Below are 115343 nucleotides of genomic sequence, written 5' to 3' on the forward strand. Positions count from 1 at the left end.
TTATTTTTGTAAAGTAAAAAACAAAAAATCTAAATGGATTCTAACCCCAGCAACCTGGTAAATTTCGATAATACAGAAATTGCATTCAAACAAAAATCGAATGTAGAATTAAATAAAGCATATTGGTTATTTAAGATTATTGGTAGTAACTTTTTAACTAAGGTTGGTCCGCCGATAACTAACTTCTTTTTAAATATTGGTTTACCGATTAAAGGAGCAATAAAAGCCACTATTTTCCAACAATTTTGTGGTGGAGAAACCATCGAAGAATGTAACCATACAATAGACCAGTTGGCTAAGGGAAAAGTAGGGACAATTTTAGACTACTCTGTAGAAGGCGAAGAAGAGGAACATGTTTTTGATGCTACTAGGGAAGAAATTATTAGAACTATTTTGAGAGCTGATGGTGATCCAAATATCCCGATTACGGTTTTTAAAATTACAGGTATTGGTAGATTTGCTCTTTTGGAAAAATTAGATGCAAAACAACCATTAACAGAATCTGAGCAAGCAGAATTTGAAAGAGTAAAAGCGAGATGTTTAAAAATTTGTCAGACTGCCTTTGACAAAAATGTTCCGATAATGATTGATGCTGAGGAAACCTGGATTCAGGATACCATAGATGAATTGGCCATTGATATGATGCGCAGATTTAATAAGGAACGATTAATTGTTTATAATACTTATCAAATGTATCGCCATGATAAGTTAGCAGATATGAAGGCTGATCATTTAATTGCCAAAGAATCTGGTTTTATACTTGGGGTAAAAATGGTGAGAGGCGCTTATATGGAAAAGGAAAGAGCTAGAGCAGCAGAAAAAGGATATCCATCGCCAATTCAACCTAATAAAGAGGCTTCGGATAGAGATTACAATGCTTCTTTAGATTACTGTTTAGAACATATAAATGAAATTGGAATCGTTTGTGGCACGCATAACGAAGAAAGCTGTAAAAAATTAATACAGTTAATAGCTGATAAAGGAATAGAAGTAAATCATCCGCATATTTATTTTGCACAATTATTGGGTATGAGCGATAATTTGAGTTTTAACTTAGCGAATGCTGGATATAATGTAACCAAGTATGTACCTTACGGTCCAATAGAAGCAGTTATGCCATATTTGTTTAGAAGAGCTCAGGAGAATACATCGGTTGCCGGTCAAACAGGTAGAGAGTTATTATTAATTCAGAAAGAGAAAAATAGAAGAGCTATTTAATATAGATTTGAATCATAAAAAAACCAAAAATCTTATTAAATTTTTGGTTTTTTTTATGGGTAATAATTTTACTAGTTTATTATTTACATACTTTGTTAATGGTAGTTATTTTAATGCATGACTTAAAAAATTAATTTTTTTTAAATTTTTCTTTCCCAGTTAATAATTGAAAAAATAAAATAAAATCGCTGGCAAGGCTATATAATGGATATTGAAATGTAGCTGGTTTATTTTTTTCGAAGAAAAAATGACCAACCCATGCAAATCCATAGCCCACAAAAGGAAGTGCAATAAAAATCTTCCCGTTTTCTAGGTAAATACCTGCGAACAAAAGAATAAAAACTAATCCAGTTCCTATAAAATGTAAAACTCTGGAAGTTGTGTTAGCATGTTCGGTTAAATAGAAAGGATAGAATTCTTTTAAACTTTGGTATCTTTTTTCCATGATTAACATTTAATTTATAGTCTAAATTAATCATTTTCAGGAAGTTTGAAAATATCTATACTTTGTTATTATAAGGGCTAGTTATTAAAGTCAGTTTAAAAATATTTCGAAATGGAGGAAATTAAATCTTTTATTGTGTTTTAAAACTACTGGAATCTTAAATAATATGGAATGGCAATCGGTAGGTTTGGGGTCTATTTCTTTTGGCTTAATATTAATTTCAGATAAATAGGTAGCCTCTGGGTCAGCAATTAAATTTAATTTTTTAATCGGATCTTTTAATATCGCATAAATAGATTTTTTCCCTTTTCTTTTAATTCTTTTTTTAGACATAACCATTGATTTTTTATTAATTTACTTAATAATCAATGGATTATCCAAATATCAATTACGATTTGGTGCTTTTATAAATAGGAAATTGTTGTGAAATTAAGGATTGGTTTATATTTAAATATGGTCATAATCTGAAGATTCGCCTAGTTTAATTTTTAGCACATCTCCATAATTGACAGATATTTTAAAAATATTATTTAACGGTATATCCAAAACATGGGAATAGAAAGACCTGATAACTCCAGCATGTGTTAAAATAGCAATATTTTTATGATTACTTCCTCGTAATTCAGCTATAAATTCGCCTACACGATTATGCAGATCTTTTAAATTTTCGCCATTTGGCGTACGTACATTTATAAAATCTGCCATCCATGGATTTAATTCATCCGGATTAATTTCATCCCACAATTTTCCTTCCCATCCTCCAAAGTTCATCTCTTTTAATCTATGATCTAGTTGGTAGGATTTAAAATTTAAGGCATCGGCAAGCTTCGTGCATCTTAAAAGTGGACTACTAAAGACTTGTTCAATATTATTAGGTAATTGATTTTTAATCTGCTCTACTTCCAAATCAAAGGTTGGTGCCACATCAATATCGGCATGCCCATAACATAGACCTTTTTCTACATTTACTGAAGTATGTCTAATTAAGAAAACGTCCATATTACTATAAAACTAAATAATGCAACACATTCTGCTATTTGTTCTGCAGCCCCCAAGCAATCTCCTGTATAACCATCAATCCATTTATTAAAGTAATAATTTGCGTAAATTACTACGATTAAAAGCGGAATTAAAACCACTAAAAACAGCCAATTGAAATAGCATAGCGCCATTAATGGCAATAATCCGCCAATATATGCTCCCAGAACTTCCTTATAGGTATTTGATTTTGCAATAGGTTTAGATTTACTAGATTCATCGGCCCTAGAATAGTTAGAAATAAAGGAAATATTAATAGCCGTTAATCTTGCTAATGCATGATAACTAATGAATATTAAAAATAAGATAATTAGATTTTCGGGTAGGAGTAAAGTAGAAATCTTATTTAGTGCTGTGTATTTTACAGCAAACTGTAAAATTAATGCAATAACGCCATAAGCACCAATTCTACTATCCTTCATTATTTCTAGAATTCTTTCTTTGGTCCATCCGCCACCAAATCCGTCGAATACATCAGCTAATCCATCTTCATGAAAAGCCCCAGTAGTTAGAACACCTACCATTAATGAGGCAATAACGGCCAATTCTAGACCAAGAAATAAATTTACAAGGTAAAATGCGCCAAAGGAGAGTGCGCCAACAATCCAGCCAATAAATGGAAAATACCTCGTCGCTTTATTTAAATAATCATCAGAGTGATCTGCATAAGTTGGACATGGAATTCTGGTATAGAACATTAATGCGGTGAAAAATATTCTTATTTCCTTTTTCATATTTCCTTATTTGAAACTTCGGCACTTTCGAAACTTGCCATTTCATTTAAAAAATTCACTGCACTTTGGATTATAGGGTATGCTATGGCACAACCTGTACCTTCGCCTACGCGCAAATTTAACTGAATTAATGGTGTTGCATTAAAATGTTGAAGTAATAAATGATGCCCTGCTTCATCGCTCTGGTGACAAAAAATAGCATTATTTATAATGTCAGCTTTTAATTTACTTGCTACCAATAAGGCTGTACTAGCAATAAAACCATCAACCATAATCAGCATATTTTTTTCGAAAGCAGCTAGCATTGCTCCGCACATTTGGGCCACTTCGAAACCTCCAAATGTTTGTAGAATCTCCATTGGGTCAGATAAATGACCATGAAAACGCTTAGCCTGATTTAAAATTTGAATTTTATGGTTAAGTTGATTATCATTTAAGCCTGTACCTCTTCCAATACAAGATTCTATTGGGAAATCGCAAAGATAACTCATCAGCATGGTTGCTGTTGATGTATTTCCAATCCCCATTTCTCCAAAACCTATAATATTACAGCCATCATTATTTACTTTTTCAACTATTTGATGTGCATACTTGAAGCACTGTTCCAATTCGTTGGAGGTCATAGCCTTATTGTTTAGGAAACTTTTTGTTCCAAATCCAACTTTACAATTAATTAGATTGGGCGTAGTGTTAAAATTAAAATTTACACCAGCATCTGCAATGATTAAATTGATGTTGTTTTGGTTAGAAAACACATTAATAGCAGCCCCACCATTTAAGAAATTAAGCACCATTTGATGGGTAACTTCTGGTGGATAAGCGCTAACACCTTCATTGGCTATACCATGGTCGGCTGCAAAAACAACAATTGTGGGTTGTTTAAGTACAGGATTTAGTGTATGCTGAATAGTGCCTATTTGATAAGCTAGCTTTTCTAGCGTACCCAAGGCACCTAAAGGTTTTGTCTTAAAGTCGATCTTCTGCTTTAAGGCACTCTTTAGAATCATATGGAAATATTATTTAGCTGTTTTTAAAGCAGGAATTCTACTTTGTGCAATAAAATAAGCACCAAATAATACCGTAGTATAGAATGCATCACTTAGTAAAGTACCTTTTAAGAATGGTATACCTGCTACATAACAAGCAATTAAACCTTGGAAATTTTGAGGGTAAACTGTGCTACCTAACCAAACTCCAAAATTAGAAATAAGGAAAAAGATCAAGCTAGATCCTAATATACCGCCAGCAACTCGGGTAGCGTTTAATTTTTTGAATAAGGTTAATCCTAATAAAGTAATAACTAGGAAACTTCCATATTGCCAATAAAACCCACTGTAAAATAAAGTAAACTCAGGGAAATATTGTTTGTATAAAATATTGTTGATTAATAAATCTGAAGCCCAAACAGCCACTAATGGAAGAATTAAAGCTTGCCATCTTTTTGAGAAAAATGCGGCACCAAATAATGCCATTGCTCCAATTGGTGAGAAATTTGGCATAATTGGGAATAATCTGCTTAGAGCAACCAATAAAATGATTACCGAAACAACAATTAAGCGAATATCTATTTTTGGGTTATTCATGATGATTTATTTTCTAGCTGGGTTATATAAAACAAACCCTTGGTTCAAATTCTGAAATTGATAATTGCAAATATAGGGTTGTTTGAATGTAAATAGAAGTATGTCCTAAAAATTTTATCTATTAAATCTTAATTTCACACAATTTTCAATAGATTTTGATCTATTTCTTGGATTAATTTTTCGTTTACATTTACTTCTTTTGCAAATACTCGCCAATTATTTATGGTGTTTTGAACTTCATCTATAATTTGTTTTGCTTTTTTAATGTTCATTTGGTTGGCAATTTTCAATAAATCTTCTTCTGTAAAATGGTCTCTTTTTCCATTTGCTGTGATAGATTGTTTGCTTACCCAAAAACTATCAGGTCTATAAGCATAACAAACATCAAATGCAGGAGAAAGTCTCCAATCGCCTTTTTTGTCCATTAAGAACGCGAAATTTTTAGTATGGTCATCACAATTCCTACCTATAATATTAAAAACCATTCTTCTAAACATTTGTTCGGCATCTGGATAGGGAAGTAATAGTGTTCGCATGGTTTGGAATAAGCTTTCATAGCTATGTGCGCCAATTTCTTGAAAATCTACATGAGATAAAGCACACCAACTTTGCATATGTATTTTTTCATCATTATTTATTCTGTCGAACCGCTTTGTCATAAAATGTGCTCTTCCATTTTCTTCCAATAGCTTACATTCTGTCATTTCTATTCCGCAATCTTTAGCCATTAATGCGTAAGCCATTTCTACTCTGCCAAAACCATAACTTTCTCCAAATTGGGTATCGTGAACTCCATCAAATTTCAGAATCCAATGACTAAATCCAGCTGGGGCAATAGTTTGTCCGGATCTAACTTCATTGGTGATTGGGTTATAGGCAATTAGTGCTTTTGCTCTAGCACCTCCTGCAGAAGTTCCTATTTTAATAATATCTAAAAGTGCTTTTTCTTTATCACCGGCTATTTTTGTGGAAAAATCTTGTCGTTCATTAAGAATATCACTGGCAATTTCTATTAAACCTTCAATTTCAATTGCGGTAGATTCGTTTTCATTGTTGGTGCTTGTTGGTTCAAATTCAAGTGCGCCCATTCCTCTGTTTCCTACAAAACACAACATTTCTACTGGATTCATACTATTAGCGGGTCTTCCATTTCGGGCTAACCATGCATTTATTAATGTATTTCCGTATTTATCTGGCAATAAATCGGCAAGCATACCTGGAAGCCCTTTATAAGTAGAGGATTTGGCTAATTCAGGGAAATAAAAGACCTTATTGGGTTGATTATTGGGTAAAAAAATAGGAGAGAGGCTTACCCCTTGTTTCAGGAATTTTTTGTCGTATTCAAAATAGGCCAATTTTTTTTCTTCGTCCCACATTACAGCTCCGACACGTTTATTCCAAATATTTATAAAGGCTGAATTCATTACCAGGTTGATTTTTTAGATGGAATATCTTTATTGGTTTTGCTGGCTCTATAACGTTGTTTATGCTCCATTGCAGCGAATTTAATGGGGCTAATAATGGGTTTTGTTTCTAATTCATTTAATAAATGAAGTTTTTTTAATACCCGTAAAATTTGAATTAAGGATAATAAATTAACCGATTTTCCTTGTTCAAGTTGAATTATAGTGCTTCTATTTATACCGGCAGCCGTTGCGACATCTGCTTGAGATAAATTTTGATTTAATCTTTCTGATTTTACAAATGAAGCGATTAGCTTTAAATAATAGCCATCCGTTTTGGCATATTGTTCTAATTCATTTGTTTCCATAATTTTTGAATTTAACTCTATAAAACAAATATAATTAATAATTTCTTCAATTATTCGTTTTTATGTTTGTAAATATCAACATTAATATACTAAAATTGTTTTAATGTTGTAAAATATCATCAAATATTATTTTTTTAAATGATGATAATTTATATCATTAATGTTTAATAAGCCTTATAATGTTGATTAAATGTAACATTGAGGATTATTTAATATCGATTACTTATATATCCTATTGAGATAGCTAAAAACAGTTGCTTCTAAATTAAGTTGTATAGCGTAAAATCGAGTAATTAAAATAATCTATGGATTGACTTCTGTATATATAAATTGAATTTCCATTCTAGCTCAATTAAAATGAAATCAACTTCATCGTTTATATTCTATTAGAAATTATTTATCTAATTTTATTATTCCATTAGAGTTTAAATTTCTCAATAAATATGTATGAAGAACTAGAGAAGTAAATAAAAAATATAACTGAAATAGATCAGTCAAAATTGGAGATTATCTTCAGCAAATTTAAACTGATTAAAGTTCCAAGAAGGAGGATATTAGTGGATTTTGATGAGGTACGTAAAAATCATTATTTCGTGAATAAAGTGGCTGTTAGAGTTTATACGTTAAACAGAGAAGGTTTAGAAAAGACCCGATATTTTGCATTTAAAGGTGAATTCGGTACTGCTTTACCCAGTTTAATTGATCAAAATCCTGCTTTTGAGTATTTACAAACTATAGAAAAATCAGAACTTCTGACAATTTCTAAGGCTGATTTTTATCAATTGGTTGATCAGATTCCAGAATTTACAATTGTTTATAGGAATATTCTTGAAAAGGGTTTCATCATTGCGCAAAAAAGAATCTATGGTTTTCAAGGTTTTGATGCCATGGAAAAGGTTAAATGGGTGAAAAAATATTATCCAATGTTTCTTTTTCGAGTTTCAAATAAAATGGCGGCTTCATTTCTGGGGATAGCTCCAGCTACTTTAAGCAGAATTAAAGCTAAAATGTAGAAACGTTGATCTGAGTCAAATTTTTGAATATTAAACTTGACGTCTTTTGTGAAAAGTAATTTTTATGAAATATATTTTAAACTTATTTTTCTTAATTGGTGTCGTTTTTAGTACTTATGGACAGGTTAATTATTCTATAAATACTATGCAAACCGGAATTCATACTTCAAACTCAAATCTTGTTCAGACAAATCAACTTACATTAATTGCATCGCATAAACATAGCGAATTGTCAAGAAATAAAGCGTACGAACTAGGGAAAAAAGTATCTATTGCTGTTCTAGATGCAGGTGGACAAGTTCTGTTAATCAGTAAAGGCGACCATGTTGGGATTCATAATACTGAAGCAGCTAGTCGTAAAGCTTATACAGCGGTTTCGACTAAAACCGAAATTTTAATTCTTGCTAGAAACGCAAGATCTAATCCAGATACTCAAAATTTAGCTAACCTTCCTGAATTACTTTTATTAGGTATTGGCGTACCCATTTACCATAATGGTAAAGTAATTGGAGCCATTGGTATTGCAGGTGGGGGATCGCCTGAAAATGATGATCTTATTGGAAAAGCAGCAAGGATTCTGGATGCAGATATAATTGCCAAATAATACACTTATTTTTAAATAATTTAACTAAAAGTATATTAAAATGAAAAAGATAATTTTATGTTTATTGCTAAGTTTTTCAGTTAGTTTAGTTTTTGCTCAAACCAAAGTTTACCAACTTTCTAGTCATATTCTTGACGTTTCTACTGGGCTCCCAGTTCCGAATGTTACGGTAAAGCTTTTAAAATTAAATGAAACGGATAACAAATGGACCTCAATTGACCAAAAGATAACTGACAAAAATGGTAGAATTATGGATTTTTTAGACAAAGCTAGTGCTAAAAAGGGAATTTATAAATTAACTTTTTTGATTGAAGATTATTATAAAGTCAATAAAATTGAGACATTCTATCCCTTTATTGAAGTAGTATTCCAAATTAAAGATGATAATCATTATCATGTTCCAATTACCTTATCTCCATTTGGATATAGCACATATAGAGGCAATTAATCAAAATAATTAGTATTTGATTTGTAAAAAAAAACCGGCAATATCTGTCGGTTTTTTTTATTTATAAGTATCCTGCCCATAAAACCTTTCAATTATAAAGTATAAAACTGTACCTTTATATTTATTCATTAATATAAAATAATACTAAAATTATTAAATATGATCCAGGATCCACTAGTTTCAGAATTGCAGCTACGTTTAGAAGATATTGCTACTCCATTAAAATCCAATGCGTTCGAAATGGACGACGACACCAAAATTGCTTTAATAACAGATCATTTTAAAGGTATTTTAAATGTTTTAGGATTGGATCTTACCAATGATAGTTTAAAAGATACCCCAAAAAGAATAGCTAAAATGTATGTTAAGGAAATTTTCAGCGGTTTAAATCCTGAAAATAAACCTATCCCTACTTTGTTTAAGAATCCTTATCGCTATCAAGAAATGTTGGTAGAGAAAAATATTGCCGTTTTTAGTAATTGTGAACATCATTTCGTGCCTATTACAGGTAAGGCTCATGTTGCTTATATTAGTAATGGTACTGTAATCGGCTTATCAAAGCTAAATAGAATTGTACAATATTTTTCGCAACGTCCGCAGGTTCAGGAACGTCTAACAATTCAAATTTGTGAAGAAATAAAGTCGGTAATGGGTACTGATGATGTAGCGGTTATGATAGATGCAAATCATCATTGTGTTTCGTCTCGAGGCATTAGAGATGCAGGAAGTTCAACCATTACCACTGCATTTAGTGGCAAGTTTTTAAATCAGGAAACGAAAAATGAATTTTTAAAATATGTTAGTGCATGAGTTTTAAAAATAAAAATTTCTTAATTGTGGGTGCTAGTTCTGGGATTGGATTAGCGCTTTCAAATTTTTTGACAGAAAATGATGCAAATGTTTACGCTACATCTCGAGGTCGAGCTGAAAGTTGGTCTCCATCTATTCATTTTCAAGAACTGGATGTCTTAAATAATGTAGATAATCTAAATTCTTTTTTACCAGAACAACTCCATGGATTGGTGTATTCGGTTGGTAATATTAACTTAAAGCCATTTCATAGGGTTAGTAGTGAAGATTTGATTGAAGATTTTAGATTGAATGTGGTGGGTGCATCCATGGTTATCCAGCAAGCTTTAAAATCTTTAAAAGCCGCTAATGGCGCCTCAATAATACTAATTAGTTCGGTAGCAGCTAAAACAGGTATGGCATTTCATGCGAGCACGGCTGCTGCAAAAGGTGCATTGGAAGGTTTCGCAGTTTCATTAGCAGCGGAGTTAGCCACGCAAAAGATACGTGTAAATGTGGTTGCACCATCTTTAACAGAAACACCTATGTCAGAAAAATTATTAAATACGCCAGAAAAAAGGGAAGCAGCTGCTAAGCGACACCCTCTGGGTAGATTTGGAACTCCAGTTGATGTTAGTGCAACTATTGCTTTTCTTTTATCAGAAAATGGTAGCTGGATTACGGGTCAAATTTTAGGGGTTGATGGAGGGATGAGTACTTTAAGAACAAATTTTTAATTATGCATATTTCAGCAATTACGCTTAAAGAAATGGAAAAGGGTTATCGTACAACTCTGATAAACTCGCTTCCAGGTTTTAAATGTTTACAATTGGTTGGTACAATTAGCGAAAATGGACACAGTAATGTAGGTGTTTTTAATTCAATTTTCCATGTAGGTGCATCGCCTGCTTTATTGGGTATGGTTTTTAGGCCAAATTCTAAAGATCATGATACATTGAAAAATATAGAAAGAACAGGAAATTATACTTTCAATAATGTTAATGAGGATTTTTATCAAAAAGCACATCAAACAAGTGCTAGGTACCCAAGTGGCTGTTCTGAGTTTGTAGAATGTGGACTCACTGAGTTTTTTATACCTGAATTCGAAAGTCCTTTTGTAGCAGAATCTACAATTAAAATTGGCTTAGATTTAAAAGAAATTTTACCGCTTAAGATTAACGATACAACCATTCTAATTGGAGAAGTGGTGCATATTGTTTTAAATGAAAACTTATTAAGAAAGGATGGATATGTTGATCATGAATTAGCAAAAACAGTTACTGTAAGTGGATTAGATAGTTATTTTAATGCTCAACACATAAGCAGGCTAAACTACGCTAAGCCAAATTTGCCTACATCAATACTTTAAGTTTAGTTATATGCAAAAGAATAAGCTTGATGTAATTATTATTGGTGCGGGATTAGCTGGTCTGGCTGCTGCAAAAATTTTAAAAGAAGTAGGGAAAAGGATCTTAATTATTGAGTCTTCAGATGGAATAGGTGGTAGGGTGCGTACAGATTCTAAAGATGGTTATTTGCTAGATAGGGGATTTCAAGTGCTTTTTACAGCTTATCCGGAAGCTAAGTCAATGTTAAATTATGAGAAATTAAATCTTAAAAATTTTAAATCTGGCGCTTTTATTTTAGACAGTTCTGATACGTATGAGATAGCAGATCCTTTTAGTTCGCCTGGTTTACTTTTTAAAACATTGTTTTCTCCAGTCGGCAGTTTTAAAGATAAACTTTTGTTATTGGCAATGCGATTTAGGTTGTATTTTACATCTGTTGACGAAATTTTCGCTCGAAAGGAGAAAAAAACTTTAGATTATTTAAGAGAACTAGGTTTTAGTGAAAAGTTTATCCAAAAGTTTTTTATCCCTTTTTTTTCTGGAATTTTCTTAGAAAGTAATTTAAATACTTCAAGTAGAATGTTCGAATTCGTCTTTAAAATGTTGAGTGAGGGTAGTGCTGCTGTACCTGCCAAAGGGATGGGAATGATAAGTGAGCAACTCGCAGAAGTGTTGGATGAAGATGAACTTGCTTTAAATGAAAAAATCATTGAAATAGAAGGCAATAAAGTTTACGGAGCTTCAGGTGCTAGTTTCGAGTCAAAGGTTATATTAATAGCTACCGATGCGATTAATGTGGTGAAACCTTTTAATAAACGAGTAAATTCTAATTCTAAAAATGCAACAACGCTCTATTTTATTGCTAACATAGAAACAGTTTTTAAGGATAAGATTTTAGTTAACAGCAACTCAGAACAGTTGATAAATAATATTGTTTTTATCAATCAAATTGCACCATTATATGCTCCAAAAAATCAATCGCTTATTGCTGTTTCTTTGAGAGAGCGTAACTATGTTTACGACGCCCATTTGGAGGATGTTGTAAGAAATGAGCTTTTACAATGGTTTCCAACATCTTTGAATTGGCAATTATTAGCGAAATATGAAATTCCTTATGCTTTACCAGAAAATTCTTCTGTATCTAATTCTGCGGAATTGTCTAAAATACGAATAGCTGATAATGTATTCATTTGCGGAGATCATTTGTTAAATGGATCAATTAATGCCGCGCTTAAGAGTGGTAGAATGGCAGCAGAAAAAATGCTTAGTTCTAAATTATTAAGTTAAAGAAAGAATTGTAATTTATTAAGTATGCCTTTTGCGAAAAAAAAGCCTCTCAGATTTACTGAGAGGCTTGTGGGCCCAGCTGGGCTCGAACCAGCGACCAAAAGATTATGAGTCTTCTACTCTAACCAACTGAGCTATAGGCCCTCGAAAACTTATTAGGTTTTGCGGTTGCAAACTTACATATTTGCACTCAATTTTAAAAGCAAGATCGATGAAAAATTTTAAAAATATTATTTTAGACTATGGTAATGTGCTGTTTGAAATAGATTTTAATCGGGCTCAAGAAGCATTTACCAATTTGGGTATCAGTGATATTGACTCGTTTTTTTCGCATAAATGTCACCATGCTATTTTTAATGATTTAGAGGTCGGAAAATCTACTCCAGAAGAGTTTAGAAACGAAATTAGGGCCGCTGCCAACAATTTTTCGCTTTCTGATAAGGAAATTGATGACGCATGGAACAGTTTATTGATTGGAATTCCTAATGATGATATTCATCAACTTTTATTGGAACTGAAAGCTAAATACAAATTATTTTTGCTTTCTAATAATAACGAAATCCACTATAATTGGATTATAGATTATCTAAAGCGTGATTTTAATATCGAAAATTATGATAATCATTTTGATAAGGCTTATTTCTCTCACCATATGAAATTGAGAAAGCCAAATCTTAATATTTTCGAACAACTTATAAAAGAGCAAAGTATAAATCCTGCAGAAACATTATTCATCGACGATAGTCCGCAGCACTTAGCAGGCGCAAAGGTATTAGGGTTTAATACTTTATTGATGGATGTAAAGCCCCAATATTTGAGGTCATTTCTAGAAGAAAATAAAATAATTTAAAAGACGATCTATGTTTTACGTTTGGCTTTTTTTACCATTTAATATTTTTGTCAGCCTGGTTTCAACTTTTCAAAATTTAACTTTGGAGGAGAAGCCTAAGGATTTAAAGGTTTTGGTAATAAGCGATTTAAATGCGAGTTATGGCTCTACACATTATAGTGAGGAGGTTTTAAAGGTTGTTAGAAAAATAGATTCTATAAAACCAGATTTAATTCTGTGTGGGGGAGATATGGTCGCTGGACAAAAGTCAAGTATTACAAAAGAACAAACCATTGAAATGTGGGATGCTTTTAATCAGCATGTTTTATTGCCTATCAATCAATTAAAAATTCCTTTTGGTTTTACTATTGGTAACCATGATGGTTCGCCAAATTTTTTACAAGATAGGGAGGTAGCTTCCGCATTTTGGAGTAAAAATAAGGAGGCGACGCATTTAAATTTTATTGATGATACTCACTTCCCATATTATTATAGTTATGAGCAAAATGGGGTGTTTATAATGAGTTGGGATGCTTCTGGGTCTATAATTAAAGATGAAGTTTATAAATGGATGAAGGAGCAATTAGTGCTTAAAGTAGCTAAAAAAGCAAGGATGAGGATTTTGCTTGGACATTTGCCTTTATATGCTATTGTGGATGCAAAAAATAAGAAAGGTGAGGTAAATGCTGATCCATCAAAAGCAATGAGTTTTTTCAAGGAAAATAATATTAATCTTTATATAAGTGGTCACCAACATGCTTATTTCCCCGCCGAAAAGGAAGGTGTTTTCTTACTTAATGCGGGAGCAATAGGAGATGGACCGCGTAAATTAATGGGTAATGATAAGTTGCCCGTAAAAGCGTATAGTGTTTTAAATATTCCCCAAAAATTGGACGAATTTATTTCTATAAAAACAATAAATCCAACTACAGATGAAGCGGTATTATTAAAAACTTTACCTCAATCTATAATTGGATTTAATGGGATTAGTACTTTAGGAAGCAATTGGAAAGATTAAAGTTCTTTCCTTAATCTTGCTACCGGAATATTCATCTGTTCTCTATATTTAGCTACCGTTCTTCTGGCAATGTTGTAACCTTGTTCTTTTAAGATTTCGGTTAAACGTTCGTCGGCTAATGGTCTCTTTTTATCTTCGTTATTAATGTTTTCTTCTAATATTTTTTTCACTTCTTTGTTAGAAACTTCTTCCCCATTTTCGGTTTGAATAGCTTCTGAAAAGAATGATTTTAATAAAAACGTTCCAAATTCTGTTTGCACATATTTAGAGTTCGCAACCCTAGATACAGTAGAAATATCCATTTCAATTTTATCAGCAATATCTTTTAAAATCATAGGCTTCAATTTCTTTTCGTCGCCGGTTAAGAAATATTCGTACTGATAATGCATAATTGCATTCATGGTTTTCAATAAAGTCTGTTGTCTTTGTTTAATGGCATCAATAAACCATTTTGCAGCATCTAATTTTTGCTTTACAAATTGTACAGCTTCTTTTAATTTTTTGTCTTTTTGGGATGCTTTTTCATAATGATCAAACATATCCTTGTAAGACTGACTTACTCTAAGCTCTGGTGCATTTTTAGAGTTTAAAGTCAATATTAAAACATTATCACTATTGGTGATGTGGAAATCAGGAATAATTTGTAATTGTTTAGTGGTAACCTGATTAGAATCTCCTGGTTTTGGGTTAAGCCTTAAAATTTCGTTAACTATTTCTTTCAGTTCCCCATCTTGTAAATTTAACTGACGTTCTAATTTATCGTAATGTTTTTTAGTGAATTCGTCTAAGTATTTTTCTACAATGATAATAGCTTTTTGAATAATAGGATTGTTTTGATCCTTGCGCTTTAATTGAATGGTTAAGCATTCTTGTAAATCGCGCGCCGCAATTCCAGGTGGATGAAAATCTTGAACAATTTTTAGTACTTCTAAGACATCTTCTTCCTGTACAATTACATTTTGAGAAAATGCCAAATCATCTATCATACTCACAATAGGTCTACGTAAATACCCATCGTCATCTAAACTGCCTATAATTTGTCGGCCAATAATAAAATCTGTATCAGAAAGTGGAACTAAATCTAATTGTTCTTGTAAGCTTTCAAAGAAAGTGCTTTCTATAGCAATAGGCATTTCTTTTTGCTCTTCGTCTTCACTATCATTATTATATCCGTTAGAATAATCATCTGGAGTATCTGATTGAAGATAATCTTCTATGTTAAATTCATCCGTACTTTCTTCCGAAGACGATTCATCAAATGAGTCTTTATCATCATTTAAATCATCATATTCGCTTTTTTGCTCAGATTGAACCATTAAACTAGGATCTTCAAGAGCCGGATTTTCTTCAAGTTCTTCCTTAATCCTGGTGTCGAGTGCAACTGTGGGTACTTGCAAAAGCTTAATAAATTGTATCTGTTGAGGAGATAATTTTTGTAAAAGTTTCTGTTGTAAGTGTTGTTTTAGCATTAAGGGATTCGGTATATTTTGATGTAAAAATACATAAAATTGTTGTCGTAAGTTAAGTTACGATGTATTTTTAATAGTTTGTGATTTTTAAAACAAAAAATCTTTAATATAAGTTTTTAAATTCTAACTTAGTATAAACTAAAACTTATTTATAATGGGATTTGTAACAGAATTTAAAGAATTTGCTTTAAAAGGCAATATGATCGATTTGGCAGTTGGTGTTATTATTGGTACTGCTTTTAATGGTTTAGTACAATCGTTGGTCGATAATATAATTACCCCTGCTATATTAGCTCCAGTATTAAGAGCAGCAAGCTTGGAAAATCTTGTTGAGTTAAAAATTGAGGGGACAGCTATAACCTATGGTGTTTTCTTATCACAATTTATTTCTTTTTTATTGGTAGCATTTGTATTGTTCTTATTTGTTAGAACAATAAACAAAATGAAACGTAGAAATGTAGTAGAAGAAGCTGCTGCTCCCGTTGTTCCAAGTAAGGAACAACAACTTCTTGCTGAAATTCGTGATTTATTAAAAGCAAAAAATAATTAAAAAGTTCGTTTAATTTCTGGATTGGTAACAATAACAAAATCACCTAGTTGGTTATATTTTTGCCAATCCGGATTTTTAAAATCTGCTGCACTAAATGTGCTAATATTTAAAGCTTTTATTTTAGGGTTTAATTTTTTCAATTGGGAAAAGGTACCTAATTTTTCATCCGAGTGAAATCTTCCTACATAATGTATGATTTTCGATTTTGGATTTAGTTTAAAATATTTTTGGATAGACCAAGCCATGGTTGCATCCCAAAAATTTTGGGTTTGATAAATTTTCATGCCACCCATAGAATGTCCGCCTAGAGTTTCTATAAATTTATCGTAATATCTACCCGTAGCTGTATCAATAGGCAGTTTTGGGATATATTTAAATGAACTTTCTGGTAATTTTTTCAAAATATCTAATCCTGATACGGTTACTGCATTACTGTATCTAGCGGCTGCATTAGCGGCAACAACTTTCAAATTATTGGTTTTAGCAAATTCTACAATGGGCTTGTAGTCTTTGTAATTGTTCCATGGTCTGCTCTCTTTTAAGAAATTTTTCTCTGAAATTATACCTAATAAATATTCATCCATAACAGACTGAATATCGGTATGAAACATTTCAAAAGATGCAATAGCTTTATTTCCGTATTTGGCATATAAAAGCTTAAAAAGTTCTAATTCTAAAACATGACCAACAGAATCGTTGTGTTCTTCACCAAAAAATAGAACATCTGCATTATCCATTTGGGATATTATATCTGCAAGCTGTACCTCTTTCTTTAACTTTGTGTCATAGATTTTGTAATCATTAATCGGTAATTGTGCTTGCGAATTTAAGGTCAGCAACAATAAAATTATGGCGGTTAAATATCTCATAAACAAATATTAAAAATTTTACCGACAAAAATCTGTAGTTCACCGACATTTATACTAATTCTAAAGAATGTTAATTGACTAATGTGCTCACTCTTTCTATTTTTGGTTTATTAAATAGTCACACAGAAACTTAAAATATAAGATCATGGAAAATTTTAACATGCCTCAAAAACAAAAATCAAATACTCATTGGGGGGGTATTATTCTATTGGTAATCGGATCATTATTCTTATTTAAAAATTTAGATGTATATCTATTTGATTGGATTTTTAGTTGGTCAACTATTTTACTTGCCTTAGGACTTATAATTGGATTTAAATCTAATTTTACGGGTAAAACCTGGTTAATTTTAACCATCATTGGGGGTGTGTTTACCGTAAAGAATATAATTACTGAATTTTATTATGTAGAATCTGTATTTACTCCAATTGCTTTAATATTAATTGGTTTAGTACTCTTATTTAAGAAGGATCAAAATAAATTTATAAACAATTTTGGTGGGGATTTAAATGATCCTAATCAAACTCAAGATACAGCTGATATAAAATCTGAAGACATAGTTAATTCTACAAATATTTTTGGTGGTAGCAATCAGAAATTGTTTACTAAGAATTTAAAAGGAGGAGAGATTACAGCAATCTTTGGTGGGGGCGATGTAGATTTAACACAAACTGATTTCGAAAACGATATTGTAATAAATGTAACCGCTATTTGTGGTGGGTTTAAATTATTAGTGCCACCAACATGGGAAGTTAAAAATGAAGTTTCAGCAATCTTTGGTGGTATTGATGATAAGAGATCTTTAATTCAAAATATTTCAGATTTCCCTAGAAAGAGATTAATTTTAAAAGGAACAGTATTGTTTGGTGGATTAGACATACGTAATTATTAATTATTGTGACAACCAGACCTTTATCCGTACCAAAGATATTAATAACAGCCCTTGCGACCGTCTTGTTTTGGATGGCCGCAAGTATTGGATATCTTTATTTTGAAGTCGGTTACAGCTTACAAATAGCATTGGCTGATGGTGTAATCAGTGTTCTGTTTTTAGCCATTTCTTGTGCATCGCTTTCTAACTTAATTGGATTTTATCAGCCTAAAAAGGAGAAAATTCTATACATCTTAATTTTAATGAGTGTATTGATGCTGGTTTCTGTTTACCCTCCTATGTATATTTTAAAATGGCTTTTTACTGAAGAATTGGATTATCTATACTATCTAGAATCTAGTTTTTATTTCAGAGTTTTATTTGCCTTTATATTTTTAGGTTGGTGCACTTTAACTTGTCAGTTATATTATAAATTGGCCGAACAATCGGATATGCAAGAAAGGTTATTAATTACGCAAAATTTAGCAAAAGAAGCAGAACTTAATAAACTTAGACACCAGTTACAGCCTCATTTTTTATTCAATAGCTTAAATTCTGTGTATGCTTTAACCATCATGAATCCAACTGAAGCTGGAGTAATGATTACTAAATTGGCTTCCTTTTTAAGAGGAACTTTAAAACGCGACGATGAAGTTTGGGTTAAAGTAGAAGAGGAGATGGAATACATTCAACTTTATTTGGATATAGAAAAAGTAAGATTTAGTCACCGATTAAATGTTGCTATTCAAATAGAAGAGGAGGCTTTAAAAATGTGTTTACCTGGAACCTTTTTACAACCCATTGTAGAAAATGCTATTAAATTTGGATTGTACAATACTTCAGCAAAAATTACGATTAGCATTTCGGTTAAAGTCCAAAATAATGTACTTTTAATCCGTGTAGAAAATCCATACGATCCAAAATTCACTAGCGAAAAGGGAACCGGATTTGGGTTATCTGCAATAAGAAGAAGATTATATCTGTTATTTGGTGATAGTCAGCTTCTTGGAACAGAATCTATTGATGATTCATTGTACATTACTACTTTAAAAATACCGCAGACGAATGATAAAAACCATATTAATTGACGATGAGCCTTTGGCCAGACAAATTGTTCGTTATTATTTAAGTGAGTATCCTGATTATGAAGTAGTAGCTGAATGTAGCGATGGATTTGAGGGCTTAAAAGCAATAGCTCAACATAAACCCGATTTGATTTTTTTGGATGTTCAAATGCCCAAAATAAGTGGGTTTGAAATGTTAGAATTAATTGAGGAAAAGCCCGCCATTATTTTTACTACCGCATTTGATGAATATGCACTTAAAGCATTTGAAGTAAATGCAGTAGATTATCTTTTAAAGCCAATAGAAAAATCAAGATTCAATGAAGCTTTAAAAAAGATTGCCGTAAAAATTAATGAAGAACAAAAAAACTTAACCGGATTTACCGAACATACACCCTTTCTTCATTTACAAAATAATAGGATAGTAGTTAAAAATGATGGGGTTATAAAAATAATACCTGGACATGAAATTCATTATTTGGAGGCCGATGACGACCAAGTAAAAGTGAACACAGCGGAAGGAAATTATTATAAGAATAAAACCATGACTTATTTTGAACAGACTTTAGATCCAAATAAGTTTATTAGAATTCATCGTTCTTATATAATTAATTTGGAGCAGATCACTAAAATGGAATTAAAAGAAAAAGACAATTATGTGGTGCTATTAAAAAGCAATATTTGGTTGCCAGTTAGTAAAACGGGTTATCAAAAATTAAAAACTGCATTAGGGATTTAATTGTAAAGGTTTAAAAACGAAAATATTAGCTTATTTTTAAATATTATTGAAATAAAAAGAATGAGGATTCTTGCTTTTAAAAATAATACTTACTATATTTGCACCTCTAATTAGAAAAAACACAAGAAATTATATATTCGAGTTATGAAAAGAACATTCCAACCTTCGCAAAGAAAGAGAAGAAATAAGCATGGCTTCCGCGAAAGAATGGCAACTGCAAATGGCAGAAGAGTATTAGCTTCTAGAAGAGCTAAAGGTAGAAAAAGACTTACTGTATCTGACGAGCGCCGTCACAAAGCATAATTTATGATTGCAGCACCCATGGGTGTTAGCAGATCTTAATTCTGCATCAAGCAATCAATAAATGAAGACATTTAGAAAAGAAGAACGATTATGTAGTAAAATCCTGTTGGATAAACTATTTAAGAATGGTTCTTCTTTTCTTTTATATCCATTTCGAGTAACTTTTCTTAAAGTTTCCGAATCAAAAACCTATCCAGTACAAGTTGTAATTAACGTTTCTAAAAAGCGTTATAAAAAAGCTGCTGATAGAAATACCATTAAGCGAAGAATTAGAGAATGCTATCGTCTGAATAAGCAGTCTAATTTATATGATCAGCTTTCAGCTGATATCAATATTTTGCTTTCCATTCAATACGTAGGGAAATCTATTTATCCATCGTCTTTGTTAGAAGAAAAATTAAAAAAGGCAATGCATAAAATTGTACGTAATTTTGTTGCAAATGAAGCTTCTTAATTCTTTTTTAAGCGCAATATTATTAGGGTTAATTAAACTCTATCAATGGTTTATTTCTCCATTACTAGGTAGTAATTGTCGGTTTACGCCAACTTGTTCTCAATATGGATTAGAAGCAATAAAAAAACATGGCCCATTTAAGGGCTTCTGGTTAACAATTAAAAGAATTGGTCGTTGTAACCCATGGGGCAGTCATGGACACGATCCTGTACCTTAATTTATGGCATTAATACTTCAAATAGAAACATCAACTACAGTTTGTTCGGTGGCATTATCCGAAAATGGTAAATGTATTGCGCTTAAAGAACTAAATGAGCGTAATATTCATGCATCTAGTATTACCGTTTTCATAGAAGAAGTTATGAAAATAGCCAATCGAAAATATGCTGAATTAAATGCTGTTTCCATAGCCATGGGACCAGGTTCGTACACTGGACTAAGAATTGGTGTTTCTACAGCTAAAGGGTTGTGCTACGCTTTAAATATCCCATTAATTGCCATAAATACCTTGGAGATGATGGTTGAAGGTTATTTAACAGAAAATAAAAATTTTGATGGTTTAGTTGTACCTATGTTAGATGCCCGTAGGATGGAAGTATTTGCTGGAGTATGGAAAAATGCTACTACAGTAATTGCACCTACAGCAGCTGTTTTATTAGATGAAAATACCTTTGAAAATTACTTAAACAATCAAAAATTAGTTTTTATAGGCGACGGCGCACCTAAATTTTTTGAAGTGATGAAGCATGAAAATGCAAAATTTGATTTTAAAAACTATAATTCCGCTGCTTATCTGTCGAGCTTAGCTTATCAAAAATTTAACGATTCTAAATTTGAAGACGTTGCATATTTTGAGCCATTTTATTTAAAAGATTTTATGGTTACCACGCCTAAAAAGAAATTATAACTTAATTTCTGCTTTTAAACTATCTAATTCATCCTTTGTTAAGGGTTGATTTTCAATAGTAGGTGCTTTTTTATTCAACAAAAAGTTGGTGTTAAATATTCCATTATCACCACTCATTTGGTAAGTCCAGTATAAGTAATTACCCCAAGTAATTTTCTGATTAAATGCCCTATAAAATTCTGGTTTTAAATCGCGTTGAATAATAGGTTTTCCCACCTGCAAATTGTAAAAGAATACAATATTGGCTTCGTGTGGAAATTCATTTCTAAATTTAGAATAGTCTGTGTTTTGGGTTAAAACTTTCCCCGCATTAAAATCGTTTAAATAGTTTTTTAAGGTAGAAAGATTAGGTGTGAATATTAAATTATTATCCTTAATTACAAAATAAGGACGCGTAAATCTTTTAAATGCATCTCCAAACAGCGTATAAGGGATATTGTCTTCTTTAAATATATTTATTTCACCATCTACTTGTTCACTTAAATCTGTGAAAAACTGGTTTAGTTTATCGCCATCCTTAAATGAAATAGCACCTAATCTTTCTCCAGTACCTAATTGAAATGAGATCATTTCATGCTTAAATTGTTCAGCTACAATTTTCTTGAAATCTAAGTTATAATTAGACATTAGTTTTTTAAGTACTTCATCAACTTTATCAAATGCTTTTTGCTCTTTAAAATAGATGTCTAGATCTGCCTGAAATTTAGCTACATTATCTACCCCGAAAAATTTGTAGGAAGCGGTATTATATGGTAATACATTGTTTATAGTTATAGGAATAGGTTTGTATTTACTGAAAAATGAAATATAAGTATTTCGTGGATCTGGTTGAGTGCTTCCAAATAATTGGAATTTATCCTTACTATAAGTGTAATTTAAATCAGCAAAAGCTTTAGATTTATTTAAAAATGCCAGTTCCCCATCTAATTTGCCTTTTAAAAAATTAGCTAAATATTTATCAACTAAACCAAAGTTTACATAAATAGAAATTAGCTTAGGTTTGCTTATTTCTTGTCTTTTTTCAATATACTCTTTAAATAAGTTGGGAGCAGTGAGATCAATATCCAACTTTTCGGCAATAATAGCTTTGTTTACAGATAATAAAAAGACATCTTCAATTAACGTTCCGTAATATTTAATGCTATCACTGGTTTCGTATAAATAAAGGTTGTTTTTTACTTTTTGTAGTTTTTTATCTGTGGTTAAATGATTTATAAATTCATCCGCCTCTTTTTTGTCGGATAATTGTGTAGTAATAAGGATATTATTGCTGTTATTTGAAATCACCTTACTAACAAAAAACTTTTTATTATTTAGTATTTCTGTTGCCTTCTTATTTTGCAACAATGAATTTTTTAAATCAAGTAATTCTTTTGATTTTTCTGGGCCTATTAATTCACTGATAATGCTTTGTTCCGACATTAATTCCATGAATTTTTCATCAGCTGTAAACTGAAAAAGAAATGCAGTATTGTGTGTAGCGATATTTAAAGCGCGAGCAACACCAGAATTAACCTTATTTATTCTTGAAAAATAAAAATAGGCCGTAAAAATGGTTCCTAAGAAAAGAATGGTTAATAGAATAATTAGCTTTTTCATATTATTAATTGCTCGGCCAAGGTAGGTATACAAAATAAATAATACATCCTTTTTGCCGATAAAACCAATGGAATTTATAATTTAGCAAATATAACAGTGCATATATGAACAAAAAAATAATCCTAACCGCTGCAGTATTTGGTATAATTGCCGTTATTTTTGGTGCTTTTGGTGCGCATACCTTAAAGGATCAGTTAAGTAGTTCTGAACTTTCTACATGGGATAAAGGTGTAACTTATCAGTTTTATCACACCTTAGCATTATTATATTTATCTACTTTCGCGAGATATAAAAACAATTTAATAAATATTGGATATTTCTGTTTTGTTGCAGGAATTATTTGTTTCTCTGGTTCGCTATATGTTTTGGCTACAAGAAGCATTACTGGGATTGAAATGGGGCAGCTTGGATTAATCACTCCAATTGGAGGTTTGTTTTTTATTTTAGGTTGGTTGATGTTGTTTTTAGCTGCACTAAAAGATAAATAATGGAAAATGAACTCGAATTAGATTATCGGGAGCAGGAAACATTATTTATTGAAGTAATTCTGCCGTTAGCCTTGCAGATAAATTACACTTATCGCGTTCCTTTTGAATTAAATCAGCAAATAGAAATCGGGAAAAGGGTAATTGTGCAATTTGGAAAAAACAGAATGTACACCTCAATTATTAAGTCTGTACATAATATTGCGCCAGAAAATTATACGGCAAAATACATTATAGATGTAATAGATGCAGTTCCCATTGTTCCGCCAATTCAACTAAGTTTTTGGAAGTGGATAAGTAAGTATTATCTATGTACAGAAGGCGAAGTAATGATTGCCGCTTTACCATCTGCATTTAAATTAGCCAGTGAAACATTGGTTATTCGTCATCCTAATTTTCAATTAAGTGATCAAGTCTTATCTGAAAAAGAGCAAGCCTTAATAAATGCATTAGGAAGTGATAAAAAAATAAGTATTGAAGAAGTAAGTGAATTATTGGGTCAGAAGTCTATTTATCCGGTAATTACCAGTTTATTAGATAAACAAGCTATTTTACTATCTGAAGAACTTCATGATAAATATAAACCTTTATTAAAAACCTATATTAAGCTCGAAGAATTTTTTCTGGACATTAAAAACCAGGAAGAATTATTTAAACAATTAGAACGAGCTCCAAAACAGTTAGATGCTTTATTGAGCTATTTGCACCTTTCTAAATTAAATCCATTTGTTGCAAAGCAAGATTTATTAGAGCATAGCCATGCTGGAGATGCAGCCATTTCTGCATTAATAAAAAAGGAAGTTTTTAAAGCAGAACGCAGGAAAGTATCTAGGTTAAGGGCAAACGATATTGAGCAATTTATAAATTTTGAATTATCGGATGCTCAACAAAAAGCGTTTGACGAATTAAAAAAAGGATTTCAAAAACAAGAAGTTCAATTGTTATTTGGCGTAACTGCTTCTGGAAAAACTCAGATTTATATTAAATTAATTGAGGAAATTTTAGCGCAAGGAAAACAGGTATTGTTTTTAGTGCCCGAAATTGCCTTAACCACTCAAATTGTAGAGCGTATAAGTTTATTTTTTGGAGATAAATTAGGCGTTTACCATTCTAAATTTAACGACAATGAACGGGTAGAAATATGGAATAAAGTAAGTACAGGAGAATATAAAATTATATTAGGCGCTCGCTCATCTATATTTTTGCCATTTACAGATTTGGGATTAATTATAGTAGATGAAGAACACGAATCTTCTTTTAAACAATACGACCCCGCACCGCGTTATCAAGCTCGAGATGCTTCCATATTTTTAGCTTCATTATATAAATCTAAAGTTTTGTTGGGTAGTGCAACTCCTTCTTTAGAAAGCTATTATAATGCAAGAAATGGTAAATATGGGATGGTAGAATTATTGGAAAGATATTCTGGAACACCATTGCCTCAACATCAGATTATTAGCTTAGCAGAAGCCAGTCAGAAAAAAATGATGACTGCTTTTTTTGCACAGGATTTAATCGATAAAATGCGTGAAGTTTTGCATAAAAAGCAGCAGATTATTTTATTTCAAAATAGGAGAGGTTATACCACCATTTTAATTTGTGGAACATGTGGATTTACTTCTAAATGTGTACAATGCGATGTTAGTTTAACCTATCATAAATCTACAGGTAAACTTCATTGCCATTATTGCGGATACCACCAGAACACTTTAAACGCTTGTCCCGCTTGCGGATCTAATAATTTATTGCAAAAAGGATTTGGAACAGAGCGTATAGAAGAAGAATTGGAATTAATTTTTCCTGGTATAACCATAGATAGGTTAGATTTAGATAGTACTCGGACAAAGAACAGCATGTTTCAAATCATTAATGATTTTCAGCACAAAAAAACTGATGTGTTAATTGGGACACAAATGGTGGCAAAGGGTTTAGATTTTGATAATGTTGCTTTAATTGGGGTCATAAATGCAGATACTTTAATGAATTTTCCAGATTTTAGAGCATTTGAGAGAAGTTTTCAGCTTTTAACTCAAGTGAGTGGAAGAGCTGGGAGGCGGGATGAACAGGGCGAAGTTATAATTCAGGCGTACGATGCTAAACATCGCATATTAAAACAAGTGGTTGAGAATGATTATGAAGCCATGTATAACGAAGAACTGGCTGAAAGAAAAGCTTTTAATTACCCTCCATTTTCACGCATGATTAGTATTGATGTGAAATCTAAAGACCAGGTATTATTACATAATGCGGCCAAACATTTTGCAAATCAATTGAAACACCATCTGGGTGATATTGTTTTGGGTCCAGAGCAACCTTTAATTTCAAGAATCAGATCTTATTACATAGAGCAGATTACTTTAAAAGTTAAGCGGGAAATATCTATAAATACGGTAAAGGAAATTCTAATGAATTGTATTAAGGAATTCCAATCGGAAAAGGCATTTAGAGCTATAAAAATTCAAATAGATGTAGATCCTTATTAATTTTTATTCCCAAAATTAATTTGAATACCTGCAGATACTGGGTTTAATAAATACTCCATTCTGGTGAATTTATTAGCTAGAATTAATGCGCCATTGGAGCTATCTACAATTTCCCTTTGTTCGTAGTTATAATAAAAATCGAAGCTAGATTCTGCGAAAATTAAAACATTTGGGTTCAAATTAAATTTGAAACCGATTACTGGCGAAATGGTAAGTCCATTTTTAATAATTTCGGCGTTTTGAAGTGGAGTGGCCGAATTCATATCTCTTATGGTTCCATTAAAATTATTGTTTTTATATCCTAAATCGACTCCGTAATAGGGTTGAACCACTGAATAATTTACATTTTTTTCGAAACCAAATTTAAAGGCTAAATCTTTTAAACTACCATCGCCTTCTTGGCAAGTATTGCATTGATTTTTGAAAGTATAATTTGTATCAAAATAACTGGCGCTAAAACGGTAGTTGATTTGATTGTCTAAAACCTTAAAAAATATATTATCTACATAGGTAGTTTTATAATCAAAATTATTTACTTGATTTAATAACTTGGGCATCTGACTTAATCGGATAGCTTTTGTACCTACTGAATAAAACTTATTGCTGGTGTTTTGAGCTTCACTAATAGCAGGTATTAAACAGGCGAAGATTAAAATAGAATAGAAAATTTTCATAAATAAATAAACTTTTAATCAATTGTAAATTTAGTTAAAAATGCCGTCGATTGTAAATAAATTCAATAAATATACTTCTAATCTTTAACTATGCTGGTTATCACACTTTAATAAAATGTGGATTTTTAAATCTGCTTAAATCATTTGAATCCTGCATAAATAGGACTATTTTTGTTGTACTGTGGCATATAAGTTTATAGATAATTATAAAGAGCGAGGCGCTCGAAAGAAGTTAGTTACTTTATTAAGAAATAGAGGAATTGAAGACGAAAAGGTACTTGAGGCTATTGGAAAAGTACCTCGTCATTTTTTCTTTGATGAAACTTTTTGGAATCAGGCTTATAAGGATATAGCTTTTCCTATTGGCGACGGACAAACTATTTCTCAACCCTATACGGTTGCGTATCAAACAGAATTATTGCACATTAAGAAAAACGATAAAGTATTAGAAATTGGTACAGGTTCTGGCTATCAAACATGTATTCTTTTAGAATTGGGGGCTAAAGTAGTTACTATAGAAAGACAACCTAATCTTTATGAAAGAACTACTAAAGTGCTTACTGGAATGGGGTATAAGGCCAAATTTATTCTAGGTGATGGATCATTGGGAAGTGTTGAAGATGCTCCATTCAACAAAATAATTGTAACAGCTGGCGCACCTTTGGTTCCAGATGTACTTTTACGCCAATTAAAAATTGGTGGTATTTTAGTTATTCCTGTAGGAAACGAATCTGAGCAAAAAATGATTACTGTACTTAGAGTAGGTGAAAATGAATTTGAAAAGATTGTGTTAGATACCTTTAGGTTTGTGCCATTGGTGGGCGATCAAGCTTGGTAATTAACTTTTCTTCATAACACGATCAAGTTCTCTTTTAGATTCTCTTTCTTTAATAGAGTCGCGTTTGTCGAATTCTTTTTTACCTTGTCCAATTCCAACTTCTAATTTGGCAAAGCCTCTTTCGTTTATGAAAATTCTGAGCGGAACGATAGCAAATCCTTTTTCTTCACCTTTAGATCTTATTTTTTTCAATTCTTTTTTCTTTAACAGAAGTGCTCTATCTCTTTTAATGTCGTGGTGAAAAAATGAACTATGGCTGTATTCTGAAATATGAAGATTACGAACGTATAAATTATCACCTAAAAACATACAAAAAGCATCGGTCATATTCGCTTTTCCTTGTCTTATGGCTTTTATTTCTGTACCTAATAACGCAATCCCTGCGATGTAAACATCGGAAATGTGGTAGTCAAAATACGCGCGTTTGTTCTTAATATGTACTTCGTTCTTCATAGAATAAGTGTAAAGATAAGCGGTTATGTTCATTTTTTTATATTTTCTTAAACATAGTTTATATTTTCTTGTCTTATTCTCTCAATATTTAGATTATTATAAAATAATTTTTAGATTTGTCTAAAAATTAAATTTGTTGGGATGAAAAATATTATTTGGATGCTCTTGTTATTGCCTTTTGTAGTTCAGGCACAATTAATTAAAGGAAGGGTTGTATCGGAAGATGTTGGAGTAGCCAATGCACATATTGTGGTTATTGGAACCAATAAACATACAATTACAGATAGTTTAGGCAAGTTTAGTATCGACAAACTTTCAGTTGGAAATTTAACTTTAGCCGTACAGCATAAGGATTATAAAATTTTAGAAAAGAAAGTGGCGTTAAATGATAGTTTAGATTTAACGTTAAACTTAATCAAATTGCAAGAAGAACTACCTGAAGTTGTGTTTTCCGGTACAATGAAGGAGGTAGATAGATTAAAAAGTATTGTTCCTGTAGAAATGTATTCTCCAGCTTATTTTAAAAGAAATCCTACAGCAAATGTATATGAAGCTTTATCGCAAATAAATGGGATTCGTCCGCAGTTAAATTGTAATATCTGTAATACTGGTGATATTCATATTAATGGATTGGAAGGTCCATATACTATGATTTTAATAGATGGAATGCCTATTGTAAGTGGCTTGGCAACGGTTTATGGGTTAATGGGCGTGCCGATGTCATTGATAGAAAAAGTAGAAGTAGTAAAGGGTCCGGCTTCTTCATTATATGGTTCTGAAGCCATTGGAGGTTTAATCAATATAATTACTAAAAAAATAGACAATAAAGCTGTATTAACTGCAGATGGTTTTTATACTACTTACAGAGAATCTAATATAGATCTAGGTATGAGTATTCCAATAAGTGAAAAACTGAAATCATTGACTGGAATAAATTATTATCATTATGCTAATTCTGTTGATTTTAATAAGGATAATTTCACCGATGTTACGCTTCAAAAGAGGATTTCAGTGTTTCATAAACTCAATATTAAAAGGTTACATAATAGAGCATTTACGCTAGCTGCAAGGTATAATTATGAAGATAGGTGGGGAGGCGAAATGCAATGGAATAAGCAATTTAGAGGTTCTAATGAGGTATATGGAGAAAGTATTTATACCAATCGATATGAATTTATTGGTAATTACCAGCTGCCCATAGAAGAGAAAATGTTTTTATCGTTTTCTTTTAATGATCATATGCAAGATTCATATTACGGGCAGACAAAATATTTTGCCAATCAGAAGGTTATGTTTTCTCAATTGTTATGGGATAAATCTACACGGAATAATGATTGGCTTGCTGGAATAGCATTGCGATATGTTTTTTATGACGATAATACACCAGCCACAGCAAATGAATTGGCATTAAAAAATTCTCCAGATAAGTCGTTTTTACCTGGTGTATTTATCCAAAATGAGTTGAAAATTAATCAAATGCAAAACTTGTTAATTGGTGTTCGATATGATTATCATTCAAAACATGGATCTATTTTTACGCCCAGATTGGCTTATAAATACAATTTTAATGAATCAACAATTTTTAGAGCAAATGCGGGTACGGGCTTTAGGGTGGTAAATATTTTTACTGAAGATCATGCAGCACTTACAGGTGCTAAAAAATTGGTTATAGCTCCAAATTTGAAGCCTGAAAAAAGTTATAACATCAATCTTAATTTCGCTAAACAGTTTAATACTTCTATAAATAATGTATTTAGGGTGGATCTGACAGGGTTTTACACTTATTTTACCAACCGGATAGTTACTAATTATGATGCTAATCCAAATGAAATTTTTTATGACAATTTAAGTGGTTATGCAGTTTCGAGTGGGTTAACGCTGAATTTTGATGCAGCATTTTGGAGTGGTTGGAAAATAAATCTCGGTTTTACCGGAATGGATGTGTATTTAAAAGAACCTGGGGAGAGAAAAAGTATTCCTTATTTAACCGAAAGATTTTCAGGTGTTTGGAATATTGGTTATGAGTTTCCACGTTTTCCAATACAAATTGATTATACAGGTAATTTTTATGGGAAAATGTATCTACCTGTTTTAAATGAATTAGATCCGCGAAGTAAAATTGCGCCCATTTGGAGTTTACAGAATGTTCAATTTACTTTTAAGGGTTTGAAAAATAATTTAGAAATTTTTGGAGGTGTAAAAAACTTATTGAATTTTAAACCAGGAAAAATGGATCCGTTTCTAATTGCCAGAAGTAATGATCCTTTTAATAAAAATGTGGAATATGATAATAATGGAATTGTAAAGCAAACAGCCGATAATCCATTTGCTTTACAATTTGATCCAACTTTTATTTATGCCCCAAATCAGGGTACAAAAATGTTTCTAGGTATTAGAATGGCGATAAAATAAATTCCCTTGCTATATTTCTACCTCACAATTAGTACCGGAATGTTTACTTTATGTCTTACAGAATTTACCGTTGTCCCAAAAATAATATCCTTAATAGCGCGGTGACCGTGCGCACCCATAACCAAGAGTTCTGCTTTATGTTCTTTAACAGCTGCAGCAATAGCAATTGAAGTACTTCCATAGCCAATTACTGGCACTATATTATAACCCAATTCAGTTAATTCATTTTGATATACTTCTAAATTATCTGCATCACTTTTAGTTTCAAAATCGTAAACTGCTTTTCCATGGTATCTTGCTGCCGCCGTTTCTACAATATGAATTAAGTAGTAAGTAGCGTCTTTACCACCTTGAATTAAGGCATGCCTGATGGTTGATTTATCATTTTTTGAAAAGTCGACTGTAATAGCAATTCTATGGTACTGGATAACGCCAACTTTATCAATTTTAGCTGCCTTTCCATGCGGTAAATTACTTGCATGTTTATCGCGATTAACCACCATTGGATAGATGAAAATATAAATCAATAATAATCCAATTAATATAGCAATAGGAATAATTAGCGAGTATAGTAATAATGCATCTACTGATTTACTCCATTCTGTAATTTCTTCTATTACCAATTGTACGTTTAGAAAAATAATTGTTGCAGCACTTAACCAGGCTAATATTTTCACCCACGGCTTTATGGCAAATCCAAGCATTTCTTTTTTGTTGGATGTGAAATGAATTAATGGAATAATTGCAAATCCTAATTGTAAACTTAAGACCACTTGACTCAATATTAATAATCCACCTAATGCATCTTCACCAAAATATAGAATAGTAAAAAATGCAGGTACAATGGCTAATAGTCTGGTTAATAATCTTCTAAGCCACGGTTGTATACGTAGGTTTAAATGGCCTTCCATTACAATTTGTCCGGCTAATGTTCCTGTAATTGTACTACTTTGTCCGGCAGCAATTAATGCTATTGCAAATAAGGTAGGGGCAGTGCTTCCAAAAATATTTTCTAATAAATGATATGCATCTTGTATTTCTGCAACTTCATATAGTCCGTTTTTATAAAATGCTGCAGCTGCAAGAATTAAAATAGCTGCATTTACAAAGAAGGCTAAATTAAGCGCAATAGTAGTATCAATAAAATTGAATTTAAGTGCTTCTTTTATGCCTTTTGGAGTTCGTTCTATTTTTCTGGTTTGTACTAATGAAGAGTGTAAGTACAAATTATGCGGCATTACTGTTGCGCCAATTATACCAATTGCAATGTATAGGGCATCGCCCGACAAAGATGAAGGTTGTAATCCTTTTAAAATTTCACCTAAATTAGGCTCCACAATAAACATTTCGGCTAGAAAGGATATACCAACCACAAAAACCATAGATACGATAAAGCTTTCCATGGCTCTCATTCCTTTATTTAAAAGGAATAGCAATAAAAAAGTATCTAGGATGGTAATGGAAATTCCCCAAATAAGTGGTAAGCCAAATAATAAATTTAAACCAATGGCCATACCAATAATTTCGGCTAAATCGCATGCAATAATAGCGGTTTGAGCTAAAATATATAATGGGAAATTAATCCACTTAGGATAAGTGTTTTTAGACGCTTGTGCTAAATCTAATCCTCTCACTATACCCAATCTTGCGCTTAGTGATTGAAGTAATAAGGCTATTAAATTAGACATTAATAGCACCCAAATTAATTTATATCCGAACTGACTACCCCCAGCTAAATCGGTTGCCCAATTTCCCGGATCCATATAGCCTACACTCACTAAATAAGCAGGCCCAATAAAAGCAAATATTCTTCTCCAGCCTTTACGCTTATGAGTAGATATACTTTGATGAACTTCGCTTAGAGATTCAGAGGTTTTCATTTACTTATTAAAATATGTTTAGAAATTTCCCGACTAACAGTTTGATGGGTTCCATCAATTTTTAATTCTATAGAGCCATCAAATTCAAGAATATCAACTATTTCAATGTTTTTCCCTAGGGTTAGGCCCAATTTTTCTAAATGCTTTAAAAATGCTGTTGAGTGCTCACTAACTCCAGTAATAATTCCAGTTTCTGCCTTGTTTAATTTATTTAATGAAAACATTTTATACTCTTCAAAATTTCCATGTTTGTCTGGAATTGGGTCGCCATGTGGATCGGTTTTAGGATAGCCTAAAAATGCATCCAATCGTTCCGCTAATATGGGCGAATTAATATGTTCTAACTCCTCAGCTAAATCGTGTACTTCGTCCCATTTAAATTCTAATTTATCTACTAAAAATACCTCCCACAGTCTGTGTTTACGTATTATTTGGACTGCAGATCTTATACCAGATTCTGTTAAGGTTACACCTTGATAAGGCGTATGTTCAACTAAATTTTTTTCAGATAATCTTTTTACCATATCTGTAGCAGATGAAGCTTTGGTTTTCATCTTTTCTGCTAATGCATTGGTAGATACTGGCTTTTTGTCGGTACCCGATAAATGAAATATTGCTTTTAAATAGTTTTCTTCAGAAAAGGTTTGCATAAAAAATATTTTTAGGTAAATCTAAAAAAATATTTAGATATAATCAAAAACAGAATTTAATTTCGAATTTTAAGCCTTTTTAAAATATATAACTACATTTGTATAAATAATTTATTTATGGCAAGTGATTTAGATAAAACCGATTTAAATATTCTTAAACATCTTCAAGAGAATGGTAGAATTACCAATTTATTACTTTCTCAGGAGATTGGTTTATCTCCTGCGCCCACTTTAGAGCGCGTGCGTAAACTAGAGATGTCTGGTTATATTAAAAGCTATCACGCTTTAGTAGATGAAGAAAAGTTAGGCTTAGGGATAAAAACTTTTATCCAAGTTCAGCTTGATTTTCATAAGAATAATACCATTCAAATCTTTTTAGAAGAAGTAAATAAGATTAGAGAAATTACTGAATGTCACCACGTAACTGGACAGGCTGATTTCCTTTTAAAGGTTTATGTAAGTGATATTAAAGCTTATGAAAGATTAATTATGGATAAAATTTCTACTATTCCTGTAGTTAAAACATTCCAGACTATGATGATAATGAGTACCAATAAAAAGGAAGTTATTATCCCTCTAGAGTACTAAAATAATTCCCAATTATTTTTTTCTAAAGGTATTTGCCAATCAATAGGTTTTTTACCTTGATTGTGGAGTAATTCATTTGTTTTACTAAAATGCTTACATCCAAAGAATCCAGTATAAGCTGATAATGGTGATGGGTGAGGGGCTGTTATGACATGATGTTTTTCTATGTCTATTAATGTATTTTTATTAATGGCAGGTTTTCCCCATAAAAGAAAAATAACCCCATTTAAATCTGTTGATATTCGTTTTATTAAATTATCGGTAAAAGTTTCCCAGCCTTTTTTTTGGTGAGATCCCGGTTTCCCTTTCCTCACGGTTAAAGTGGTATTTAATAAAAGTACACCTTGATTAGCCCAATATTCTAAAAACCCATGATTAGGAATTACAAACCCAGGAATATCGGTTGCAAGTTCTTTATATATGTTTTTGAGTGATGGAGGAATTGGATTGCCTTTTAATACAGAAAATGCTAATCCATGCGCTTGATTTGGGCCATGATAAGGATCCTGACCCAGTATTACCACTTTTAAATCTGCCATTGGTGTGCTGTTTAAAGCATGAAAAATGGCAGGTTTTGGTGGGTAAACTATTTCTTCAATATATTCTTTTTCTATAAACGTATTTAACGATTGGAAATAAGGTTGCTTGAATTCTTCATCCAAGAAACTTTTCCAACTTAAATGTTCATTCATTAAATTTTTGGACTAAGAATAGCTAATAAATCAGATTCTAAAGTAGTAGTTGGTCTTTCTACAATTCGGCCAATTTCTATACCATCCTTGTTCTTAATAATAATAGTTGGTACTCTTTGGATGTTTAGCCCTTCTAATAAATTATTTTCCGCTTGTTTAACACCATTAACAGCTATAATTTTTATGTTTTCTTCTTTAATTCCGGCGTTATCAAATATTTTGAATAAATGAGGAACTTGTAATTTACTATCCCCACACCAAGTGCCTAAAACCATTGTTATTTTATAATCTTGAGGTATAGATTTTATCAAGGCTACCTTAGTACTATCTATTTTATAGGCAGTGTAATTCGCATCATAACTCACTTTAAATTCTGGGAAAGAAGTAATTCCAGCACGCGTGCAAACATTCAACAATATTTCTTTCAGACGAGTTTCGTCCATGTGGTGTTTGTTGATTTCTTGTGCGCTAACGCCAGTAGTTAAGGCAAGAAAAAACACGAATAATATTTTCTTCATTAGTTTAAATTTTATGCAATTTAATAATTACCAATTTAAATGTAGAAATTAAAATAATAGAATTTAATTCCTTATAAAAATACCTAAATAATCACGATATTTGCGGTTTAATAAAAACAAATTAGATGCCAAATATATTACGTTTAATTCTTGCCCTCGCTATGATGGGCGGTTCTATTGCTTTGATGATTTTTGGATTTTGGGGTTGGGGAATTCCATTGTTCTTTATAAGTATTATTGTGTTGGTTACGTTTTTTTATAACGAAAATATGTTATTAGCGCAGTGGTTTTTACGTAAAGACAATATGGCTAAAGCTGAGGTATTTTTAAAGAGAATCAAAAATTACGAAAGCGAATTACTTCGTGCACAACATGGTTATTATAATTTATTATTAGGTTTAATAGAATCTAGACGTGCACCTATGCAAAGTGAAAAATTCTTCAAAAAAGCTTTATCTCTAGGTATGCATATGGATCATAATACAGCTTTAGCTAAATTAAGCTTGGCGGGTATTTCAATTGCAAAACGAAATAAAAGAGAAGCTCAGCAATATTTAACTGAAGCTAAGAAAGCTGATAAAAATAAATTATTAGCAGATCAGATTAAGATGATGAAAGATCAATTAGGAATGATTGATAAACAACAGCAAGTAAGATATAGATAGAAACTCTATTTTAAATCACATAAAAAAAGTCCTGATTCATTTGAATCAGGACTTTTTTATTTTTAATTATTTGCCCCATTGATCAAATTGATCTCTAGTTGGCATAACTATTTCTAATTTCAATTTTTTACGCATTCCACCTAAATCATTGAATACTTTATTAGGATTTGCTGCTCTAAATTCTTCTAATGTATTGAAATTCATTTTACGAATTACTTCTACCCATTCAGCAGGAATTCCAGCGGCAATAAAATCAGCGTCAGTAGTAACTTTAGCTTTTTTCTCTGGTCGCATTTGAGGGAAGAATAATACTTCTTGAATACTACTTTGGTTGGTCATCAGCATAACTAATCTATCGATACCAATTCCTAAACCCGAAGTAGGAGGCATTCCGTACTCTAGTGCACGAACAAAATCTTCGTCCATAGCCATAGCTTCATCATCACCTCTAGCTGCTAATTTTAATTGATCTTCAAATCTTTCTTTCTGATCAATTGGATCATTTAATTCTGAATAGGCGTTTGCAATTTCTTTACCATTAACGAATAATTCAAATCGTTCTACCAATCCTTCTTTAGATCTATGCTTCTTAGCTAAAGGAGTCATTTCTAAAGGATAATCTGTAATATAAGTAGGCTGAATTAAATGTGCTTCAACTTTTTCGCTGAATAATTCATCAATTAATTTACCTCTACCCATTGAGTCGTCTATTTCAATACCTTGTTGTTTACAAGTTGCCGCTAATGTAGCTTCATCCATTTCAGAAACATCAATTCCTGTATATTTTTGGATAGACTCGTACATCGTTAATCGTTCGTATGGACCAGCGAAATTAATTTCATGATTACCAACTTTAACTTTAGATGATCCTGTGGTTGCAATAGCTACTTTTTCTAGGCAATCTTCAACCATTTTCATCATCCATATATAGTCTTTGTAGGCTACATAAATCTCCATTGAAGTAAACTCAGGGTTATGGGTTCTATCCATCCCTTCGTTTCTAAACATTTTTCCGAATTCATAAACGCCGTTAAATCCAGCTACAATTAAACGTTTTAGATATAATTCGTTCGCTATTCTTAAGAAAAGCGGCATATCTAAAGTATTGTGATGAGTTTCGAAAGGGCGAGCGGCTGCACCACCATGAACAGCTTGTAAAATAGGCGTTTCTACTTCCATCCAACCTTGCTCTTCAAAGTAATTACGCATGGTATGGATAACCTTACTTCGTTTAATGAAGATATCTTTGAAATGTGGGTTTACGGTTAAATCTACATAACGCTGACGGTAACGCATTTCTGGGTCAGTAAAACCATCATATGTATTTCCTTCATCGTCTCTTTTTACAATAGGAAGTGGTTTTAACGATTTAGAAAGTAATTTTAATGAAGTAGCATGAATAGAAATTTCGCCCGTTTGAGTGGTAAATGCATACCCAGTGATTCCTATAAAATCACCAAGATCCATTAATTTCTTAAATACTACATTGTATAAGTCTTTATTTTCTCCAGTACATAAATCATCTCTTTTTAAATAGATTTGAATTCGTCCTGTTGCATCCTGAATTTCGGCAAAACTAGCACTCCCCATAATTCTACGGGTCATGATACGTCCGGCAATAGAAATTTCCTTATACTTATCCTTAGTTTCTTCGTTAAAGTTTGCAGTAATATCATCTGCAGTAGCATTAACCAGAAATTCTTCTGCAGGATAGGGATCTATTCCCATAGCACGCAATTGTTGTAGCGCTTCTCTTCTTAATTTTTCTTGTTCCGAAAGTGGAGTGGTCATTGTCTTATTTTATATTGGGTATGGTAGGGTTAATTTACAATTACTCAGCATCTGAGGTGGCTATGTACATTTCATTAATGCTCTCAGCGTATTTATTTTCAATTACCTTTCGCTTTAATTTTAAAGACGGGGTAACTTCACCTTCTTCTTGAGTAAATGGATTCCTTTTAACTTTAAAATGTTTTATCCTTTCAAATTTTGCTAATTCATTAGAAAGTTTTTTAACATCTTCATTTATCCAATCAACGATATTTTGATCTTCTATGAATGGATTGGTTTCTTCGAAAAATTCGTTAGGTAAATTAAAAGTTTCTTGTAAAGTTTCTCTGCTTGGGACAATAATCGCGGTAATATATTCGCGTTTGTCGCCAATAATAAACATTTGTTCTATTTTTAAGCTTTTCAGATAAGTGTTTTCTACAGGTGTAGGATAAACATTTTTTCCATAAGCATTTACGATCATATTTTTTAAGCGATCGGTAATTTGAAGGTTACCTTTATGGAATTTTCCAATATCGCCGGTATGGAACCATTTATCTGGATCAATTGCTTCTGCGGTTTCTGCTGGTTTATTCCAATAACCTTGCATTACACAATGTCCGCGTACAATAATTTCACCTTCCTTACTTTCAAAATCCGGATTAAATGATTCGTGCGTTTGGATCGTATAAATTTCCTTGGTATCTATATCCTGAATTCCGATTTCTATATCAGGAATTACTCTTCCTACGGTACCATAAACTTGTCTATCGTACTCCGTTACACACATAACGGGCGAAGTTTCAGATAAACCAAAACCTTCTAATATTTTAATTCCAAGATTTCCGAAAAACTCACCTACATTTTTAGGAAGTGCAGCACCTCCAGAAATCATAAATTTTAATCTTCCACCAGTTTTCTCTTTAATTTTACTAAATACAAGCTTCTCAGCCATATTTTGTTTAAAAGAGATGATTGGTCCAGGTGTTTTTCCTGCTTCTTTTATATTTCTATATTCTTTACCAACTTCTAATGCCCATAAAAATATTTTCGCTTTTAATCCACCTGCATCAGTTCCACTTTTTATAGCTTTATCATGAATTCTTTCTAATAATCTTGGTACACAACTCATTACAGTTGGACGCACCTCTGCCATATTTTTCGCTAAAAGTTCTAAACTTTGAGCATAAGCAATTTTACAACCTTGAGCAATACAAACGTGGTAAGTGGCAGTTCGTTCGAAAACGTGACTTAAAGGAAGAAATGAAAGGAAGGTTTCATTTTGATCAATAACAGGAATCTGATCTAAACAAACCCTAACGTTATTTACAAAATTACCATGCGAAAGCATAACTCCTTTTGGAGTTCCTGTAGTTCCTGAAGTATAAATTAACGATGATAAATCTGATTGCTCAATTGAAGCTCTTATTTTATTGATGGTTTCAATAATTTTTGAGTTCACTTTTCCTTCATTTTCTAAAATAGATTTAAAAGGAATAATTGTAGCTTTTACTTGTTCTGGAATAGTTACTTTTTCATAACCTTCAAATGCTGGAATTAAAAATTGTAATTGCGGACAATTGGCAGCTATTTTAAGCACTTTTCTAAAAAGGAAATTATTTCCAATTAGGAGTGATTTTATTCCGGAGTCATTAATTATATATTGAACTTCGTGTTCTGAAAGAGTAGGGTAGATAGAAACGTTTACTGCTCCAATTTGTTGAATTCCTTGATCATAGTAAACATAATCAGGACCATTTTCTATCATTAAACCAGCTTTGTCTCCTTTTTGCATTCCATTATTAAGAAAGAATGCAGACACGGCATCGGCTCTATTAAGAGCATCTTTATAAGAAATATTTACCCAGTTGTTACCAACTTTATGAATTAAAAATGTATCTGTTTCTGGATGAATATTAGCTACCACATTGCGTAAGAAGCTTGGAATGGTAGTTTTTTCTGTAAAAACTGGCTTTATTTTTTGAGTCATATCTGTGTTAAACTAGCATATAAATAGCTAAGGGCACGAAGGTGCCCTGAAAACAAATATAATAAATGTTAGTTAAACAGAAAAACTCTCGCCGCAACCACAAGATCTGCTTGCGTTTGGGTTGTTAAAGTTGAAACCCTTTCCATTTAATCCGTCGGTAAAATCTAATTCTGTTCCCGCGAGGTATAAAAAGGATTTCATATCTAAGGCAATTTTAATTCCCTTATCTTCAAAAAATTGATCTCCTTTTTGGGTTTCATTATCAAAATCAAGATTATATGATAATCCAGAACAACCACCACCTTTTACAGAAACACGCAAAAAATAGGTGTTATCTAATGCAGATTGTTGCACCAGCTCATCAATTTTGTTCTTTGCTTTATCTGTTATTGTAATCATTATTTAGTGTTTAAAAGCGTTGATTTATAAGGTTTACAAATCAACGCTAATTATTCTAGTGATGAGATTTAGGCAATTCTAATGCTTCCATGCCATTCTTTACTCTGTAGTCGTTAATAGCAGATTTAATTGCATCTTCTGCTAATACAGAACAGTGAATTTTAACTGGAGGTAATGCTAATTCTTCAACAATATCCATGTTGTCTATTGCTAAAGCTTCATCAATACTTTTTCCTTTCAACCATTCTGTTGCTAGAGACGATGATGCAATTGCAGAACCACATCCAAAAGTTTTAAATTTTGCATCTGTAATTCTATGTTGGTCGTCTACTTCAATTTGTAAACGCATAACATCACCACACTCTGGAGCACCTACTAAACCAGTGCCTACAGATTTACTGTCTTTATCTAGTGTTCCAACATTTCTAGGGTTGGTATAGTGATCGATAACTTTTTCTGAATAAGCCATTTTTATTAATATTTTTTAGTGTAAACTTACAACTAAGGGTTTCTATTATTAGATTATACTCCTAAATGAAGGTTTAATCTATATTATTTATTCTACTTTAATCAAGTTGCTAATATTAAATGCTAGCTAATGCAAATGAGCATTTTAATAAGCAAGCATAACGTTGTAACTAGCAAGCAATTAAATCAACATCCATTGATTTTGAAATATTTTAGTTTTCATAAAATGTTTGCTAGTAAGGCTTGCGTAGCTTTAAGAGCGTAGTATTCAAATGCGAACTAACATTTTAATCAATAAGTACATCGCAACTAGCGAGCATTTAAATCAACATCCATTGATTTTGAAATATTTTAGTTTTCATAAAATGTTTGCTAGTAAGGCTTGCGTAGCTTTAAGAGCGTAGTATGCAAATGCGAACTAACATTTTAATCAATAAGTACATCGCAACTAGCGAGCATTTAAATCAACATCCATTGATTTTGAAATATTATAGTTTTTATAAAATGTTTGCTAGTAAGGCTTGCGTAGCTTTTAAAAAGCGGAGTTTGCTAATGCAAATGAGCATTTTTAATAAGCAAGCATAACGCAACTAGCGAGCATTTTATAAAACTAATGTTCTGCCCATTCAATCTTATCTAAGTCAATCCCCTCTTTAAACATTTCCCAAAGTGGTGATAAATCTCTTAGATGGTTTACGGCTTTCTTAGTAACTTCAATTGCATAATCAACTTCTTCTTCAGTAGTAAACCTACCTAATCCGAAACGGATAGATGAATGTGCTAAATCATCAGATAAACCTAAACTTTTTAATACGTATGAAGGTTCTAAAGAAGCAGATGTACAAGCTGAACCAGAAGATACAGCTAAATCTTTCATCGCCATCATTAAGCCTTCACCTTCAACATATTTAAAAGATATATTTGCTACATGTGGTAAACGGTTTTCTGTATTACCATTTACATAACTTTCTTCTAAAGTAGTTAACTCGCGTTCTAATTTATCGCGTAAAGCAGATAAACGTTTAGCTTCAGCATCCATTTCTAAGCGACACAATTCACAAGCTTTTCCGAATCCTACAATTCCAGGAACATTTAAAGTTCCAGAACGCATACCTCTTTCGTGGCCACCGCCATCCATTTGAGCTGTAACTTTAACTCTTGGATTTTTTCTACGAACATAAAGTGCACCAACACCTTTTGGGCCATACATTTTATGTGCAGAAAAAGCTAATAAATCGATTCCATCTGCATTAACATCAACCGGAATTTTACCTACCGCTTGAGTTGCATCGGTCATAAATAAGGCACCGTGTTTATGAGCAATTGCAGAAATTTCCTTGATTGGCTGAATTACACCAATTTCGTTGTTTCCGTACATTATGGTAACTAAAATGGTTTGAGGAGTCATAGCAGCTTCTAATTCTGCTAAATCTATTAAACCATCTTCTTTAACTTTTAGATAGGTAACCTTAGCACCTAATTTTTCTAAATGTTTACAAGTATCTAATACGGCTTTATGTTCAGTAGTAGCGGTAATAATATGATTTCCTTTATCGCTATACATTTCAAAAACGCCCTTAATAGCTAAATTATCAGCTTCAGTAGCGCCAGACGTAAAAATTATTTCTTTTTCATTTGCGCCAATTAATTTTGCTGCTTGCTCGCGAGCATAATCTACGCCTTCTTCAGCAACCCATCCAAAAGCATGGTTTCTACTAGCAGCATTACCAAATTTACTGGTTAAATAAGGTAGCATTGCTTCTAAAACGCGTGGATCTAATGGTGTTGTTGCGTTATTGTCTAAATATATTGGAAGTTCCATGGGGATATTTTATACTTAATAATATACAAAGATACTAAAAAAGATTTCTATCAATATAAGTTTGAGTTATGAAAAACCCATAAAAACATGCATTTTTACATTTTTACAACTAAACATGATGCGAAAGATTGAACATATTGGAATTGCTGTCAAAAATTTAGAAGAATCCATAAAAAATTACACCTTAATTTTAGGGGTTCCATGTTATAAAAGAGAAAAAGTAGAGTCGGAATACGTGGAAACCGCTTTTTTTTTAACAGGCGAAAATAAGATAGAATTGCTCGAAGCTAAGCATCCAGATAGTGCTATCGCTAAATTTTTGGAAAAAAAAGGGGAGGGTATCCATCATATCGCTTTTGATGTTGAAGATATTTTTAAAGAAATGGAACGACTAAAGTTGGAAGGTTATACGTTGTTAAACGAACAACCGAAGAGAGGAGCAGACAATAAGCTTATTTGTTTTGTTCACCCAAAGGAAACCAATGGGGTGTTGATGGAACTTTGTCAAGAAATCAGGTAATTTTGTTAAGATATTGTTGTTTTAGTTTATCTGATTTTTAGTTTAATATTGATTGAAAAACTTATTTGTTTGCCTCAAATACCATGACTACTTTATTGTCTTTTGATAATTTTAAGAAGGAATCTTCAATTAAATAGGTGTAACTGTTATCTGAGAGAAGTTTAGCAAATTCGTTTTCCAATTGCATAATATCTGTATCTGAACAAGCCATTAATGTGCTTCCTATTGCTTTGAAATTGATGGTTTGATTAGTAATTGTGTACGAACCAAAGTATGTGTTACAACCTAATGATCCTTTTATGCCATTGTCAATAAACGAAAGGTTTGCTTTAGAATTTGGCAATACTTTTTGGTTGATTTCTATTAATTTCCAGGTTATATTTTGAATTATAGGTATATCAATATTTTTCTTGGTCTTTTTTATAATTCTTTTTAAAACATATCGTTTGGTTGAGCCGTCTGCTGGCGGATTTTTGACGTCAATTGTTTTAATTTTTATCAGGTATTCATTTCCAGGTTCAAAATTAAAGCCTTCTATTGGTCCATAGAAGTTTTGCCATTCTGTAGACGATTTATATTTTACTTGTAAACATAATTGTGGAACTAAACTTACACATTCTTTCTTCTCTGAGTTCACCCATATTCTTTGAGCATTTGAAGGCTGAATAAATGCTATAAGGCCAATTATAACAAGAAATACTAGCTTTTTAATAGTGTTATTGTTATGGATGTGTGTATTGTTATGATTTAAAACAATCATGCTTCTATGAATTTGGTAATTGCTCGCAAAACAAAAATAGAGGGTTAATTGTTTTTAATTTTTTTATTCTTCTTCTTTAGATAATACCCTATTGGCTAATTTACCAATGCTTAATCCTTGTATTATAATAGAAAATACTACAACAAAATAGGTGATGGCAATAATAATGGGTTTGTTTGGACCTTCGTCTATAGATAGAGCCAATGCGATTGAAACACCACCTCTTAGGCCACCCCAAACTAGTATTTTAATCGTTCCATTGCTAAATTTATTTCGAAATGGAATGATTTTTACAGGAATAAATAAGGAAATAAATCTAGCTAGTAAAACAATGAAGATGGTGATTAGTCCAATTCCCCAATAAGAGGTTAGGTTTTCGATAATAAGTAATTCAAAGCCTATAAATAGGAATAAAATGGCGTTTAATATTTCATCAATTAATTCCCAAAATTTACCTAGATAATCTTTAGTGGTGGCCGACATAGCATTATTTTTGCCATAATTTCCTATAACGAGTCCGGCAGCAACCATGGTAAGTGGACCAGAAATATGCATGGCATGGGCAATTAAATATCCACCCATTACAACGGATAGAGTGATTAAAACAGATACCTTATAGTCATCTATTTTACGCATCGCATCTGAAGCACCAAATCCCAAAAGCGCACCTAAAATAAATCCGCCGCCCGCTTCTTTTAACAATAACCATGAAATATTTAAAAAGTTGATATCCATGTCACTTGATCTAGTTAATTGAAGTATTACAGCAAATACAACAACGGCAACACCATCATTAAAAAGAGATTCTCCAGCAACTTTAGTTTCTAAGGATTTTTTAACCTTAGCTTCTTTTAAAACACCCATTACAGCAATAGGGTCTGTAGGTGAAATTAAAGCGCCAAACAGCAAACAATAGATAAAGGGTAAGTCGATATTTAAAAAGGCAGTTACATAATACAATAGACCAGCTACTGCAAAAGTTGATATGATAACACTCACCGTCGAAAATATAATAATCGGTGCACGTTGTTCTTTTAAATCCTTTAAATTAATATGAATAGCTCCAGCAAACAGTAAAAAATTAAGCATGGCACCCATTAGTACTTCAGTAAAATCTACATCTTTTAGCAGTTGCGAAAAGTTTGTGAATTTGAGTAAGCTATTTGGAAATACATTATGCACTATTACAAGTAAAATAGAGGTTATCATCGCGATAATCATAATCCCTATTGTGGCTGGTAGCTTTAAATAGCGTAGATTTAAATAGGCGAAAAATGAGGCTAAAACTATTAATACCGAGAATGAATAATATAATTCCATATTTTATTTTAAAGAAAAATATCGCAATATACCTGTTTTAGGTCGTTTCTTGCGGATTAATTTGTATTTTAGTGCAAAATTAATGGTGTAGATATTTTGATAATAATTTTCTTAATACTTGGTGTGAAATAAACCTGAAACGAATTAAAATATTTTATTTATACTTCGTTTGCTTTTGAGAAATAAAATTATGATATTTGCAACCTTAAAAATCTGTTTAAAGAAATAGTAATAAATTTTTGGCACGTTGCGGTAATGACTAAATTTGCATTCCCTTCGTTTCAAGACCATAAATAAAATATAGAATGAAAAAAGATCTGCATCCTTCGAATTACAGAATGGTAGTTTTTAAAGACATGTCAAACGAATATGCTTTTTTAACTAAATCTTGTGTTGAGACTAAAGAAACAATTAAATGGGAAGATGGAAATGAATATCCATTATACAAGTTAGAGATTTCTCATACTTCACACCCTTTTTACACTGGTAAAATGAAGTTAGTTGATACTGCTGGTCGTATTGATAAATTCAAAACTCGTTACGCAAAGAAATAAAAGTATTAAATTATTTCATTATAAGTTAAAGAGCCCCGTAAAACTACGGGGCTTTTTTTTATTTTTGTATCTATGAACCTAAATCTCATAGATACCTCGGAATGGAAAACGCTTAAGCCTTTAACTTTTACTCGACCAGTTGCAGATTTAAGAATAGGGATATTAACCATTGCAGAGAAATGGCAACAGCAATTAAAAGCCGCTGTTGGATTTATAACGCAAGATTATTTACAAGCAAAGTATCCTTCAATTCAAGCTTCCGATTTTGTTATAAATGGAAGTATTTGTCCAGACCCAAAATTAATTTCTGTAATCCTAAGTTTAAAACCTAATCAGGTTTTAATTAAGGGTTCTACTTGTATTGCATGGCATACAAATTCCATAGATCCAAATGTTCTTTTTAATCTTAAAGAATTTGAAACTGTAGATTACAAGGAAGATTTTTTACAAATTCAGTTTCCAGAGGATATTTTTAAGTTCAATGATATTGCTATTAAGAGGGATTTTGATTGGATTACTAAGGGAAGAGAAAGTGCCTCAATAAGTTCTACCAATATAATTTTAGGTGATCAATTTTTTGCTGAAGAAGGTGCAGAAGCGGAGTGTTCTACTTTTAATACTCGACAAGGTCCAATTTATTTAGGGAAAAATTCTCAAGTATGGGAAGGTTCACATATTAGAGGAAGTTTTGCTTTATGCGATAATTCTGATGTGAAAATGGGTGCTAAAATTTATGGTCAAACCACCATTGGTCCGCATAGTAGAGTAGGAGGCGAAATTAACAATGCGGTTATTTGGGGTTATTCTTCAAAAGGACACGATGGTTATTTAGGGAATGCCGTTTTAGGTCAATGGTGCAATATTGGTGCTGATAGTAATAATTCTAATTTAAAGAATAATTACGCTGAAGTAAGGTTATGGGATTATAATACTCAACGTTTTAGGCCTACAGGTATGCAGTTTTGCGGTTTAATTATGGCTGATCATGCAAAATGTGCTATAAATACCATGTTTAATACTGGAACTGTGGCAGGTGTTAGTGCCAATATTTTTGGCAGTGGATTTCCCCGCAATTTTATTCCAGATTTTTCTTGGGGAGGGGCGCATGGGTTTGAAATTTATACATTGAAAAAAATGTATGAAACGTCAGAAAAAGTATATTCACGCCGAAATATGGTGTTTAATGATCAAGAAAAAGCTATTTTAGAGGCAGTTTTTGAAAACACACAAGAATTTAGGCATTTTTAATATGAGAAAAAGGATAGTAGCAGGAAATTGGAAGATGAATTTAGACATGGAGAAGGGGATGTCTGTATTTTCTGAAATTGTGCACATGGTTAACGATGAGCGAAATGGAACACAAGAAGTTATAATTTGTCCACCTTTCCCATTATTAAATCAATTTGCAAAATTAGGCGCGGGGATTGTGCATGTTGGAGCTCAAAATTGTCATGATCAAGCTTCAGGTGCATATACAGGAGAGATTTCTGCTCATATGATAAAATCAACAGGGGCAAATTATGTAATTATTGGCCATTCGGAGCGCCGTCAATATTTTGCTGAATCTAATGAATTACTTTTAGTTAAAACCAAACAAGCATTAGCGAATAATTTAAAGCCTATTTTCTGTATTGGCGAAACCTTAGAAGAACGTAATAACGGTAGTTATTTTGATGTTTTAAGAACCCAATTAAAAGAAGGTGTATTTGGATTGTCTGAATTTGAATTTGAACAGGTCATTCTAGCTTACGAACCCGTTTGGGCAATTGGAACCGGATTAACAGCTAGTCCAGAGCAAGCTCAGGATATTCATAGCTTTATTCGTCAGGAAATAGAAAATCATTATAACCAAACAATTGCCAATAACACCTCAATTTTATATGGTGGAAGTTGTAATCCAGGCAATGCTGCTGCACTTTTTGCGCAATCGGATATTGATGGGGGATTAATTGGTGGAGCGTCTTTAAAATCGAGAGATTTTACGGATATAGTTAAAGCATTAAACGGATAATGGAATATACAAAAGTTAATTTTAACCTCATTAAGGCTGAGGAATATCAAGTAGATCTTTTGATAGATGTTTTAGGATCTATCGGTTTTGAATCATTTGATGAAACTGAAAATGGATTTAATGCTTTTATTCAAACTTCGGAGTTTGATGAAGGCGTACTAAATTCTACTTTATCAGATTTTGATGAAGAAATAGAATATACATTTGAGATTTCTGAAGTTGTTCCTGAAAATTGGAATACCGCTTGGGAAAAAAACTTCTCACCTATGGTGGTTAAAGACCAATGTTATGTGAGAGCGACATTTCACGATCCTAAACCAACATTTCCATACGAAATAATTATAGACCCAAAGATGGCATTTGGGACGGGCCACCATCAAACTACTACCATGATGATGGAGTATATTTTAGAGCGAGATTGGAAGGGCAAAAAGGTATTAGATATGGGATGTGGAACAGGAATACTTGCACTTCTTGCTGCAAAAAAGGGCGCTACAGAAATAATTGCGATAGATTACGACCCGCTTTCCTATGAAAGTACCATAGAAAATGCCAATTTAAATAATCAGCCTTTAATTAAAGCAATTTGTGGAGGAAAGGAAATTATTCCTAATGAAATTTTTGATTCCATTTTAGCTAATATTAATAGAAATATATTGTTAGATCAAATTCCAAGATATGCAGAAGTGTTGAAGGAAAATGGTTCAATATTTTTCAGTGGATTTTACGAAGAACCAGATATGGGGATGATTTTAGAAGCTTGCAAACCTTTTAAAATGGAATACGTAAGTCATAAAAAAATGGGGGATTGGGTAGCATTGGAATGTAAAAAACTGCCTTAATTCATTTACTTCCAAAATGTTGTACTTAATTTTTAATTAAAAATAAATTAAGTATTAATAAACAATAATCTTAATAATTTATTACATTTATCAAAAGAATTCGATATTATGCGCATTCATTTCATAGCTATTGGCGGAAGCGCCATGCATAATTTAGCAATAGCGCTTTCTAAAAAAGGTTTTCAAGTAAGTGGATCAGATGATCAAATCTTTGAGCCTTCATCATCCAGATTACAAAAATATGGGCTATTACCTGCAGAAATGGGGTGGGACGTATCAAGAATTACTGCAGATTTAGATGCAGTAATTTTAGGGATGCATGCTAGAAAAGATAATCCTGAGTTGTTAAAAGCACAAGAATTAGGGTTAAAAATATATTCATATCCTGAATATATTTACGAACAAAGTAAGGATAAGTTAAGAGTTGTAATTGGAGGAAGTCATGGTAAAACTACCATTACTTCTATGATTTTACATGTTCTGAAGCATCAAAATAAAGCATTTGATTATTTAGTTGGTGCTCAACTAGAAGGTTTTGAAACAATGGTTAAATTAACCGATGCTCCAATTATTGTAATTGAGGGCGACGAATATTTAGCTTCGCCAATAGATATGCGACCAAAATTTCATTTATATAAAGCAAACCTTGCTGTTATAAGTGGAATAGCGTGGGATCATATCAATGTTTTTAAAACTTATGACGACTATAAACTACAGTTTGATAAATTTATAGACAGTATTGAACCTAATGGAAGTTTGATTTATTGTTCATTAGACGAGGATTTAAATGAACTAGTAAAGAATAACCAAAAAGAAGTGAACAAAATACCATACGGTTTACCAGAAAATAAGGTGGTTGATGGGGTGACTTATTTGGAGCCAGAACACATTGGTTTAAAGGTGTTTGGGAATCATAATTTATTAAATTTAAATGCTGCTAAGTTAATCTGTAAGGAACTTGGAATTGATGAAATTGCATTTAACGAATCTATATCTTCTTTTTCAGGAGCAGCAAAAAGATTGGAATTATTATTTAATGGTAAGACGACTAATGTTTACAAGGACTTTGCGCATTCTCCGTCGAAATTAAAAGCTACAATAGAAGCTGTTAAATCTCAATTCCCTGATAGAAAGCTAGTAGCTTGTATTGAATTGCATACTTTTAGTAGTTTAAATTTAGAGTTTTTAAAAACTTATGCAAATACAATGGACTTAGCAGATGAAGCGATAGTGTTTATTGATAATGATACTTTTTTACATAAAAAATTAGAACCATTTAACCAAAACGACGTTAGAACCAACTTTAAAAACTTAAATTTGTTGTTTTTTGATGACATAAGTAAACTAAAAGTTCATTTAAAAAGCATTAATTTTGCAAATTCAAACTTACTTTTAATGAGTTCAGGCAATTTTTCGGGCTTGGACTTAAATAAATTGGCACGTGAGTTGACAGTATAATTATTATATTTTAAATTAAATCCCTATACACAATGAGCATTATTGGTAAAAACATTAAATCATTAAGACAGAAAAATGGTTGGAGCCAAGGGGAGGTTGCTAAAAGGTTAAGCATCTCTATTCCAGCCTTTTCTAAAATAGAAACTGGCATAACTGATATTAATATATCACGTTTAGATCAAATTGCCAGACTATTTGAAGTCTCTACATTAGACATCATTTCTGCTGATGGAGAAAGCAACAGAAATGCTAACTCACTTGAAATACAAGAATTAAAGCAAAAACTTGCTGAAAGTGAAAACGAAATCATCAAACTTCAGAAGAAGGTGATTGATTTATATGAAGAAATCCGAAATAAAGGTTAAAAATCTAATTGCATAGTCAGGTGTCGTTTTCCAAAAGCGGCACCTGTTGCTTTATGAATGCTTAGCATTTTATCATTAAAATCGCCAACCCAACTCAATTCTAGTTCTTTATATTGATTTTTTGGCAATACATACTCCTTCAATTTAATAAATAAGCAAGATTCTAAGCCATTCTTTTGGTACTGATTTTTGGTGCCCATTACTACTGCTCTCATTCTATCAGCACCTTTCCAGCGATTATAAGCAAATTTGATCTTCTCAATTAGCCCTAATTTTCCTTTTAAGCCTTTAATAAATTGATTGGCATCTGGAATTATAACCACAAATGAAGCGGGTTCTCCATTATAATAAGCAAACCAAATTAGTTTTTCATCCATTATAGGCTCCATTTTTTGGAAACTTTCTGCCAAAACTTCCTTTTTTATTGGCGTGAAATTTTCAAAATCTTTCCATCCATCATTGTAAATTTCCATTAAATCTTCAGTGTACTTATCTGCTTTCTTTTTATCGAAATGCTCAAAAGTATATCCAGGTTTATTGGCTACCCAATTTGCAATTTTTGTAAATCGTTCAGGAAATGGAATTGCAAGATTTAAATGGTTGGTTATTTGTTCGTAAACTGTCTTAAACCCATAATTTTCGAACAATGCTCTATAATATGGTAAATTATAATTCATGCCATAAGAAGCAGGTGTGAAACCTTCTACTAATAGTCCCCAAAATGAATCATTTTCGCCAAAATTAATTGGTCCAAGCATACTTTGCATGCCTTTTTCTTTTAACCACTCTTTTGCTGTATCAAATAATAGATTTGCGGCTTGTTGATTATCTATACATTCAAAAAAACCACAACCACCTGTAGGGATAGGGGTAACGTTTGCTTTTTTATGATTTATAAAGGCAGCTATTCTACCAATAGTTTTATTATTGTCGTCTACTAAAATCCACCTGTTACATACGCCATGTGAGAAAAATGGATTTTTATTTTCATCAAATACCTGTTCAATAACCTGATCTAATGGTCTAATATAGTTTGCATCATTTTTATAGATCATTTCAGTTAACTCTAAAAATTCTCTTCGGTGTTGTGGCGTTTCTACAGTTATTATGCGCATTAGTAGTTTTTGGTAGGATTAAAAATAAAAAGCATCCGATATTTATCGGATGCTTTAAAAATATTAATTTTTTATGGATTAATAATCATCTAGATCATCATCGTCATCATCGAAATCATTGAAACCTCCAATATCATCAATTGGAACGTCAAATTCGTCATCATCGTCTGCATCACTTTCTGTATCGATCAAGTTATCTTCATCGAAATCATCGTCGTCTTGTTCAATGTCCGGATTCCTTTTAATTGGCTCACCGGCATCCTGGTTAAAATTTTTCTTTGGCGTTTTCATATTTAAAATTTAAAAGCACAATTAAGGATGATCTTAATTATAGTTTAAGAAAGGTTTTTCTGCCTTTCCAACATCAAAATTAGAATAAAAACATTTTAAAATTAAAATAAATTTAAAAAAATATATGACAACTTTAACCTTTATAAACTAACACTGTTTTTTTTAATAATATTAGTTGTTTTATTGTATTGATTGGCAATAGTATATACCATTTTTCTGTATTAATCGTATTTTATCATAATTATTGATTTTACTTATGACCAACCATTAATGGTTCGAGTAGGAGATTTGTGGAGATTTTAAGTTTTAAGGAGATCTTATCGCTGCATTGCATTTCGCTCCAGGAGGACGGGTCGGGGGATTCCGCTTCAGGATAATACCCTAGATTTGTCATCCTGGAGGCCAGTCTTTAGTGTAACGAAAGTTGGCCGATAGGATCTTATGAACCAATCTATGAGATCCTATCGCTGCATTGCATTTCGCTCCAGGAGGACGGGTCGGGGGATTCCGCTCTATGAGGAAGTGTAATGGGGGATTCACTCATTTTCATTTTGTTATAGGATTAACCCCGATCGGTCATTTTTAAGGCTAACCTGTAGCGCAGCGAAAGTTGGCCGATAGCATCTTATGAACCAATTTATGAGATCCTATCGTTGCATTGCATTTCGCTCCTGGACGACGGTTCGAGTGGGATTTATGATAAACTATTACCAATAAAAAAGCGGTCTAGTTATTAACAGGACCGCTTTTAACACACAAATGAAACCTGAATCGAGATATTTGTTTTAGGTTAGGTTAAATATCTTTAATCAATTCTTTAAGAACGTTTTTTCCAAACATTAAATGTTTGTATTAAATCAATGATACAATTTTAAGACTTAAAGAGTCAATTTTTTTTACAAGTTAGTATTCGGTATTCCTAATTGAGTAATCGGTATTATTGGTTTTTTAAAGGTATGGATAGCTCAACTTGTGTACCACCTAGTGGTCTATCTTTTACTGAAAGTTGTATATTATTTTGTTCAATAGCATTAATAATTCTAATTCTTTCCTTTGTTAATTCCATTCCCTTACTTATATGTCCTTCATTTTTTAAAGCCTTAGATGCATTAATACCAATACCATTATCAATAATCTCAATAATTAAAGTTTCCAACTTTAAACTCATGATAATATTAACTTCTCCCATGCTTGGTTTTGGCATTAATCCATGCCAAATAGCATTTTCTATAAAAGGTTGTAATAACATGGAAGGAATTAAAATTTCGGATGTGTCAATTTCTTCATCAACAGTAATCGTATAATTAAATTTTTCTCCAAACCTTATCTTTTCTAAACTTAAGTATAAGTTTAAATACTCTAACTCTTCTTCTATAGTGATATAACTTTTGGCACAGATATCTAGATTTTTTCTAATTAATCGCGCAAATCCAGTAAGCATTTTATTAGCAGCTACCTTTTCCTGTGTGTTAATATAATGTTGAATAGAGTTCATTACATTAAAAATGAAATGAGGGTTCATTAAAGCTTGTAAAGCTTGTTGTTCGAGCGTTAGAATTTTGTTTTTCATAATCAGCTGTAATTTCTCTTTATTACGCTGTTGCCTATTTACCATTACAATAATTCTAAAAACAAAGAAGGCGCCCAAAAGGGCAATTAATACCCAGAACCAAGTACTTTGATAAAATTTAAGTTCAATTTTAAACATTAATTCTGTTGCAGGCCCCCAATTTTCTCCCGGATAGCGAGCAGATATCTGTAAATTATAATCGCCAGCCTCCAAAGCAGAAAATTCCAATGAAGTACTATTAGTAGCAATCCAAGTGTTTTTATTTTTTAAGCGATATCTGTATTGAATATTTCTATTACTAAAATCAACAACACTAAACTCAATATATAATGATTTATAATTTTCAGGTATAAAAAATGTGTTTTTCTCTATTGAGATAGGTGAATTATCTATTTTAATAGATTTAAAATGTACTTCAGCTGGATTTAATACAATTTTTTCTGATGAATTGGCAAAATAAACTAAACCTGAATTGGTAGCGAAATATGCATTTTGATCGTCTATAAATAAATCATTTATACCACTAATTAATAATTCATTTGCATAATCGAAATTTCTAATATCATAGGCTCTATTTTTAATATTTATTTGGTTTATACCACTATTGGTAATAGCCCATAACATTTTATTATGATAAAATAATTTATAAACAATATTACTTCCTAAGCCATTCTTTGTTGTAAGTATTTTCTTGATTTTTCCATCTTTTAGAATTAAAATTCCATGTCCGTCGGTTGCCAAAACAATTTCACCTGTTGAGATTTGAATAATATCGTTCATTCTTTCAGACAAAAGCGTATCCATAGTCCTTAAGTCCTGTAATTTATTATCCCAATAACCACCTAATCCGTTAATATTTGAATACCAAAGCCTAGCTTGGTTATCATAATAAACTTTATACGCTCTATTTTCTATATAATTGGTGGTTTTCTGAATGTCTTTAATTAAGAAACTTAATTCATTTTCGGGGGTCATAATAACTCCAGAAGATAAAGCCACAGCTATTTCATTTTTATTATTTAAATCGAAGTTTTTAATAGAAAGGACAGCATTTGTTTTTTCTTTATAAAAAGTTGTTTTGGGCTTTAAATTATCAATTTGCTCTAATTTCCCTAATCCTCTATCAAAAGCAAAATATAAAATATCTTTATTCTGATTAAATTTTAGTTGTTTTACTTTGTAATTTTGGATGTATTTGGAATCTAATTTTAATGACGAGGCAAAAGATTTATCAGCATTAAGAATGTCAATTGTTCCATTGTCCAATCCTAACCAGAATCTATTTTTATTGTCTTTTCCAATACTCATAACGGAATTATTGCTTAGCCCGTTAGCCGTATTCACTATATACATTCTTTCTAATGGAACAGGAAGCATATAAATACCATTTCCTGTTGTGAACCAAAAATTACCGTCTTTATCTTTTGTAACTTGGTTTACTGAAGTTCCTTGTAGATATTTGGTAGTAGTACCATTTTGTCCAATAACTACCACACCATTAGAAGTACTTAACCAAATAGATTGATCATCAGCATAAAAATAGCCCGGATCGTTTTCTAAATACTGTGGATCAATTTTTTGTTTTAAAAGTGTAAGCGCTCCATTTTTTTGATATAGACCATCTTTTTTTAAATAAAGAATCTTTCCTCCAGGTTGTGAATTAAACACTTTATAAGAAATGGGAAGATCTTTTTTATCCTCTATTTCAAAATTTCCATTTTTTAAAACCAGCACGGCCTGGTGACTATATGCTCTAATTACACCAGCATTATCTTCATGAACGTAGGCATTAGAAAATTGAGCATATAAATCTCTCGAAACAAAACTATGTAGTTTAGTGCCATCCCACATACTTAATAGATTTGTATTGGTACCTAGCCAAATTCTACCTTTTTTATCCTCCAAAAAAGAGGTTACCATTCCATTTATACTTAACTTCTTTACCAGCTTATCATTACTCGAATTGTAAATTTTACCCTTATAGAAGTACGACATCTTACCATTAAGTGACAAAAACCAAATTCTACCTAATTTATCTTGCTTTATTTGTAAAACTTGATTATCCGCCAGTCCATTATCCATAGTGAATTTTTCGAACTTTTGACCATCATATCTGGCCACTCCGGCAAACGTGGCAATCCAAATAAAATTATCTCGATCTTGAAAAAGGTAATAGCAAGTATTACTGGGTAGTCCGTTGCTACTTGTATAATGATATAAGTGAGGTTCTTGAGCAAAACCTTTCCCTGCATTACCTATTAGCAATACAAGGATGAAAATCAATATTCGAATAGAATTATACACGCTTTATATTGGTGAATTGTTTTATTTTAAAATAAAATTCAGAAATTCTTCGTCTCGATACCTGAAACTCTTCTCCGTTGGTCATAATTACTTTTAAACCGGTTTTAGAGCTATAGGCTTTTAAATATTCTAGATTAATAAGTGTTGATTTATGGATTCTAAAGAATGAAAATTCGGATAATATTTCTTCGTAATCTTTTAAAACTTTAGAAACCGTAATCTTCTCGTTGTTTTCAAGACTAATAATACTGTAATTGCTATCAGCCTCTATATATAAAATTGTATCCGTATTAATAATTCTATAACCGTTTGCAGTAGGTATAGTAAGCTTTTTTACCTCACCTTTATCGTTTAAATGATTATCGATAATTGGCATCGGTTGATTTTTCTTTTTATTTTCTACAGCCTTATTAACAGCGATAATTAATTCATCAATATCTATTGGTTTTAATAAATAATCGAGTGCATTAGCTTTTATAGCTTTTAACGCGTATTGATCAAAAGCAGTAGTGAAAATTATATTAGATTTTTGAGCTTCGGGATGTTCCAATAATGAAAATCCGTTTTCTCCAGGCATAGCAATGTCAAGAAAAATTACATCTGGACGCGAAGATAGTAGCGTTCTGGCCTCAGCTACCGACTTAGCAATACCCGTAATTTTAATTTCTGGACAGTTCTCCTGAATTAGAAAATACAAAGAAGAGCGTGCAAACTCTTCATCATCTACTATTATCGCGTTTAGCATATTTCCAAATTTAGTTTTTTAATTGGAATTTTAAATAATTAACTAAATAATTAAAAAATAGTAGAAAAGCTTATAGAGTTTGTGAAATTATTAGCAAAAACGACTAATTAACTTCTTTATTAATATCCTCACTAGCGGCAATCTTATTTTTCTTTCTGAAAATTGGGAAACTCATAGGACTGAGATTTGGTCTTTCATCGCCCAGTAGGGCACCCCATTGTTTAAATATCTCAGATCTATCGAATATTATTTTAAGCGTTGCAATAATTGGGATCGATAAAAACATACCTGAAATACCGGCCACACTTCCTCCAATAAATACACCTAAAATAGCCATAAGGGCATTTATCTTGACTTTAGAACCTACTATTCTAGGCATTAAGATATTATTATCGAAAAATTGAACCACCGAGATTGCAACGAGAACGGTAACAATTTGCCATCCATCTTGAGATGAAGTTAATGTTAGTAATACTCCAATAATATTTCCAATAAGCGCACCAACATAGGGGATAAGATTTAAAAGCGCGAAAATAACCCCAATTAATAAAGCATGCTTTATGTCAAATAAATAAAGCGAACCACCCAATAAAACTGTGATATAAATAATTTGAATCAATAAACCTACCAAATAGTTTTTTACCATTGATTCTGTTTCATAAATAGCTTCTTTAACCTTAAAATGTTGTTCTGGTTTAAACCACATAAAAATAAATCGGAGCAAAATATCTTTATAAAACAGCATTAGATAAATGTAAATTGGTAATAAGCCTAAAAACACAAAAGAATTTGTGATGCCTAATAATGCACTTCCAGCAGTTTTATTACCCAAGGCTAATAAATCGTCACTTTTTTGGGTTATTAAATCAATTTGTTCCTTTGTAGAATAATGGCTGATGTTGCTAATCCACTTACTTAAACTTGTTAAATGAAGATTAACATTTCTTTTAATTTCTGGAAAATCTGAAACAAGGAAACTAATTTGTGCATAGAAAAACCATATAATGACGCCAATAAAAGCAAATACGAATAGAATTGGAAGAACTATAGCTATAATTTCAGGGAATCGTTTTTTCTTTAGAAAGCGGTAAATAGGCAATAACATGATGGAAATAAAAAAAGCCATCAGTACAGGCATTATTATATTTTGTCCCAATACGATAATGCAAACAACTAAACAAAGACCTAATAGCTCAATTGATCTTTTTACGGTAATGGGCATTCCATTCATAATAAACACTAATTATTGCAGTTTAACAACAATTTAAAATTATTGTTTTTTATTTCAAAATCGTAAAGGATTTAATTATTTCTTTTAACGAGTTGTTAGTTCCATAAATAAGAAAAACTTAATTCGGGTTTTATGCGTATTTTTGGACATCTATGATAACAAATTCTGATACCATTGTAGCCTTATCTACGCCCCAAGGATCGGGCGCAATTGGCGTTATCCGCCTTTCTGGACCAGATGCAATTGCTATTGCAAACAAAGCTTTTGCAGGCAAAGATTTAGAAAAACAAGCTTCCCATACCTTACATTTTGGTTTAATTAAAGATGGTGAATCTATTATAGATGAAGTGGTTGCAGGTTTATTTATTGCGCCCAAATCCTATACAAAGGAAAACGTGGTTGAGCTATCATGCCATGGATCTCAATACATCATCCAAGAAATTATACGTCTCTTAATAAAGTTAGGTGCCCGCGCTGCAAAACCAGGAGAGTTTACATTACGCGCATTTTTAAATGGAGCATTTGATTTGAGTCAGGCTGAGGCTGTTGCCGATTTAATTGCATCTAATTCCCAAGCATCACACGATGTGGCCATGCAACAAATGCGTGGAGGTTTTGCTAACGAATTAAAGCAATTGCGCGACGAGCTGATTCATTTTGCTTCTATGATCGAATTAGAATTAGATTTTGCCGAAGAGGATGTAGAATTCGCTAATCGCGATCAGTTAAAACAACTTATTTTAAAAATTAATACAGTATTAAATAAGCTGATTTCTTCATTCGAATTAGGAAATGTGCTAAAAAATGGTGTCCCTGTGGTAATCGCAGGTAAACCAAACGTTGGTAAATCTACCTTACTTAATGCTTTATTAAATGAAGAACGTGCCATTGTATCAGATATCGCAGGAACTACCCGCGACACGATTGAAGATGAAATGAACATCGGTGGTGTTGCTTTTAGATTTATAGATACGGCCGGAATACGCGAAACCGCTGATATTATTGAAGCCAAAGGCGTTGAACGTACGTTAGAGAAGATGAAGCAGGCGAGGTTGATTATCTATATGGTAGATGGAAACGAACCTATTGAAGCCATTGAAGCCCAAGTAAAAGGCTTGGAAGGGCAGGAGGTGCCATTTGTTTTATTGGTAAATAAGGTAGATACTTTGGCAGAATCAACAAAATTTGCCTTGTCGCGTTTTAATGTGCATTATATTTCTGCTAAACAAAATATTGGGATAGATGATCTTAAGGATATTTTATTAGATACGGTAAAGTTTAAAAATTTAGACACTAACGAAACCCTGGTGACTAATATTAGGCATGTAGAGGCTTTAAAACGTACTGAAGCAGCTCTTTCTAAGGTATTAGATAATCTTTCTTCCCAAGTTACGTCAGATTTTATAGCGATGGATATAAAGCAGGCACTCCACTATTTAGGCGAAATTACCGGTGAAGTAACGACTGATGATTTGCTGGAGAATATATTTACGAAGTTTTGTATCGGAAAGTAAACACCTCAAAACAACCAAACAGCAAACGTACATAAAGTCTATTTAATGCGTTTTTTATTGTTATTCATGTCAAGATGACTTCAAATTTAACAATACGGAAAAATTGAATGCCCCAAGCAGAATTAATCCATACAATTCCGTGCTATATGTTAAATAAAGTAAAGTGATAACTTTACTTTATACTTGCAGTTGTAAAGTATTAGCTTTACTTTTTACTTCTAAAAGTCAATATATAACTTTACTTTGTAATTTATATTCTAAATGATCATCACAACGTCCAATCATTTACCTGACAATAAAATACTCGCATATTTTGATCCTATTAATGCGAATGCTGTTGTTGGAATGGACTTAGTTGCAGACTTTGCTTCTTCTATTACTGATATTTTTGGGGGAAGATCAAGTAATTATGAAAATAGATTAGACTTACTATTTGAAGAAGCTAAGAATAGTTTAATTGAAAAGTGTAAAAGGTTAAAATGTAATGGTTTAATTGGTTTTTCTGTTGATTTTAATGAAATTTCAGCAAAAGGTAAAGGAATGTTGATGGTATCAGTTTACGGTACTCCAGTCATATTTGAGTCCAAACAAGAAATAGACCTACAGCATAAAATTTTAGATTACAAATCTTTAAATTATAAAATCAAAGCTAAAGAGATTTTAAATAAATATGATTCGGAAATAATTCCTGTAATAGGGAATTCTGATTTTGAATTTATAGTGCAATCAAAAAACTTAGCATTTGAATCAATAATTATAAAATTATTAAATAATCCAAGACAAATACTCAATTTTCAAGGGGTTGAAAAAGAACTATTACCTTCTCAAATTCTAAACTATTATTATCATTTAGACAAAAATATAAGTATAGAAAGATTATATAAATTATTAGAAAACACCGATAATTTGGTGTTAGTTAAACAAATATTAATATTTATTGACGATGTAAATCTGGCCTCTTTAAGTAAGAATTTAGAAGGTTTGAAAAGTGATCAATTTAAATTATCTAAGAAAGTTAATTTTTATGAATTGACATTTTTAGATCAACATATTTATTTACCTGAGGATGTTAATACGATGTCCGAGATTATTGAAAATTTAAAAAACAGTTTGGAATCCATTCAACCTACAATTATAGAAGAAAATAAGTTATTGGGCAAAATTCAGAAATGGGTTTGTATACAGTGTGAAACAAAGAATATAATTGAAGATACTTTTTGTTCAAGTTGTGGCAGGAACAAGTTTGGCTTTGTACTTTATAAAAAATCTGTAAATAAATTATTAGAAGAATTAGAATTAAAACTTTTAGTGCTTAAAGAAACATTTTTTTAATGAAATTGTCTTCAATCTTTTCGTAGAATATCCTGTTGGGGAATAGGGTAAAATTAGAGTTGATCTATGTGTTTTTTTATTCGTTCAATCAGCTTGTCGAATGCTGGTTGACCATTATAATAAAGGGCTGCAGTCTTTTGATATCGTTCTACAAATGAGGTTCTAATCTTTTGGTCATTCAGTAGGAAGGCTTCGTTTTGAGCAATCGATATTGCCTTATCTGCATTTGGAAAACGTTTTTCTTTGTGCTTAAAATATTTTTCTGAACCTATAAAATCCAACACTTGTTTGTTTTCGAGTAGGCTATAAATGTCATAATATTGGCGCATAAAATTGACTCCAGCGCTGCCACTTTCCTGTTCCTTACGGAATTTGGTTGCGATGGTTTGGAGTTTTTCAACGAATGTATAGCCAGGGTGGTAGCAGGAAATGTCGATTGCACGGTTATCTAAGATGTTGATGTTGCTTGTCGTTGCATGATCAAAGGCCCAAGAACTAATGGTTTTCAATTCATTTGGTGTGACAGTATCAAAGCCAGCCTCTAATAGTATACCTTCCTTTACCCCTTCTATTGGCTCAGATAAACTGTTGTATAATAATCTTATTCCCCCGCTGGTGTAAGTGCGTAAATTGTCGAAATCTGTGTCTCTATGGTTTTCAATTATACCATTGATCTTTATCTTATTGTTTAACCAGTCGTAAAAAACTTTTCTGCTTTTAATTGCCTCAGTCTTTGAGCTAGTTTCGTTCACTTGGAGTTCATTTGGCGGAGAAATGTGGATATCAATGTCTTCGGAGAATCTAGCTATTATTCCAAAGCCCTTTGAAAGAGAAGTACCACCTTTTAGTTCGAATTGGAAGCCTTGTTTTTTTAAGCCATATAGGATATGCATGATCCAGTAATCCTTTTCTACTAATCCTGGCTCAATACTCATTTTTTCTGAAACAATATTGATCAGGTCATGGAATTGCTTATGATTGTGTAGGTAGTCAGCAACCATGTTATTGGATCATTGGAAATAGGATACGTTTTGCCCTATTGTTGCCATAGTTCTCGAGCGATGTTCTCAGCTTGTGTAGGTCTAAAAGTCGTACCTTTGAGGGTAGCTTATTCAGTACTTCTTCTGTATCTTCTGCAAGTTTGTCAAGGTTATTTACCAAGTCAACTACTAAAAACTCCTTGCTCAATTTGTTGGGAAAATGGTGGCGCATTTGGAAGTCAAACTTTCTGTTACCTAGCCTAAACTCTCCATGACGCTTATGATTATAAACTATCTTTTTATTGTAAAGTTGGGTGGTGCCAACGCCAAGGGAATTATAGCTATTTGGTGAGGTTAATAAAAATTTATCATCTTTTAGAAAGCTGCGAACCAATTCCTGTTCGTCTGCAGGCGTTTTTCCAAATACCGATTCTTTTGGGTAATGATACAAACCAGTAGCCAACTTTTGCAGGGTGCCCTCTTTTACAAGGACAGCAAGTAGCCTATCAACAGACGAAGTCCATTTTTCAAGATCCGCTCTTCGGTAAACTTTCCCTTTCTTTAAGTGTTTTTTAAGTTCTCTTAACTGTGACATCATTATTCCCTTTCCTGCAAATATCGGAATAAATTCTACTATTGAAAGAATTATTATTAAAATTTCATTTAAATTTTCTATATAAACTACTTATCATAAATACCTTATGTTTTAATATTTTTTAATTACATTTATTTTGTAATTTATTTCGCATTAATTGCCTAGATCCATTATATTTAGAAGATAACTAAAATTAAACTCTCTACACTATATCTATGGAATTAGGTATTTACGAAACACTCATCACCACCTCTTTGCGCGAAAAGCTCGATAAACTGGATAAAAATCAGTTTTATGTGGCTGATCATAAAAAGTTAGATGCTGCCGAAGCGAGTGTATTTTTAAGTAAACACCTTAGTGAAGCCATTTCTAAAGCGCTTCAAATCATAAAACAAGATAAAGAAGGCTTGGCCCTTCTCGATAAGCAAATCGAAATCACCAATAAGATTTTAAAATTTCTTGCTCAGCAAATTGAGCAATACGATTTTTCAGAAGATTTATTAGATGCCGAAGGCAACATCTTGGAGGGTGTATTTGATCAATTAAATGCAGATTATAAGGATTTAAAGCTTCGCTTAAGCGAAATTATGCCTGCCACCCGTTTAACACAAAGTGAATTATTTACGGGCGGAAATGTGGGTTTATCTTTAGAAAGTGAACTAAAAAAAGAGATACGTTCCTCTGATCGAATCGATTTGCTAGTTTCCTTTATTAAATGGAAGGCCATCGTTATATTAAAAGATGCCTTATTTGAATTTACCCATCGTGGAGGGAAATTAAGAGTAATTACTACAACTTATATGGGTGCCACTGATGCTAAAGCCATTGAAGAATTAAGCAAATTGCCCAACACCGAAATAAAAGTTTCCTACAATGCCTCTAATGAAAGGCTTCATGCCAAGGCCTATTTATTTTATAGAAATACAGGTTACCATACGGGTTATATTGGCTCATCTAATTTTTCTCGTTCAGCTTTAACTGATGGCTTAGAATGGAATGTTAAAGTAACCACAAAGGAAATTCCGCATATCATAAATAAGTTCAGAAAAACCTTTGAATCCTATTGGTCTAGTTCAGAATTTGAATGCTATCAAAGCGGTCAAATGGAACAGTTGTCAAATGCTTTAAACCATAATAAGTTAAGTAAAATTTCAACTGCATTTACACAGTTTTTTGACCTTAAACCTTATCACTATCAATTAGAAATACTCGAAAAATTAAAAGTTGAACGTAAGGTTCATCAATCCTATAAGAATTTAATTGTAGCGGCAACAGGCACAGGAAAAACGATGTTAGCTGCTTTTGATTTTAAAAGCTTTCGAGCAGAGAACCCCCAAGCCAAGTTTTTATTTATAGCCCATCGTATAGAAATCTTAAGACAAGCTTCAAACACCTTTAAAAATGTGCTTAAAGATCAAAACTTTGGGGAATTAATGGGTGATGGTTATTCGCCTACACAAAAAAATGTTGTATTCGCTACTGTTCAAACTTTTAATCAGCTCGATCTTGAAAGCTTTGTGCATAAAACCTATTACGACTATATCATCATTGATGAGGTGCATCATGCTCAAGCCAATACTTATCAAAAAATCATTCAATATTTCCAGCCACAGCTACTCATTGGTTTAACAGCCACACCAGAGCGTATGGATGGCAAAAGTATTTTGCCCGATTTTAATTACCGTATAGCGGCTGAAATTAGATTGCCTGATGCTTTAAATAATAAACTCTTATGTCCATTTCAATATTTTGGCATATCCGATCGTATAGATTATTCCAAAATAAAGTGGAATAATGGGCGCTATGATACCGCTGAACTCAATAAAGTACTAACGGCTAATGATGTGCGCGTTGGTGATATTATCGCGAACCTTCAAAAATACACCAAAGATATTGAATGTGTAGCTTGCATTGGATTTTGCGCAAGTAAGGATCATTCCCTATATATGGCCACAAAATTTAATAAAGCCGGACTAAAAGCCAAATGGCTAACGGCTGATAATGCTGCGCAAAGAGAGCAGATTCTACAAGAATTTAAGCAAAGAAAAATTAATTATTTGTTTGTAGTCGATATATTTAACGAAGGGGTTGATATACCAGAAATTGACACCCTATTATTCCTTCGTCCAACCAAAAGTTTAACTATTTTCTTACAGCAATTGGGAAGAGGCTTACGTCTTTATGAAAACAAGGATGTATTAACAGTATTAGACTTTGTTGGGCATGCTCGCGACGAATATGATTTTGAACATAAATTTAGAGCCTTAATTGGCAAAACGAACAACACTGTTGCGCATGAAATCGAAAGAGACTTTCCTAATTTACCATTAGGCTCTTCTATTGTGCTAGAGAAAATGGCAAAAGAATACATTTTGGATAATATCCGAAAAGCGACAGCCCTAAATAAGCGTCAACTTATCCAAAAGATAATAAACTTTGCCAATCAAACCGATTTGCAGCTAAACTTAAAAAACTTCTTAACTATCTATAATTTAAAGCTAACGGACATTTATAAAAACAACACGTTTTCACAACTTAAAGCTGAAGCTTTTAATCAAAACATAAATGAAACCAATGCCGATCAATACAAAAGTCTTTTAGGTAAAAAATGGATCGTAACCGAATCACTTATCTATTTTCAATTTCTAAAAAAATTAATTGCCCATCAATTTGATATCAGCAGTTGGAAAATCAACCCACAGGAGTCTGTATTTGCCTTAATGGTTTATTACGATTTTTATCAAAAGGCCAATGCAGGAGAGTCCTTAGTGGTAGCTATTAAGGAAATAGGAGCTAATCCTGATTTTGTACAAGAATTAGATGAATTTTTAGCAGTTAAATTAGATAAGATAGGTTTTGAAGAAATGCCTTGTGTAGAACCACTACATCATTTTCCATTAGGCATCCATGGACGCTTTACACGCGAACAAATCCTGGTTTCTTTAGGCCTTTCCACTTACGAAAAACAAAGTAGTAATCGCGAAGGAGCCGCCTTTAACAAAAGCACCAATACCGAAGGCTTGTTTATCAACCTCAAAAAAACAGAAGAAGATTTTTCACCTAGTACTATGTATGATGACTATGCTATCAACGAAACTCTTTTCCATTGGCAAAGCCAAAACCAAACAGCCGACTTTTCCGAAAAAGGGAAATCATACATCCACCAGCGTAGTTTAAATAAAAATATCCTGCTATTTGTTAGAGAATCCAAAAATGACTCCTATGGTTTTACAAACGGCTATGTTTTCCTAGGGCCAGCTCATTTTGTGTCCTACGAAGGTTCCAAACCCATGTCGGTACAATGGCAACTAAAAGAACCTATTCCTAATTATCTATGGAAAGAAAGTGCGAAATTGTTGGTGGGGTAGGTTTTTAACTCAATTTAAATTATTTCGTATTCCTTTTTTCTCTCTATATTAGTCAATCAATCCTTTCAATTAGATGCAAAAAATAACTGATTTAATTTCTAAAATAACGGCTTTTCGTGATGAACGTGACTGGAAGCAATTTCATAATTCCAAAGATTTAGCTATTGCTTTAAATATTGAGACTTCTGAGCTTTTAGAATTGTTTTTGTGGAAAGGCAATGAAGATGTTAACAAGGAGAAGTTAAGGGAAGAATTAGCAGATGTTTTGATGTATGCCTTTCTATTAGCCGATAAGCATAATCTTGATATTGAAGAAATTATTAAGGAGAAAATTGAAATTAATAACAAGAAGTATCCTGTTGATAAATCAAAGGGCTCAGCCAAGAAATATAACGAGCTTTAGTCTTTCTAAATTGATTCGATATGAAATTTAGTGTTTATCAGTATCCTTTAGACAATCAGCTTGAATCCAATCTCATTGAAGAAAATTTAGCTTATTTAAATTATCCATTAGTTTATTTTTTAGAAGAAGATCAAAGAAAGATAGCAGGGAAAGCAGAGGCTTATGTTGGAGAAACCACTGACATTATTAACCGCCTTAAGGCGCATTGCAAGTCCGTTAAAAAAGTAAATCTGAAGACAGCTAATCTTATTGTTAGTGAGCTGTTTAATAAATCAGCTACATTAGATTTAGAGTCAAACCTAATACAATACATTGCTGCAGATGGCAAATACAGTCTTCAAAACGGAAACTTAGGAATTGTTAATCATCAATATTATCAAAAAAGAGAAGTTTATTGGGATTTGTTTAAAGACATTTGGTCCGAACTTCGAAAATTAGGCATAGCTCGACACTCTTTAGATTATCTTGATAATTCAGATTTATTTAAGTACTCACCTTATAAATCCTTATCTAAGGAACAAATTAAGGGCTTAAAAATTATTTTAAGCTGTTTGTTGGATGATAAGGCAAAAGTGAGTTTAATTCAAGGAGGTGCTGGAACTGGTAAATCGATATTAGCAATTTTTTTATTTAAGCTATTAAATACCGATTTAAAGGATTTTAATTTTTCTGACTTTGATGAGCAAGATGAAGAAGTTTTTGCTTTGCTAAAAGCTGTAAAAGAAAAATATACAGCAATTAAAATGGCTTTAGTGATTCCAATGGCATCTTTCAGGCAAACTATCTCCAATGTATTTAAAAATATAAAAGGCTTATCGAGCAAAATGGTTATAGGGCCCTCTGAAGTAGTCAAGCAAAAATATGATTTGCTGATTGTAGATGAAGGTCACCGTTTACGTAAAAGACAAAATTTAGGTTCTTACTATGGCACATTTGATAGAAATTGTGATAGCCTAGGCTTAGATAAAATTAATGCATCCGAATTAGATTGGATAGAAATTCAGAGTAGTAAGTCTATTATATTTTATGATCAATTTCAGTCTATTAAACCTTCAGATACATCTCCTGAAAGATTTTATAAACTGCAACATGCTGAAACTACAAGAAACGAAAAATTGTTTACCCAATTTAGAGTTAAAGGAGGGGTTCAGTATGTTCAATTCATTCATAATATCTTCAATCCATTAATTGATAAACAAGCCTTAAATACGCAAATTGGTTTTTATGACTTTCAATTATTTGATGACCTTCAAAAAATGGTTGATAAGATAAAAGGAAAGGATAAGAATGTAGGTTTATCAAGAATGATAGCTGGTTTTGCTTGGGAATGGATTTCTAATAAAGATCCTGAAGCATTTGATATAAAAATAGGAGAAACCCAATTAAAGTGGAATAGTACTGCCGTGGATTGGATAAACTCCACTAATGCTATTAATGAAGTAGGTTGCATTCATACCACACAAGGTTATGATTTAAATTATACTGGCGTGATTATTGGCCCAGAATTAGATTATGATTTTGAAAAGGGTGAGTTTATTGTTATCAAAGAAAATTATAAAGATAAAAATGGTAAGAATTCCATTAAAGATGAAAAGGTCTTGTTGGATTATATTATCAATATTTATAAAACTATCCTTCTTAGGGGAATAGAAGGAACTTATATATATGTATGCAATAAAAATCTAAGAACTTATTTATCCCAATTCATCAAAAATCATAATGCAGAAGAACATAAACCACTAGTTGAAGTGTTATCGGAACCCACAAGTACATCGGTTCCCTTTTATGATTTATCGATAGCGGCTGGTAGTTTTTCCGATTTTCAAACGGTTCAAGATATTAAGTATATTGACTTACCAGAATTTTCTCTGCATCAAGATTATTTTGCCTGTAAAGTAGTAGGAGAATCAATGAATAAAGTTATACCGAATGGCAGTATTTGTTTATTTAGAAAATATGCTGGAGGTAGTAGAAATGGTTTGATTACACTTGTAGAGGGTAGTTCCTTTTTTGATTCAGAAATTGGTGCTAATTATACTATAAAAGAATATAACAGTAAAAAAACTACAGACGAAGAGGGTTGGAGGCATGAAGAGATTACTCTAAAACCTTTATCCACTGGAAACTTTGAGCCGATTGTATTAAGGAACGAAGAAACGCATAATTTTAAAGTTATAGGTGTTTTTCAGAAGGTGCTAGGATAAAATAGCTAATACATATTATTCACCCCTCCATTACTCGAAAAGTCAAATTAACCCTCAGCCCAAAAACTCGCAAACTAGGCGGTAAGCGATGCAGCCAATGTTTTTGGGTGCTGCCTTTCATCACTAATAAACTGCCGTGGGCTAAGAGGAGGTCGACTTTTTCACCAGTGGCTTTGTGTTTGAAGGCGAATTTTCTTTCGGCGCCAAAGCTTAGGGAGGCTATGGGGCCATTTTTCTTTAGTTCTTTTTCAGCGTCGCTATGCCAGGCCATGCCTTCATAACCCCATATAGATCATTTTAAAATAGATTTTTTGCGGATTGCATTTATTATTCAATTAAGCGCAATTTTCTTACAGTCTATATTTTCCCCATATTCCCCATTTTTACTAATTTAGCCAACTAACCACCAAGAATTTTATGTCTGTTTTATGTCCATGCGGTAGTGGAAATCCTTATGCGCTTTGTTGTAGGCCATTGCATTTGAAAAAGGCTGTTGCGCAGTCGCCGGAGCAACTTATGCGTTCTAGGTATGCGGCTTATGTTGTAAAGGAAATTGATTATTTGGTGCAGACTACTCATCCAAGTGTCCGAAAGCTACATGCTTTTGAAGATATAGAAAATTGGGCCAATTCTAATTTATGGGATGGGTTAGAAATTGTAGAAGCTTACGGAAATGTGGTGGAGTTTAAAGCGTATTTTAAGCAAGATGGAAAATCTTATATTCACCACGAAATTTCTGTTTTTGAACAGGTGGATAATCAATGGTATTATCTAAGTGGGACTTACCCTAAAAGTTGATTAAATAAATATAAAAAGGGGGAATTAATCCCCCTTCTCGATTTAATTTTTAAACCAATCCATCTTTGCAGATAAGTACATAATCACTGCAATTATGACAAATAATCCGATGCTACCTACTAAAATTGAAAGGTCTTGGAGCTGGACTATGGTATAGATGAATGTGTAGAATACTGCGAGTATAGCTGCAAATATGGCTGCAGGTTTAATGTTTTTAAATAGCAAATAAATGAAGGTAGATATTAATAGCAGGGTGGCTATGGATGCAATGCTGTATGCCCAATCGAATCCAATTTGTTCCGAGAAAGCCAATAATAAAGCATAATAGACAGTCATGGCCGCACCAACCAATATGTATTGAATAATGTGGATTTTCTTTTTCAATAATATTTCGGTGAATAGTAAGGCGATGAAGCTTAGCAGTATAACCAAAAATGAGTATTTAGCGGTTCTTAAGGTTTGTTGATATTGATCTACTGCCGGAATAAATTTAACCCCAAATATGGCATTCTGATCTTCTTTTACAGTTGTTTTATCTTCTGTTTTTTGTAGGCTAGAGAGTATGGCATCTTGCTCTATCCATTGCTGCGGATAAGGACGATTGTAAGCAGGTAATTTCCATTGGGCGTTAAATTCGCTATTAGTAACGGCTCTTGAATCAGGTAAATATCGACCTGTAAAGCTCGGATTTCCCCAATTTCCTTTTACTTGTACATGGGTGTTTTTGCCTAAATGTAGGAATTGTAAGGAGGTGCTGCCCCTTAAATCAAGTTCGAATTGAAAGGGGATTTGGCTCAGTTTTAAATTTTCTAATTCTGGATTGATGCTTAAATTTTTTGCAAAAAGTTTAATGCCCGAAAATTCTGGTTCGGCTTCTAGTCGTTTATCCAATATTTGTATGGTAGGGTTGTTTTTTAATCCTTTTAAATCGGATAATCCAAATACCATTCTCGCATTTTTCCAGTCGATATTAGCGGTGTTGATGCCAGATTTTTTTAATTCTAACTCAGGGAAATTACCTTGAATTTTAATTTTTGCGTTGTAAACTACAGCATCGTATATTCCTCTATGTAATAACTCTGGTGATACATCGCTCAGCACGTTTAACTGTGCAGGAAGGATATAAATGTTAGTTTTTATTTGTTCTGCCTTTGTTTTCCCATCTTCGGTGGTGGTTACAGTTTGTTGGTAGGGTAGCACTAGTACTGGACCAGCAATTTCTTGGTCGGTCGACCATTTGTCGGTTACTTCTTTAATTACTTCGGTTTGACGGTTTTGTCGCTCTATAACCAATTCTTGAATTAAAGCTGATGGAATTAACAAGAGAATGGTAATAAATCCGATGAGGAAGATTTTAAAAAGCATGGTGTCGAAGAAACTGCTTTTTGAAGGTGTGGTAGGTTGGTTTTGATGTATTTCCATAATTTTAGGTTGAAAGTACTTTGTGTTTCAAAGTAAATAGATAAAAAAATAATTTTAAATAAGTTGTTGTTTTATTAAATTTTCTAGTGATTGTAAATGTTTTAAAAATGCTTGTTTACCCAGTGGGGTAGCCGCATATTGAGTATTAGGTTTTCGACCGATAAAAGACTTGTTAACAGATATATAGCCTTCTTTTTCTAAAGCTTTAAGATGGGAAGCCAAGTTACCATCGGTAGCTTTTAGTAAATCTTTTAATGAATTAAAATCGTATTGCTCATTGGCAACCAATACGCTCATAATCTGAAGGCGTATACGGTTTTCAAAAGCTTTATCGAATTGGTCTAAGTTATATTTCACTGTTTGTATTTTAGATGCATGATGGTACCATATAAAATATGAAGTACGCCAAATCCGATTGCCCAAAAAATTATTCCATATCCTGGGAATATGGCACAAATAAATCCAAGGATAATTTCTAAGAATCCTAAATATTTTACATCAGAATAGGTAAACTGACTGCCCGAAACTAAGGCTAATCCATAAAATATTAAACAGGTAGGGGCTATGTATTGAAAATCGCCATTGTACATTAAGATTAATAGGAATAATCCGCCTACAACTAATGGTATGGCTAAGCTCCCGAATAATCTTCTACTCCCGGCATTCCAGAAATTTTGTCCGAGTTTCTTACTTTGGTTAATGGAAAGTATAAATCCGGTTAGGATAGAAACAGCTAAAATAATAATAGCTGTAAGTACTATTTTATAGCCATTGCTGGCATCAATATAAAGCTGACTACCACCAAGTTCATTACCATCTTTGTAGATGATGTTATAACCAATAAATGCACCTGTAAGGGCGTAAATACCAGCAAGAACACCCGATAAGCCACTTAATGAGATAAATTTAGTGGATCTTTCCATAATTGATCTTATGGAGTTCAATTCCGAATAGATGTCTGTTTCTTTCATTTAAAAGTACTTTGTATTGCAAAGTTAAAGATATAAAACAGTTATGCAAGTTTATTTTAAAATATTTTTTTGTTTATGGTTTATGAATGGATGGAATTACTTTAAAAAGTAAGGTTTCTGGCCAAATGAGTTATTTAGGGATTGTATGATGGCCTTATTTTTAGTGTAGAAAAAAGGCTGGATCAATTTTATGAGCCAGCCTTTATTGGAAAATTAATATTCAAGTGTGAATTCCGATAGGGGTGTTCTTACTTTTTTCATATGGGTAAGCCAATCACGTTCTTGGTCAGCATATCCTACATACATTAATGAAACACTTTTCAATCCTAATTTTTTAAGATCTAGTAATTCATCAACTGCTTTATTGCTGAAACCTTCAACAGGAGTAGTGTCAATTTTTAATTCTGCTGCCTGTGCCAATGCCATACCCAACGAAATATAGGTTTGTCTGGCAATATGAGCGAAATTTTCATCAGCACTTTGCTCCAAGTAAATGCTTTTTAATTTATCAGTATAGCTACTGAATCTTCCTCTAGGTAATCCTCTTTCATCGGTCGTAAAATCATATACTTTGTCTATTCTTTCTGCTGTATATCTGTCCCAAGCCGCAAAAATTAAAACATGCGAACATTCTCTCATGCAATCTGGATTAAGAGCCGATTCTGCAAGTTGGTTTTTAATGTTTTGGTCTTTTACTACCAATATTTTAAAAGGTTGTAATCCCGATGAGGTGGGCGCTAATCTAGCAGCTTCTATTATTTTTTGGATGTTTTCTTCTGATACTTTTTTAGTAGGATCGTATGCTTTTACAGCATGTCTCCAGTTTAAATCTTCTAATAGTGACATATTATGTGTTTGATAAGATTATAAATAAAATTGCTAATAATGCGGGCAGCGCTTGAATGAAAAATATTTTTTTAGATGCAGTTATGGCGCCATAGATTCCTGCAATGGCAACACATCCGAGAAAAAATAAACGGATATTTTGACTCCATTCTGGGTTTTCTATGAAAAATGTCCATATCAATCCTGCGGCCAGAAAACCATTGTATAAACCTTGGTTGGCTGCTAAAGCTTTTGTAGGTTTAAATAATTGATGGTCCAACGATTTTCCAAAAGCTTTTTTTCCTGCTGTTTCCCAGGCAAACATTTCCATCCAAAGGATGTAAATATGCTCAAGGGCAACAATGGCTGTAATTATTGAAGCAATTTCATGCATAATTTAATTATTTATTGGATACGGTTAGTTTTACTTCCATATTTCCTCTTGTTGCGTTTGAATATGGACAAACTTCATGTGCTTTTTCTATTAATGTTTGGGCTTGTTCTAAAGATACACCAGGAATATTGGCGTGTAATTCGGCTTTTAATCCAAATGCACCATTTTCTGTTGAACCTATACTAACTTTTGCCGTTACTGTAGTTTCTCCAGTGGTTACTTTTTCTCTCTTTATGATTAAATTTAAGGCGCTGTCAAAACAAGCTGAATAACCCGCTGCAAATAACATTTCTGGGTTAGCGAAGTTATCATTTTCTCCTCCCAATGCTTTTGGCATACGCACTTCAAGGTTTAATACTTGATTATCGCTGGTTACTTGTCCGTTTCTTCCTCCTTTAGCAGTGGCTGATGTTGTATATAAAATGTTCATTTTATTTATTTAAGATTTTATTGATTATAGTTTTTAACGCAATTAATTCTTGCTCGGATACGTTCATGGATTTCATTAATTTTCCTGGAATTTCTAATGCTTTTGTCTTTAATCCTATTCCATGTTCGGTAAGTTTTAAATTCACTACACGCTCATCTTTTTCACTTCTGGTTCGCATGATAATACCTTTTTGCTCCATTCTTTTTAAAAGAGGGGTTAAGGTGCCAGTATCTAAAAATAGCTTTTCTCCAAGCTGACCCACGGTTTGTTCTTTTTCCTCCCATAATACCAATAGTACTAGATATTGAGGATAGGTGATGTTTAATTCGTCTAAAAATGGTCGATAATGGTTGACCATTTCTTTAGCTAACGAATAGATCGGAAAGCATACTTGGTTGTCTAAGTTTAAAATATCTTTCATGTTATAAAAGTATAGAACAAATATAAATTTATATTGTGTGAAATATAATTTTGTAAAATATATTTACTTTTTATTGACATTCCTAATCGATTGTAATTATTTATAGTTGTAAGTTGTTAATATTTAATATATTAGGTTTTATTAAGATAAGTTAGCTGTTATCTTGATTAAATGAATTTTTACAATTAGCTATTAATAAGGATGAAAAGATTGGAGTTTAATATTTTTATAGATGCAGATCTTGATCGTGTTTTTGATACGATGATAGGGAAGAATAGTTTTAAAATTTGGACATCCGTTTTCGACCCTTCTTCAGATTTTGAAGGAAGTTGGGAAAAGAACGATAAAGTATATTTTACCTGTTTTAATAATGAAGGAAAAAAAGCAGGAATAATAGGAAGGGTAGAGGAAAATAGTCCTTCTTCATTTATTTCTGTAAAGTATATTGGAGTGCTTTACGATGGTCAGGAAGTTTATGAAGGTCCAAAAACTTTAGGCTGGACGGGCGTTTATGAGAATTATAGATTCGCAAAAGAAAATAACCTAGTTAAAGTGACGGTAGAAATCGATAGTAATGATGAAATGGAACAATTTTATAGAAAAAATTATCCATTAGCCTTACAAAAACTAAAGGAAATTTGTGAAAAATAGACCTGCGTGATTTTAAATATTGAGATTCTGATAATTAAAAATGCCCTCGATAAATTAAATTCGAGGGCATTTCTATTTTTGTAAGGGCTTAAATTTTATTCTTCTTCAACGATATTTTTAAGTTGCATTAAAATAGAATAAGCGCCTTTTATAACAATTTTTTGGTTACCTAAATCGGTATAAACAGGGATAAATCCATTATCACTTTCTCCAATTTCTACAGGTGTCATAACATAGGTGTTCTTAGCTTTTTCTATAAAAACATAAGGCTTTCCTTCGAAACTCACGATACTGTTTTCTGGTAATGTTTTAGCTGAAGCATCGTTTAAAATAATCTCTGCATTCATATACATCCCTGGAATTAATGTTTTATCAGCATTAATAAAATGGCTATGTACTTCTACACTTCTATCTTCACCTAAGCTTGTATTTATTAATTCAATTTTTGTATTGTATTTTTTAGAAGGATCGTTATTAGAATAAGCTATACCTTTTTGTCCAATAAATATTTTGCTTAAATCTTTCTCAAATACAACTAAACTAAGATGGATGTTCGAAGGGTTTACCAATTCAAAAAGTACATCAGATGGACTAACAAATGATCCAATATTACTATTTACTTTAGTTACATACCCATTTATCGGCGAACGAACGCTAATTTGACGAGTAATATTTTGTTCTGTTAATTTGTTAGGATCAATACCTATTAATTTTAATTTTTCGCCCATTGCACTTAATGCAATTTTAATACTGCTGTATTCTGATTCAGCTAATTGAAGAGATTTATCGCTACTTGCTTTACCGGCATTTAACATTTGTTGACGTTCTTTTTCTTTTGCAGCAAATCCTAATTTGGCTTTATTCATTAAATAATCTTGCTGCATTTGAATATACTGTTGATCTTCTACAGTAGCTAAAACTTGTCCGCGTGTAACTTTACTACCCGGCAATAAATTATACGCCTTAACATATCCACCAAGAGGAACGGTAATTGAAATAATATTTCGTGGTGGAACATCTATTTTTCCGTTTAATTTTAAAACAGAGTTTACTTCTTTAACTTCTATATTTCCTGTAGAAATTCCTGCATTTTTAATTTGAATGTCGGTTAAGGTTACTTCGTTTTCATTGGTCGGGGTAGCTTTTTCTGTTTGTTCTTCTTTGTTGCCCGAACAAGCTAACACGGATGTTCCTATGATGAATAGGGCACAATATATTTTAAATATGTTTCTGTTAAATTGAATTTTCATTTTAGTTCTTTTTATAAAGGAAATATTCTAATGCTATTTGATTCTGAATAAGTTGATTTTTACTATCCAGGTAATTATTCTCTATGGTTAATGCTTGCTGATTTAATAAAATCCATTCTACATAATTTATTTCTCCAGCACTCATTTGTTTGTTCAATGTATTTCTTATGATTTCGGCATCTTTTAATCCCTTTTCTTCAAAATATTGAACATCAGCAAGGCTTTGCTTGTATTTTGCAATGGCTTCTTGATAGGCAGTTTCTAATTTCTGCTTCTCTAAATCGAACTGCGCATTTCCTATATTCTCATTAATTTTTGCCGCTGCAATCATAGATTTCTGTCCCTTTCCAAAAATTGGAATACCAATTCCAACATGAACAGAATTAAACCTATCCTTACCGGTTAGGTTATTTCCATCGCGTAAGCTTAAATTATTATAACCCAATAAAAGATCTGGCAAAAGTTTAGATTTCTCTAATTGAGTTTGAGCTTTATAAATAGAATTAATTTCAGATTGTGCTTTTAAAATAGGATGATCTTGTTCTACTTTTTCAGTTAAATTTATTGGATTTAAACTGCTTTTTTCTTTGAAATTTGGTTCATACCACGCTTTAGTGTTTAGCAACAAATTAAACTGAAGTAGATATGTTTTCTTATCCTGTAACAATGCATTTAATTGGATTTCTAAACTTCCCAATTGTGTAGATGCACTTGTTTTTTCTAAAACATTGCTTTCACCTGCTTTTAATCTTAGTTCAGTTGTTTTTAAAAACTGGTTGAAATATTCCTTCGTATTTAATAATAACTGCTCTTTATCGTGAATATATTTTAGCTTAAAATAAACTTCATTTACCTGTTTAATTAATAAGGCCTCCTGAATATTGGTTTTCAATACACTATATTTCCATTCGGCTTCGTTTACTTGTTTTTGTCGTTTATAAACAGTTGGGAAACTAAATTCTTGTGTTAAGCCAAATCGAGTATCAATAAAATTGCTATTGAATTTTCCGTATTCAGTTGTTAATTGAGCTTTGGGCATAATATTGGCCGCACTTATTAATTGTTTTGAATAGGCTTCTTGTAAATGAGCTTGTTTAATGTTTAAATTATTAGCTTTTGCACTATCTATTGCTGCTTGTAAGGCAATTGGTTGTTGTGCATTTGCACCAGAACCCACCAATAACAATACTAAGATTATAGGTGCTATAGCCGTCTTTTTAAGTTTGTGTCCTTTTTCAAAAATTATATATAGAATAGGTAATACAAACAATGTTAGGAGGGTGGCTATCAATAATCCGCCAATTACTACTGTTGCTAAAGGTCTTTGTACTTCGCCTCCTGCGCCAGAACTAATGGCCATTGGAAGGAATCCTAACGATGCCACAGAAGCGGTCATTAATACAGGACGTAATCTAGAAGCCGTACCCTTTAAAACAATTTCTTTCATATCCGTTTCTCCACTAGATTTTAATCGATTAAATTCTGCGACCAGTACAATACCGTTGAGTACAGCAATACCAAATAATGCAATAAACCCAACTCCTGCACTAATACTAAATGGCATATCTCTCAATGCTAAAAAGAAAATTCCGCCGATGGCCGATAATGGAATGGCTGTATAAATTAGTAAGCCTTGCTTAATAGAGTTGAAAGCAAAATAAAGTAATACAAAAATTAGCCCTAATGATACTGGAACTGCAATCATTAATCTATCTTTTGCTGCATTTAAATTTTCGAACGCTCCTCCATATGTTACGATATAACCTGCAGGTAATTTTAATTGAGCATCTACTTTTGTTCTTAATTCATCAACAATAGTAGCTACATCGCGGTCTTTAACATTAAATCCAACTAAAATTCTTCTTTTAGCATCTTCACGTTGAATTTGGTTTGGACTATCTTTAAAATCTACCTTAGCTAATTGATATAATGGTACACTGCTACCTGATGGGGTAGGTATGAGTAAATTCTGAACATCGACTAAATCTTTTCGATTATCTTGATCTAAACGTACTACTAGACTAAATCTTTTTTCGCCTTCGAATACCAATCCACTGGTTTTTCCAGCAAATGCTGCATTTACAATATCATTTATTTCTTCAATACTTAATCCAAATTGAGCAACTAATGGTCTATTGTATTCTATAACTATTTGTGGGATACCGCTAATGGTTTCTACATATAAATCCGCAGCTCCAGGAACTGTGCCTACAATATTGCCCAGCTGTTTGGCATAATGCGATAAAGTATCTAAATCTTCACCGAATATTTTACATACTACATCTTGTCGGGCACCAGTCATAAGTTCGTTAAAACGCATTTGAACCGGGAATTGAAAACTGGTTGTTACACCTGGAACTTCCTTTGCTGCTTCAGTCATTTTAGCTGAAAGTTCATCAAATGTTTTTGCAGATGTCCACTTTTTTTTATCCTTAAGCGTGATAATCATGTCGCCCATATCCATTGGTAATGGCTCAACTGGAATCTCACTACTACCAATTTTTGTAACTACTTTTTCTACTTCTGGGAATCTAGTTTTAAGAATATGTACAACTTTCTGCGTATTCTCTATGGTCGTATTTAAATTACTTCCCGCTAAAACCCTTGTTTCTACAGCATAATCACCTTCTTCAATAGAAGGAATAAATTCGCCACCCATTCTCGATAAAGTGAAAATGGCCATGATGAATAGGATAATTGTTGTACCAATTACAATTTTAGGAATGGTTAATAACTTAAGTAATGCTTTTCTGTAGAAACCACCAATAGCATTCATCATTCTATCCGAAAAATTCTCCTTATGGACCGTTTTTCTGCTCAAAAAGATAGAACTCATCATAGGAATATAGGTTAATGATAAAATAAATGCTCCAATTAAGGCAAATGCTACTGTTTGCGCCATTGGTTTAAACATTTTACCTTCAATACCTTCTAATGTTAATATTGGTAAATAAACGATAAGAATTATAATCTGACCGAACACAGCGCTATTCATCATTTTAGAAGAAGCACTTTTTACCTCAGTATCCATTTGTTGTTTGCTGAGTTTATTTAGTCCGGGATATTTGCCTGAATGAATAAGTTGATGCATGACGGCCTCAACAATTATGACGGCACCATCTACAATTAGTCCGAAATCTAAGGCGCCTAAACTCATTAAGTTCCCACTTACCCCAAATATGTTCATCATAATTACGGCAAATAGCATTGATAATGGTATTACAGAGGCCACTAAAAATCCAGCTCTAACATTTCCTAAGAATAATACGAGTACAAAAACAACAATTAAAGCCCCTTCAAGTAAATTGTTTTTAACCGTATTAATGGCATTATCAACCATTTTTGTTCTATCTAAGAACGGCTCAATAACAACACCTTCTGGTAAAGCTTTCTGAATGGTTTCTATTTTAGCTTTGATGTCTTTAATTACAACGTTACTATTTCCGCCCTTAAGCATCATTACAATGGCACCCGAAACTTCACCTTCATCATTGTAGGTAAGGGCTCCATAGCGTGTTGCATGTCCGATTTTTACATCAGCAACATTTTTAATTAATAGGGGGGTATTAGATTTTGTGTTCTTAATGTTGATGTTGCCAATTTCTTCGGCATTGGTAATTAAACCTTCACTTCTGATGTACAATACACCAGCACTTTTTTCAATATAACCACCACCAGTATTTTGATTGTTGGCTTCTAATGCTTTAAAAACATCGTTTATGGTTACACCGTACGACTGTAATTTATTCGGATTTACGGCAACTTCGTATTGTTTAAGTTTACCGCCAAAACTACTTACTTCGGCAACGCCTTTAACACCTAATAATTGACGTCTAATTATCCAATCTTGAATTGTTCTTAATTCTGTGATAGAATATTTATGTTCATAGCCTTTTTTAGGCCTTACAACATATTGGTATATTTCTCCTAAACCGGTCGAAATTGGTCCCATGGAAGGTGTTCCAATCCCGTTTGGAATTTCAGCCTGAACCAATTGTAAGCGCTCTGCTACTTGTTGGCGTGCCCAATATATGTCGACATCATCATTAAATACAATGGTTACTAGCGAAAGCCCGAATCGGCTATAACTTCTTATTTCTTTTAATCCAGAAATATTACTGTTGGCTTGTTCTACAGGGAAAGTAACTAATCTTTCTATATCTGTAGCGCCATAAGATGGTGCAATGGTGATAACCTGAACCTGATTATTGGTAATATCTGGTACAGCATCTATGGGTAATTTACGGAGTTCAAATGCTCCATAAATAATTAGAATTATGGTAAATAATCCTACCAATAATTTATTTTTAATGGAAAATCCAATTATTCGATTTAACATGTTGGTATAATAATCTCAATGGTTATAAATAACGTATTCAAAAAATAGGATACGTATAAATTTAATTTTGCCAATAGAAATATTGGCTTTTTTCTAATAATATTGATGATTAACTATACTTTGGCGGTTGCCAGATAGTAGATAAAAATGGGGATGGAATTTTTAAATCTTGATAGTTTGAAAATTGTAAATCTGCCTTGCTAATATTAGGTGCAAATTTTAATTTTAAGGTTGTATTATAAATTAAACCCGTATTAACGGCAACGTTAAATGGTTCAATAGATTTAAATGGTAATTGCTTATCTCTTTCGTTATCATTATCGTCTCCATCATCGTCTTGATAATGTTGATAAAGAAATTTTGTAAAAGATATTTCTTGATTTAGACTTTTATGTTCTATAAAGTGTTTAAATAAAATGGGCACCTTTAAAAACTCGCCCAAGCACGTAGAAGCGCTTAAATAGGCGAATAAAGAAAGTAAAACAATTTTATTTTTCAAGGATTAAATTTTGACCTAAGTTTATAAATTTATTAATAAGTAACAAATATTTAAGGTAGAGAAATTGATACAACTAATAATATCAGTAAATTTATTGATTTATGTATATAAAATAAATCATCACGAAGTAAATTATAAACTCTAAGTTGAGAATAATTCAAAATAATTTGCTGAATTTTTAATTTTGATTTTTAAGGTATAGTTCAAGTATCTGAATTAAATATTCTTCTGGTTTAGGCATAGTTATTACTGTACCAGGTTCCTTATCTTGAGATTGTTTAATGTAGGCTCTTTTTATTTTCCCCCATTCATGTGAAAATGTTTGAATAAACATTTTTACAAATTCTTCTTGTGTATAGTTGTTGGGTAGTTTGCTTAATACAGCTTCAATTTTTTCTTCTTTTTTATTGAGTATTGCCATTATTTATTTTTAAAAAAAACAAAGGTATCACTAAATACATAGTGATACCTTAATTTATTAAAATAATCTTTATTTATTTTAAAGCATATTCTGTTCTAATGGTAATGCTTGCCGTTTTGTTTTTAGAATGGGTATTAAATGCTCCACCATAACTATAATCTTCATTGCTATTTTGACCAGTTATTTGAAATACACCCATATTGGCATATTTAAGGTCGCCTAAACTGCTCCCTGCATTTTGGGCAATGCTCTCCGATCTATCTTTAGCATCTTTAGAGGCTTTTGCTAATAAATCGATTTTTAATTCAGACATTTTGGTGTAATAATAAGAAGGAGCAGTTGAATTAAATTCTATTCCACTTTGAATTAATTCTGTAATTTCTCTACTTATTTTTTCAACTAAATCTATGTTCTTAGATTCTACTTTAATATTTTGAAATAAATTATAGCCGCCAAAATTATTAGAAATCATTCTTCCATTGTTGTCATAAATAGGGTTATAAATTTTATTGATGTTTATAGATGAGAAGATGATTTCATTATCAGACAAGCCTTTGTTTTTTAAATAGGAACGAATTGCTGTTTCATCTGATTTTAATTGGGAATAAGCATTTTTTAAATCCATCGCAATTCTAGAATAGTTGCCTTCCCATACAATTAAGTCGCTTACAAAGTTCTTTTCAGCTTTCCCAGTTACCAATACTCTTCTTTTATCGTTGTATTTATATTTATATGCATTTCCAACTATAAGCGCGCTTATAATTACCGAAATCGCAATGATTAGTGTTGCGATATTAGTTTTATTGTTGCCTTCCATAAATTTACTTTTAAAGTTTTGATAATTATTAAGATGCAATAAGTTTGCCGAAATCTCATAATTTTAATTAAGGTTTAAATTTATTTTTTATCCATTTGATAATTAGTTACTTATTATTTTTATCTTTTGAATTATTATTGATTTGATAATAAAGTTCTATTATCAAATCTATATATAAACTCTATATTTGGATTTTAATTTTAATTATTTTGTTGAAGCTACGAAAGGTCCACATTACTCGCTACATTACTCCTTTGAGAGAAGGAGGTTCTATGCCTGCCTTAGTAGAAGCAGATGATAATTTTAAGTATGTAATAAAATTTAGAGGTGCCGGACAAGGAACCAATGCTTTAATTGCTGAATTAATTGGGGGAGAGATAGCGAGATTTCTGGGATTTAAAGTTCCTGAAATCGTTTTTGCAGATCTGGATGAAGGTTTTGGAAGAACTGAACCCGATGAAGAAATTCAGGATTTATTAAAATTTAGTGTGGGCACCAATTTAGGTTTACATTACTTATCTGGTTCTATTACATTCGATCCTGTAGTTAATAAATTATCACCCAAACTTTCTTCTGAAATTGTTTGGTTAGATGCTTTATTAATGAATATGGATAGAACGTGCAAAAACACGAATATGTTGATGTGGAATAAGGAGCTTTGGTTGATAGATCATGGCGCTTCTCTTTATTTTCATCATTCGTGGACAGATTATGAGCAACAAGCTGCAAAGCCATTTAGTTTAATTAAAGATCATGTTTTATTAGAAAATGCTTCCCAATTAAATGAGGTAAATGAAGAATTTTCTACCAAATTAACACCAGAAGTAGTTAATTCTATAATTGACCTTATTCCTGATTCTTTTCTTAGCAAGGATTTTGGGTTCGAAAGTTATGAAGCCCATAGAAATGCTTATAAGAGATTTTTTAAAATAAGGTTAGAAAATATAAATCAACTTACAGAAAACATCAATTATGTCAGAAAGAATAATATTTGAGTATGCTGTAATTCGTTTTGTACCTCGCGTTGAAAGGGAAGAATTTTTAAATGTAGGGGTTGTATTGTTTTGTGCTAAACAAAAGTTTTTAAGCGCCCTAGTGAAAGTTGATGAAGCGCGAATTTCATCATTTAATCAAGATTCAGATATAGAGGAATTAAAGCGCCATTTACAGTCGTTTAATTCTATTTGTGCTGGTGCAAAATCTGGCGGACCCATTGCATCATTAGATCAAGCATCTAGATTTAGATGGTTAACTGCAGCACGCTCAACAATTATTCAAACCTCTAAAGTACATCCTGGCCTAACTTTAGATGCTCAGGAAACATTAAATCAGTTATTTAAAGAACAAGTTGCCACATAAATTATGAAGTTTAAGTTTTTATTTTTTGCATTAATTTTCGCTATTCAAGTTAATGCTCAGGAGTTTAAGTATGCTTTTGTGACCGATACGCATGTTGGAGGTAGTACAGGAGAAGAAGATCTAAAAAGAACAGTTAGAGATATAAATAATTTAAAAGATATAGATTTTGTTCTTTTAACGGGCGACATAACAGAAATGGGTACTAATGACGAAATTAAATTGGCTAAAAGTATCATTAAAGGATTAAAAACACCTTTTTATATTATTCCAGGAAATCACGATACCGGTTGGTCTGAATCTGGAGGTGTAGATTTTATTAAAGCTTTTGGTTATGATAAGTTTTACTTTGATCATAAAGGTTATAGGTTTATAGGATGTGCCTCTGGTCCGTATGTAAGGATGTCTGATGGACATATTCCCCGTGATGCGGTGATGTGGTTAGAAGATGTTTTAGATAAAACACCAAAGGATATGCCTTTAATTTTTGTAAATCATTATCCTACTGATAATTCATTAGACAATTGGTATGATGCTTTAGATAGGTTAAAAAACTATAATGTTCAATACGCAATTTGTGGTCATGGTCACGCAAATAGAGCATTAGATTTTGAAGGAATTCCTGCTACAATGGGTAGATCTAATTTAAGAGCAAAGGCAGAAATAGGGGGATACAATATTGTGACTGTGAGTAATGGTAAGGTAGAATTTGCTGAAAAGACACCAGGCGTAGAAGGATCAAAATTATGGAGAACTATAAATACTAATACCAAACCAGATACCGAAGGGTTACTCATCAATAGACCTTCTTATCATGTAAATACATTGTATTCTAAAGTTAAACCGCTTTGGAAATATCATTCTTCAGCGAATGTAATTTTAACGCCTGCAACAAATAATGAAATTGTGGTTATTGGAAATAGTTTAGGTACTATAGAAGCTCTAGATTTTAAAACTGGTAAATTAATTTGGGATTTTAAAACTAAGGGTGCTATTTATTCATCACCAGTTATTTATAAAGATAGGGTGATATTGGGTTCAGGTGATGGTAATATCTACGCATTAAATGTAAAGAATGGACAGAAAATTTGGCAAATAAAAGCCAAAAAAGCTGTTTTGGGTAGCCCAATTATGGTAGAAAACATAGTCTATATTGGTGCAAGTGATGGGAAGTTTAGGGCAATTGATGTTAACACAGGAAAAATAAAATGGACTTTTAGTGGCGTTCCAGGTGCAATTGTGGGTAAGCCTTTAGCTTATAACAATATGATAATTTTTGGGTCATGGGGTAGAAAATTACATGCTTTAGATATAAACTCAGGGAAGATGATTTGGGAATGGGATAATGGACATGCAAATAGAATGTTTTCGCCTGCAATGGTAACCCCTGTGGCTAAAGATGGTATAGTTTATATTGCTGCTCCTGATAGAGTTTTAACTGCAATTGATGCAAGTAATGGCACTACTTTATGGAGAAATGCTACAACTACTGTGCGCGAATCAATAGGTATTTCTAATGATGGTTCTGAAATATATGGCAAAACCATGAATAATGAAATTGTTGCCTTTAAAACTGGTAAAGTTGATGAGGGAGTTAGCTGGAGATTGAATATGAATTATGGTTACGAACATGTACCATCTATGATTGTTGCTAATGGCGATGAATATGTTTTTGGAACAAAAAACGGGATCGTTTTTTCTTTCGATCCCGTTAAGCGCAATACTAATTGGGCATATAAAATTGATAACTCCATGGTTAATACGGTGAATACTTTGGGTAATCATTTAGTTTTAGTAGCCACAATGGATGGAGTGGTTACTTTATTAAACTCCAATTCTAAATAGTATTTAACCATTCAATTCTTAAAGCCAAATCATCGTTCTTATTTGCGATGGTTTGGCTTTTTTTTCATATTATGGTATTTCTTTCTATCGTTATCAAAATATTTATAAGGTTTATCCATCTTTTTTGCAATTTTTGGAGCCTTGTATAAATCATATTTTCTGTATTTCATAGGCAGTGATGATCTATACACCCATCTATTATTTTCTATATAAATAAATTGCCTTCTTGATACATCATAATAACTTTCTATTTCTGGTAAATAGTAATATCTAACTACTACCTTTTCTCTTGGTACCCAATTAGGTGCATTTCCAATCGAAATATTAATTTGTTGACTATTTGCAGAAAATATGTTGCATAAAAATAGGCCGAACACAATAACTATTACTTTTTTCATAATATATTTCTTATTAAATTTAGGTAAGAATTCGTCTTATTTCGAAGCGTATAGATCGAAATAATTAATAATAAAACCATTTTATACAGAATATGTTTAAAAGGTTCCTACAAAATATTTTTATATCTATCCAAAAATCATGAAAAAACGAATTTTAATTATCGATAATGATGCTGATATAGTGGATGGTATTCGTAATATTTTAGGTAAAAAACCTTACGAAGTTTTATATCATGTGGACTTTGATGATATAATTAAACTAGTACAGGATTTAGCCCCCAATATTATATTCTTAGATTACATTCTTAATGGTAAAAATGGGGGAGATCTTTGTAAATTTTTAAAATCCCATGTTTTAACTAAAAATATACCGGTTATTTTATTTTCTGCCTATCCTAAGATTTTATATTCTCACAATAATTTTGGCTTTAATGATATTCTAGAAAAGCCTTTTGAAAATGATGATTTTGTATATTTGATAGATAAATATTTAAAAGAAAAATAAGGATATTTATATTAATTTATAGATCTATGAAAAATCAAAAAGTTAAAGTTTTATATTTTGTTGCTGTATTATTTTCAATAGTTTTTACCTCATGCTTAAAAACCGAATTAGAGCCTGAAGTTCAAGGACCATTAACTTTAAGGGTGATTAATGCAGCGCAAGGGTCTGGTCCACAAGATTTTTATCAAGGAAATACTAAATTAAACACTTTACCAATTGTTTATGGAGAACAATCAACCGTAGTTGCAGGTAAATCTGGTTATAATAGGTTAGGGTTTACCAATAGCGGTTCTACAACTGCAAATGCTATTATAGATGTGGCCTTGCTTTCTGGTTCAGTAAGTAATGTTTTTCTTATTAAGAACAATGCTGGTATTTATGAGATAAATGGTTATGATTTAGAAAAATCTTTACCGCCAGCAGGAAAAATTAAAGTCAAATTTTTACATCTTGGTTCAACCTTATCAGGCAAAATTAATGTTAATTATGCAACAGGTGGGGTAGTTCAAAGCGATATTGAATATAGTGCAGGAAGTCCATATATTTTAATGGATGCAGGAACCAATTTAACGGCAAACGTTGTAGGTATTTTAGAATCTATAACTATTGATGGATCCTTAATGACCGCTGGAAATAATTATACAATTTGGTTTGATGCACAATCTTCAAACTTGCCCAAGTACCACATCATAAAAGATAATTAAGTGTAATTTTTGGTAAAAATTTTGTTATTTAAAAAATTATTGAATATAATTGATTAATAAACAGAGTTGTTAACCTTTAAATGGATTTTTATGAGAACTTTTATTACATTATTATTAGTTAGTATTTGTAGTATTGCTTACGCACAAGATACCATAGGTTATAGGGTTGGAACAACAAAAAATCCATACAGGCCCAGTCAGAAGCCACTTCCAACTATTGATGTAGAGATTGTAACTGAGAAATTTAAGTTAGAAAATCCAATTCTTAATCCAGGTAATGTATTAAATACAAGATTTTTACATCCTATTTTTTCTCAGGAGGAGTTAAATAATAAATCTTTGGTATTGGTGTTTTGGAATAAGGAATGCGATAACTGTTTAGATAAAATGAGTATTCTTAATACCCATTTAAAGAATTTAATGAAGGATAATAAATCTTTATTAATTAGTATCACACCAGAGAAAAAGGAAGATGCATTGGGTATTTTAAGGGATAATCCTGTAAGTCATACAGATTTAATTTGTAATGGGAAGGCAATTATAGAGAAATTAGGCATAACTAAATTTCCTACTTATGTAATTACCGATGCTAACCATAATATTAAATTGGCTGTTTCTGGTAACGATAGAGAGCTTTATGCCTTAATTAGGCATTATCTTAAACCGAGTGTAAACGGACTTACGCCTTAATTTTATTTAATTTCCTTGTGAAATACCACGCTGAAAAAGCGGTTAGTATTAATCCAACAATAGAAAGTGCAATTACACTATTGGAAAAGAAATTTATCCAGCTAAGCTGTATTTTAAATATTTCTTTACTAAATAATACGCCAATGCTTCCTATGTAGCCAAAAGAATCTGCCAAATAGATCAAGAATCCTACATTACCGGTAAATTTAAAAGTGGCAATAAATCGCTCGAAAAAAACTGAATTAAATGGTATATAAACCATATATAAGCCTAAACCAACTAAAGTCATCCAGAAAATAGGTTCTAAGAAAGAACGTAAAAATAAAAAAGTAGATAATCCCGCTACAATAAATCCGATTGCTATGAATAAATGTGCATACATAAATGCCTTATAGCTATTTTTAATCATCACCATGCTACCTATTAAAATTAGAATAGCGATAGAAATTGGCGTTTCTGTTTTAGAAAATAAGGCTGGTTGATTAAAATACCCCATTTCCTTCCACATTTCGGCTCCAAAATTGTCTCTAATATCCCTAAATATGGTAGCAAAAACATAGATTAAAATACAGGCAATTAAACCTGGTAAAAACTGTTTTATAAATTTCTTGCGGTCATTTTTATCCATACTCGTTCTTTTCATTCTGGCCAATTCGTCCTTTGTATCTGGAGCTGGAATTTTTTCCATAAGTGCAACAAAAACCAATAATGGACCAGCAAATAAGAATGCCGTAAAAAAGGGCACCCAAAACTCAGACACACCAAATTCGAGCATTAACCAACCACCCGCCGTTCTAACAAATCCGGATGCGAAAATAAAACTCACCGCTAAAGCTGCCCCAATAAAATCTGTACCTCTTCTACCTTCAACATAAGAAAAAACTACACCCCATAACATACCCAATGGAAAACCGTTTATAAATAGAAAAATAATATTGTAAGGAGCTGGAACTAATGCGAAACCCAACCAGCTTAACCAAGCAATGCCCGCCATACTTAATATAATAATGCCTCTGCCAGATCTTTTTAGCTCGGCTATATATTTAATCCCATAGAATTTTGCCAACATATAACCTAAAACCTGAGCAATGACCAATATGGTTTTATAGGAATAACCCCATACCTCTAATCCATCGAATGTGGCAACTGTAAACGATTTTCTAAATCCAAAAATCATGGTGTAAGCTAAGAATACAACGATAGCAGCATACACACTAATTTTGATTTGATTTCCTTTTATAGGTTTTAAAGTCTGTGAGATCATAGTTCTAAGATAAAATAATTAAACTATTGTTCTGCAAATATTTAATTATAGATTTAGTTATTTACTGGCTTATTAATCATACCTTTGAACCTTAAATAAAATAGCATTTTAGCTTTTTCTTTAGAACTTTTGAATGAAAAAAATAGTTGATTATAGAAAATTATTACAGGTTACTGAGTAAGCTTCTCTCAAAGAATTAAAGACTACTTATAGGTCTTTAATGAAAACGTGGCATCCAGATAAATTTGCTGATAATGAAACTGCTAAATTGGAAGCAGAGAATATGAGTAAGGATGTAATAGAGGCTTATCATTTCCTGGTTAGTATTTCAAAAGAAACTAGAGCAGAAACTTTTGCTGAATATACTTTAACCACAACTACTTCAGCAATTGCTGATTTTGAATACAAGCAACAAGTTTTGAAAATAGACTTTTTAGACGGTAATAGTTATGAATATTTTGATGTTCCTAAAGCTATTTATTTAAAACTAATTAATGCTGATTCTCCAGGTAGATTTGCTAGGCGACATATTTATCAGCAATATGTTTATAGAAGTTGCTCTAAATTGGTGGCTCAATAATTTAGCTGCTTTTTTCTTTTATTATTGTACGGAAGGTTAGGTTAATTCGCTCAGTTTCAATTTTTGTTGTTGGAGGTAACCTATGAAGCCAATGGGATTGAGTTTCATCCTGCATAATTAATAAGCTTCCATGCTCGAGTAATATAGATTTAACTTCTTTAGTTTCTTTATGTTTAAAGCTGAATTTTCTTTCAGCACCTAAACTTATTGAAGCTATAGCTCCGTTCTTTTTTAACATTTTTTCTGCATCGCTATGCCAAGCCATACTTTCTGATCCATTATGGTATAAATTTAAAAGGCATGCGTTGTAGGTGGTGTTTGTCAATCTATAAATCAGTTCGCTTATTTCAATAAGTTCTTGAGTATATGGCAAAGCACTTTTTGTGATTTTTGAGTAGGTGTATTCAAAAGGCTCTAATCCATACCAAGCAACTTTCCTTTTTGTGATATAATGCTTTCCAAACATTTTTGCTTCATCATTTTTCCATTCTATATTGGCTAAAAGTTGATTAAAATAATAGTCTGCTATCTTTTTAGCCATTATTCTCCCATAATACAATACGGTACCATCGTATGGTAATAAATTATGAAGGGTGGTTGGGTGATGAGACAACATGGTGTTTATAGAAAACTTATTTTTCGATAATTATGTTTGGATTGGTTTTCTTTAAAGTTTCTATGAATAACCAAGGGGTTACAGGTGAGATATAAATATCGCTATATCTATCGTAATTAATAATTAACCCTTTAGTAGCTAATGCAGGTTTTAAACCCACATACATGGTTTTATTGGTTGTTATTTTCTTAATCCTATCTATTTCTATTTTTCCAAATATTGGCCCGGATTTATAGTGTAAATAATTGTCTTTGATTTCATAATAAGTATCTAACCATATCCATAAAAAAAAGGATACTGTAATTAAACTAATGGAAAGAAAAATAAAAAACTCCTTGTTTAATCCTTCTTGAAAATAAAATATAAATGAATAGGATAGTAGTAATATGGTGGTTATCCAGATTATTAATCCCAGAAATAAAGTTTTTCTGCTTTTGAATTTCATATAAAATGATGTTTTGTAGATGCTGAAATTTTAAATCAGTGTTTTTTCTTTTGTGGATGATTTAACTATGTAGCCAAATAAAGCGGCTGTAAAAAACATTAAAATTCCATATACAGCAGGGGGGATGCTCATTTTACTGTTGCCAATTACATTCATGGCCAAATATATGGCTAATGTGGCATTATGAATGCCAATTTCCATTCCAATTGCAATTCTTTGTTTTTTATTGATTTTTAATAAGCTGGGCACATAATAACCTATTGCCATACTTAGAATATTGAAAATTAAGCTTGCTAATCCCACTTCTTTAAAGAATCCAATAAATTGGTCCTTTTCTTTATATACAGCTCCAAAGATGATGATGATTAATAAAAGTGCTGAAAGTATTTTCACAGGTTTTTCTAATTTCTTAGAAAAGTTAGGGACAATTTTATTTAATACCATTCCACCTATTACAGGAATTAATACGATTGCAAATACTTCTAATACCTTTGAAAACTGCATAGGAATACGTTGATCCGAATCCATGAAAAAGTTAATGGAAAAATTAACAATAAATGGTAAAGTAAAAAGGGTTAGGACACTGTTTACAGCTGTTAAAGATATATTTAAAGCTACATCTCCTTCTGAAAGATGACTATATAAATTTGCCGTTGCTCCACCTGGAGAAGCCGACAATAACATTAATCCTACTCCAAATTCTGGAGGTAACTTAAATAAGATGACTATCCCAAAGCAAATAATAGGAAGAAGAATCATTTGACAGAATAATCCAATAAATACTGCTTTTGGATAGATAATTACACGTTTAAAATCATTAATGGTTAGGTTTAAACCCAATCCAAGCATAATTATTCCAAGTGCAAAAGGTAAGAAGTTGGTTAGTGAAGCGCTTTCTTCCATGTTATTAAGTTTAGTTTATTTGAAAACTAATTTACTTTAAATAGCGACATAAAAAAAGCCCGAATAAATCCGGGCTTATTATTTTGTTAATATATCCTAATCGCAGTTAGGGACAGTAAAAGTCCAAGTGTCTGAAACTTGACTAGGGAATGTAAATGAAATGCCTTTATCCATTTCGAACCACAATTTGGCTCTAGGTTTATCGCGAAGTCCAATTTCATTCATTGTCATGCTATCGTATAATCTTCCGTTAATCATAACATGAGATATTTTTTCTGAATTTCTGATGTCTTCTAGTGGATTATTATTAAGAATTACTAAATCTGCTAATTTACCTTTCTTTAAAGAACCAATTTCTTTTTCCATGCCTAGGTATTTAGCACCATTTAAAGTTGCATTTCTTATCGCTTCTAATGGTGTAAATCCTCCTTGAACAAACATCCACAATTCCCAATGTGCACCTAAACCTTGAATTTGACCATGTGCACCTAAATTAACTAATGTTCCAGCATCTGAGATTTGTTTAGAAGCTTTTGCTACATCAATATGTCCGTAATCTCCATATTCTGAAGTTGTTCTTCTTCTAGATCTGGCATCAATTATAGATCTTGGTGTATAAGTCATTAATCGCTCATTTTCCCAAACATTTGTTCTATCGTACCAATAATTTTCTCCCCATTGCGAACCATAACTTACAATTAAAGTAGGTGTGTAGGCTACATTGGTTTTGCTCCAAAAATCTAAAACATCTTTATAAACTGGAGCAATTGGAATACTATGCTCAATTCCAGTATGACCATCGGCAACCATATTCATGTTGTGGAAGAAGGTTGATCCACCCTCAGGAACAACTTCCATTTTAAGGATTCTCGCTGCTTCTAAAATTTGTTGACGTTGATTTCTACGTGGTTGGTTATAAGATTTTACCGAAAATGCACCAACTGCCTTTAATCTACGTAAATGAGATAATGCGTCGTCTAAGCTGTTTATAACAACTTTAAAATCTCCATCGGCTCCATATAAAATAGAACCAGTTGAATATAAACGAGGACCAACCATACGACCGGCTTTAATCATTTCACTCTGACTAAATACCATTTCTGTATTGCTAGAAGGGTCATGAGCAGTGGTAACCCCAAAACTTAGGTTGGCCAAATAAGACCAGTCTTGTTGTGGAGAAATACCATCTGGACTAGTTCTTAAATGCGCGTGTACATCAATCATACCCGGCATAATGGTTTTACCTGCCACATCAATTATTTTCGCTTGAGCAGGAATTGTAATTTTATCTACTTCGCCCATTTCCAGGATTTTGTTGTTTTCTATTAGAATGGTACCGTGTTCAATAACTTGATCGCCTTCCATCGTGATTATTCTTGCTCCTTTTAGCGCCAATAATCCATTTGGCATATCCGAATTTAATTTAAGATTTAACGCAATTCCAACAGAATCTAGTGCTGGTAATTTAGTTGGAGAACCATTTAAAAAAGTAAATGCATTTTGAATTTCTCTTGTAAAATAATTTTCTCCTAATGTCCAATGCAATTTCTGACTATCACTACTCCAGTGAATATAAGTCCCGCCATCTTTAGAAACCCTTGTGCTTGGTAATGACCTGTTATTAGCTGATAAATCTAGTGCTGCACCAGTTGTAACTAATGGCGTAATATAGACGTTAAAAAGCTCAGTAAAGGCCATCCATTTGCCATCTGGACTAGGCGCAAATTGATTAGCATAAGTGGTTGTAAAATGTGCTTTATCATTTGCACCATTTAAATCGATACTCTTAAATGCTCTTTTACCATTATCAGATCCGTAATAAAAGATTCTAGTATCATCAGCATTAAATTTGGGTTTCGTGCCAGATTCTGAAACAAGTCTTTTGGCACCACCATTAGATGGAATGATAAAAATACCATTTCCTTTTCCATAAGTTTGTCCCAATACATCATTTCCAGGACCTTTTCTAAATACAATTCTATCACCTTTTCTACTGTAAGAAGGACTATAATAATAGCCTTTTTCATCAGTTAAAGTAATCGTTTTTCCGTTTTTAAGTTCGGTTCTTTTAATTGCCCCCTTAAATTCATCGCTCCAAGTAGCATATACAATGAATTTTCCGTCTGGACTAAACTCAGGTTCAAATTCAAAATCTATCCCGTTGGTAAGTCTAACAGCTTCTCCATTGGGTAACTCTTTTTTATATAAATAACCAGCGGCATTAAATACTACAGTTTTTCCATCCGGACTGGTTGTTAACTGTCTAACCATTTTTACATTAAATTCTGGTTTGAAAACTTCTTGCTCAAACTTTAATGCATTTTGTACAGTATGATCTACAGAAACCTGGAATGGAATATCGGTTGAAATTAAACTCTCAATATTAAGCTTGTTAATTTTCCCTTTTGCATAAAAAATTAAGTTTTGGCCGTCGGGTGTCCATGCAAAATTAGGGTAAACACCAAAAATTGCCCATGTTTCTTGTTGATCATGAGAAAGTTGATCAAACAATTGTGTTTCTTCTCCGGTTTGAAGGTTTTGAATGGCTAAAACAGATTTTAACCTAACTCTTTTAACGTATGCCATGAATTTCCCATCAGGAGAAATTTGAGGTCGCGCACTTCCTCCTTGTTGAGCAATTAAATTGGTTAATCTTCCTGATTGTAAATCCAATTGCCTAATAGCATAAATTAAACCGTTTGGATCCTTACTATATTCGAAATTCGGACCAGGACTAATATCTTCGCTATAGTATAAATATCTGCCATCGGGCGAAATATTAGGCTCTCCAGCATCCTGTTGGTCATTTTTACGTTTAGTTAATTGAATTCCATCACCACCAAAAATATTATACATCCACATTTCACCCGCACCTAATGATCTAGTATTTGTGAAATGTTTACGTGCTACTATATAATTGCTATTTGGCATCCAAGTAGCATTATTTAATAGTCTAAAACTTTCCTTCGTAATTTGTCTTTTATTGGACCCATCTCTGTTCATGATCCAAATATTGTCGCCCCCATCTTTATCGCTCGTAAAAGAAATATACTTTCCATCTGGACTAAACCTAGGTTGTACTTCCCATGCAATGCCACTACTCAAAATTTTTGCTTGTCCACCCTGAATAGGAATCGAAAAAATATCGCCTAATAAGTCGAAAACTATTTCCTTTCCATCTGGACTTACATCTAAGTTCATCCAGGTTCCTTCATTCGTATTGATTTGAAATGAAGTAGTTGGACCATTATACTGTTCTATATCCCATTTTTTATCCTGTGAAAAGGATTGAAAACCACAAAAAATGAGTACTAAGGGTAAATAAAATTTTCTCATATTTAGACTTTAATTGAAAAATTGCAATTTACTAATATCCATATTAAAATGATTATTTCTTTATGCCAGAAGTAGAAATTCTAAAGAAGTATTGGGGTTACGATTCATTTAGGCCATTACAGCAGGATATTATAAGATCTGTTTTAGATGGAGAAGATGCCTTGGCTTTAATGCCTACTGGTGGTGGTAAGTCTATTTGCTTTCAGGTTCCTGCAATGGTAATGGAGGGTATATGCTTGGTAATATCTCCATTAGTTGCTTTAATGAAGGATCAGGTAGAGCATTTAAGAAATAAAGGCATTGCTGCAGAGGCCATCTTTGCAGGTATGGGAAAGAGAGAAATTGATATAATTTTAGACAATTGTATTTTCGGAAATATAAAATTTCTGTACTTATCTCCAGAAAGGTTGCAGTCAGATTTGGTAAGGACTAGAATTACCTACATGAATGTAAATTTATTAGCCATTGATGAGGCACATTGTATTTCGCAATGGGGATATGATTTTAGACCACCTTATTTAAAAATAGCTGAATTACGAGATTTAATTCCAAATGTTCCGGTATTGGCTTTAACTGCTACAGCTACAGAATTTGTTAGAGAAGATATACTTGAAAAGCTGAAAATTAAGCATGCCAATGTATTTGTAAAAAGTTTTGCAAGGAAAAATTTAAGCTATGTAGTTTATAACTTGGATGATAAGTTTAAGAAGCTATTACAGATTATAGATAAAGTTAAAGGTTGTGGATTAATCTATGTAAGAAATAGGAGGGAAACCGCCGAAGTTGCAGCCTATTTACTAAGAAATTCCATATCTGCAGATTTCTATCACGCTGGTTTGCCCACAGAATTGCGATTTAAAAAACAGCAATTATGGATGGAAAATAAAATTAGCGTTATGGTGGCCACTAATGCCTTTGGTATGGGTATAGATAAACCAGACGTTAGATTTGTAGTACATCTAGATTTGCCGGAAAGTTTGGAAGCCTATTATCAGGAAGCTGGAAGAGCTGGGCGAGATGGCCATAAATCTTATGCAGTTCTATTGACCAATAAAACAGATCAAGTTAATTTAAAAAATAGAGCTTTAGAGCAAATTGTTGAGCCCGCAGAAATAAAAAAAATATATCACTCTTTAGGTAATTTTTATCAGTTGGCTTATGGTGCGGGACATGGTTTGAGCTTTGATTTTGATTTAATTAAATTTAGTAAAACATTTAATTACAAACCTTTAAAGGTTATTAATTCTTTAAAGTATTTATCTCAATTCGGTTATCTAGAATTAAGTGAAAACATATTTATTCCTTCTAGGGTGATGTTTATGGCTGACCACGAAACCGTTTATAAATTTCAAATTGAGCATAAATCATACGACAACTTTATTAAAATCTTATTGCGCTCTTATGGGGGTATTTTTGATCATTTTACGAAAATAAATGAAGCAGAATTAGCGAATAGATTAAAAGTGTCCTATAATGAAGTAATCAATACTTTAAAATACTTAGAAAGCCAGGAATTAATTCAATACCTACAACAAACAGATGTTCCGCAGTTAACCTTTATGGTAGGAAGAACACAACTTAGCCATATGGATATAGATGTTAAATTTATTAAACAGCGACAAGAAATACATGAAAAACAAATAGATTCGGTAATTGAATATGCCTCCAAAGATGTTTGCAGGAGTATTTTGTTGTTAAAGTACTTTAATGAAATTACGGCTGATAAATGTGGTATTTGTGATGTTTGTATTGCAGAAAAAAAGCGACTTAAGGTTAATTCATACATGGAAATGTTAGATTATGAACTCATAACCCTTCTCCAATCAGGAAGAAAGAATTATGAGGAAATTGTTGAAGGAATAAAAGACATTTCAGAAGAAAAAATTATAAATCGATTAAAAGATTTATTGGAAGCGGGTAAAATTAAAACAGATGGTATTTGGTATTATTTAAACTAATAGAAATTAAAAATTTTATACATTCGCCATCATAAACCATGAACAAAATAAGAAACAATAAAAAAACAATAATATCGTGGGCGTTTTATGATTGGGCTAATTCTGCTTATAATTTGGTTATAACATCAACCATTTTTCCTGCCTATTATACTGCTATTACTTCTGATAACAATAATAGCACGGTTGATTATGTTGATTTTTTAGGATTTAAGTTCGTAAATTCTTCTTTGTATAGCTATTCAATGGCTTTCGCTTTTTTAATTATCGCATTAATATCACCTATTTTATCTTCAATAGCAGATACCAAGGGCAATAAAAAGTCATTTATGAAATTCTTTACCTATTTGGGAGGCTTAGCTTGTTGTGGATTGGTATTTTTTGATCAAAATAGCCTAACTGTCGGTATAGTCTTTTTTATATTAGCTACATTAGGTTTTTGGGGTAGTCTAGTGTTTTATAATGCTTATTTACCTGAAATTGCCACTATAGATCAGCAAGATATAGTAAGTGCAAAAGGTTTTACATATGGCTATATTGGAAGTGTAATACTTCAATTAATTTGTTTCGCATTTGTGTTTTTTCCTAGTTTTTTCGGACTTAAAAATGAAGGAGAAGCCTCGAGATTATCATTTTTTATGGTAGGAGTTTGGTGGATAGGATTTGCTCAAATTCCATTCTTGTTTTTACCAAGAAGTAAACAAGAGACCAAAAATATATCGGGCAATATCTTTACTGATGGTTTTTTTAAATTAAAAAAGGTTTGGGATCACGCCAAACACATGAAATATTTAAAACGTTTTCTATTTGCTTTCTTTTTTTATTCAATGGGTGTTCAAACAGTAATGTTAGTAGCTACTTTATTTGGCGAACAAGAATTAAATTTAGGTACAGAGAAGCTAATAGCTACAATATTAATATTACAGTTGGTGGCTATTCCTGGAGCATTGGGTATGTCTTATTTAGCTAAAAATAAATTTGGAAACGTAAATGTACTTATTGGTGTAGTAATAATATGGATAGGAGCCTGCGTTGGTGGATATTTTGTAGAAACTGAAATCCAGTTTTATATACTTGCAGGTATGATAGGATTAGTAATGGGTGGTATTCAATCACTTTCTAAATCAACATATTCTAAATTTTTACCTCAAAATAATACCGAATTCTCTTCATATTTTAGTTTTTACGACGTTACAGAGAAAGTAGCCTTGGTATTTGGTATGTTTAGTTTTGGTTTTATCGGTGAATTATTTGGAATGAGAAATTCTGTAGTAGTGTTGGCTTCATTCTTTATTATAGGTTTAGTATTTTTGTTCCTTCTTAAGCGAGCTGAGCCTAAAACTCTTAAGGCTGTTGCTTAATCTAAATTTATGAAAGTAGAACTCTTTATTCCTTGTTTTGTTGATCAAATTTATCCAGAGACCGCTCTAAATACCATTAGGTTATTAGAAAAAGCTGGATATACTGTTACATATAATGAAAATCAAACCTGTTGTGGTCAGCCAGCCTATAATGCCGGATATTGGCCTGAAGCAAAGGAAATTGGAAATAAATTTTTACAAGATTTTGGTGATCAAAATTATATAGTATCGCCTTCTGCATCTTGTGTAGGTATGGTTAAAAAGGGCTATAACGATTTATTTACCAATACCACTTTACATAATAAATGCAGGAATATTCAGAACAATATTTATGAGCTTTCCGATTTTTTAATCAATGTAGCAGGTAAAACTTATTTCGGAGCAGAATTGGAAGGTCGCGCCGTTTATCATGATTCTTGTAGTGCATTAAGAGAATGTAAGATAAAAGATGAACCAAGAATGTTGTTAGAAAAAGTTCACGGTTTAGAATTAGTAGAATTAAAAGATAGTGATATGTGTTGTGGTTTTGGAGGTACATTTGCAGTTAAATTTGATTCTATTTCATCAGCTATGGCTCAACAAAAAGTTAACCACGCAATGGATGTTCAGGCAGATTTTATCATTTCTACAGACCTATCTTGTTTGTTACACTTACAGGGGTATATTGACCAACAAAAATTACCTATAAAATGCATGCATATTGCTGATGTACTGACACATGGATGGTTGGAAACACCAGAATTTTAGAAATCAGTTTTTAACAATATTTAACATATTTTCGATCATAATTTAAAGAAATTTGAATGTTCTATTTGAGATGAAAATTTAAGCTTACATAGAAAGTTAAATTTTAAAAAAAATAATGAAAAGAAAATTTATTCTAGCAATAGCATTAGTTGGACTAGGCATGAGTTCAATGGCACAGAAAAAAACTTCTGGTGCAATACAATATCAAGTAACAGTTGATCCTGCTGCCATGGCTGCAGCTAGTGGAATGACAATTTCACCTGAGATGTTGGCAAGAATGCCAAAAGCTTCAAAAATAGATTATGAATTGCTATTTAATGCAACGCATGCAAGTTATATGTTAGTTCAGGATTTTGAAGATAGTAATTCTGAAGGTGGTGGCATGACTGGCGGTATGAATATGGGTAGAATGATGGGCAGAATGGGTGGTAATGCAAATAGAGATTATTACTATAATATCCCTGAAAAGAAAATGTATGAAGTATTTACTTTGAACGATTCTATTTTTGTAATGCCAGGTGAATTGAAATTGAACTTAGGTGGAAACAACGGATTTGGTGGAGGTAACCAAAACAGACCTCAAGGTCAAGGTGTCCAAAATCAAAATGCTGGACAAAACAGACCAAATAACCAAAACAACAGTGTTGTTCAATATTCTAATGAACCTCCAGTAATAAAAGTTATAAAAACTGATGAAACTAAAACTTTGCTAGGTTTAAATGCTAAAAAAGCAGTAGTTACAAGCACAAGAAAAGCTACTGTTTTGGGTATGGAAAAGGAAGTAACAGAAGAAACAGTTATTTGGTACACCAATGATTTAGGTTTTGATTTTTCTCCTAATCCGAATATTTGGACAGAAGGCGCAGTTTTATCAATAGAAGCTAAAGGAAACTCAACAATTGCAAAAAGTATTGAATATAGAAATGTAAATGCAAAAGATGTGAATCCGCCTAAAAAGGCTATTGCTTTAACAAAAGAGGAGTACGCGGCCAAAATGGAGAGCATGATGAGAAGAATGAGAAATAATCAAGGTGGCGATAGAGGAGCTGGTGGTAACCAAGGTAACGTAAGAAATATCGTAATTAACTAAAACAAACAAGGTTAAATATTTAAAAGAGGATCTAGGTCCTCTTTTTTAATGCCTTAAAAATATCTTTAAGAATTTGTATCTTTGTGTAAGAATAAATCACATTGTAGGTGATTATTGAAGTTATATATTAAATTTAAATCATAGTTGTAGATGATTATTACTCTTCCAGATGGATCGCAACGTACGTATCCACAGGGCACAACTGCCCATCAAATTGCACTTTCAATTTCCGAAGGTTTAGCAAGAAATGTCCTTGCAGCAGAAGTTAACAACGAAGTTTGGGATGCTCATAGGCCCATTGAAACGGATGCTCATGTTAAATTATTAACCTGGAATGATCCGGCTGGGAAATCAACATTCTGGCATTCATCAGCCCATTTAATGGCCGAGGCCTTAGAAGCATTATATCCTGGAACTAAATTTGGAATTGGACCTGCTATAGAAACTGGCTTTTATTACGATGTAGATTTTGGTGATAGAGAGTTTTCTTCAGATAATTTTAAAGAGATAGAGCAAAAAATGCTCGAATTGGCTAAAAGAAAAGAAGTTTTTGTTCGTGAATCCGTTTCAAAAAGCGACGCTATAGCTTATTTTCAAGAAAAAGGAGATGAGTATAAGTTAGATTTATTAGAAGGATTAGAAGACGGACAAATAACATTCTATAAACAAGGCGAGTTTACGGATCTTTGTAGAGGTCCACATATTCCAGATACGAGTTTCATCAAAGCCGTAAAATTAATGAATGTGGCTGGTGCGTATTGGAGAGGCGATGAAACTAAAAAACAATTAACCCGTATTTATGGTGTTACTTTTTCAAAGCAAAGTGAATTAACAGCTTATTTGTTAATGATCGAAGAAGCCAAGAAAAGGGATCATAGAAAATTAGGTAAAGAATTAGAACTGTTTGCTTTTTCTGAAAAAGTAGGTATGGGTTTACCTTTATGGTTACCTAAAGGCGCTGCTTTGAGAGAAAGATTGGTTCAGTTTTTAACCAAGGCGCAAGCAAAAGCCGGGTACGAACAAGTTGTTACTCCACATATTGGTAATAAAAATCTTTATATAACATCTGGCCATTATGAAAAATATGGTAAAGATGCTTTTCAACCAATAAGAACACCTCAAGAAGGCGAAGAGTTCTTTTTGAAACCTATGAATTGTCCTCATCACTGTGAGATTTATAAAGTTAAACCAAGGTCATATAAAGATTTGCCATTGCGTTTTGCAGAGTTCGGTACTGTTTACAGATACGAGCAAAGTGGAGAATTACATGGATTAACTAGGGTTAGAGGGTTTACTCAAGATGATGCGCATTTATTTTGTAGACCTGATCAAGTAAAAGATGAATTTAAAAAAGTAATTGATTTGGTTCTGTATGTTTTTAAAACATTGGGATTTGAAGATTATATTGCTCAGATTTCGTTGAGAGATCCAGAAAATAAAAACAAATATTTAGGGTCGGAAGAAAACTGGAAAATTGCAGAACAGGCAATTATTGAAGCTGCAGAAGAAAAGGGCTTAAAAACTGTAATTGAACTAGGTGAGGCTGCATTTTATGGTCCGAAATTAGACTTTATGGTTCGTGATGCTATTGGCAGAAAATGGCAACTGGGAACTATTCAGGTTGATTATAACTTGCCAATTAGATTTGAATTGGAATATACAGGAAGTGATAATCAAAAACATGTTCCGGTCATGATTCATAGAGCTCCATTTGGATCTTTAGAAAGATTTATTGCAGTTTTAATTGAACATTGTGCTGGTAATTTCCCACTTTGGCTTTCTCCTGAACAATTTATCATACTTCCTATTTCAGAAAAGTATGAAGAATATGCAAAAAAAGTTTCAGAAGAACTAAATATTTCCGATATTCGCGGTCTAATTGACGGTCGTGATGAAAAGATTGGCAGGAAAATTAGAGATGCGGAAGTGAAAAAAGTGCCTTATATGCTTATAATAGGGGAAAAAGAGATGGAAGAAGGAAAAGTAAGCGTTAGGAAACATGGTGAAGGAGATTTAGGTACTATGACCGTTTCTGAATTTAGTGAATTAATGATTAAAGAAATAACAGTTTAAAAAGTAAAAAATTTGGCATTAGGAAGACCAGGATTTAATAGGGGCCCAAGACCTCCTTTTAAGAAAAAAGAAGCAGAACATAATATCAATCAGTTTATTAAAGCGTCTGAAGTACGTTTAGCTGGAGATAATGTAGAGCAAGGAATATATCCTCTTGCGAAAGCTTTGGAACTTGCTGATGAGTTAGATCTTGATTTAGTAGAGATTTCACCAAATGCTGTTCCTCCAGTATGTCGTATTATAGATTACAGTAAATTTATATACGAGCAAAAAAAGAAACAGAAAGAAATTAAAGCAAATGCTAAGCAAACTGTTATTAAGGAGATCCGTTTCGGACCGAATACCAGTGATCATGATTTCCAATTTAAACTAAAGCATGCAATTAGTTTCTTAGAAAACGGAGAAAAAGTTCGTGCTTATGTTCATTTTAAAGGTCGTGCAATTGTATATAAAGAGCAAGGAGAAATCCTTTTATTAAAATTTGCACAAGCTTTAGAAGATTATGGTAAAGTAGAACTTTTACCTAAATTAGAAGGAAAGCGAATGTTTTTAACATTAGCGCCTAAAGTTGCTAAAAAATAATACAAACGAAATAAAAATAGAGTTATGCCAAAAATGAAAACCAATTCCAGTGCTAAAAAGCGTTTTTCGCTTACTGGAACAGGTAAAATCGCTAGAAAAAATGCATACAAAAGTCACATCTTAACTAAGATGAGTACTAAACGTAAGCGTAACCTAAGTAATACCAGCATGGTACATGATGCTGATATGGGTAACGTAAAACGTATGCTTTGCATTGGAAAGTAATTAATTAATTTTTAACCAGGTATCAGGCTTTAAAGGATCGCATTAGCGAACGCCGCTTACCAAAATCAATTTAAACATGCCACGTTCGGTAAACGCAGTTGCTTCGAGAAGAAGAAGAAAAAAAGTCCTCAAATTAGCTAAAGGTTATTGGGGTTCACGCTCAAAGGTATATACCATAGCGAAAAACACAGTAGAAAAAGGTTTACAATACGCTTATCGCGATCGTAAAGTTAAGAAAAGAGAATTCCGCGCATTATGGATTCAACGTATTAATGCTGGTGCTCGTCAACACGGATTATCTTATTCTCAATTTATCGGTAAATTAGCTTCAAAAGAAATCGGTTTAAACCGTAAAGTATTAGCTGATTTAGCAATGAATCACCCAGAAGCTTTTAAAGCTGTGGTTGATGCAGTAAAATAAGCTTAAGTTATTTTATAATAGAAAAGCCCCGAAATTTCCGGGGCTTTTTTGTTTTCTAGTATTTCTGATTTTTTTTAATCTAATTCTTGTTTAAGCTAGATATGCTTTTTTGCATTTGAGCCATCATTTGTGTTAGCGATTCCATTGTTGGTTCTGGCGAAGGTTCCGGTAGGGCAGTAGATATAAATGCTTTTGCTTTCCAAATTTCTAAAATATCTTCAGCTGGAATTGTATAAGGATCGTAAACTTTATTATCTGAAATTAATTTTAAGTCCTTGTTCTCTTTATATTTATTTCCTATTCTCTTATATACTACGCCTTCGTTTAAGCTAATAATAATATAAGTTTCACCTTGTTTTATGTCATTCCAGTTATCTAAATATTCGCCAATTATTATACTTCCCGGTTGAATTGGTAACATTGAATCACCCATAATTTCAAATGCTCTATAGGTCCCTTGTTTTAAGGTTGGAATAGGTAACTGAAATTTTGGTAAGTCTTGGATGTATTGTGGGTCAGCATACCCATTTAAATAACCCGCGCTAGCTTTTACTGGTACAAGTTCAATATTTTCATTGTCGTTTTTATCTATAGATATACTTAACACTCTTAAATTGCTACCTTGACTCTTTGGTTTAGATTTCCATTGATCATTTATTTCTTCATTAATAAATTCATCAATACTCAATTCAAAATATTCAGCTATTTTTTTTAGTAATTCATATTTAGGTTCAGCTCTATCTTCTTCGTAAGCCCCAACTAATGATCTTTTAATATTCATAATATCAGCAAATTGCTGTTGGGTGAGGTTATTTTTCTTACGTAAGTATTTTAGGTTGTTAGCTATGTTCGACATGATAAAAAAAATGTTAAATAAATTTGTAAATACTAAAATTATTAGTAATATTGTGCCAATAAAGTTAGTAAATATAATTTTAAAAACAAGTAAATATCTAAATTAATTAGTTTTTTAATCTTCAAAGCGGAAATCATGAAAAAATTTGTATACATAGTAACAGATAGAAATAGAGTTAATCTTCACGTTGGGATAAGTAGCGATTTATCTAAAACATTATCATTTTATAAACAAATGCCTAATTTGTTTTTTGATCAGACTCAACAATTAACGCGTTTGGTTTATTTTGAAGAATTAAAAACTGAAGAGCAAGTTTTAAATAGATTTAAACTATTGAGTAGATTTACTCGAATTCAAAAAGAAAGACTAGTGCGTTCATGTAATCCTGATTGGATTGATTTAACGCCAGGATACCAATTTGAAAAATCGCAACAACATTTGTTAAATCAAATAGCTTTGCCTTTAAATATACTTTCATAATAAAAATGCCCCCAAAACTATAGTTATTGGGGGCATTAATTTTAATTGTTGTTTATATTTTACCAACCAGGTGCGAAATTTACACCAAATACACCTTTAGTCCTTAAATCATTTCGTTGAAATGGAATTGCGTAATAAGGTTCTATTATTAAATAACCTAGTAAATTAACTCTTAAAGAAATACCTGTACTTATTGCAGGAACGCGTTCTGCTGGTCTTCCGTTTGGTAGAATTTCTCCGCTAGGTTGACTAGCGAAAGATACTTTCGAGTATTCATCCCAAGCTAAACCCGCATCCATAAATAAATTTAAATCGGTAAATAAAAATTTAGATGGTATTTGTGCTATTTTTTTGGGGCCAGTGAACGGTAATCTAACTTCGAAATTTACCGTAGCTATTTTACTTCCAGATAGTTGATTAATATCGAAAGTTCCTTCTTGTCTTTGAATATTGCTGAATGTATTGGCATCATATCCTCTTATGTAATATGGATAACCCACATACAATGGATATAAGTTTTCTCCATCCTTACCTAAACGCATATAGGTAAATGCTCTTGCAGCTAAGGTTATTGGTTTTAATCTTACGTATTTTCTTAAATCAATGTTTACCGCAGAGAAATTATAATCTCCAAAATACTGTTCACCACTTATTCTGTATCTAAATCCATCTAATGGGGCTGCAACCCCCATAATTGAATTGTCGCCCACAAAACCAGCATTTAATTGGAATATACTAAATGAATCAAACGGCGTTCCGTAGTCTTTTAGGGCTTCTGTGCTACTTAATTTACGTTTATTAGAACCTAAGTATTGTCCGTATGAATCGTAATAATTACTAAATCTATCTATTCTATAGCTATATTTAGAGGCAGCTGTTCCCGCTTCAAATCTATGCACCTTACTAAATGGATATGATGCAAATAGTTGAACTTGATCCTCGAAAGTTCTAACAATATCTGTTCGTTGATTTAAAACATCTATAGTAGTGTTGTTGCTTAGTTCAACTGTTTCTATACCATAAGATTGTAAACCAGAAATATAGGGTATGTGTGATAATGCTGCTCCATAATTTATCCTATAGCGTTGGTTAATATAGCCCACCATTCCGCCAAAATCATAGATTTCTCCGTTTACAGAAACATTGGCAATAATTTGATTTCTGCCTAATATATCACTAAATGTTGCGATTATACCACCTTGTACGCCTGTTCCAAATCTACTGGTTGAAACTCCAACACCACTATTTGCAATATAATCTAAGCTGAATTTTGCTTTGTATGGAACCTCTTTAAATTCATTGGTCTTAATTTTATCAAATCTTTCGAAATTTTTAAGATTTGAATTAATAACATTAACACCTGTATTTTGAACTGGAGGTAATATTGCAGCATTCATATTAACATCATTTTCGTCCACTTGGGTTTTAGAAAAGCTGTTATATGAAGCATTATATAAGGTGTATTTTTGATATCTATAATAACTGTAAACTATATCATCATTTTTTGAAACAGAAATTGCAGGAGAAAATTCTGTAATTCCACTTATGCCTGTAAAATAATCAGTTAGTTGTTTTGTGGTTTTATTTACCAAATCATATTCATATAAATTCCTAAATCCATCTCTATTAGATAAAAAGAATATTCTATTACTATCACCAGAAAAATTTGCGTTTAAATTGTTCGCACCTTTAAAAACGGGTAGGTGAGAGATAGAATTATCTGATAGTTTTATAATGCTAATATTTAATGGATGATAAGATTCATTAGTTCCAGCGATCATAGAAACTCTATCAGTTGAGAATACTATTCTTGTGCCGTCTGGAGCATAGTTTGGCGCATAATCCGAATATATATCATTAGTTAAATTGGTGATTTTCTTTGTTTCAAGGTTATAAGTGAAAATATCACTCTGACCCTCAGCCATCCCAGAGAAAGCAATTTCTTTACCATCTGGCGACCAGGTTAAGTTACCAAACTGTTCTACATTACCCATTGGTGTGTTTAGAATAGTTTTTCCATCATCTATATTTAGTATTAGCAAATGATTTCTTCCTTTACTGAAAATACTAAATGCAAATTGCTTGCTATCTGGCGACCAAGCACCTGAAGATTCCAAGAAATTATAATCATCTATATGAGAGTTAGAAACTTGGCTACTTAATTTTCTAATTATTTTTCCAGTTTTTGCATCCGCTAAAAATAAGTCGATTCCAAATAAATCCTTTTCAGATAAGAAAACAACGTATTGTCCGTTTGGACTAATAGCTGGTGCTAAATTCATCTGACCAGCATTTTTTTCGTCGATAATTTTGTTTCCAATTATTTTAATTTGCGAACTGTCTGATTTAAGCATTGGTCTGTAATGCGTTTCAATTGCACTTTTCCATAATCCTGATAAAGTTTTATCACTGAATCCAAAAGTGTTCATAATACCTTTTTCATAACCAAATCTTGCGGTAGATTTCATTAAAGGTACAATGGTTGTGTCTCCATAAACCGATCCAATAAAGGTCCAGAATGCCTGTCCGTATCTATAAGGGAAGTATTTATTTGAATTACTTAAATCTTTTAGTGAAGGTATATCTCTATTTAACAAGGCATCCCTCATCCACATGGATGTAAATGCGTCTTTCTTTCCAATTGACAGATATTCGGCCATACCTTCTACCATCCATAATGGTATTTGAGACATGTTTTCTAAAGAGAGTGAATCTCTTTCTAATAATGTATGGTATTGAAATGCATGCACTAACTCGTGACCTAATACATGTCGGGTTTGATTGTTAAGCTCCATTACGGGCATAATTACCCTGTTTTTAAATGCTTCTGTTACCCCGCCCGTTCCAATTCCAACGCCACCGCTTAAAGCTGTAGTTTGTTGAAAATCAGCATGATTACTATATAGGATGATTGGATTCTTTTTGAAAAAAGTATCTCTAAATACCTCTTGATGCATTTTATACCAAGTTTCTGCATCATCGGCAAATTTCTTTACTACTGCATCATTTTTAAGGTAATAGTAAAGCTCAAAATGCGGTGTTTGAAGAACTTTAAAATCTTCGTTTTTATATCTAACTCTGTTTTGACCAAAAAATTGAGCATTTGCACTAAAAATGGTTGCAAATAGCAACGTTACCAATGCAAGATATTTTTTTAGGGTATAAATTTGCATATTCATATAGAGTAGTTTAGTAATCTTTTTGCCTGTTTTATATAATTTAATAAAAGCTATTTTGTTTAGCTTTTAATCATTATTTTTTTTCTTTTCTTTTTCTTCTTGTTTTTGCTTTCTTCTTAAATCCCTTTCCTCTTTATTGCTAAGTGGAGTAGGTGGGGTTGGGGTCTGTAAAGATTGGCTGTTCGAACTTTTGTTGTTTTCTCTAATTTGAGGTGTGTTTTCTGGTTCGTTATTAGTTTGTTCTTCTATTATTGTAGGATCTACCTGTTGTAATGAATCAATAGCTAAACTATCGGTTGATGTAGTATCCCTACTTATTCTAGGACTAGGGCAATCGTATTTTATAGTAATTTTAGTAGTTGGTTTAGGGAATTGTCCATACGTATAGCCAGAATTTGGATCGTTATAAACTTTTTCCATAAACTTGGCAAACATTGGTAATGCAGTTCTAGAACCTTCTCCTTGCTCACTATTTTGAAAATGTGCACTTCTTTCATCATTTCCAACCCAAACACCAGTAACTAAATCTTTGGTGATACCCATATACCAACCATCAACGTAATCAGAACTTGTGCCTGTTTTTCCACCAATTTGGTTGTTTTTCTTAAATAAATCCCAACCCCATAAAGCTTGTGAAGTTCCGCCTGGTTCTTCCATACTTCCTCTAAACATATAAAGCATTAACCATGCAATTTCTTCGGTTAATACGCGCTTAGTTTTTGCAGTAAATTCTTCAATTATATTATCATCTAAATCAGTAATTTTTTCAACCAAAATAGGATCTGTTCTTACACCTTTATTTAAAAAGGTTCCGTATGCTCGCACCATCTCAAAAACGGTAACATCATTACTGCCTAAACCAACAGATGGAACAGCAGCTATTTTGCTCTCAATACCACATTCGTTAGCCCATTTTACTACATTTTCTGGTCCAACTTTTTGAGTAAGCTGAGCTGTAATTGTATTAACAGATTTACTCATTGCCCATCTTAAACTCATAGACATGTAGCTGTTAGACCAATCTGCATTTTTAGGTTCCCAATATTCTATTTTACCATTTAATTTATATGGAATACTAACTGGTTTATCTATTAATGTGTCGCAAGGTGTCATCCCGTTTTGTAATGCGGCTAAATATACAAAAGGTTTAAAAGTTGATCCTGCTTGACGTTTAGATTGATTTACATGGTCATATTTAAAATATTTATTATTTACACCACCTATCCAAACTTTTATCTTTCCACTAAATGGATCGAGCGACATCATGCCGGTATTAAGGATTTTTCCATAATATTTTATAGAGTCCATAGTAGAAAATAATGTATCCCTATCACCATACCAAGAAAACACTTTCATTTTCTTCTTTAAGTTTACATAGTGGTTAATTGAATCTTCCTGATTTTTAAATTTAGATTTTAAAAATTTATATAATTCAGTTGTTTTAAGTGCTCTATTTGGGTAATCAATTTTATTGCCTTCAGAATCTTCCCAAGGATCTTCATTACCCCAAGCTGCATAAAATCTTTTTTGTAAGATTCTCATCTGACTACTCATTGCTTCTTCAGCATATTTTTGTAATCTGCTGTCTATAGTTGTATAAATCTTTAAACCATCTTCATACAAATCAATATTATTTTCTTCGCACCATTTCGCTAAATATTTATCTACAGCAGCTCTTAAATAAGAATCACCATTCGCACTTTCTGTGTTATTACCTGGCCTTAATACCAGCTTTTCTTCTTGGTATTTTTTTAAATCTGAATCCGATAAATATTTATATTTATTCATCTGTGAAAGCGTGATATTTCTATTCTCTATCGCTCTTTCTGGATATTTAAATGGATTATATGATGAGGTTGCTTTTAATAGACCTATTAATAATGCTGACTCAGGAACCGTTAATTCAATCGCATCTTTATCGAAATATACTCTTGATGCTGTTTTAATACCGTATGCATTATTTCCAAAAGAAACCGTATTCAAATACATGGTAATAATATCTTCCTTTGAATAATTAGATTCTAATTTTATAGAAGTTAACCATTCTTTTAATTTAGGAATTATTGATCTTACCAATGGAATATAGCGCGTTATACCTTGCGATTTATTATATCTAGTTCGGTATAAGTTTTTGGCCAATTGTTGTGTAATAGTACTAGCACCTCTTTTATCGCCCGTAGCAGTAGAGATACCGCTTGATAATAAGGAAACGAAATCTATCCCGAAATGACTGTAAAAACGAGCATCTTCGCGAGCAATTAATGCTTTAACAGCACTTGGAGCTATTTCGTCATATTTTATAGGTGTTCTATTTTCTCTATAATACCTTCCAATTAATTTACCATCTGTAGTATATAATTCAGAACCAACTTGCTGACTAGGTCTTTTTATATCGGCATAACGCGGAGAGAAACCAAATAGCCAAAGGAAATTTAGTTGTAAGGCACAGAAGAAAAGGATTATTACATAAAAGACGATGGAAGTAATCCTTAAATATTTGTTTTTTATCTCAATAAACATGTGTCTAAATATCTGAATAAATGTATCAAAAAGGGTGTTAAAATCTGTTAAAAGTAGGTTTTGTGACTTTTAATCAAATGGTTGTTTGAACTAACAAATTTCTAGTTTAAAATTAATAAATAACACGACTTTTAGGGAAGAAAGAACTTTTATACGACTAATATAGGTAAAATGGAGGGAAAGCCGTTAAATAGGAGCAAAAAGACATATGCGAATAGAGAAAATCTTATTCGCTTTAAGATAAAATTCGTCTAGAATTATCATCTCAAAGTTTTGAGTGTCCGTAAGTCCGTAAGACCGAAAGGGGGGGTGCTTTCCTAATTTGATCAATGATTTATTCTATGCTCCATATCATTCCGACTTTACTGTCTTCCCAACTTTCCCGTCTTTTACAACAATTTTTATAGTCGGAAAGTCTGTAAGTCCGCGAGTCCGAAAGAGGGGATGCTTTCCTAATTTGATTCAATGATTTATTCTAAGCTCTATATCTTTCCGACTTTACTGTCTTCCCAACTTTCCCGTCTTTCACAACAATTTTTATAGTCGGAAAGTCTTTAAGTCCGCGAGTCCGAAAGTGGGGATGCCTACCTTATTGGATCAATGATTTATTCTTAACTCCAAATCTTTCCGACTTTACTGTCTTTCTAACTTTTCCCACTTTACTGTCTTCATAACTTTTCCGTCTTTTCTGACTTCCTAACTTCCCAACCTCCCATATATTTGGCAAAATTAGGACTCAAAATTATATTTTGTTAATAATCATAAAATACTAATAATCAATATTATTATATATAAAATATTCAATTAATAGTTTATATATCCAATAAAAAAGGGTGTTAAAATCACCCTAATTTTAAAATTATATTTTGTTTAAATGTATTTTGAGTTGTAAATCAATAAGTTATGTCTTAAAAGTTGTTTCTTTTATACGCATTATGGAAAGTTAAGCGCATTTGACTGAAATGCTGTAATGCTTCTTGGATAAAGGCATCATCAATAATTTCAAACACATCGTTTACCCCTCCTCCAGCAAGATCTAATTCTGAAATTTTATAAGATTGTTCCAGCGGTCCTTGCTCAAGTTTCACAATGTATTTTTGGTTCATATTAAAGATGGTGATTTTGCAATCTGGATGGGGAAGTTCTGCTATTATTCTCATGATAATTAATTATAAATTTCAAATTTAACTATTTACTTTTTTAATGACTGTTTGATGTTTAAATCTTAACTTTGAATTATGGCAGAAGATTTAAAAATAATATTAACGGAAGATAAAAGAACAGCTTATCAATCATTAATCCCTCAAATAGAAGCTTTAATTTCTGGAGAATCAGACTTAATCGCCAATATGGCGAATATTTCCGCTGCACTAAAGGAGCAATTTGGATGGTTATGGGTTGGTTTTTATTTGATAAAGGATAATGAATTAGTATTGGGTCCATTTCAAGGTCCTGTAGCATGTACTCGAATTTCTAAAGGAAAAGGGGTTTGTGGAGCATCTTGGGCGCAAGAAAAAACGCTAATTGTGCCAGATGTTGAAGCTTTTCCTGGTCATATTGCCTGTAGTTCTATGTCGAGGTCAGAAATTGTCCTGCCATTTTATCTAAATGATGAAATACAAGGGGTTTTAGATGTTGATAGTATAGAATTAAATACTTTCGATGAAGTAGATAAGGAATATTTAACCCTTATTTTAAACTTGTTAAATAATAAATAATTAAAAATCAGTGGTTTGTATAATTTTTATTGTTGACAAGTCACTTTTCGTAAATTTGTAAGCTATATAAGCATCCAAATAATGACATTTGAAAATACCTCGAGCTTTGCTCAATCTTTAGACGACCAAGATATACTTCGTAATTTTAGAAATGAGTTTTATTTCCCTGATAATAATTCTAGACCAATAAATTATTTATGTGGCAATTCATTGGGTTTACAGCCTAGGTCATTAAAAAATGCTATAGAAAATCAACTTCAAAATTGGGAAAAACTAGGTGTTGAAGGTTGGTTTGACGGTGAAAATCCTTGGATGTATTATCATAAAGAGGTGAAGCGTTTATTAGCACCATTGGTGGGGGCTTCCGAATTGGAAGTTTGTCCGATGAATACGCTTACTGTTAATTTACATTTATTATTAATCAGTTTTTATAAGCCGACTAAAACTAGATTCAAAATTTTGATGGAAGCTAATGCTTTTCCATCAGATCAATATGCAATAGAAAGTCAAATTAGACACCATGGTTTAGATCCTAAAGAAGCTATAGTAGAAGTTAAACCAAAGGATGGTAATTTTACTATTAGTCAAGAAGATATATTAGAAGCTATTCAAGAAAATAAAGATAGCTTATCCTTAATTTTATTTGGTGGGGTTAACTACTTTACTGGTCAATTATTTGATATGGCAGCCATAACCAAAGCTGGTCATGAAGTAGGCGCTTTTGTTGGATTTGATTTAGCTCATGCTGCTGGTAATGTTAAACTGGAGCTACACAACTGGCAGGTAGATTTTGCATGTTGGTGTTCCTATAAATATCAAAACTCTGGTCCAGGTGGTATAAGTGCCATATTTGTTCATGAAAATCATTTCAACAATCCTAACTTAAATAGATTAGCAGGTTGGTGGGGTTATAATGAAAGCAATAGATTTAAAATGGAATCAGGTTTTATACCTGAATTGGGTGCAGATGGATGGCAAATTAGTTGTACACAAGTAATTCCTTTGACCATGTATCATGCTTCTTTAAAGTTGTTTGAGAAGGCTGGTTATATGGATACATTAAGAGAAAAAAGTGTTAAACTAACTTCTTATTTGTACTTTTTAATCCAGGAAGTAAATAATGCATTGGGTATAGAGCAATATAAAATTATTACGCCAGAAGACGAAAATCAAAGAGGTGCGCAGTTGTCTATCATCGCTCAATCAAAAGGCAAGGAGATATTTGATGAGTTGGTAGAAAATAATGTATTGGGCGACTGGAGATCTCCAAATGTAATTAGGTTAAGTCCGGTTCCTTTGTACAACTCATTCGCTGATGTTCATTTAGCTGCGCAAGTATTGTTTAATGTTAGCAAGAAACTACTCTAAATAAGGAATAGGGGCTTGATGCTTATTTTGATTTTTAATTAGCTTCCTAGTCTGATTTTGGAATCTTAAGAATAATAGAACTGATGTGGTTAATAAGGCAAAAGTTAGTCCGTACCATATTCCGTTGATTCCCATTTTAAGATAAATACCTAGGAAATAACCTAGTGGAATTCCAATTACCCAATATGCTAAGAAAGTAATTATTGTGGGGATATTTACATCTCCTAAACCCCTCAATATTCCTAATCCAACAACTTGTGTACCATCAAATAGTTGGAAGAAACCTGCAATGATAAATAATTGAACAGCAATATCTATAACAGCTTTATCTGTAGTAAAAATATAAGGTAAAGTTTTATTTAAAACCATAAATAATATACCGGTTATACTCATTAATAGTAAAACTAAATGGTAGCTAGATATCGCCGATAAGCGTAAGCTTAAATAATTCTGACTTCCTAAACTACTACCAGTTTTAATAGTTGCTGCAGACGCAATTCCACTCGCCATCATATATGTCATTGCGGCTAAAGTAATCGTGATTTGATGCGCAGCTTGGGTAGCAGGATTAATTGTACCCGCTAATATAGCCGCCCCACTAAAGGCACTTATTTCAAATAAATACTGCATTGAAATAGGGATTCCAATTTTGAAAATATTCTTAATTTTTTCCTTGGTATAATAGAAAAAGTTGAAGTTCTCTAAATATTTCTTGAAATGTTTTGATCGCATTACATATGCACCCATGGCTATAGCCATAAGTATTCTATCAATTAAAGTGCTGTAACCTACGCCTTTTACGCCCATAGGCTCTATTCCGAACATGCCCTTTACAAATATTACACCTAAAATAATATTGATTAAATTACCCCAAATAGAGACCATCATGGCTTGAAAAGTAAAACCTAATCCTTCAGTAAACTGCTTAAATGTTTGAAAAATCATTAATGGTATAATAGAAATTCCTAATAACATTAAGTAGGGTTTTGCAACGCGAACAACTTCTGGATCTTGTCCGATATGATCTATTATAATTAACGTTCCGAAATAAACAAATATGAATAATACGATACTAATTAATATATTTAAAATTAAGCTGTTAGATAATAATTTACCACATTCATGATAGTTTTTAGCACCATTTTCTCTAGCAATCAATGGTGTTAATCCGTTAGCTACGCCCATTCCAATAACTAATACCATCATAAATATGCTATTTACTAATGAAACAGCTGCTAATTCTGTTGTGCCAGCAAAATGACCTACAATAATACTGTCTGCAAGATGTACTAAGGTGTGCCCAAGTTGGGATACAATGATTGGTGAAGCTAATAAAAGTGTCTCTTTATAATAGGTTTTATATTTTTGTAGAAGTAAGTTCATTTAAAATATTATGTTATTGTTTGATAGCTGTATATTGCTATTTGTCTAAATTATTTATTCAGCTAAACTGAAGGTTTCTAACTGGCCATCCCAGTTAGATTTTAGTAGGCCAGCTATCAATAATTTAGCTAAAATCTTGGATGATTTTTTATTGGATAGTCTGGTCAATTTTGTAAATTCTTTTAGATTAATCTGAGGTGTGGTTTGTAAATATTTAAATAATTTTTCTTCATTGATAGAGTATTTTATTTCTTGATCAATGTGTTGATTTTTTAAAACTTCTAATATGATACTACTGGCCAATACAGTTTTATCTTTTATTCGAATATATGCCCACCATTTATTCTCTTCATCTAAAGCGAAATAAGGTTTATCGTCGCTTTCCGGAATTTTGGCTAATAAAACAAGTTTATCATCAACAGAGAATTCTTGAAAAGTAATATTTATACTTGGTTTGCTGTATTGATTAGCAGCTTTTAGTATCATAAATCGCTCTTCTTCTTCATCTTTAACCCCTTTAATGGAACCATCATCTTTAACCCCAATTAACAAAACACCACCTTTATTATTGGCAAAAGCAACCAATGTTTTCGCGATTTTATGACAATTACTAATCGTGTTTTTGAAATCTACAGTTTCATTTTCACCTTCGATGATTAAGGATTTTATAAACGAAGTCATTTTTAATCATTAAATAGATACTTTTTGGGTTTCACCAAAATGTTTATTTCTTAAATATACTTCATTCATTACAGTAGCGCAAAGTAATCCACTTTCATCATATAATTCCATGGGATAAGCTTTAACAAATTTTCCATTTTCTGTTAAACACTGTTCAGCATCGGCAAGCATCTCATCCGTAATTTTCACTGTAAAATGTAAATCTTTCTTACCTGGCTTTAAGTATTGAATACTGGCACTTTTTAGCCATACTCTTACTTTATACCCTTTACGTTTTAAAATTTGATCGAATAATAATGCATAAAATGGATCTGTAGCTGCATATATTGTGCCGCCAAATATGGATCCATTATAATTTCTATTAACTATACTGTTTTTAATTTTAACATCAACACCCCGAAAGTTTTTATGGAATTTTTTGACAATTATTCTTTGAAATAATAAAGGCGGATAAAAATTCAATGCCCATTTTAATGTTCTCTCAGAAACCTTCATTTTTTAAAATTGCATAAATAACCGTTCTAATCAAAGATTAATTAAATTTAAATTTTTGGGATTCGGCTATTAAAGCATTTATTTTTTATGTCATGTTCATTTAACTTTCTAAATCTTATAGTCTTAGAATTATCACCTTTGCTTATATTTACAACCGTATGAATAAAGAAGAAGTATTAGAGAAATATAAGTTGTTGCAAGATAGGATTTGCAATGCTTTAGAAGTTTGTGATGGAAAAGGCAAGTTCCAAGAAGAGAGCTGGAACCGAGATGGTGGAGGTGGGGGAAGAACCAGAATTTTACAGGAAGGCAATGTGATTGAGAAAGGTGGTGTGAATTTTTCTGCAGTTCATGGAGAACTTCCTAATGCCATTAAAAAGGCGTTTAATACTAATGATGAAGAATTTTTCGCAACAGGCGTTTCTATTGTAATCCATCCCAATAACCCACATGTTCCAATTATTCATATGAATGTGCGTTATTTCGAAACTTTTGATGGTAATGGAAATGCAGGTTTAAAATGGTTTGGTGGCGGGATAGATTTAACCCCTCATTATATAATAAAGGAAGATGCCCAATTCTTTCATCAAGCTTTAAAAAATACTTGCGATCAGTTTAACGCTTCATTTTACCCTGATTTTAAGAAAAGAGCCGATTCTTATTTTTTTATTAAGCATAGAAACGAAACCCGCGGAATAGGTGGAATTTTCTATGATCGTTTACAGCCTGAGAATACAGGACTGTCATGGGATGATATTTTAGCCTTTTCTATTGCTGTTGGTGATACTTTTGCACCTGTATACACGGAATTGATGAACAGAAATAGAAATAAATCATATACTGAACAAGAACAAAACTGGCAATATATGCGTAGAAGTAGGTATACTGAGTTTAATTTGGTGTATGATGCTGGTACAAAGTTCGGTTTAGAAACAAATGGAAGAATAGAAAGTATCTTAATGAGTTTACCTCCAACCGCAAAATGGATTTATAACTATGAGCCAACTGAAGGAAGCGCTGAGCAGGAGACCTTAAGTTTATTGAAAATGGGAATTGATTGGGTGTAAAACTTCAATCTACTGTTGATAAATTATTTAAATTCTATTTCA

114 protein-coding genes, 1 tRNA gene and 1 pseudogene are annotated in these 115343 nt (G+C 32.2%); 58 read left to right on the forward strand and 58 right to left on the reverse strand.

What is annotated here, in order from left to right; all coding sequences use genetic code 11:
• Positions 1-33 precede the first annotated feature (33 nt).
• Positions 34-1218 (forward strand): proline dehydrogenase family protein, encoded by a 1185-nt coding sequence (locus tag VRU49_RS08420; protein ID WP_330146335.1) that lies wholly within the window; start codon positions 34-36, stop codon positions 1216-1218.
• 130 nt (positions 1219-1348) lie between these two features.
• Here the strand turns inward: VRU49_RS08420 and VRU49_RS08425 are convergent, their stop codons facing one another.
• The 8 genes from VRU49_RS08425 to VRU49_RS08460 form a co-directional block, all read right to left on the reverse strand.
• The gene (locus tag VRU49_RS08425) at positions 1349-1663 is read right to left on the reverse strand and encodes an Mpo1-like protein (protein WP_330146336.1); all 315 of its coding nucleotides are present in this window, start codon (positions 1661-1663) and stop codon (positions 1349-1351) included.
• Between the two features lie 90 nt (positions 1664-1753).
• Positions 1754-1996, reverse strand: a complete 243-nt coding sequence (locus tag VRU49_RS08430) for a hypothetical protein (RefSeq protein WP_330146337.1) — start codon at positions 1994-1996, stop codon at positions 1754-1756.
• A gap of 114 nt (positions 1997-2110) precedes the next feature.
• Positions 2111-2662, reverse strand: a complete 552-nt coding sequence (cobC, locus tag VRU49_RS08435) for an alpha-ribazole phosphatase (protein WP_330146338.1) — start codon at positions 2660-2662, stop codon at positions 2111-2113.
• Entirely contained in the window at positions 2647-3435 is a 789-nt protein-coding gene (locus VRU49_RS08440; RefSeq protein ID WP_330146339.1) for an adenosylcobinamide-GDP ribazoletransferase, read from the reverse strand. Before VRU49_RS08440 ends, cobC begins: the two co-directional genes overlap by 16 nt.
• Positions 3432-4442, reverse strand: a complete 1011-nt coding sequence (gene cobT, locus VRU49_RS08445) for a nicotinate-nucleotide--dimethylbenzimidazole phosphoribosyltransferase (RefSeq protein ID WP_330146340.1) — start codon at positions 4440-4442, stop codon at positions 3432-3434. Before cobT ends, VRU49_RS08440 begins: the two co-directional genes overlap by 4 nt.
• Before the next feature lie 9 nt (positions 4443-4451).
• Positions 4452-5018, reverse strand: coding sequence for a DUF6580 family putative transport protein (locus tag VRU49_RS08450; RefSeq protein ID WP_330146341.1), 567 nt, complete (start codon positions 5016-5018; stop codon positions 4452-4454).
• A gap of 134 nt (positions 5019-5152) precedes the next feature.
• Complete coding sequence (locus VRU49_RS08455; protein ID WP_330146342.1) at positions 5153-6442, reverse strand: type II toxin-antitoxin system HipA family toxin; 1290 nt, start codon at positions 6440-6442, stop codon at positions 5153-5155.
• Entirely contained in the window at positions 6442-6789 is a 348-nt protein-coding gene (locus tag VRU49_RS08460) for a helix-turn-helix domain-containing protein (RefSeq protein ID WP_330146343.1), read from the reverse strand. Before VRU49_RS08460 ends, VRU49_RS08455 begins: the two co-directional genes overlap by 1 nt.
• Positions 6790-7289: 500 nt before the next feature.
• Here VRU49_RS08460 and VRU49_RS08465 point away from each other — a divergent pair, with 500 nt between their 5' ends.
• The 7 genes from VRU49_RS08465 (at position 7290) to VRU49_RS08495 (ending at position 12279) form a co-directional block, all read left to right on the forward strand.
• Positions 7290-7802 carry a Crp/Fnr family transcriptional regulator gene (locus VRU49_RS08465; RefSeq protein ID WP_330146344.1) on the forward strand — a complete coding sequence of 171 codons (513 nt, stop codon included), beginning with the start codon at positions 7290-7292 and terminating at the stop codon, positions 7800-7802.
• Between the two features lie 64 nt (positions 7803-7866).
• Positions 7867-8406: a GlcG/HbpS family heme-binding protein gene (locus VRU49_RS08470; RefSeq protein WP_330146345.1), complete on the forward strand. Its 540-nt coding sequence runs from the start codon at positions 7867-7869 to the stop codon at positions 8404-8406.
• Between the two features lie 40 nt (positions 8407-8446).
• Positions 8447-8854 (forward strand): hydroxyisourate hydrolase, encoded by a 408-nt coding sequence (gene uraH / locus VRU49_RS08475; RefSeq protein WP_330146346.1) that lies wholly within the window; start codon positions 8447-8449, stop codon positions 8852-8854.
• Between the two features lie 159 nt (positions 8855-9013).
• Positions 9014-9664, forward strand: a complete 651-nt coding sequence (gene folE / locus VRU49_RS08480; protein ID WP_330146347.1) for a GTP cyclohydrolase I FolE — start codon at positions 9014-9016, stop codon at positions 9662-9664.
• Entirely contained in the window at positions 9661-10380 is a 720-nt protein-coding gene (locus VRU49_RS08485) for an SDR family NAD(P)-dependent oxidoreductase (RefSeq protein WP_330146348.1), read from the forward strand. Before folE ends, VRU49_RS08485 begins: the two co-directional genes overlap by 4 nt.
• 2 nt (positions 10381-10382) lie before the next feature.
• Entirely contained in the window at positions 10383-11012 is a 630-nt protein-coding gene (locus VRU49_RS08490) for a flavin reductase family protein (protein WP_330146349.1), read from the forward strand.
• A 10-nt stretch (positions 11013-11022) separates the two neighbouring features.
• Entirely contained in the window at positions 11023-12279 is a 1257-nt protein-coding gene (locus tag VRU49_RS08495) for an FAD-dependent oxidoreductase (protein ID WP_330146350.1), read from the forward strand.
• Positions 12280-12349: 70 nt separating this feature from the next.
• On the opposite strand, the gene VRU49_RS08500 is transcribed toward VRU49_RS08495, so the two are convergent.
• A tRNA-Ile gene (locus tag VRU49_RS08500) sits at positions 12350-12423 on the reverse strand.
• Between the two features lie 67 nt (positions 12424-12490).
• On the opposite strand from VRU49_RS08500, the gene VRU49_RS08505 reads away from it, so the two are divergent.
• Positions 12491-13129: an HAD family hydrolase gene (locus VRU49_RS08505; RefSeq protein ID WP_330146351.1), complete on the forward strand. Its 639-nt coding sequence runs from the start codon at positions 12491-12493 to the stop codon at positions 13127-13129.
• An 82-nt stretch (positions 13130-13211) separates the two neighbouring features.
• The gene (locus VRU49_RS08510) at positions 13212-14126 is read left to right on the forward strand and encodes a metallophosphoesterase family protein (RefSeq protein ID WP_330146352.1); all 915 of its coding nucleotides are present in this window, start codon (positions 13212-13214) and stop codon (positions 14124-14126) included.
• On the opposite strand, the gene rpoN is transcribed toward VRU49_RS08510, so the two are convergent.
• On the reverse strand, positions 14123-15595 hold the full coding sequence (gene rpoN / locus VRU49_RS08515) for an RNA polymerase factor sigma-54 (RefSeq protein ID WP_330146353.1): 1473 nt from the start codon (positions 15593-15595) through the stop codon (positions 14123-14125). The genes VRU49_RS08510 and rpoN overlap by 4 nt on opposite strands.
• Before the next feature lie 154 nt (positions 15596-15749).
• Here rpoN and mscL point away from each other — a divergent pair, with 154 nt between their 5' ends.
• Positions 15750-16145 (forward strand): large conductance mechanosensitive channel protein MscL, encoded by a 396-nt coding sequence (mscL, locus tag VRU49_RS08520; protein ID WP_330146354.1) that lies wholly within the window; start codon positions 15750-15752, stop codon positions 16143-16145.
• Here the strand turns inward: mscL and VRU49_RS08525 are convergent.
• Positions 16142-17014: a ChaN family lipoprotein gene (locus tag VRU49_RS08525; RefSeq protein ID WP_330146355.1), complete on the reverse strand. Its 873-nt coding sequence runs from the start codon at positions 17012-17014 to the stop codon at positions 16142-16144. The two genes, mscL and VRU49_RS08525, sit on opposite strands and share 4 nt — an antisense overlap.
• Positions 17015-17159: 145 nt before the next feature.
• Between VRU49_RS08525 and VRU49_RS08530 the strand changes: the two genes are divergently transcribed.
• The 7 genes from VRU49_RS08530 (at position 17160) to tsaB (ending at position 21352) form a co-directional block, all read left to right on the forward strand.
• Positions 17160-17906 carry a LiaF transmembrane domain-containing protein gene (locus VRU49_RS08530; protein ID WP_330146356.1) on the forward strand — a complete coding sequence of 249 codons (747 nt, stop codon included), beginning with the start codon at positions 17160-17162 and terminating at the stop codon, positions 17904-17906.
• A 5-nt stretch (positions 17907-17911) separates the two neighbouring features.
• The gene (locus tag VRU49_RS08535; protein WP_330146357.1) at positions 17912-18973 is read left to right on the forward strand and encodes a sensor histidine kinase; all 1062 of its coding nucleotides are present in this window, start codon (positions 17912-17914) and stop codon (positions 18971-18973) included.
• The gene (locus tag VRU49_RS08540) at positions 18951-19688 is read left to right on the forward strand and encodes a LytR/AlgR family response regulator transcription factor (protein ID WP_330146358.1); all 738 of its coding nucleotides are present in this window, start codon (positions 18951-18953) and stop codon (positions 19686-19688) included. The genes VRU49_RS08535 and VRU49_RS08540 overlap by 23 nt, the downstream gene beginning before the upstream one ends.
• 144 nt (positions 19689-19832) lie before the next feature.
• Positions 19833-19991: a 50S ribosomal protein L34 gene (gene rpmH, locus VRU49_RS08545; protein WP_013632808.1), complete on the forward strand. Its 159-nt coding sequence runs from the start codon at positions 19833-19835 to the stop codon at positions 19989-19991.
• Positions 19992-20052: 61 nt separating this feature from the next.
• Positions 20053-20445: a ribonuclease P protein component gene (locus VRU49_RS08550; RefSeq protein WP_330146359.1), complete on the forward strand. Its 393-nt coding sequence runs from the start codon at positions 20053-20055 to the stop codon at positions 20443-20445.
• The gene (yidD, locus tag VRU49_RS08555) at positions 20432-20662 is read left to right on the forward strand and encodes a membrane protein insertion efficiency factor YidD (protein WP_330146360.1); all 231 of its coding nucleotides are present in this window, start codon (positions 20432-20434) and stop codon (positions 20660-20662) included. The genes VRU49_RS08550 and yidD overlap by 14 nt, the downstream gene beginning before the upstream one ends.
• 3 nt (positions 20663-20665) lie before the next feature.
• Complete coding sequence (gene tsaB / locus VRU49_RS08560; RefSeq protein ID WP_330146361.1) at positions 20666-21352, forward strand: tRNA (adenosine(37)-N6)-threonylcarbamoyltransferase complex dimerization subunit type 1 TsaB; 687 nt, start codon at positions 20666-20668, stop codon at positions 21350-21352.
• Here the strand turns inward: tsaB and VRU49_RS08565 are convergent.
• Positions 21347-22951 (reverse strand): hypothetical protein, encoded by a 1605-nt coding sequence (locus tag VRU49_RS08565; protein ID WP_330146362.1) that lies wholly within the window; start codon positions 22949-22951, stop codon positions 21347-21349. The genes tsaB and VRU49_RS08565 overlap by 6 nt on opposite strands.
• A 104-nt stretch (positions 22952-23055) precedes the next feature.
• On the opposite strand from VRU49_RS08565, the gene VRU49_RS08570 reads away from it, so the two are divergent.
• A complete protein-coding gene (locus tag VRU49_RS08570) occupies positions 23056-23439 on the forward strand; it encodes a DUF423 domain-containing protein (RefSeq protein WP_330146363.1) in 384 nt (127 codons plus the stop codon).
• A complete protein-coding gene (gene priA, locus VRU49_RS08575) occupies positions 23439-25919 on the forward strand; it encodes a replication restart helicase PriA (protein WP_330146364.1) in 2481 nt (826 codons plus the stop codon). Before VRU49_RS08570 ends, priA begins: the two co-directional genes overlap by 1 nt.
• Here the strand turns inward: priA and VRU49_RS08580 are convergent.
• Positions 25916-26593, reverse strand: coding sequence for a hypothetical protein (locus VRU49_RS08580; RefSeq protein WP_330146365.1), 678 nt, complete (start codon positions 26591-26593; stop codon positions 25916-25918). The genes priA and VRU49_RS08580 overlap by 4 nt on opposite strands.
• A gap of 181 nt (positions 26594-26774) precedes the next feature.
• On the opposite strand from VRU49_RS08580, the gene VRU49_RS08585 reads away from it, so the two are divergent.
• Positions 26775-27431: a protein-L-isoaspartate(D-aspartate) O-methyltransferase gene (locus VRU49_RS08585; RefSeq protein WP_330146366.1), complete on the forward strand. Its 657-nt coding sequence runs from the start codon at positions 26775-26777 to the stop codon at positions 27429-27431.
• On the opposite strand, the gene smpB is transcribed toward VRU49_RS08585, so the two are convergent.
• Positions 27432-27884 (reverse strand): SsrA-binding protein SmpB, encoded by a 453-nt coding sequence (smpB, locus tag VRU49_RS08590; protein WP_330146367.1) that lies wholly within the window; start codon positions 27882-27884, stop codon positions 27432-27434.
• Positions 27885-28025: 141 nt separating this feature from the next.
• Between smpB and VRU49_RS08595 the strand changes: the two genes are divergently transcribed.
• Positions 28026-30296 carry a TonB-dependent receptor gene (locus VRU49_RS08595; protein ID WP_330146368.1) on the forward strand — a complete coding sequence of 757 codons (2271 nt, stop codon included), beginning with the start codon at positions 28026-28028 and terminating at the stop codon, positions 30294-30296.
• 17 nt (positions 30297-30313) lie between these two features.
• Here VRU49_RS08595 and VRU49_RS08600 read toward each other — a convergent pair whose 3' ends face one another.
• Together VRU49_RS08600 and VRU49_RS08605 are read right to left on the reverse strand one after the other, a co-directional pair.
• Positions 30314-32176: an Nramp family divalent metal transporter gene (locus VRU49_RS08600; protein WP_330146369.1), complete on the reverse strand. Its 1863-nt coding sequence runs from the start codon at positions 32174-32176 to the stop codon at positions 30314-30316.
• On the reverse strand, positions 32173-32826 hold the full coding sequence (locus tag VRU49_RS08605; RefSeq protein ID WP_330146370.1) for a metal-dependent transcriptional regulator: 654 nt from the start codon (positions 32824-32826) through the stop codon (positions 32173-32175). Before VRU49_RS08605 ends, VRU49_RS08600 begins: the two co-directional genes overlap by 4 nt.
• 117 nt (positions 32827-32943) lie before the next feature.
• On the opposite strand from VRU49_RS08605, the gene VRU49_RS08610 reads away from it, so the two are divergent.
• Positions 32944-33414, forward strand: coding sequence for an Lrp/AsnC family transcriptional regulator (locus tag VRU49_RS08610; protein ID WP_330146371.1), 471 nt, complete (start codon positions 32944-32946; stop codon positions 33412-33414).
• Here the strand turns inward: VRU49_RS08610 and ung are convergent.
• Both ung and VRU49_RS08620 read right to left on the reverse strand, forming a co-directional pair.
• Positions 33411-34106, reverse strand: coding sequence for a uracil-DNA glycosylase (ung, locus tag VRU49_RS08615; protein WP_330146372.1), 696 nt, complete (start codon positions 34104-34106; stop codon positions 33411-33413). The two genes, VRU49_RS08610 and ung, sit on opposite strands and share 4 nt — an antisense overlap.
• Positions 34106-34624 carry a thioredoxin family protein gene (locus VRU49_RS08620; protein WP_330146373.1) on the reverse strand — a complete coding sequence of 173 codons (519 nt, stop codon included), beginning with the start codon at positions 34622-34624 and terminating at the stop codon, positions 34106-34108. The genes ung and VRU49_RS08620 overlap by 1 nt, the downstream gene beginning before the upstream one ends.
• A 125-nt stretch (positions 34625-34749) precedes the next feature.
• On the opposite strand from VRU49_RS08620, the gene VRU49_RS08625 reads away from it, so the two are divergent.
• Positions 34750-35289, forward strand: coding sequence for a DUF2892 domain-containing protein (locus tag VRU49_RS08625; RefSeq protein ID WP_330146374.1), 540 nt, complete (start codon positions 34750-34752; stop codon positions 35287-35289).
• Between the two features lie 66 nt (positions 35290-35355).
• On the opposite strand, the gene lysS is transcribed toward VRU49_RS08625, so the two are convergent.
• From lysS to VRU49_RS08650, 5 genes are all read right to left on the reverse strand, one after another.
• A complete protein-coding gene (lysS, locus tag VRU49_RS08630) occupies positions 35356-37080 on the reverse strand; it encodes a lysine--tRNA ligase (RefSeq protein WP_330146375.1) in 1725 nt (574 codons plus the stop codon).
• A gap of 40 nt (positions 37081-37120) precedes the next feature.
• Positions 37121-39049, reverse strand: a complete 1929-nt coding sequence (locus tag VRU49_RS08635; protein WP_330146376.1) for an AMP-dependent synthetase/ligase — start codon at positions 39047-39049, stop codon at positions 37121-37123.
• A 72-nt stretch (positions 39050-39121) separates the two neighbouring features.
• Positions 39122-39448 (reverse strand): HesB/IscA family protein, encoded by a 327-nt coding sequence (locus VRU49_RS08640; protein ID WP_330146377.1) that lies wholly within the window; start codon positions 39446-39448, stop codon positions 39122-39124.
• Positions 39449-39503: 55 nt separating this feature from the next.
• A complete protein-coding gene (gene iscU / locus VRU49_RS08645) occupies positions 39504-39917 on the reverse strand; it encodes a Fe-S cluster assembly scaffold IscU (RefSeq protein ID WP_330146378.1) in 414 nt (137 codons plus the stop codon).
• Between the two features lie 609 nt (positions 39918-40526).
• A complete protein-coding gene (locus VRU49_RS08650) occupies positions 40527-41738 on the reverse strand; it encodes an IscS subfamily cysteine desulfurase (protein ID WP_330146379.1) in 1212 nt (403 codons plus the stop codon).
• Between the two features lie 115 nt (positions 41739-41853).
• Between VRU49_RS08650 and mce the strand changes: the two genes are divergently transcribed.
• The gene (gene mce / locus VRU49_RS08655; RefSeq protein WP_330146380.1) at positions 41854-42258 is read left to right on the forward strand and encodes a methylmalonyl-CoA epimerase; all 405 of its coding nucleotides are present in this window, start codon (positions 41854-41856) and stop codon (positions 42256-42258) included.
• 61 nt (positions 42259-42319) lie between these two features.
• Here mce and VRU49_RS08660 read toward each other — a convergent pair whose 3' ends face one another.
• Both VRU49_RS08660 and VRU49_RS08665 read right to left on the reverse strand, forming a co-directional pair.
• The gene (locus VRU49_RS08660) at positions 42320-43018 is read right to left on the reverse strand and encodes a DUF4377 domain-containing protein (protein ID WP_330146381.1); all 699 of its coding nucleotides are present in this window, start codon (positions 43016-43018) and stop codon (positions 42320-42322) included.
• Between the two features lie 63 nt (positions 43019-43081).
• Positions 43082-44338 (reverse strand): cation:proton antiporter, encoded by a 1257-nt coding sequence (locus tag VRU49_RS08665; protein ID WP_330146382.1) that lies wholly within the window; start codon positions 44336-44338, stop codon positions 43082-43084.
• A 305-nt stretch (positions 44339-44643) separates the two neighbouring features.
• On the opposite strand from VRU49_RS08665, the gene VRU49_RS08670 reads away from it, so the two are divergent.
• From VRU49_RS08670 to VRU49_RS08695, 6 genes are all read left to right on the forward strand, one after another.
• Complete coding sequence (locus tag VRU49_RS08670; protein WP_330146383.1) at positions 44644-44892, forward strand: type B 50S ribosomal protein L31; 249 nt, start codon at positions 44644-44646, stop codon at positions 44890-44892.
• Between the two features lie 72 nt (positions 44893-44964).
• Positions 44965-46140, forward strand: coding sequence for a GlmU family protein (locus VRU49_RS08675; protein WP_330146384.1), 1176 nt, complete (start codon positions 44965-44967; stop codon positions 46138-46140).
• Position 46141: 1 nt separating this feature from the next.
• Entirely contained in the window at positions 46142-46903 is a 762-nt protein-coding gene (tpiA, locus tag VRU49_RS08680) for a triose-phosphate isomerase (RefSeq protein WP_330146385.1), read from the forward strand.
• Positions 46903-47745 carry a 50S ribosomal protein L11 methyltransferase gene (prmA, locus tag VRU49_RS08685; protein WP_330146386.1) on the forward strand — a complete coding sequence of 281 codons (843 nt, stop codon included), beginning with the start codon at positions 46903-46905 and terminating at the stop codon, positions 47743-47745. Before tpiA ends, prmA begins: the two co-directional genes overlap by 1 nt.
• A gap of 108 nt (positions 47746-47853) precedes the next feature.
• Positions 47854-49203: a UDP-N-acetylmuramate--L-alanine ligase gene (locus tag VRU49_RS08690; protein WP_330146387.1), complete on the forward strand. Its 1350-nt coding sequence runs from the start codon at positions 47854-47856 to the stop codon at positions 49201-49203.
• A gap of 32 nt (positions 49204-49235) precedes the next feature.
• Complete coding sequence (locus VRU49_RS08695) at positions 49236-49568, forward strand: helix-turn-helix domain-containing protein (protein WP_330146388.1); 333 nt, start codon at positions 49236-49238, stop codon at positions 49566-49568.
• On the opposite strand, the gene VRU49_RS08700 is transcribed toward VRU49_RS08695, so the two are convergent.
• From VRU49_RS08700 to VRU49_RS08720, 5 genes are all read right to left on the reverse strand, one after another.
• Positions 49565-50683, reverse strand: a complete 1119-nt coding sequence (locus VRU49_RS08700) for a GNAT family N-acetyltransferase (RefSeq protein ID WP_330146389.1) — start codon at positions 50681-50683, stop codon at positions 49565-49567. The genes VRU49_RS08695 and VRU49_RS08700 overlap by 4 nt on opposite strands.
• 78 nt (positions 50684-50761) lie before the next feature.
• Entirely contained in the window at positions 50762-50974 is a 213-nt protein-coding gene (locus tag VRU49_RS08705; protein WP_330146390.1) for a hypothetical protein, read from the reverse strand.
• Positions 50975-51911: 937 nt separating this feature from the next.
• Positions 51912-54827 carry a sensor histidine kinase gene (locus VRU49_RS08710; RefSeq protein ID WP_330146391.1) on the reverse strand — a complete coding sequence of 972 codons (2916 nt, stop codon included), beginning with the start codon at positions 54825-54827 and terminating at the stop codon, positions 51912-51914.
• A 13-nt stretch (positions 54828-54840) separates the two neighbouring features.
• Positions 54841-55593: a LytR/AlgR family response regulator transcription factor gene (locus VRU49_RS08715; protein WP_330146392.1), complete on the reverse strand. Its 753-nt coding sequence runs from the start codon at positions 55591-55593 to the stop codon at positions 54841-54843.
• 103 nt (positions 55594-55696) lie between these two features.
• Positions 55697-56824, reverse strand: a complete 1128-nt coding sequence (locus VRU49_RS08720) for an AI-2E family transporter (RefSeq protein WP_330146393.1) — start codon at positions 56822-56824, stop codon at positions 55697-55699.
• Positions 56825-56976: 152 nt separating this feature from the next.
• Between VRU49_RS08720 and mnmE the strand changes: the two genes are divergently transcribed.
• Together mnmE and VRU49_RS08730 are read left to right on the forward strand one after the other, a co-directional pair.
• On the forward strand, positions 56977-58338 hold the full coding sequence (gene mnmE / locus VRU49_RS08725; protein ID WP_330146394.1) for a tRNA uridine-5-carboxymethylaminomethyl(34) synthesis GTPase MnmE: 1362 nt from the start codon (positions 56977-56979) through the stop codon (positions 58336-58338).
• A gap of 261 nt (positions 58339-58599) precedes the next feature.
• On the forward strand, positions 58600-59670 hold the full coding sequence (locus tag VRU49_RS08730; protein ID WP_330146395.1) for a YbjQ family protein: 1071 nt from the start codon (positions 58600-58602) through the stop codon (positions 59668-59670).
• Positions 59671-59723: 53 nt separating this feature from the next.
• On the opposite strand, the gene VRU49_RS08735 is transcribed toward VRU49_RS08730, so the two are convergent.
• Both VRU49_RS08735 and VRU49_RS08740 read right to left on the reverse strand, forming a co-directional pair.
• Complete coding sequence (locus VRU49_RS08735) at positions 59724-60671, reverse strand: nucleotidyl transferase AbiEii/AbiGii toxin family protein (protein ID WP_330146396.1); 948 nt, start codon at positions 60669-60671, stop codon at positions 59724-59726.
• A gap of 1 nt (position 60672) precedes the next feature.
• Entirely contained in the window at positions 60673-61248 is a 576-nt protein-coding gene (locus VRU49_RS08740; protein WP_330146397.1) for a DUF6088 family protein, read from the reverse strand.
• A 212-nt stretch (positions 61249-61460) separates the two neighbouring features.
• On the opposite strand from VRU49_RS08740, the gene VRU49_RS08745 reads away from it, so the two are divergent.
• The 3 genes from VRU49_RS08745 to VRU49_RS08755 all read left to right on the forward strand — a co-directional run bounded on the left by VRU49_RS08745 (position 61461) and on the right by VRU49_RS08755 (position 67220).
• Positions 61461-64613 carry a DEAD/DEAH box helicase gene (locus VRU49_RS08745; RefSeq protein WP_330146398.1) on the forward strand — a complete coding sequence of 1051 codons (3153 nt, stop codon included), beginning with the start codon at positions 61461-61463 and terminating at the stop codon, positions 64611-64613.
• 73 nt (positions 64614-64686) lie between these two features.
• A complete protein-coding gene (locus VRU49_RS08750) occupies positions 64687-65016 on the forward strand; it encodes a nucleotide pyrophosphohydrolase (RefSeq protein WP_330146399.1) in 330 nt (109 codons plus the stop codon).
• Positions 65017-65036: 20 nt separating this feature from the next.
• On the forward strand, positions 65037-67220 hold the full coding sequence (locus VRU49_RS08755) for a DNA/RNA helicase domain-containing protein (protein WP_330146400.1): 2184 nt from the start codon (positions 65037-65039) through the stop codon (positions 67218-67220).
• 19 nt (positions 67221-67239) lie between these two features.
• On the opposite strand, the gene VRU49_RS08760 is transcribed toward VRU49_RS08755, so the two are convergent.
• Positions 67240-67491, reverse strand: a complete 252-nt coding sequence (locus tag VRU49_RS08760) for an alpha-ketoglutarate-dependent dioxygenase AlkB (RefSeq protein WP_330146401.1) — start codon at positions 67489-67491, stop codon at positions 67240-67242.
• Positions 67492-67637: 146 nt separating this feature from the next.
• Here VRU49_RS08760 and VRU49_RS08765 point away from each other — a divergent pair, with 146 nt between their 5' ends.
• On the forward strand, positions 67638-68018 hold the full coding sequence (locus VRU49_RS08765; RefSeq protein ID WP_330146402.1) for a YchJ family protein: 381 nt from the start codon (positions 67638-67640) through the stop codon (positions 68016-68018).
• Positions 68019-68060: 42 nt separating this feature from the next.
• On the opposite strand, the gene creD is transcribed toward VRU49_RS08765, so the two are convergent.
• From creD to VRU49_RS08800, 7 genes are all read right to left on the reverse strand, one after another.
• A complete protein-coding gene (gene creD / locus VRU49_RS08770; RefSeq protein WP_330146403.1) occupies positions 68061-69440 on the reverse strand; it encodes a cell envelope integrity protein CreD in 1380 nt (459 codons plus the stop codon).
• A 54-nt stretch (positions 69441-69494) separates the two neighbouring features.
• A complete protein-coding gene (locus tag VRU49_RS08775) occupies positions 69495-69797 on the reverse strand; it encodes a winged helix-turn-helix domain-containing protein (protein ID WP_330146404.1) in 303 nt (100 codons plus the stop codon).
• Positions 69794-70411: a hypothetical protein gene (locus VRU49_RS08780; RefSeq protein WP_330146405.1), complete on the reverse strand. Its 618-nt coding sequence runs from the start codon at positions 70409-70411 to the stop codon at positions 69794-69796. Before VRU49_RS08780 ends, VRU49_RS08775 begins: the two co-directional genes overlap by 4 nt.
• Positions 70412-70624: 213 nt before the next feature.
• On the reverse strand, positions 70625-71257 hold the full coding sequence (locus VRU49_RS08785) for a nitroreductase family protein (protein ID WP_330146406.1): 633 nt from the start codon (positions 71255-71257) through the stop codon (positions 70625-70627).
• Position 71258: 1 nt separating this feature from the next.
• Entirely contained in the window at positions 71259-71630 is a 372-nt protein-coding gene (locus tag VRU49_RS08790; RefSeq protein WP_330146407.1) for a DUF1304 domain-containing protein, read from the reverse strand.
• A gap of 7 nt (positions 71631-71637) precedes the next feature.
• The gene (locus VRU49_RS08795; RefSeq protein WP_330146408.1) at positions 71638-72060 is read right to left on the reverse strand and encodes an organic hydroperoxide resistance protein; all 423 of its coding nucleotides are present in this window, start codon (positions 72058-72060) and stop codon (positions 71638-71640) included.
• Position 72061: 1 nt separating this feature from the next.
• Positions 72062-72481: a MarR family winged helix-turn-helix transcriptional regulator gene (locus VRU49_RS08800; RefSeq protein ID WP_330146409.1), complete on the reverse strand. Its 420-nt coding sequence runs from the start codon at positions 72479-72481 to the stop codon at positions 72062-72064.
• 201 nt (positions 72482-72682) lie between these two features.
• Here VRU49_RS08800 and VRU49_RS08805 point away from each other — a divergent pair, with 201 nt between their 5' ends.
• The gene (locus VRU49_RS08805; RefSeq protein WP_330146410.1) at positions 72683-73132 is read left to right on the forward strand and encodes an SRPBCC domain-containing protein; all 450 of its coding nucleotides are present in this window, start codon (positions 72683-72685) and stop codon (positions 73130-73132) included.
• A gap of 95 nt (positions 73133-73227) precedes the next feature.
• Here VRU49_RS08805 and VRU49_RS08810 read toward each other — a convergent pair whose 3' ends face one another.
• The 5 genes from VRU49_RS08810 to VRU49_RS08830 form a co-directional block, all read right to left on the reverse strand.
• On the reverse strand, positions 73228-74382 hold the full coding sequence (locus VRU49_RS08810) for an efflux RND transporter periplasmic adaptor subunit (protein ID WP_330146411.1): 1155 nt from the start codon (positions 74380-74382) through the stop codon (positions 73228-73230).
• 1 nt (position 74383) lies between these two features.
• Entirely contained in the window at positions 74384-78721 is a 4338-nt protein-coding gene (locus tag VRU49_RS08815) for a CusA/CzcA family heavy metal efflux RND transporter (protein ID WP_330146412.1), read from the reverse strand.
• Positions 78722-78830: 109 nt separating this feature from the next.
• Positions 78831-79220 carry a hypothetical protein gene (locus tag VRU49_RS08820; RefSeq protein ID WP_330146413.1) on the reverse strand — a complete coding sequence of 130 codons (390 nt, stop codon included), beginning with the start codon at positions 79218-79220 and terminating at the stop codon, positions 78831-78833.
• A 178-nt stretch (positions 79221-79398) separates the two neighbouring features.
• The gene (locus tag VRU49_RS08825; RefSeq protein ID WP_330146414.1) at positions 79399-79641 is read right to left on the reverse strand and encodes a hypothetical protein; all 243 of its coding nucleotides are present in this window, start codon (positions 79639-79641) and stop codon (positions 79399-79401) included.
• A 73-nt stretch (positions 79642-79714) separates the two neighbouring features.
• Positions 79715-80458: an SIMPL domain-containing protein gene (locus VRU49_RS08830; protein ID WP_330146415.1), complete on the reverse strand. Its 744-nt coding sequence runs from the start codon at positions 80456-80458 to the stop codon at positions 79715-79717.
• A gap of 272 nt (positions 80459-80730) precedes the next feature.
• Between VRU49_RS08830 and VRU49_RS08835 the strand changes: the two genes are divergently transcribed.
• From VRU49_RS08835 to VRU49_RS08845, 3 genes are read left to right on the forward strand one after another with little or no spacing between them, the layout of a single operon-like run.
• On the forward strand, positions 80731-81453 hold the full coding sequence (locus VRU49_RS08835; protein WP_431311602.1) for a HipA family kinase: 723 nt from the start codon (positions 80731-80733) through the stop codon (positions 81451-81453).
• Positions 81431-81817 carry a DUF3037 domain-containing protein gene (locus VRU49_RS08840; RefSeq protein WP_330146416.1) on the forward strand — a complete coding sequence of 129 codons (387 nt, stop codon included), beginning with the start codon at positions 81431-81433 and terminating at the stop codon, positions 81815-81817. Before VRU49_RS08835 ends, VRU49_RS08840 begins: the two co-directional genes overlap by 23 nt.
• 3 nt (positions 81818-81820) lie before the next feature.
• Complete coding sequence (locus tag VRU49_RS08845; RefSeq protein ID WP_330146417.1) at positions 81821-83659, forward strand: outer membrane protein assembly factor BamB family protein; 1839 nt, start codon at positions 81821-81823, stop codon at positions 83657-83659.
• A gap of 38 nt (positions 83660-83697) precedes the next feature.
• On the opposite strand, the gene VRU49_RS08850 is transcribed toward VRU49_RS08845, so the two are convergent.
• Positions 83698-84057, reverse strand: coding sequence for a hypothetical protein (locus VRU49_RS08850; RefSeq protein ID WP_330146418.1), 360 nt, complete (start codon positions 84055-84057; stop codon positions 83698-83700).
• A 139-nt stretch (positions 84058-84196) separates the two neighbouring features.
• Here VRU49_RS08850 and VRU49_RS08855 point away from each other — a divergent pair, with 139 nt between their 5' ends.
• From VRU49_RS08855 to VRU49_RS08865, 3 genes are all read left to right on the forward strand, one after another.
• Positions 84197-84562: a response regulator gene (locus VRU49_RS08855; RefSeq protein WP_330146419.1), complete on the forward strand. Its 366-nt coding sequence runs from the start codon at positions 84197-84199 to the stop codon at positions 84560-84562.
• A 26-nt stretch (positions 84563-84588) separates the two neighbouring features.
• Entirely contained in the window at positions 84589-85266 is a 678-nt protein-coding gene (locus VRU49_RS08860) for a DUF4397 domain-containing protein (protein ID WP_330146420.1), read from the forward strand.
• Between the two features lie 90 nt (positions 85267-85356).
• Positions 85357-85956, forward strand: coding sequence for a TlpA family protein disulfide reductase (locus VRU49_RS08865; RefSeq protein ID WP_330146421.1), 600 nt, complete (start codon positions 85357-85359; stop codon positions 85954-85956).
• On the opposite strand, the gene VRU49_RS08870 is transcribed toward VRU49_RS08865, so the two are convergent.
• Positions 85946-87220, reverse strand: a complete 1275-nt coding sequence (locus VRU49_RS08870; protein WP_330146422.1) for a DUF5690 family protein — start codon at positions 87218-87220, stop codon at positions 85946-85948. The genes VRU49_RS08865 and VRU49_RS08870 overlap by 11 nt on opposite strands.
• Positions 87221-87413: 193 nt before the next feature.
• Here VRU49_RS08870 and VRU49_RS08875 point away from each other — a divergent pair.
• A pseudogene (locus VRU49_RS08875) lies at positions 87414-87542 on the forward strand (DnaJ domain-containing protein); the annotation flags it as partial.
• Positions 87519-87800, forward strand: coding sequence for a KTSC domain-containing protein (locus VRU49_RS08880; RefSeq protein WP_348528034.1), 282 nt, complete (start codon positions 87519-87521; stop codon positions 87798-87800). The pseudogene VRU49_RS08875 and the gene VRU49_RS08880, both read left to right, overlap by 24 nt.
• 1 nt (position 87801) lies before the next feature.
• Here the strand turns inward: VRU49_RS08880 and VRU49_RS08885 are convergent, their stop codons facing one another.
• The 4 genes from VRU49_RS08885 to VRU49_RS08900 form a co-directional block, all read right to left on the reverse strand.
• Positions 87802-88416 (reverse strand): alpha-ketoglutarate-dependent dioxygenase AlkB family protein, encoded by a 615-nt coding sequence (locus VRU49_RS08885; RefSeq protein ID WP_330146423.1) that lies wholly within the window; start codon positions 88414-88416, stop codon positions 87802-87804.
• 16 nt (positions 88417-88432) lie between these two features.
• On the reverse strand, positions 88433-88861 hold the full coding sequence (locus tag VRU49_RS08890; protein WP_330146424.1) for a PH domain-containing protein: 429 nt from the start codon (positions 88859-88861) through the stop codon (positions 88433-88435).
• A gap of 30 nt (positions 88862-88891) precedes the next feature.
• Positions 88892-89764: a bile acid:sodium symporter family protein gene (locus VRU49_RS08895; protein WP_330146425.1), complete on the reverse strand. Its 873-nt coding sequence runs from the start codon at positions 89762-89764 to the stop codon at positions 88892-88894.
• Between the two features lie 96 nt (positions 89765-89860).
• Positions 89861-93100 (reverse strand): amidohydrolase family protein, encoded by a 3240-nt coding sequence (locus VRU49_RS08900; RefSeq protein WP_330146426.1) that lies wholly within the window; start codon positions 93098-93100, stop codon positions 89861-89863.
• Between the two features lie 62 nt (positions 93101-93162).
• Here VRU49_RS08900 and VRU49_RS08905 point away from each other — a divergent pair, with 62 nt between their 5' ends.
• From VRU49_RS08905 to rplT, 8 genes are all read left to right on the forward strand, one after another.
• Positions 93163-95058 carry a RecQ family ATP-dependent DNA helicase gene (locus VRU49_RS08905; RefSeq protein ID WP_330146427.1) on the forward strand — a complete coding sequence of 632 codons (1896 nt, stop codon included), beginning with the start codon at positions 93163-93165 and terminating at the stop codon, positions 95056-95058.
• Positions 95059-95096: 38 nt separating this feature from the next.
• Entirely contained in the window at positions 95097-96416 is a 1320-nt protein-coding gene (locus VRU49_RS08910; RefSeq protein ID WP_330146428.1) for an MFS transporter, read from the forward strand.
• A 9-nt stretch (positions 96417-96425) separates the two neighbouring features.
• On the forward strand, positions 96426-97163 hold the full coding sequence (locus VRU49_RS08915; RefSeq protein ID WP_330146429.1) for a (Fe-S)-binding protein: 738 nt from the start codon (positions 96426-96428) through the stop codon (positions 97161-97163).
• Positions 97164-97278: 115 nt separating this feature from the next.
• On the forward strand, positions 97279-98253 hold the full coding sequence (locus VRU49_RS08920; protein ID WP_330146430.1) for a hypothetical protein: 975 nt from the start codon (positions 97279-97281) through the stop codon (positions 98251-98253).
• Between the two features lie 150 nt (positions 98254-98403).
• A complete protein-coding gene (thrS, locus tag VRU49_RS08925; RefSeq protein ID WP_330146431.1) occupies positions 98404-100326 on the forward strand; it encodes a threonine--tRNA ligase in 1923 nt (640 codons plus the stop codon).
• Between the two features lie 12 nt (positions 100327-100338).
• Positions 100339-100908 (forward strand): translation initiation factor IF-3, encoded by a 570-nt coding sequence (infC, locus tag VRU49_RS08930; RefSeq protein ID WP_330146432.1) that lies wholly within the window; start codon positions 100339-100341, stop codon positions 100906-100908.
• Positions 100909-100932: 24 nt separating this feature from the next.
• The gene (rpmI, locus tag VRU49_RS08935; protein ID WP_330146433.1) at positions 100933-101133 is read left to right on the forward strand and encodes a 50S ribosomal protein L35; all 201 of its coding nucleotides are present in this window, start codon (positions 100933-100935) and stop codon (positions 101131-101133) included.
• Between the two features lie 76 nt (positions 101134-101209).
• A complete protein-coding gene (gene rplT / locus VRU49_RS08940; RefSeq protein WP_330146434.1) occupies positions 101210-101554 on the forward strand; it encodes a 50S ribosomal protein L20 in 345 nt (114 codons plus the stop codon).
• A 79-nt stretch (positions 101555-101633) separates the two neighbouring features.
• Here rplT and VRU49_RS08945 read toward each other — a convergent pair whose 3' ends face one another.
• The gene (locus tag VRU49_RS08945) at positions 101634-102410 is read right to left on the reverse strand and encodes an XRE family transcriptional regulator (protein ID WP_330146435.1); all 777 of its coding nucleotides are present in this window, start codon (positions 102408-102410) and stop codon (positions 101634-101636) included.
• Between the two features lie 135 nt (positions 102411-102545).
• On the opposite strand from VRU49_RS08945, the gene VRU49_RS08950 reads away from it, so the two are divergent.
• Complete coding sequence (locus VRU49_RS08950; RefSeq protein ID WP_330146436.1) at positions 102546-102890, forward strand: GIY-YIG nuclease family protein; 345 nt, start codon at positions 102546-102548, stop codon at positions 102888-102890.
• A 59-nt stretch (positions 102891-102949) separates the two neighbouring features.
• Here VRU49_RS08950 and VRU49_RS08955 read toward each other — a convergent pair whose 3' ends face one another.
• From VRU49_RS08955 to VRU49_RS08965, 3 genes are all read right to left on the reverse strand, one after another.
• Positions 102950-106069, reverse strand: a complete 3120-nt coding sequence (locus VRU49_RS08955; RefSeq protein ID WP_330146437.1) for a basic secretory protein-like protein — start codon at positions 106067-106069, stop codon at positions 102950-102952.
• Between the two features lie 66 nt (positions 106070-106135).
• Positions 106136-108589 (reverse strand): transglycosylase domain-containing protein, encoded by a 2454-nt coding sequence (locus VRU49_RS08960; protein ID WP_330146438.1) that lies wholly within the window; start codon positions 108587-108589, stop codon positions 106136-106138.
• A 908-nt stretch (positions 108590-109497) separates the two neighbouring features.
• On the reverse strand, positions 109498-109749 hold the full coding sequence (locus tag VRU49_RS08965; RefSeq protein WP_330146439.1) for a hypothetical protein: 252 nt from the start codon (positions 109747-109749) through the stop codon (positions 109498-109500).
• 78 nt (positions 109750-109827) lie between these two features.
• Between VRU49_RS08965 and VRU49_RS08970 the strand changes: the two genes are divergently transcribed.
• Both VRU49_RS08970 and kynU read left to right on the forward strand, forming a co-directional pair.
• Positions 109828-110307 (forward strand): GAF domain-containing protein, encoded by a 480-nt coding sequence (locus VRU49_RS08970; RefSeq protein WP_330146440.1) that lies wholly within the window; start codon positions 109828-109830, stop codon positions 110305-110307.
• Positions 110308-110388: 81 nt separating this feature from the next.
• Positions 110389-111675, forward strand: coding sequence for a kynureninase (gene kynU, locus VRU49_RS08975; RefSeq protein WP_330146441.1), 1287 nt, complete (start codon positions 110389-110391; stop codon positions 111673-111675).
• On the opposite strand, the gene VRU49_RS08980 is transcribed toward kynU, so the two are convergent.
• From VRU49_RS08980 to VRU49_RS08990, 3 genes are read right to left on the reverse strand one after another with little or no spacing between them, the layout of a single operon-like run.
• The gene (locus VRU49_RS08980) at positions 111667-113058 is read right to left on the reverse strand and encodes an MATE family efflux transporter (protein ID WP_330146442.1); all 1392 of its coding nucleotides are present in this window, start codon (positions 113056-113058) and stop codon (positions 111667-111669) included. The two genes, kynU and VRU49_RS08980, sit on opposite strands and share 9 nt — an antisense overlap.
• A gap of 54 nt (positions 113059-113112) precedes the next feature.
• On the reverse strand, positions 113113-113739 hold the full coding sequence (locus VRU49_RS08985; RefSeq protein ID WP_330146443.1) for an AlbA family DNA-binding domain-containing protein: 627 nt from the start codon (positions 113737-113739) through the stop codon (positions 113113-113115).
• Between the two features lie 9 nt (positions 113740-113748).
• On the reverse strand, positions 113749-114234 hold the full coding sequence (locus VRU49_RS08990) for a DUF4442 domain-containing protein (RefSeq protein ID WP_330146444.1): 486 nt from the start codon (positions 114232-114234) through the stop codon (positions 113749-113751).
• 158 nt (positions 114235-114392) lie between these two features.
• Here VRU49_RS08990 and hemF point away from each other — a divergent pair, with 158 nt between their 5' ends.
• Positions 114393-115301, forward strand: a complete 909-nt coding sequence (hemF, locus tag VRU49_RS08995; protein ID WP_330146445.1) for an oxygen-dependent coproporphyrinogen oxidase — start codon at positions 114393-114395, stop codon at positions 115299-115301.
• Positions 115302-115343: the final 42 nt, after the last annotated feature.

Origin of the sequence: Pedobacter flavus, from assembly GCF_036324285.1 — a bacterium.
Lineage (GTDB): Bacteria > Bacteroidota > Bacteroidia > Sphingobacteriales > Sphingobacteriaceae > Pedobacter > Pedobacter flavus.

What these genes read in the sequence shown, in the direction of transcription:
- VRU49_RS08420 (WP_330146335.1), top strand. Translation starts at nt 34, where the DNA reads ATGGATTCTAACCCCAGCAACCTGGTAAATTTCGATAATACAGAAATT.
- VRU49_RS08425 (WP_330146336.1), bottom strand. Translation starts at nt 1,663, where the DNA reads ATGGAAAAAAGATACCAAAGTTTAAAAGAATTCTATCCTTTCTATTTA.
- VRU49_RS08430 (WP_330146337.1), bottom strand. Translation starts at nt 1,996, where the DNA reads ATGTCTAAAAAAAGAATTAAAAGAAAAGGGAAAAAATCTATTTATGCG.
- cobC (WP_330146338.1), bottom strand. Translation starts at nt 2,662, where the DNA reads ATGGACGTTTTCTTAATTAGACATACTTCAGTAAATGTAGAAAAAGGT.
- VRU49_RS08440 (WP_330146339.1), bottom strand. Translation starts at nt 3,435, where the DNA reads ATGAAAAAGGAAATAAGAATATTTTTCACCGCATTAATGTTCTATACC.
- cobT (WP_330146340.1), bottom strand. Translation starts at nt 4,442, where the DNA reads ATGATTCTAAAGAGTGCCTTAAAGCAGAAGATCGACTTTAAGACAAAA.
- VRU49_RS08450 (WP_330146341.1), bottom strand. Translation starts at nt 5,018, where the DNA reads ATGAATAACCCAAAAATAGATATTCGCTTAATTGTTGTTTCGGTAATC.
- VRU49_RS08455 (WP_330146342.1), bottom strand. Translation starts at nt 6,442, where the DNA reads ATGAATTCAGCCTTTATAAATATTTGGAATAAACGTGTCGGAGCTGTA.
- VRU49_RS08460 (WP_330146343.1), bottom strand. Translation starts at nt 6,789, where the DNA reads ATGGAAACAAATGAATTAGAACAATATGCCAAAACGGATGGCTATTAT.
- VRU49_RS08470 (WP_330146345.1), top strand. Translation starts at nt 7,867, where the DNA reads ATGAAATATATTTTAAACTTATTTTTCTTAATTGGTGTCGTTTTTAGT.
- uraH (WP_330146346.1), top strand. Translation starts at nt 8,447, where the DNA reads ATGAAAAAGATAATTTTATGTTTATTGCTAAGTTTTTCAGTTAGTTTA.
- folE (WP_330146347.1), top strand. Translation starts at nt 9,014, where the DNA reads ATGATCCAGGATCCACTAGTTTCAGAATTGCAGCTACGTTTAGAAGAT.
- VRU49_RS08485 (WP_330146348.1), top strand. Translation starts at nt 9,661, where the DNA reads ATGAGTTTTAAAAATAAAAATTTCTTAATTGTGGGTGCTAGTTCTGGG.
- VRU49_RS08490 (WP_330146349.1), top strand. Translation starts at nt 10,383, where the DNA reads ATGCATATTTCAGCAATTACGCTTAAAGAAATGGAAAAGGGTTATCGT.
- VRU49_RS08495 (WP_330146350.1), top strand. Translation starts at nt 11,023, where the DNA reads ATGCAAAAGAATAAGCTTGATGTAATTATTATTGGTGCGGGATTAGCT.
- VRU49_RS08505 (WP_330146351.1), top strand. Translation starts at nt 12,491, where the DNA reads ATGAAAAATTTTAAAAATATTATTTTAGACTATGGTAATGTGCTGTTT.
- rpoN (WP_330146353.1), bottom strand. Translation starts at nt 15,595, where the DNA reads ATGCTAAAACAACACTTACAACAGAAACTTTTACAAAAATTATCTCCT.
- mscL (WP_330146354.1), top strand. Translation starts at nt 15,750, where the DNA reads ATGGGATTTGTAACAGAATTTAAAGAATTTGCTTTAAAAGGCAATATG.
- VRU49_RS08525 (WP_330146355.1), bottom strand. Translation starts at nt 17,014, where the DNA reads ATGAGATATTTAACCGCCATAATTTTATTGTTGCTGACCTTAAATTCG.
- VRU49_RS08530 (WP_330146356.1), top strand. Translation starts at nt 17,160, where the DNA reads ATGGAAAATTTTAACATGCCTCAAAAACAAAAATCAAATACTCATTGG.
- VRU49_RS08540 (WP_330146358.1), top strand. Translation starts at nt 18,951, where the DNA reads ATGATAAAAACCATATTAATTGACGATGAGCCTTTGGCCAGACAAATT.
- rpmH (WP_013632808.1), top strand. Translation starts at nt 19,833, where the DNA reads ATGAAAAGAACATTCCAACCTTCGCAAAGAAAGAGAAGAAATAAGCAT.
- VRU49_RS08550 (WP_330146359.1), top strand. Translation starts at nt 20,053, where the DNA reads ATGAAGACATTTAGAAAAGAAGAACGATTATGTAGTAAAATCCTGTTG.
- yidD (WP_330146360.1), top strand. Translation starts at nt 20,432, where the DNA reads ATGAAGCTTCTTAATTCTTTTTTAAGCGCAATATTATTAGGGTTAATT.
- tsaB (WP_330146361.1), top strand. Translation starts at nt 20,666, where the DNA reads ATGGCATTAATACTTCAAATAGAAACATCAACTACAGTTTGTTCGGTG.
- VRU49_RS08565 (WP_330146362.1), bottom strand. Translation starts at nt 22,951, where the DNA reads ATGAAAAAGCTAATTATTCTATTAACCATTCTTTTCTTAGGAACCATT.
- VRU49_RS08570 (WP_330146363.1), top strand. Translation starts at nt 23,056, where the DNA reads ATGAACAAAAAAATAATCCTAACCGCTGCAGTATTTGGTATAATTGCC.
- priA (WP_330146364.1), top strand. Translation starts at nt 23,439, where the DNA reads ATGGAAAATGAACTCGAATTAGATTATCGGGAGCAGGAAACATTATTT.
- VRU49_RS08580 (WP_330146365.1), bottom strand. Translation starts at nt 26,593, where the DNA reads ATGAAAATTTTCTATTCTATTTTAATCTTCGCCTGTTTAATACCTGCT.
- smpB (WP_330146367.1), bottom strand. Translation starts at nt 27,884, where the DNA reads ATGAAGAACGAAGTACATATTAAGAACAAACGCGCGTATTTTGACTAC.
- VRU49_RS08595 (WP_330146368.1), top strand. Translation starts at nt 28,026, where the DNA reads ATGAAAAATATTATTTGGATGCTCTTGTTATTGCCTTTTGTAGTTCAG.
- VRU49_RS08600 (WP_330146369.1), bottom strand. Translation starts at nt 32,176, where the DNA reads ATGAAAACCTCTGAATCTCTAAGCGAAGTTCATCAAAGTATATCTACT.
- VRU49_RS08605 (WP_330146370.1), bottom strand. Translation starts at nt 32,826, where the DNA reads ATGCAAACCTTTTCTGAAGAAAACTATTTAAAAGCAATATTTCATTTA.
- VRU49_RS08610 (WP_330146371.1), top strand. Translation starts at nt 32,944, where the DNA reads ATGGCAAGTGATTTAGATAAAACCGATTTAAATATTCTTAAACATCTT.
- ung (WP_330146372.1), bottom strand. Translation starts at nt 34,106, where the DNA reads ATGAATGAACATTTAAGTTGGAAAAGTTTCTTGGATGAAGAATTCAAG.
- VRU49_RS08620 (WP_330146373.1), bottom strand. Translation starts at nt 34,624, where the DNA reads ATGAAGAAAATATTATTCGTGTTTTTTCTTGCCTTAACTACTGGCGTT.
- VRU49_RS08625 (WP_330146374.1), top strand. Translation starts at nt 34,750, where the DNA reads ATGCCAAATATATTACGTTTAATTCTTGCCCTCGCTATGATGGGCGGT.
- lysS (WP_330146375.1), bottom strand. Translation starts at nt 37,080, where the DNA reads ATGACCACTCCACTTTCGGAACAAGAAAAATTAAGAAGAGAAGCGCTA.
- VRU49_RS08635 (WP_330146376.1), bottom strand. Translation starts at nt 39,049, where the DNA reads ATGACTCAAAAAATAAAGCCAGTTTTTACAGAAAAAACTACCATTCCA.
- VRU49_RS08640 (WP_330146377.1), bottom strand. Translation starts at nt 39,448, where the DNA reads ATGATTACAATAACAGATAAAGCAAAGAACAAAATTGATGAGCTGGTG.
- iscU (WP_330146378.1), bottom strand. Translation starts at nt 39,917, where the DNA reads ATGGCTTATTCAGAAAAAGTTATCGATCACTATACCAACCCTAGAAAT.
- VRU49_RS08650 (WP_330146379.1), bottom strand. Translation starts at nt 41,738, where the DNA reads ATGGAACTTCCAATATATTTAGACAATAACGCAACAACACCATTAGAT.
- mce (WP_330146380.1), top strand. Translation starts at nt 41,854, where the DNA reads ATGATGCGAAAGATTGAACATATTGGAATTGCTGTCAAAAATTTAGAA.
- VRU49_RS08660 (WP_330146381.1), bottom strand. Translation starts at nt 43,018, where the DNA reads ATGATTGTTTTAAATCATAACAATACACACATCCATAACAATAACACT.
- VRU49_RS08665 (WP_330146382.1), bottom strand. Translation starts at nt 44,338, where the DNA reads ATGGAATTATATTATTCATTCTCGGTATTAATAGTTTTAGCCTCATTT.
- VRU49_RS08670 (WP_330146383.1), top strand. Translation starts at nt 44,644, where the DNA reads ATGAAAAAAGATCTGCATCCTTCGAATTACAGAATGGTAGTTTTTAAA.
- VRU49_RS08675 (WP_330146384.1), top strand. Translation starts at nt 44,965, where the DNA reads ATGAACCTAAATCTCATAGATACCTCGGAATGGAAAACGCTTAAGCCT.
- tpiA (WP_330146385.1), top strand. Translation starts at nt 46,142, where the DNA reads ATGAGAAAAAGGATAGTAGCAGGAAATTGGAAGATGAATTTAGACATG.
- prmA (WP_330146386.1), top strand. Translation starts at nt 46,903, where the DNA reads ATGGAATATACAAAAGTTAATTTTAACCTCATTAAGGCTGAGGAATAT.
- VRU49_RS08690 (WP_330146387.1), top strand. Translation starts at nt 47,854, where the DNA reads ATGCGCATTCATTTCATAGCTATTGGCGGAAGCGCCATGCATAATTTA.
- VRU49_RS08695 (WP_330146388.1), top strand. Translation starts at nt 49,236, where the DNA reads ATGAGCATTATTGGTAAAAACATTAAATCATTAAGACAGAAAAATGGT.
- VRU49_RS08700 (WP_330146389.1), bottom strand. Translation starts at nt 50,683, where the DNA reads ATGCGCATAATAACTGTAGAAACGCCACAACACCGAAGAGAATTTTTA.
- VRU49_RS08705 (WP_330146390.1), bottom strand. Translation starts at nt 50,974, where the DNA reads ATGAAAACGCCAAAGAAAAATTTTAACCAGGATGCCGGTGAGCCAATT.
- VRU49_RS08715 (WP_330146392.1), bottom strand. Translation starts at nt 55,593, where the DNA reads ATGCTAAACGCGATAATAGTAGATGATGAAGAGTTTGCACGCTCTTCT.
- VRU49_RS08720 (WP_330146393.1), bottom strand. Translation starts at nt 56,824, where the DNA reads ATGAATGGAATGCCCATTACCGTAAAAAGATCAATTGAGCTATTAGGT.
- mnmE (WP_330146394.1), top strand. Translation starts at nt 56,977, where the DNA reads ATGATAACAAATTCTGATACCATTGTAGCCTTATCTACGCCCCAAGGA.
- VRU49_RS08730 (WP_330146395.1), top strand. Translation starts at nt 58,600, where the DNA reads ATGATCATCACAACGTCCAATCATTTACCTGACAATAAAATACTCGCA.
- VRU49_RS08735 (WP_330146396.1), bottom strand. Translation starts at nt 60,671, where the DNA reads ATGGTTGCTGACTACCTACACAATCATAAGCAATTCCATGACCTGATC.
- VRU49_RS08740 (WP_330146397.1), bottom strand. Translation starts at nt 61,248, where the DNA reads ATGATGTCACAGTTAAGAGAACTTAAAAAACACTTAAAGAAAGGGAAA.
- VRU49_RS08745 (WP_330146398.1), top strand. Translation starts at nt 61,461, where the DNA reads ATGGAATTAGGTATTTACGAAACACTCATCACCACCTCTTTGCGCGAA.
- VRU49_RS08750 (WP_330146399.1), top strand. Translation starts at nt 64,687, where the DNA reads ATGCAAAAAATAACTGATTTAATTTCTAAAATAACGGCTTTTCGTGAT.
- VRU49_RS08755 (WP_330146400.1), top strand. Translation starts at nt 65,037, where the DNA reads ATGAAATTTAGTGTTTATCAGTATCCTTTAGACAATCAGCTTGAATCC.
- VRU49_RS08760 (WP_330146401.1), bottom strand. Translation starts at nt 67,491, where the DNA reads ATGGCCTGGCATAGCGACGCTGAAAAAGAACTAAAGAAAAATGGCCCC.
- VRU49_RS08765 (WP_330146402.1), top strand. Translation starts at nt 67,638, where the DNA reads ATGTCTGTTTTATGTCCATGCGGTAGTGGAAATCCTTATGCGCTTTGT.
- creD (WP_330146403.1), bottom strand. Translation starts at nt 69,440, where the DNA reads ATGGAAATACATCAAAACCAACCTACCACACCTTCAAAAAGCAGTTTC.
- VRU49_RS08780 (WP_330146405.1), bottom strand. Translation starts at nt 70,411, where the DNA reads ATGAAAGAAACAGACATCTATTCGGAATTGAACTCCATAAGATCAATT.
- VRU49_RS08785 (WP_330146406.1), bottom strand. Translation starts at nt 71,257, where the DNA reads ATGTCACTATTAGAAGATTTAAACTGGAGACATGCTGTAAAAGCATAC.
- VRU49_RS08790 (WP_330146407.1), bottom strand. Translation starts at nt 71,630, where the DNA reads ATGCATGAAATTGCTTCAATAATTACAGCCATTGTTGCCCTTGAGCAT.
- VRU49_RS08795 (WP_330146408.1), bottom strand. Translation starts at nt 72,060, where the DNA reads ATGAACATTTTATATACAACATCAGCCACTGCTAAAGGAGGAAGAAAC.
- VRU49_RS08800 (WP_330146409.1), bottom strand. Translation starts at nt 72,481, where the DNA reads ATGAAAGATATTTTAAACTTAGACAACCAAGTATGCTTTCCGATCTAT.
- VRU49_RS08805 (WP_330146410.1), top strand. Translation starts at nt 72,683, where the DNA reads ATGAAAAGATTGGAGTTTAATATTTTTATAGATGCAGATCTTGATCGT.
- VRU49_RS08810 (WP_330146411.1), bottom strand. Translation starts at nt 74,382, where the DNA reads ATGAAAATTCAATTTAACAGAAACATATTTAAAATATATTGTGCCCTA.
- VRU49_RS08815 (WP_330146412.1), bottom strand. Translation starts at nt 78,721, where the DNA reads ATGTTAAATCGAATAATTGGATTTTCCATTAAAAATAAATTATTGGTA.
- VRU49_RS08825 (WP_330146414.1), bottom strand. Translation starts at nt 79,641, where the DNA reads ATGGCAATACTCAATAAAAAAGAAGAAAAAATTGAAGCTGTATTAAGC.
- VRU49_RS08830 (WP_330146415.1), bottom strand. Translation starts at nt 80,458, where the DNA reads ATGGAAGGCAACAATAAAACTAATATCGCAACACTAATCATTGCGATT.
- VRU49_RS08835 (WP_431311602.1), top strand. Translation starts at nt 80,731, where the DNA reads ATGCCTGCCTTAGTAGAAGCAGATGATAATTTTAAGTATGTAATAAAA.
- VRU49_RS08840 (WP_330146416.1), top strand. Translation starts at nt 81,431, where the DNA reads ATGTCAGAAAGAATAATATTTGAGTATGCTGTAATTCGTTTTGTACCT.
- VRU49_RS08845 (WP_330146417.1), top strand. Translation starts at nt 81,821, where the DNA reads ATGAAGTTTAAGTTTTTATTTTTTGCATTAATTTTCGCTATTCAAGTT.
- VRU49_RS08850 (WP_330146418.1), bottom strand. Translation starts at nt 84,057, where the DNA reads ATGAAAAAAGTAATAGTTATTGTGTTCGGCCTATTTTTATGCAACATA.
- VRU49_RS08855 (WP_330146419.1), top strand. Translation starts at nt 84,197, where the DNA reads ATGAAAAAACGAATTTTAATTATCGATAATGATGCTGATATAGTGGAT.
- VRU49_RS08860 (WP_330146420.1), top strand. Translation starts at nt 84,589, where the DNA reads ATGAAAAATCAAAAAGTTAAAGTTTTATATTTTGTTGCTGTATTATTT.
- VRU49_RS08865 (WP_330146421.1), top strand. Translation starts at nt 85,357, where the DNA reads ATGAGAACTTTTATTACATTATTATTAGTTAGTATTTGTAGTATTGCT.
- VRU49_RS08870 (WP_330146422.1), bottom strand. Translation starts at nt 87,220, where the DNA reads ATGATCTCACAGACTTTAAAACCTATAAAAGGAAATCAAATCAAAATT.
- VRU49_RS08885 (WP_330146423.1), bottom strand. Translation starts at nt 88,416, where the DNA reads ATGTTGTCTCATCACCCAACCACCCTTCATAATTTATTACCATACGAT.
- VRU49_RS08890 (WP_330146424.1), bottom strand. Translation starts at nt 88,861, where the DNA reads ATGAAATTCAAAAGCAGAAAAACTTTATTTCTGGGATTAATAATCTGG.
- VRU49_RS08895 (WP_330146425.1), bottom strand. Translation starts at nt 89,764, where the DNA reads ATGGAAGAAAGCGCTTCACTAACCAACTTCTTACCTTTTGCACTTGGA.
- VRU49_RS08900 (WP_330146426.1), bottom strand. Translation starts at nt 93,100, where the DNA reads ATGAGAAAATTTTATTTACCCTTAGTACTCATTTTTTGTGGTTTTCAA.
- VRU49_RS08905 (WP_330146427.1), top strand. Translation starts at nt 93,163, where the DNA reads ATGCCAGAAGTAGAAATTCTAAAGAAGTATTGGGGTTACGATTCATTT.
- VRU49_RS08910 (WP_330146428.1), top strand. Translation starts at nt 95,097, where the DNA reads ATGAACAAAATAAGAAACAATAAAAAAACAATAATATCGTGGGCGTTT.
- VRU49_RS08915 (WP_330146429.1), top strand. Translation starts at nt 96,426, where the DNA reads ATGAAAGTAGAACTCTTTATTCCTTGTTTTGTTGATCAAATTTATCCA.
- VRU49_RS08920 (WP_330146430.1), top strand. Translation starts at nt 97,279, where the DNA reads ATGAAAAGAAAATTTATTCTAGCAATAGCATTAGTTGGACTAGGCATG.
- thrS (WP_330146431.1), top strand. Translation starts at nt 98,404, where the DNA reads ATGATTATTACTCTTCCAGATGGATCGCAACGTACGTATCCACAGGGC.
- rpmI (WP_330146433.1), top strand. Translation starts at nt 100,933, where the DNA reads ATGCCAAAAATGAAAACCAATTCCAGTGCTAAAAAGCGTTTTTCGCTT.
- rplT (WP_330146434.1), top strand. Translation starts at nt 101,210, where the DNA reads ATGCCACGTTCGGTAAACGCAGTTGCTTCGAGAAGAAGAAGAAAAAAA.
- VRU49_RS08945 (WP_330146435.1), bottom strand. Translation starts at nt 102,410, where the DNA reads ATGTCGAACATAGCTAACAACCTAAAATACTTACGTAAGAAAAATAAC.
- VRU49_RS08950 (WP_330146436.1), top strand. Translation starts at nt 102,546, where the DNA reads ATGAAAAAATTTGTATACATAGTAACAGATAGAAATAGAGTTAATCTT.
- VRU49_RS08955 (WP_330146437.1), bottom strand. Translation starts at nt 106,069, where the DNA reads ATGAATATGCAAATTTATACCCTAAAAAAATATCTTGCATTGGTAACG.
- VRU49_RS08960 (WP_330146438.1), bottom strand. Translation starts at nt 108,589, where the DNA reads ATGTTTATTGAGATAAAAAACAAATATTTAAGGATTACTTCCATCGTC.
- VRU49_RS08965 (WP_330146439.1), bottom strand. Translation starts at nt 109,749, where the DNA reads ATGAGAATAATAGCAGAACTTCCCCATCCAGATTGCAAAATCACCATC.
- VRU49_RS08970 (WP_330146440.1), top strand. Translation starts at nt 109,828, where the DNA reads ATGGCAGAAGATTTAAAAATAATATTAACGGAAGATAAAAGAACAGCT.
- kynU (WP_330146441.1), top strand. Translation starts at nt 110,389, where the DNA reads ATGACATTTGAAAATACCTCGAGCTTTGCTCAATCTTTAGACGACCAA.
- VRU49_RS08980 (WP_330146442.1), bottom strand. Translation starts at nt 113,058, where the DNA reads ATGAACTTACTTCTACAAAAATATAAAACCTATTATAAAGAGACACTT.
- VRU49_RS08985 (WP_330146443.1), bottom strand. Translation starts at nt 113,739, where the DNA reads ATGACTTCGTTTATAAAATCCTTAATCATCGAAGGTGAAAATGAAACT.
- VRU49_RS08990 (WP_330146444.1), bottom strand. Translation starts at nt 114,234, where the DNA reads ATGAAGGTTTCTGAGAGAACATTAAAATGGGCATTGAATTTTTATCCG.
- hemF (WP_330146445.1), top strand. Translation starts at nt 114,393, where the DNA reads ATGAATAAAGAAGAAGTATTAGAGAAATATAAGTTGTTGCAAGATAGG.